Source organism: Nocardia arseniciresistens (genome assembly GCF_046764875.1).
Lineage (GTDB): Bacteria > Actinomycetota > Actinomycetes > Mycobacteriales > Mycobacteriaceae > Nocardia > Nocardia arseniciresistens.
Genome location: NZ_JBKORD010000013.1, coordinates 1 through 115,343 on the forward strand (window position 1 = coordinate 1; position 115,343 = coordinate 115,343).

Below are 115,343 nucleotides of genomic sequence, written 5' to 3' on the forward strand. Positions count from 1 at the left end.
GCCGCGTGAAGGTCTACGAGGCGATCGTCAAGGGCGAGAACATTCCGGAGCCGGGCATCCCGGAGTCGTTCAAGGTGCTCCTCAAGGAACTCCAGTCACTGTGCCTCAACGTCGAGGTGCTCTCCGCGGGTTCCGCCATCGAATTGCGCGACGGCGACGATGAACTCGATCGCACTGCCGTCAACCTCGGAATCACGCTCTCCCGCAACGAGTCAGCATCGGTCAAAGACCTCCCGAACTGATCCGCGTTCAGCGGCAGTCTGAATTCATCCAGAAAGAAAGAAACAGATCGCCGGTTCCTGTGCACAGGAACCGGCGATCTGTATCAAAGAGCTAGGATCAGCTTTGTCCGGGGCGTCGCTCGCCGTGTCGTTCGCCCTGGCGTTGCTGCTGTTCGGGGGTCATATTCTGGCCCTCTCGGTTGCCGCCTGCTCGCTGATTGCCCTGCTCCTGGCGCTGCTGTTGCTGCTGCCGGGGCATCTGCTTGGGCATTTTCTTAGGCGTCTTCTTGGACTTTTCAGCCATCTCCACTCGGTCCTTTCCGGGGGATTGATGTTCGCCTAACAAGCACACATTAGCGAGCATGCGTCATTTACGGAAGAGGATTGGCAATTTTCCAGCAAATGGGCGGAAACGCGGCCGGGTTCAGGCCCGTAAGGGCAGGAATTCGACTCGGTCGCCGTCCATGGCTTCGGCGGGGACGATGACCAAGCCGTCACGGTCGATGAGCCCGCCGAGATGGGCGGTACGGATATCGGCGTCGCCGAGCCAGCCGCCGTTGTCGGCGCTGCGGGCGGGTACCACACGGGGAACCGGGCCCGCGATCTCGGAGGCATTGTGCAGAGGCCCGGTCAGTGCGCGCTGCGGCATGGCGCCGGTGCGGCCGTCGACGAGGGCGGGGGCCAGCGACATGAGGGTGGCGACCGCGGCGAAGGGGTTGCCGGGCAGGCCGAGGACAGCGGTGCCGTTCGGGAGTTCCGCGACGACAGTGGACCCGCCGGGGCGCAGGCGTAGCCGGTGCACGAGGATCCTCGCGTCCGCGCGGGTCAACGCGCTGCGCAGTTGGTCGGCCGCACCGCCACCGGTGGCGCCGACGATGACAAGGAGGTCGCAATCGGTCGCGGCGGTGAGGACTTCATCGAAACCGTTGGGAGTGTCGCGCAGATGGACGCGGGCGATGGTGTGTATTCCGTACCAGGACAGCATGTCCGGCAGCACCGGGCCGATGGAGTCGCGGGTCTGACCGGCGTGCAAGGGGCCCCTGCTTCGGATTTCGTCGCCGGTCATGATGATGCGCGCGCGAACCGGGCCGCGGACCAGCGCCTCGGTCGCTTCCACACTGGCGGCGGCGGAGATCAGTGTCAGGCCGACGCGGGTGCCTTCGGGTGCCACCAGGTCGCCGCGCTTGCGGTCCTCGCCGCTGCGGCGGATGTCGTCGCGCAGTGGGGTGCCGGGAAGTCGGTGCAGGGTTTTGTCCGCTTCGACCCTGGCGAACTCGTCGCGCACCACGTGGGTGGTGCCGTCGGGCACGTGCGCGCCGGTGGCGATACGCACGGCCTCGCCGGTCAGTAGCCCGACCGGGCGTTGCCCTCCCGCGAAGCCGATATCGCGCCGTAAGCGCCATGGGCCTTCACCGGCGACCGCGTATCCGTCCATCGCCGACACATCGAAGCGTGGCAGTGGCCCGATGGCCGATAGCGGCGCGGCGAGCGCGGCTCCGCGTACCGAATGTAGGTCGGCCCGGTATGCGGTCAGTCGAGAGATGCGGGTGCGCAGCATGTTTCGCGCTTCGTCGAGGGTTGCCGGAGAGCGATAGCGGGCCGACTCGGGGGCGGGTTGCCCTGTGCCCAGCGGCAACTCGGTCGCCGATGCCGCTGATGGGGCCGATGCTGATGTGGCTGACGCTGGTCCACCCGATGCTGGTTCACCCGATGCTGATGTGGCTGACGCCGATGGGGCCGAGGCCGGTGGGACGGACGCGGGTGGGACGGACGCCGGTGGGGCCGACGCCGGTGGGACGGACGCGGGTGGGACGGACGCCGGTGGGACCGACGCAGATCCGCCTGATGCCGATCCGCCCGATGTCGAAGACCCCGCGGACCCCGAGGGCGAGTTCGGCTGTTGCCCAACCTCTGACACCGCGCCATCGTCCACGGTCCGCGCCGCCGCGCGTGCGCGCCGCACCTGCTCGTCGGTGTCGCAATCGGCAATCCCCGGCATCGTGACGGTCACCGTGTCGGTCGGAACCAGCGCCTTCATCGGTTGATTGACCGGCGAATCCAACTTCTTCAGTGCCGCGGCCAACGCGGACCGCCGCCACACCCCGGTCAGATACTGTGGCCGCCCCGACTCATCGGCGGCGAATACCGCGTCGGCACCGGATTCGGTCGCATGCCTGATCAATTCGACTATCACCGCGTCGGTCAGGAACGGCATATCCGCGGCGAGTACGACCACGAGTGGCGACACGGCGGCACCCAGCGCGCACAGGCCCGCATCGACCGCCGCCACCGGACCCGACCCCGGCGGGACTTCCCGAACCTGCCGGATCTCCGAATCCAACTCCGGTCGATGCGGCCCGACGACGACAGTGCGTACACAACCCGCGACAGCGGCCAGTGCCGATTCGAGCATGGATCGTCCGCCGATGACGATGGCGGGTTTGTCGACGCCGCCCATACGGCTGGCGCGTCCGCCCGCGAGGATGATCGCGTCGGCGGCCGTCACAAGCCGGTACCTGGAGCGAGGAACAACATGGCCGACATGCTAATTCGTCGGTGGCGCACATCCGCTCAAGCGGGCGCGGTCGATCAGACGGTCGAGTAGTACGAGGCCGGTCGGAGCAGGCAGAACTCGTTGGTCTCCGGATCGGCGAGCACCTGCCCCGGCGCGCCTCCGACGCTGCTGGACCTCACCTGGGTCGCGCCCGCGGCACGCAGGCGCGCCACCTCGCCGGCCTGGTCGTCGGTGGGGAAGGAGGCCAGATCCAGGTGTAGTCGGTTGCGCCCGTACTTCACATCGGGGGTGCGCACGAACTCGAGCCAGGAGCCAAGGCCCGTCGCCGACCGTAGGCCCGCGACCTGCGCGCCGACGTGCTCGACCGGCCAGCCGGACGCGACGGACCAGAACTCGGCAAGCCGCAGCGGGTCGTGCGTGTCGATGACGATGGCCGCGACCGAGCCGGTGTCCACGTACTCCTCCCTCGGCTCCAGCACACAGAACTCGTTGCCCTCGGGATCGGCGAGCACCGTCCACGGCACTGCCCCCTGGCCGATGTCGATGCGCCGCGCACCGAGCGCGAGCGCCCGATCGACCTGCACTCGCTGGTGGTCGATGGAGCGACTGGCGAGGTCGAGGTGGATACGGTTCTTCCCGTTCTTCGCGCGCGCCGCAGTCAGGAACGTCAGGGCCAATTCGAGGCCATCGGGGTCGGGTGCCGCCACGTCGACTTCGTCCGCGCGGTCGACGGTCACCCCCCAGCCGAGTAACTCGGCCCAAAAGTCCGCGACGAACCGCGGGCGGTCGGCATCGAACACGACACACGCCAAGCGGGTGGACATGACTTCAACGGTAACCGTCGAACGTGGGTGGTGTGAGGGGATTGCGCGGCACTACCCGTTCGGAGTGTCGGGGAAGGGAAAACGCGCGCCGCGCATATCGACTCGCCCGTCACGGATGGCAACGCCCTCCGCCGCGAGCAGCCGCAGCTGCCGGTCGGCCATGTGCGCCGCGGGCCTGCCGCCCGCTCCGATCACCCTATGCCACGGCAGATCGGCGGAGTCGGTGCGCATGATCCAGCCGACCGTGCGCGGCGTGGAAAGACCGGCCGCCTCGGCGATATCACCGTAGGTGGCCACCCGGCCGACCGGGATCGTCGCGACCAGTGCGCGGACTTGCTCGACCTGAGCATCCGAGGTGGCCATCGCGGTCACAACACCGATCGGATCAGCGCCGCGGTCTCGGCGGGACGGATCTGGGCGACCATGTGATCACAGTGCCACTCGAGCAGTGTCAGATTGGCACCGAGGCGCTCGATCAGGGCGGTACGGAACTCTGGTGTCACGAACGACGGCACGACCTTCGTGGCCTGCACCAGCACGGTCGGCAGGTCACTCGGCGGCAGCACCCAGTCGCGGGCGAGCTGACCCCAGTACGAGTTGATCGCGGGCTGGCTGATCCGCCAGCCGACGCGGCCGTCGGTGGTCGGCACCAGGTGCTCGGCGAGTTCCGCCTCGAGCACGCGCGGATCCACCTCACCCCAGCCGGTGGCCACCTTGTCCTGGCGCGCCTGCTCGACATCGTCGTAGTCGGGCGAGGCCAGGCTGGACAGCGCGACATCGAGGAGGAGTTCCGGTTCCAGCGCGATGGCCGAGTCGAGCAACACCAATTTCCGCACCAGGTGCGGATGTCGCTCGATGAGATGCAGCGCACACGCACCGCCGAACGAGTGCGCGACTACTACAACGGGTTCGTCGGTTTCCGCGGCGAGCACCTCGACAAGATCCTCGACGATGGTCTCGAACGTCCACGGCGGCAGCGCGGTCGAGCGGCCGTGTCCGCGCAGGTCGGGAGCGATCATTCGGACATCGGGCAGGTGGTCTTCCGCCAGCGGCTCCCAGCGTTTGCCGTGGCCGGTGACGCCGTGCAGGGCCAGCACGACCGGCCCGTTCGCCGGTCCGAATCGGTACACATGAAGAGGGGACACGTGGTCCATTTTGGACTGTGCCGAAACCCGTCGCAGCGCGAGTCGACCCGGAGTGGCGCGAGGCGTGTCGGACGCGTCTGTTGCAATAGCCCGCGTGGTGCGATCGGATAGCGCGGTGCGACTTGTTCGCCGAAACGTGGCGGCACCCCGGCCTCGGGTCTGGGGTGCCGATGTCCGCGCGCTGTTCGACGCCCAAGCCGCGATCGGTCCGATTCGCCCTGGCTGGCGGCCATGGCAGGTGCTCGGCGGGCCGGGCACGGGCAAGACGACCCTGCTCATCGATCTGGCCGCCGAGCGGATCTCCTCGGGAGTCGATCCGGAATCGGTGCTGGTGCTGACCCATTCGAAGCAGGCGGCGAGCGTGCTGCGCGATGCCATCACCGCCAGGATGACCGGGCAGCAACCTGAGGCCGAACCCGGCGTGCCCGGCGCGACGCGCGAGCCGCTGGTGCGCACGCTGCACTCCTATGCCTTCTCGGTGTTGCGCAGACACGCCACCGCGCACGGCAACCCGCCACCGCGTTTGCTGACCGGTGCCGAGCAGGATGCCGTGCTGCGCGAGATGTTGCGGGGCGACCTGATCGATATCGCGGAGGGCGCGCGCGGATTGTGGCCCGAACGGCTGCAACCGGCGCTGAGCCTCGGCGGGTTCGCCGAGCAGTTGCGTGATCTGATGTTGCGGGCCACCGAGCGCGGGCTCGGGCCGGAGGATCTGGTCCGCATCGGCCGCGAACAGGACCGCCCGGAGTGGGTGGCCGCGGGCAAGTTCGCGGTGCGCTACGAACAGGCGATGCTGCTGCGCTGGTCGGTGGGAGTGGAGGCGCCCGAGGCGACCGCGCCCGCACTGGATGCCGCCGAACTCGTCGGTGCCGCACTCGACGCCTTGGCCGGTGACCCGAATCTGCTTGCCGCGGAACGATCCCGGATCCGATACCTGCTGGTCGACGATGCCCAGCACTTGGATCCGCAGGCCGCGTTGCTGATTCGGGTGATCGGCAACGCCGCGCAGACCGCGGTGGTCGCGGGCGACCCGGACCAGGGCATCTTCACCTTCCGTGGCGCCGATACCCGATTCGTCGCCGATCTCGACGCAGCGGACGGGCAGCGAATCATCCTGCGGGACAACCACCGATCGGGCCGTCAGGTCGAGCTGGCGGTCGCCAGGGTCGCGGCCAAGTTGCCAGGCAGTGCGCCGCAACGCTTTTCGCTGCCCAAGCGCGCGGTAGCACCGGAGCACGACGGTAGCGAGTTGCGCGTGCGGGTGCTCGCCACCCCGGCCAAGGAAGCCGCGCTGATCGCCGACTATTTGCGCCGCGCTCATCTCACCGCGGGAGTACCGTGGTCGCGCATGGCGGTGATCGTGCGTTCGGTGCCGCTGTCGCTGGCGCCGTTGCGCCGCGCGCTGCTCGCGGCCGGGGTTCCGGTGCAGCAGCCCGCGCAGGCCGCACCGTTGGCCAGGCGGCGTGGCGCGGCCTGGATGCTGCTCGCGTTGCGCGCGGTACTGGCGAGTGAGCGGACCCGACGAGACGTGCCGCCTACGACCGAGCCGATGTTCTCCGACGAGGACGCGCTCGATCTGGTCGGTGGGCCGCTCGGCGGGGCCGACCAGATCAGTCTGCGCAGGCTGCGGCGCGGTATTCGACGCAGCGTGCTGGAGTCCCAACGCAACGGTCCGAAGTCCGTTCCGGGTGATCCCGAAAGGGCGGCCGACGATGCCGACAGCCTGATCGATCGGTCCTCGGCGGAGGTGTTGTGCGACCTGCTGACCGGTATCGCCGACCGCGACACCATGGCGCGGCTGACCGACGTGGAGGCGGCGCCGCTGCGGCGAGTGCTCGACGCGTTGGACCGGGCGCGCACCGCCCGGCGTAAAGGCGCGGGGCTCGAGGATGTGATGTGGGCGCTGTGGACCGGGTCGCGATTGGAGCGGCGCTGGGTTGCGCAGTCCGAACGCGGTGGCGCGGTGGGGATGCAGGCCGATCGGGATCTCGACGCCGTTGTCGGGCTCTTCGACGCTGCCGCAGCGTACGTCGACAGGTTGCCGCGTGCCAGTGTCGAGGGATTCGTCGAATACCTTCTCCAGCAGGAAATTCCGCACGATACGACCGCGCTGACCGCGCCGGGAGAGGCGGTCGCCCTTGTCAGTGCGCACGCGGCGGCGGGCCGGGAATGGGATGTGGTCGCGGTTGCCGCTGTGCAGGAAGGCATCTGGCCCAATCCGCGCCCGCGCGGCACCCTGCTCGGCAACGAGGACCTCGTCGACCTCACCGCCGGCATCGTCGACGCCGGGGAACGCGTGAGCCGCGCGGCGCCGATCCTGGCCGAGGAACGCAGGCTACTTTTGGTGGCATGCAGCAGGGCTCGGCAATCGCTGCTGGTCACCGCGGTGGAATCGGTGTCGGGAGACCGTGATCTGGTACCGTCCCGATTCCTCGCCGAACTGCTCGGACACGACGATGACGGTGAACCGGGCGCACTACCGGTCGCCGACCCCGGCCGCGCCCTTGTGATGCATTCCCTGGTCGCCGAAATGCGTAGCGTTGTCTGCGATGCCGAGGCCGACCCCGAACGCAGGCACCGCGCCGCCCACCAGCTGGCCAGGCTCGCGAGTGCGGGTATTCGCGGTACCCACCCCGAAGACTGGTATGGCACAGCCGATCTCAGCTCATCGCGGTCACTGTGGGATGAGGAAGACGCCGCCGTCGCGCTGTCACCGTCCACGGTGGAACTACTGAGCACCTGCCCGCTGCGCTGGGCATTGGAACGCCACGGCGGCACCGACGGCGACAACCCGCACGCGGTCAAAGGCAACCTGGTGCACACACTGGTCCAAGCGCTCGCGGGACAGGTACCGGAGGCGCAGGTACGCGCGGCCCTCGACAAGGCATGGCAGGCCATCGATCCCGGCACCGGCTGGCATTCCCGCCAGGAGTTGCGCCGCACCGAGGCAATGCTGGAAACATTCATGGCCTGGGTCCGCAACACCCGAGGCGAACTCACCCAAGCCGGCGTCGAGGTCCCCGTCGACTGCGTACTGCCCGCACGCGCGGAAGATGAACGCCCCGTAAGAATTCGAGGCCGAGTCGACCGCCTGGAACGCGACGCCCTCGGCCGCTTCGTGATCGTGGACGTAAAAACCGGCAAGTCCCCCGTCACCAAACAAGCCGCCGCCGACCACGCCCAACTCGCGACCTATCAGGTCGCTGCGGCGATGGGCGCGCTCGATGCGACGATGGGCATATCGGAAAGCGGCACAACCGAGCCGGAGCACGACGAGGCCGAATCCAGGTGGACCGCAAGAGAATCCAGCCGTTCCACCCTCGAATCCAGGCGTACGACCACCGAATCCTGGGACTTGCCCGACGATCCCGAACTCGGCGTCGACACGGACGAATCCGGCGGCGCGGCAGCCGACCCCGCCTCGGCAGTCGCCGGAGCAAGCGGGCCGATGGGGGAGCCGGGCGGGGCTCGACTGGTGTATGTCGCCAAACCGAGCAGCAAAGAGGGCGCGACCCAGCGAATGCAATTGCCGCTGGACGCCGAGGCACTCGATAAGTGGCGTGGCACGATTCACGACGCCGCGGCCGCGACCCAGGGGCCGAGCTATCTCGCGATGCGCAACGATGGTTGTCGGCACTGCTCGGTCGCGGGCAGCTGCCCGGTCCAGGACACCGGGAGGCAGGTGACCGACGAGTGAGAGAGCATCGAGCGAGCCTTGGTCGAAGGGGCCTGCCGGTGTCGCGACGACGAGTGTCGGCCGAGGCGCTGTGGTGAGTCGGGTTACGCCGTATCGGCTGGCCGAAGCGTTGGGGCTGCCGCCGCCTACCGATGAGCAGGCTGCTGTTATCGCGGCCGCGCCGGGGCCGACGCTGGTGGTCGCTGGGGCCGGGGCGGGTAAGACCGAGACGATGGCTGCTCGGGTGGTGTGGATGGTGGCCAATCGGCTGGTGCTGCCCGATGAGGTGCTCGGGCTGACCTTTACTCGAAAAGCCGCTCAGCAGTTGACCTCTCGCATTCGCACCCGGTTGGCGCGGCTCGCGGGTTCGCCGCTGTTGCGGGAGCTCGATGTGGGCGGTGAGTTGCGTGCGCAATTGGCGGGCGCGGAGCCGGAGATCAGCACCTATCACTCGTACGCGGGCAGGCTGCTCACCGAACACGGTCTATTGCTTCCGGTGGAACCCTCGGCGACGCTGCTCACCCAGACCCAGTTGTGGCAGCTCGCGCACCAGGTGGTGCGCAATTGGGACGGCGACCTGGACACCGAGCGAACCCCGGTTTCGGTGACCGAGGCGGTGCTCGCGCTGTCCGGACAACTCGCGGAACACCTGGTGGAACCCGAGCAGCTCGCCGAGGCGCACACCGAACTGGAAAAGCTCGTGTTCACGCTGCCCGCAGGCCAACGCCAGCGCGGCGGGCCGAGCCAAACGCTGCTGAATATCGTTCAGGTGCAACGCGAACGCGTCGCACTCCTGCCGCTCGTCCAGCAACTGGCCGAGGCGTTGCGCCGCCGAGGCGCCCTCGACTTCGGCGCCCAAATGTCACTGGCCGCCCGCCTCGCCGCCGAACACCCCGAGGTCGCAACCGCCGAACGAGCCCGTTTCCGCCTGGTCCTGCTCGACGAGTACCAGGACACCGGCCACGCCCAACGAGTCCTACTGTCCGCCCTGTTCGGCGGCACGCCCCCCACCAGCCGGCACCACCCGGCCCGAACCTCGACCACAGCCGAGCGCCCTACCCCCACCGACCCACCACACCGCGCCCAATCCTCCGACTTCGAGCCGCCACCGGCTTTCGAGTCGCCACCGGACTTTGAACCTCCACCGGACTTTGAACCTCCACCGGACTTCGAGCCGCCACCAGACTTCGAGCCGCCATCAGGTTTCGATCCGCAACCGGATTTCGACTTGTCGCAGCACCCGAGCCACCCGCAGGGCTCAGATGCAGACTCGCGCTCTCGGCCGGGCCGGGCCGCGCGGTCCGACTCGGGAGTCCGCTCGAACTCGCGAGGAGAGTCGGACTCGGGCGGGCACTCGGACACGGGTACCCGGTCGAGCCGAGGTCCGGGATCGGACTCGGGCGCTGCTCACCTGCCGCCGCCCGGCACATCCGAGAATGCGGACCGGGCATCGTATTCCGTGGGCGAGGTCGGCCCGGTCGGGCAGCGGTTGGCGGTTACGGCGGTGGGGGATCCGATGCAGTCGATCTATGGCTGGCGGGGGGCTTCTGCGGCGAATCTGCCCCGGTTCGCGACCGACTTTCCTGTGGCCCATGGTGTTCCCGCGCCGACACTGCCGTTGCTGACGAGCTGGCGGAATCCGCCGGAGGCGCTCGCTTTGGCCAATTTGGTGGCAGAACCGTTGCGGCGTAGCGCGATTGATGCCGGTGGGGTGACTGTCGATGCGTTGCGCGCGAAACCCGATGCGGCGTCGGGTGTTGTGGCATTGGCATTGGCCGACACTGTTGCCGACGAACGGGAATGGGTGGCGATTCGGATTGCCGCGGAGTGGGCGTTGCGGCGTGCCGCCGATGAACCGCCGCCCACGTCTGCGGTGCTTGTGCGCCGCAACGCCGATGCCGCCCCGCTCGCGGAAGCTCTGCGCGAGCAGGGACTGCCGGTGGAGATCGTCGGTCTCGGTGGATTGCTCGCGACGCCGGAGGTCGCCGATATCGTCGCCACGTTGCGGCTGATCGCCGAGCCGGGTGCGGGGAGCGCGGCGATGCGGGTGCTCACCGGTGCGCGCTGGCGGATCGGGGTCGCGGATATCGCGGCGCTCGCGCGGCGGGCCCGTGACCTGTCGATCAGTCGTTTCACCGCGGGCGATGCGAACGAAATCACCGATACGACCACCCTCGCCGCCGCGCTGCGCGAGGTGGCGCCGGAACCGTCCGAGCAGGCGGGCTTGGCCGACGCGATCGCCGATCCCGGCCCGCGGGAACAGTATTCGGAGTCGGGGTTCACCCGGATCGTCGCGCTCGGGCGGGAACTCGCGGCACTGCGGGAACGCAGCGGGCAGCCGCTCGCGGAACTGGTCGCCGACGTCGAGCGCACCATCGGTGTCGGTGTGGAGACCCAGGCGCGGCGGGCGATGGCGGGCGCGGGGGCCGGGCGTGAGCATCTCGACGCGTTCGCCGAGGTGGTCGCCGGGTACTCCAGTGATTCGGGAGTGGCGCTGAGCGGATTGCTCGCCTTCCTCGCCGCGGCCGAATCGGTGGAGAACGGTTTGGAGCCGGGGGAGATCGAGGTGGCGCGCGATCGTGTGCAGGTGTTGACCGTGCACGCCGCGAAGGGGCTGGAATGGGAGATCGTCGCGGTTCCGCATATAGCGCGCGGCGTCTTCCCGTCCGGAGCGGCCTCGGGCAGCTGGCTCGGCGCACTCGCCGAGCTGCCGACCACCCTGCGTGGCGATCGCCAGCAGGACGACGCGGGCGAAGGCGTCCCCGTCCTGGACCTGTCCGACCTCTATGACCGCGCCGATCTGGACCGCGCGATCAAGGCGCATAAGGAAGCACTCGACCGGCGTCGCCTCGACGAAGACCGCCGTCTTTTCTACGTTGCGCTCACCAGAACCGAACGCGTGCTTCTCGTTTCGGCGCACCACTGGGCCGAAACCGGCACCACCCCCAAAGGCCCCTCGGATTTTCTGCTCGAACTCAAACACGCCAGCGAGTCCCCGGACAGCCCGGCCAACGGCGTCCTCGACATCGACCGCTGGGACGACCCACCCGCCGTCGACGCCGTCAACCCCTTCACCGACAACCCGGCAACCGCCGAGTGGCCCCGCGACCCACTCGGCAACCGCCGCGACCACATCGAGCGGGGCGCGGCACTGGTCCGCACCGCTCTGGAAGAGCTACTCGCACAACCCAATTCGGCCTCCAACGCAACCACAGTCGATTCCACGCAGCACCCCCCGATCGCGGTGACCGACAACGCTGGGGACGACATAACAGCGATAGTAGGCGTACCCACCGACACACCGGCTCCGCCCGACGCCGACGACCCGAACCCACCCGAAGCGGACGACGACCCCGATGGCTGGGCCGCCGACGTCGATGCTCTGCTCGCCGAACGCGAAGCCGCCCAGGCGATCGCGCAGATCGTGGAGCTGCCCGGTCAGATCGCGGCGACCGCGCTTGTCGAGATGCGTGCCGACCCCTCGAAACTCGCCGCCCGCCTGCGCCGTCCGCTCCCGTTTCCGCCGAACCCCTTGGCGCGCCGGGGTACCGCGTTCCACGCCTGGGTGCAACGGTGGTTCGGCGCGGACCGCCTACTCGGCCTCGACGAATTGCCCGGCGCCGACGATAACGGCGCCGCGGACGCAGGCGTCGACGCGGAACTGACCAGGATGCAGGACGCGTTCCTCAACTCGCCGTGGGCGCACCGCAGCCCGCTCGAGGTGGAGATCCCGTTCGAAACCTCGATCGCGGGCACCGTGATCCGCGGCAGGATGGACGCCGTCTTCGCCGAGCAGGGCGGCGGTTGGACCGTAGTGGATTGGAAGACCGGCGCCGAACCGAGTGCCGCGGAGGAACCCGCTGTCGCCGTGCAGTTGGCCGTGTACCGGCTGGCATGGGCCAGGCTGATGGCGGCCCGCGAGGGCGGCACCGAGCAGGAGATGCTCGAACGCATCGGTGCCGCTTTCCATTACGTACGTTCCGGGCGCACTATCGCGCCCGCCGCGCTGCCCGGCCCTGACGAACTGGCCGAGCTGATCAGGAGCGCCGCGCCCGTCGGCTCACCTTCAGCGACTGAGTGATCAGCGGCAGCTGCAAAGGAAGCCGCAGCACCGAGCCGATCTTGAGCGCCTGCGGTGTCTTCGGGTTGCCGAGCACGTCGGCGGCCATCTGCACATTCGCGGGGAACACGATGATGAACAGCAGCGCGGCGAGCCGGCCGCCGAAGCTGCGGGTGCGAGGCACGGCCAGCGCGGTGGCGATGGTGAGCTCGGCGACTCCGGAGACATAGGTGTAGTCGCGGGCCCGGCCGGGCAACGCACGCGGCACGATCGAATCGAACGGCTTCGGCCATACGAAGTGCAGTACGCCGGAGCCGAACAGCAGCGTCGCGAGCATCAGAGCGGGGCGTCGGCCGGAGTCATGGGGTACGAGCGCGTTTTCTGCCATGCCTCAGCCTTGCATCCGCGCAGGGTCGCGTCGAGGCCGGGCGGTGTCGCGGCAACCGGGTAGGCTCCCGTGCTGTGCCGGAGGGACAAGCCGTGCCGGGGGCAGCGAACTCGGCGAACAATAGGGTTGGTGCGTCCGGTGCTCGGTGATCGACGAAGTCTCGGTGTATCCGATCGACCGGATTTCGCGCTGGTCGGCCTGCTGCGCATTCCGGAAATCCAGACCAGCCCATGGATTTCGCTGTCGCGCCGGGTGGCCTTCGCGATCGGGTTGCTCTTCAGTGCCGCGCTGGTGGTGTATTTCGGCCGCGACGGATACCACGACAACTCCGGTGACGAGCTGTCGTTCCTCGACGCGTTCTATTACGCGACGGTGTCGCTGTCCACCACCGGATACGGCGATATCGCCCCGGTGACGGCCCACGCGCGGCTTGCCAACATCGTCATCATCACCCCGCTGCGAGTTCTCTTCCTCATCGTGCTCGTCGGAACCACCCTCGGAGTGCTGACCGAGCGTTCCCGGCAGGCATTCAAGATCCAGCGTTGGAGGCGTAGCGTGCGTAATCACACTGTGGTCGTCGGATACGGCACAAAGGGTCGCACCGCGATCGATGCCATGATCGGCGACGGCGTCCAACCCGCCGACATCGTCGTGGTCGACACCGACGTCATCGCGCTGGAGGCCGCAGCCAATGCCGGTCTTGTGACGGTGCACGGCTCGGCCACCCAGTCCGATGTGCTCCGGCTGGCAGGCGCGCAGAATGCGGCGGCGGTAGTGGTCGCCACCAACAGGGACGACACCGCGGTTCTGGTGACGCTCACCGCCCGCGAGCTCAATAAGGCGGCCAAGATCGCGGTGGCTATCCGTGAAGCCGAAAACACCCATCTGCTGCGCCAGTCCGGCGCGGATTCGGTGGTGGTGTCCTCGGAGACCGCGGGCAGGCTGCTCGGCATCTCGACCACGACGCCGACCGTTGTCGAAATGATGGAGGACCTGCTGACGCCCGAGCAGGGGTTCGCGGTCGCCGAACGTGAGGTCGAGGCGTCGGAGATCGGTGGCTCGCCACGGCATCTCAGCGACATCGTGCTCGGCGTTGTGCGCGGCGGTCAGCTGATCCGGGTCGGTGAGCCCGAGGTCGACGCCATCGAGGCAGGCGACAAGCTGCTCTTCATTCGTCGCGCTGCCAAGTAGGACCGCTGTCGCGAGCAGGGCTGTCGTCGGACTCGCTCGGGCTCACGGTTACGCTCGAGGCGTGGCATTTCAGCTCAATCGTGTTCCGTTGCTGTCCCGTTCCGTCGTCGATCGCGCCGAAGAGATCAGGGCCGATGCGCAGGCGCTGAAGGAAGGCTGGGCCGCGGCCAAGCTGCTACGGGTGAACCGGCGTGGTCAGGTCAGGTTCGAGGACGGCGCGCTTGTGCTCGACGCGGCGATCGAACTGGCACAGGAGCCGAGCCCGGCAGCGGTATTCCTCGGTGTCGAGGAGGGCATCCACCTGTGGGCGGTGCGTGATCCCGAGCTGACCGGCTCGCTGACCGATTTGCGCGCCATGGCCAGCGGGGTCGACGATTTCACCGCGGGCCTGCTCTCCTGCGCCGCCGCCTTGTTGAATTGGCACGACAAGGCGAGTTTCAACGGGGCCGACGGCTCCCTCACCGTCTCGTCCAAGGGTGGCTGGTCACGGGTCACCGAGTCCGGGTACGAGGAATTCCCGCGGATTGATCCCGCCGTTATCTGCCTGATTCACGATGGTTGCGACCGAGTGCTGCTTGCCCGTCAGCACAGCTGGCCGCAGTCGTTGTTCTCGCTGCTCGCCGGCTTCGTCGAGGCAGGCGAGTCGCTGGAACGATGCGTCGAGCGCGAGATGCTCGAGGAGGTCGGGCTCGATGTCCGCGACATCCACTATCTCGGCAGCCAGCCGTGGCCGTTCCCGCGCTCGCTGATGCTCGGTTTCTCCGCGGTCGCGGATCCTGAACAGCCGCTGGTCTTTTCCGACGGTGAGATCGCCGAGGCGCATTGGTTCACCCGTGCCGAAGTGCGCGAGGCACTGGCCGCCGGGGACTGGTCGGCCAAGACCGAGGACACCCGACTGCTGCTGCCCGGCTCGATCTCCATCGCCCGCACGATCGTCGAATCCTGGGCCGAGTCGGACTGAGCACGCGACTCCGCGCGGGCCGCATTCGGTCCGCGCGGATGTGCTGTTCGGAACTACCGGTAGTTAGACGATTGCGGCCAGTGCCGTCTTGACCGCGACGAGCGACGGGTTGGTCGCGGTGGAACCGTCGGCGAACTTCACCGTCGGCACCACGTGGTTACCGTTGTTGACACTGCCGACGAACTCGGCCGATGCCGGATCTTGCTCGATGTCGATCTCGACATAGGTGATACCGGCTTCGTCCAGCTGGGTCTTCAGCCTGCGGCAATAGCCGCACCAGGTGGTCGAGTACATCGTGAGGTCGGGCGTCGCATCAGTCACGGTCCGTTCAACGTCTTGTGGCCCGTTCCTGTTCCATATCACCGGGCCGGAGGTTGCACCGCATATAGTATGCGCGCATACTAAATCCATGACGAGCAGCGAAACCTCCCGAGCCACAGCGACCAGATACTGGCTCGGCGTCGTATCCAGAGAGCATGTTCTTCGTGGTGTCGAACTCGGCATCGCGCAGGCCAACCATGGCAAGCGGTCCGCGGTCGAGCGGTTGGGTCCCGGTGACGGATTCGTCTACTACTCGCCGCGCGAAGGGATGCGGGCAGGTGCGCCGATCCGTTCGTTCACCGCCATCGGCACCATCGATGATCGGTCGGCATGGCAGGCCGAACCACAGGAGTTTCCCGGCGGCGGTTGTTTCCAGCCGTGGCGCAGGTCGGTGAGCTACCGGGCCGAGGCGAGGGAAGTCCCGATCGAGAGTTTGCGTGACCGGCTCGACCTCACCAGCGCACCGAACTGGGGAATGGTGCTTCGTCGTGGGTTGATAGAACTCAGTGCGCACGATTACGCGTTGATCGCACACGCCATGCTCGATGAGGCAGGCAAATGAGTGCGGACCGATCCGATGACGGCCTGCGAAGTAGATTCACCGAGGCCGACGAAAGTCCGGGCCTATTGCTGTGGCAGGTGACCAACCGCTGGCAGGCGGCCCAGCGGGCGGCATTGGCACCGTTCGACCTCACCCATGTCCAGTTCGTCCTGCTCGCCGCACTGACCTATCTTGCCGCCCGCGACGAACCGGTCATGCAGCGTGACCTCGCCGACCACGCCGCGACCGACCCGATGATGACCTCCCAGGTACTGCGCACCCTGGAACTGAAGGATCTCATCGAACGTCGCGACCATCCGCACGATCGGCGAGCCAAGGCACTGGTGCCGACGGCGGCCGGTGCGGCCCTTGCCAATCGGGCCATCGTCGCGGTCGAGGACTGCGACAGCGAATTCTTCGCACCACTCGCCGACGCGCGCGCGTTCGCCGACGCGCTCGGGCAATTGCGCGATCGCCGTACACGCTGAGCTCAGGACGCGGCGACCTCCGGCCGAGGACCGCTCGACTGCGTCTCGTTCACCACGGCACCGAGATCACGCAGCGCGGCACCGCGGACGCGCGCGCCACGACGACGATCCGATGGCTGTCCTGCCTGTCGACGTCGCAGGCCGGGCGGCCTTCCTGCGGCTTGTCGCACTCGCCTCGCCGTCGGCAGGCGTGGTCTTGTCGGTCGGCGCTGTCATGATGGAGCCCGTGCCAGCACTCGACCTCGCCGCCCTCGACCAGGAGCAGGCCGCCGCCGTGCGCGCGCCGAGAGGGCCCGTGTGCGTGCTCGCGGGCGCGGGCACCGGCAAGACAAGGACCATCACCCACCGGATCGCGCACCTGGTCTCGGCGGGGCATGTGAAGGCCGACCAGGTGCTCGCGGTGACGTTCACCGCCCGCGCGGCGGGGGAGATGCGCGGCCGACTGCGTGAACTCGGGCTCGGCGGCGAGGCGAATCAGGTGCAAGCGCGAACTTTCCATGCCGCCGCGCTGCGCCAGCTGAAGTACTTCTGGCCACAGGTCGTGGGGGAGGTGCCGTGGCAGCTGATCGACCGCAAGTTCCCGATCGTGGCGCAGGCCGCGACCAAGGCGGGGCTTTCCTCGGCCACCGAAAGCGTCCGCGACTTGCTCAGCGAGATCGAATGGTCGAAGGCCTCGCTGATCGCTCCCGAGGACTATCCGGCGGCCGTGGCCAAACATCGGCGTGAGCCGCCGTACGACCCGGCGCGGGTGGCGGAGGTCTACCTCGCCTACGAGTCGCTCAAGACCTCGGCGGACGGGCTGCTGCTCGACTTCGACGATCTGCTGCTGCACACCGCCGCCGCGCTGGAGGGCTATCCGTCGGTGGCCGACGAATTCCGTAGTCGCTACCGGAGTTTCGTCGTCGACGAATACCAGGACGTCACCCCGCTGCAACAGCGGGTGCTCGACGCCTGGCTCGGCGATCGCGACGATCTGACCGTGGTCGGCGACGCGAACCAGACGATCTACTCCTTCACCGGGGCCACTCCCGGCTATCTGCTCGACTTTTCCCGTCGCTTCCCGGAGGCGACGGTGATCAGGCTGGAGCGCGACTATCGGTCGACCCCGCAGGTGGTGTCGCTGGCCAACCGGGTGATCGGCGCGGCGCGCGGCCGTATCGCGGGTACCAGGCTGCAGCTGATCGGTCAGCGGCCCGACGGACCCGAACCGGTGTTCGCCGAGTACGACGATGCCCCTGCCGAGGCCACAGCGGTGGCGCGGTTCATCAAACGGCGGATCGAAGCAGGTATGCCCGCCTCGGAGATCGCGGTGCTCTATCGGATCAACGCGCAGTCCGAAGCCTATGAACAGGCGCTGACCGAACTCGGCATCCCCTATCAGCTGCGCGGTGGCGAGGGTTTCTTCGCCCGCGCCGAGGTCAGGCAGGCCGTGCAGGCGCTGCGCACGGCTTCGGCCCGCGACGACCTACCCGAGCAGGCCCGCAGCGGACCCGCACTGGTCACCCTGGTCAAGGCGGTGCTCGGCCCGCTCGGCCTCACCGCCACCGAACCGGCGGGCGCGCAGGCACGGGAACGCTGGTCGTCGCTGGTCGCGCTGATGCGCCTGACTGAGGAACTCGTCGGTCACGCCGAGGAGCTCGACCTGCCAGGTCTGCTACAGGAACTGCGCGCCCGTGCGGAGGCCAGGCACCCACCGACCGTGCAAGGCGTGACGCTGGCGTCGTTGCATGCCGCGAAGGGCCTCGAATGGGATGCGGTTTTCCTCGTCGGCCTCGCCGATGGCACGTTGCCGATCGCGCACGCGCTCGGCGACAACGGCTCGGTCTCCGATGAGGCGGCGCTGGAAGAGGAACGCCGCCTGCTCTACGTCGGTGTGACGAGGGCCCGCGAATACCTGCAACTGTCCTGGGCGCTCTCGCGCGGCGAGGGCAGCAGGCGAACGCGCCGCCGCTCCAGGTTCCTCAATGGCCTTGTCCCCGACGATTCGCCCGCCTCACGGATCGCCGCGCCGGTCTCCGGCGCCACCTCGACCGGTATTCGCCCGTCTTGCCGGGTCTGTGCCAAACCTTTGATCGGCACCTACGCCACCATGCTCGGTCGCTGTCGGCGCTGCCCATCGGAATTGGACGCCGAGCTACTGGCTGCGCTTCAGGCGTGGCGCGAGGAGAAAGCGCTGGCACTGGAGGTCCGCGAGTTCGTGGTGTTCACCGACACCACACTCACCGCGATCGCCGAGCAACTGCCCGGTGACGACAGTGCGCTTGCCGCGATCCCCGGCATCGGGTCGAAGAAGCTCGATCAGTACGGCGCGGACGTCCTCGCGATAGTGGCATCCCGGTTGCGGTCAAGCCCACAAAACCGCAGGTAGAAAATAGGTTGTCGGTTCTGCCGACATTGCATATGGTGGGAATCACGCACCGGGAGGTCATCCCGGTGCGCGGAGTCCAGTGACAAATACAGTTCAGTAACACGAGTTAGGAGGGAGGCAGAAATGAACGAAACCATGAACTACAACGCGAACGACGTTGCGGTGAGTGCACCCGTCATGTCGGCCTCCCGGGGGATCCTCGCTTTGCAGGGGATCGGTCTGTCCAGCGTCGGCGTGTTCGAGGAGCGTGCGCAATTCGCGCACATGCATTCCCCGATTTGCACCCCCACGCAGGACAAGCCCAGCGCGGGTTGGCACCCGGTAGCCGCGAAAGCAGCCACCGGCGCCGACGCATTCGAGGACGGTTATGCACCGTCCGGTCTGCAGGCAGCACGCCTCCGCAATGCACACCCAGCGACCGTGAACAGGAATCGACAGAGATGTCGACCTAGGTAGGGACACCCCCCAACCTCCTGGCCACGGATCGCCCGAAGCGAAACCGTGGCCAGTATTTTTTTCCCGGCCCTTCAGCCGGACGGCACCGGTTTCGCGGAAAAACGAAACGAACCGCTGCAAACGAGCTGAAGGAGAACGACGTGTTCACCGCAGAGAGCTGGCCGCAGGCCACCGCTGGCGTGACATGCCGAACCGTGGCACTGCCTACCCGCACTCGGGAGGTGACGAAGGTCCTGCCTTGTCGAGCCGGAGATCCCGATCTCTGGTTCGCCGAGAGCCCTGCCCAGTTGGAGCAGGCCAAGACCCTGTGCGAGTCGTGCCCGATCCGTAAAGGCTGCCTCGACGCAGCTGTGGATCGGCGTGAGCCATGGGGTGTTTGGGGCGGTGAGATCTTCGACCAGGGGGTCGTGATCGCCCGCAAGCGCCCGCGTGGACGTCCGCGCAAGGTCGCGATCTCGGCATGACGCCGATGTTCGCGCCCTCCCTCCCTCCGGTCGCTGACGCCTACCCGGTGGATTTACATCGGGTCCGGGCTCACGAACGAGAAAGCACAAGAGCCGCTCACCTCGAGATCAGGTGGGCGGCTCTTTTGCGTTCAACGGTCAATTCATCTTTCAGCGTCAGCTTGCCGAGCGTTCTTCCCGGAAGCCGGGCATCCAGGTCCGCACCAGCTGCATGAACGGCAGCTCCGCATCGAGCTGGGCGAGGATACCGACCGAGCCGCCGAGCACGCGAAAGATCATCAGGTATTCGGCGGGCAGTTGCAGTGCACGTGCGGTCTTCATCTCCGGACTGCCGATATCGGACGCCTTGCCCGCCACCCGCTGCATCCACTTGCGGGTGAAGTGGAACGAATCCGTCTGGAGCGGGTCGGTGAACGGCCGCAGATAGTCGGCGATCTCCTTATCGGTGATGGTGCGACCGGGAATCACCCAGCCGTTGTCGTACATCAGCGTCGTCAGCTCGTCGTAGCGTTCCTCGACCTCCAGCGTCAGCATGCGCCCGAGCACCTCGGGGAAGCCGTTGGGCATGGGTGCGCAGGCACCGAAGTCGATGACGGCCAGTTTGCCGTCGGGCAGCATCATGAAGTTGCCGGGGTGCGGGTCAGCGTGCAGCAGGCCGACGGTTTCGGGTGAGGAGAAATGGAACTTGCCCATCAAGGCCGCGACGCGATTGCGCACTGCCCTGGTGCCGTCGGGATCCTCGGCGCCCTGCTTGATGATCGCCGACACCGCGATGCCGTCGAGCCATTCGGTGACGATCACCTTCGGCGCGCTGGCCACGACCTTGGGCACCACGATCTCCGGATGCCCGTCGAACGCCTTCGCGAACGCTCGCTGGTTGGTTGCCTCGTTGCGGTAGTCCAGTTCCTCTTCGGTCCGCTCGGTGATCTCGGCGAGCAGCGGTTTCACATCCGCGCCGGGAATCACCGAGGCGAACAGGCCCGTCATCCGCGACAGTGTCTTGAGATCCGCCCGTAGGGCCTCGTCGGCACCGGGATACTGCACCTTCACCGCGACGACGCGGCCATCGGACCAGACCGCCTTGTGCACCTGACCGATGCTCGCCGACGCGGCCGGGCTGTCGTCGAAAGTCTGGAACCGCTGCCGCCACTGGGTGCCGAGCTGCTGGTCGAGCACCCGATGCACGGTCTCGGCAGGCATCGGTGGCGCGGCGGCCTGCAGCTTGGTCAGCGCATCGCGATAGTGCTCGCCGAACTCCTCCGGAACTGCCGCCTCCATCACACTCAGCGCCTGTCCGAACTTCATCGCGCCGCCCTTGAGCTCGCCGAGCACGGTGAACAGTTGTTCGGCGGCCTTCTGGTTCAACTGGGCGTTGATCTCGGACTTGTCGCCACCTGCCAGCTTCTTACCGAACCCGACAGCGGCGCGGCCCGCGATCCCCAGTGGAATCTTGGCTAACTTGGCGTTGCGGGATGAGCGACGGCGCACAATCTCAGACACGTTACCCATCATGGCGGACAGACCCGTCAGTTTGCCATCGCAATGTGATGTCTTTCCTTGGCAGAGTGTAAGAATCGCCAGGATCATGCGTTCGAACTACCGGAAATCACCCGGCAGCCGCACGCGGCGTGTGCAGCCCAGTAGCGTTGTTCGACCAGATGCGACTCGTGATCCAATTCGAGGGTGGCGTTCAGGGTGGCCGGTGTTCGGTCCGCCGAGCACGCCCGGATCGACTCGATTTCGTTCAACGCCAAGCCGGCGGTTGCCGCGATAGCTGCTGGTGCGGCGTGCCCGACGCGGTCGAGCAGTTGCGCGGCCAGGTGTGGCCAGTCCGCGTCGTAGTCGGTGCGGGTGAGGTCCAGGCAGCGCAGGCAGCTGGTCGCGCCGGGCAGCACGAACGGCCCGATCAGGCCTTTGCCGTCGCGGATGCGGACCTGAAGATGCGGAATCCGGTGCAGCACAAGATCGTTGGCGAGGCGCGGATCGATCACCAGCGAGTCGGTGAGCACCACGAGGTCGGCCCGCCAACCGGTCACCGAGGCGTCGGGATCGTAATCGCGTGAGCGGCTCGGTCGCAGTCCGATGCCGCGCAAGCCCGCCGAGACCGCGTCGGCGAGCGGTCCGAGTCCGTGTACGCGCACCGCACGGACCGGACCGGTGTCGTCGGGGTGCATGAGCAGGCCCGCATTGTCGATCTCGGTCAGCAGCGCGAGCGCCCGCTCCGGTGTGATGCCGCGTTCACCCGCTCGCCAGATGAGTTGCGGTCTGGTCTGGTGGCCGTCGAGCAGGCGCAGGAAGGCGAGCACGGTATCGGCATCCAACTCGGCCGGATGTAGCAGCAGCGCGCCCTCCGGGTCCCAGCCGAGCTGGACCACACCGGAAGGACGCACCAGAATCGTCACCCGGGGATGCAACATGGGGCCGTGCGGGCGGATCGTTATCGTCATGGCCAGCAGTATGCGGACTGGCAAATGCCACAAACACCGCGAATCCTGCGGTTATCCACAGGGATTCGCGGTGACTAACAGGACAGTCTCAGGACTTGTCGCTGTCCTTGCCGAGGTCGGGACCGTCGGAATCGGGCTCGCCGGATGCGGCCCGCTTGCGCTCGGCCTCGTCGCGCTCACGGGCTTCGGTCGCAGCGAGCTGGGCGAGTGGATCGTCGAACGCGTTGGTGCCGCCGCCGATCACCGAGTCGATGAAGCCCGCGGGAGAGTCGAGGTCATCGGAGTCGGGCAGCAGATCCGGGTGCGCCCAGAGGCCGTCCCTCGCCTCCATACCCGCGTCGGCGGTCAACCGCCGCCACAGTGCCCCGGCCTCGCGCAGCTTGCGTGGCCGCAGCTCCAGGCCGACCAGGGTCGCGAAGGTCTGTTCGGCGGGGCCACCGGTGCCCCTGCGCCTGCGCAGCGTCTCCGCGAGTGCACCGGCACCCGGCAGGCGATCACCCACCGCCTCGATGACGACGACCTCGACCCAGCCTTCGATCAACGCGAGCAGCGTCTCCAGCCGTTCGAGGGCCTGCTTCTGTTCCGGGGTGTTCTGCGGCTCGAAGGTGCCCTGCGACAGGATCTCCTCGAGCTTCGACGGATCGCTCAGCGCCATCGGGTCGATGCCTTGGGCGGCCTCTTCGAGCGCGGAGAAGTCCATCTTGATGCCGCGCGCGTAGTCCTCGACCGCGCCGAGCACCTGCTGGCGCAGCCAAGGGACGTGGCCGAACAGCCGCTGATGGGCCGCCTCGCGGGCAGCGAGGAACACCAAGATTTCGCTCTCCGGCTGCTCCAGCCCCGCGCTGAACTCCGAGATGGCCGCGGGCAGTAGCGCCGCGGTGCCGCTCGGTCCCAGCGGGAGACCGATATCGGTGGAGGTCAGTACCTCCTTGGCCAGCTGCCCGAGGGCTTGGCCGAGCTGCGATCCGAAGGCGAGGCCACCCATCTGGCTGAGCATGCCGACCATCGGGCCCGCGAATTCCCTTGCCTCTTCCGGCAACTGTGCGGTCCACATGCCGGAGATCTGCTCGGCCACCGGATCGCACAGGCGCTTCCACGTCGGCAGCGTCTCCTCGATCCAGTCGTTGGCCGTCCATGCCGCGGTCTTGGTCGCACCGGCGGGCAACGTGGTCGCGCCGTCGAGCCACAGCTCGGCCAGGTGCGCCGCATCGGTCACCGCGCTGGTCGCGCCGGAGGTCAACGGGGTCACGCTCGCCCCGAGCTGCTGGCGGGCCAGCCGCTTGGCGATGTCGTAGTTCACCGGACCGGACGCCGCCGAACCCGGCTGGCCCATGCCGCTGATCATCTGTCCGAGCGAGGACAGCATCTGCCCGAGCTGCGACGGGTCGAAGCCGCCGGCGCCGGGCCCGCCCGAGCCGAACGGATTGTTCGCATCGGGACCGCCCGGCTCCTCGCCGCGCTTGCGCGCGTCGTCGTCATCGCGATTCGAGAATCCGAAGGGGAGGTCGCTCATGCCCCTTACGTTACGCGTGCGGCATAGGGGTCTTGTGTTCGCGCAGCGCGAAATCGGGGGACACCCGAACGTGGTAAATGCGTGCCTCTGCCGCCCATCGGCACAGGCGATCACTACTGTGGTCGAGGTGAATCGACGGATCCTCACCCTGGTTGCCGCTTTGATCCCGGTGCTCGTGCTCGGAGTAGCGGGCAGTGTGTTCACTGTGCCGTTCGTCGCACTCGGACCAGGGCCCACATTCAATACCCTCGGCGAGGTCGAGGGTAAGCAAGTCGTCGATGTGCAGGGCGCCGTGCTCGACCCCACCACCGGGAACCTCAACATGACCACGGTGTCGGTGCGCGACGGGCTGAATATTTTCGAGGCGTTCGGCTTCTGGGTCAGCGGTCAACACGGTCTCGTACCGCGCGCCGAGGTGTACCCACCCGGAGTACCGCGTGAGGAAATCGACAAGTCCAACCAGCAGGATTTCAAGGACTCCGAGGGCAACGCCGAGGTCGCCGCGCTGCACTTCCTGAACCTGCCCACCGTCGTACTTGTGCGCAAGGTCGGCGACGACGGCCCTGCCAAGGACGTGCTCGCCGCGGGTGACGAGCTGATCAGCATCAACGGTGCGCCGGTCACCACACCGAAGGACCTGGTGGCCGCCGTGGGTTCGCAGCAGCCGGGCAACCAGATCACCGTGGCATTCCGGCGCGGCGAGACCGAGCAGACCGCGAACATCACCCTCGCCGCCCGCCCTGACGACGCGGCCAAGGGCTACCTCGGCCTGACGCCGACCGAGGGCGCGCGCCCGCCCATGCAGGTCGCCTTCAATCTCGCCGACATCGGCGGCCCATCGGCCGGGCTGATGTTCAGCCTCGCGCTGATCGACAAGCTCTCACCCGGTGAGCTCGACGGCGGTAAGTTCATCGCGGGCACCGGCACCATCGACCAGGACGGCAAGGTCGGTCCGATCGGTGGCATCCAATTCAAGATGATGGCGGCCCGTGACGCGGGCGCGGAAACCTTCCTCGTCCCCGCCGCCAACTGCAACGAGGCCAAACAACGCATCCCCGACGGTCTGCGCCTGGTGAAGATCGAAAACCTCAACGGCGCTGTCCAGTCGCTCAATGACATCAACGCAGGTAAGCAGACCGTCTCCTGCGGTTAGTCCTCGAACTCGAAGGTGTTGTGCAGCGCTTCGATGACGTTGGGCGCCAGGTTGGGGTAGGTCCGCAGGTCGAGGTCGCCGAAGTCCTCGGCGTCGTCCTCGGGGCGCACCTGCAACAGCGCCAGTGACGACCCCTCGCGCAGTACCGCCGCGAACAGCCGCGCCTCGCGCCGTTCCGGATGCGCCTCCGCGGCGGCGCGCGCGGCCGCGTCGGCGGCGTCGTGATCGGCGAGCAGCGGCGCGAGCGCGTCATCGAGGGTGGCCTCGGCGTCCGGCGGGAGCACCACGATCTCCTGCACCAGCACACAGCCTTCGACGGCGTCGGGCCAGCTGGTCGTCGCGAGGAACTCATCGAGAGCCATCGACCCGCCGGTCACGTCGTCCGGGAAGGATTCCTGGGCAACGGGAGTGAGTTCGTTGCTGTCGTCGAGCTGATCGACGAGCCCTGGCTCGGCCGCGACCAGATCTGCGGTGCGTACCAGCGCGAACATCTGCGGCGAATTCCCCCAGCCTTCGGCATCGGCGAATTCCGCAACCTCCTTGACGGCGCGGGCGAGAACGAGTTCGGCGTGCGGGTCTCCGGTCACGCCAAACATCCAACCAAACGATCGGACCCGCGTGGACTGCCGGTCCCGCTTAGTCCACGGCCCCTCTGGTCTGTGCAATTGCGGCCATGCGGTCCGACCGGTGTCCGATTCCGTAGAGTGGGCCGAAAGAGGGTCCGCAAGGACCACCTGCAACATCGGACTGCGGTATGTCGGCCGAAATATCGGTGCGAGTGCCGCCGGATCTTGGAGCGTGGCATCGTGGGCATGCGGCCCCCCACCGGCTTACCTTCGTTGTCCCGACGCAGCCGAGTGCTGCTGGTGGCGGCCATTATTGTGGCAGCGCTGCTCTTGTTGGGACCACGACTGACCGACACGTATACGAACTGGTTGTGGTTCGGCGAGGTCGGCTTCCGCAGTGTTTATCTCACCGTGCTGCGCACCAGGGTGCTGTTGTTCCTGGTCGTCGCCGTGTTCGTCGGCCTCGTTGTCTGGTTGGCGCTGCTGCTCGGCTACCGGGCCCGGCCGGTATTCATACCGGAGGCCGGCCCGAACGACCCGATCGCGCGCTATCGCACCACGGTGATGAGCAGGCTCAAGCTGTTCGGGATCGGCATCCCGGTGCTGCTCGGTCTGCTGTCCGGCTTGGTGGCCCAGTCGAATTGGGTCACCGTGCAGCTGTTCCTGCACGGCGGCACGTTCGGGAAGACGGATCCGCAGTTCAATCTCGACGTCGGGTTCTACGCGTTCGACCTGCCCTTCTATCGCATGGTGCTGAACTGGTTGTTCGTCGCTGTCGTCATCGCCTTCTTCGCCAGCCTGGTGACGCACTACGTCTTCGGCGGCTTGCGGCTGTCGGGCAGGGAGGGCACGCTGACCCGTCCCGCGCGCATCCAGCTCGCCGTGCTCGCCGGGATTTTCGTGCTGCTCAAGGCCATCGCGTACTGGTTCGACCGCTACGAACTACTCTCGAGCAGTCGTAAGGAGCCGACCTTTACCGGTGGTTCCTACACCGATATCAATGCCGTACTGCCCGCCAAGCTGATCCTGCTTTCCATCGCGGTGATCTGTGCGGTGGCCTTCTTCGCCGGCATCGTGCTGCGCGATCTGCGGGTGCCCGCGATGGCGGCGGCACTGCTCGTGCTGTCCTCGATCCTGGTCGGTGCGGTATGGCCGTTGGTTGTCGAGCAGTTCTCGGTGCGCCCGAACGCCGCCGACAAGGAGAGCGAATACATCCAGCGCAATATCGCCGCGACCAGGGATGCGTATGGCATTACCTCCGACAAGATCGACTACAAGGACTACAAGGGCGAGAGCAAGAGAAACCCCCAGGAAGTCGCGGTCGACGCCGCGACCATCGGGAATGCCAGGCTGCTCGATCCGAACATCTTGTCGCCCACCTTCACCCAGTTGCGGCAGCTGAAGAACTTCTATGGCTTCCCCGAGTCGCTCGACATCGACCGCTACAACATCGACGGCGATATCCAGGACTACATCGTCGCCGCCCGTGAGCTGTCGCCCGCGGCGCTGAGCGGCAACCAGACCGACTGGATCAACCAGCACACCGTCTACACTCACGGCAACGGCTTCGTCGCCGCCCCGGCCAACCGGGTCAACAAGGCGCAGTCCGATGATCCCAACGCGACCGGAGGCAGCAGCGACAGCGGCTACCCGATCTTCATGGTCAGTGACCTGTTCACGCCGACGGACAAGCAGCGGATCAAGGTCGACCAGCCGCGGGTGTACTTCGGCGAGCTGATTTCACAGGCGAATCCGGACTACTCGATCGTCGGCTCGACGGAGGGGCAGCGCCCGCGCGAATACGACTCCGACACCGCGCAGTACACCTACAGCGGCAAGGGTGGTGTGCCGATCAGCAATTGGTTCAACCGGTTGGCGTTCGCCGCCAAGTACGCCGAGCGCAACATTCTGTTCTCCTCGGCCATCGGCGACGACTCCAAGATCATCTTCAATCGCGATCCACGCGATCGGGTACAGAAGGTAGCGCCGTGGCTGACGACCGATGGGAACGCCTATCCCGCGGTGGTCGATGGCCGGATCCAGTGGATTGTCGACGCGTACACCACGCTGGACAACTACCCCTACGCGCAGACCACCTCGCTGGAGGGCGCGGTCGAGGACAGCATCGACAAGAAGACCGGAAGGCTGCTGCCGCGCAAGGAAGTCAGCTATATCCGTAACTCGGTGAAGGCCACCGTCGACGCCTACGACGGCACGGTGAACCTCTACGAGGTGGATTCCTCCGATCCGGTGCTGAAGGCTTGGCGCGGCGTGTTCCCCGGTGCGGTCAAGCCCGAGAGCGAGATCACCCCGGAGTTGCGGGCCCACTTCCGCTATCCGGAGGATGTGTTCAAGGTGCAGCGCGAGATGCTCACCAAGTACCACGTCGACGATCCGCGAGAGTTCTTCACCAACAACGCCTTCTGGTCGGTGCCGAGCGATCCGACCGTCGAGGGCGGCGGCACCTTCAACCAGCCGCCGTACTACGTGCTGCTCGGTGATCAGCAGACGAACCAGCCGGTCTTCAATTTGACCAGTGCGATGGTCGGCTACAACCGGCAGTTCCTGTCCGCCTACATCTCGGTGAAATCGGATCCGGACGGCTACGGCAAATTCACGATTCTGCGATTGCCCACCGATACGCAAACACAGGGTCCGCAGCAGACGCAGAACACGATGACGACATCACCGGAAGTGTCGGAACAGAAGACACTGCTGTCGAATTCGAACAAGATCAAATATGGCAATCTGCTGACATTGCCGGTTGCCGACGGCGGAATCCTTTATGTGGAACCGCTTTACAACGAACGCAATACCGGGCCCAACACCTCGACCTTCCCGCAATTGCTCCGAGTGTTGGTGAGCTATCGCGATGAAGCGGGCAGCGTCAAGGTCGGCTACGCGGCGACCCTTGCCGAGGCGCTGAATCAGGTGCTACCCGGATCCGGTTCGCTGGCAACACCATTCGGTGGCGACCCGGCCCTGAGGCCGAAACCGGGTGCCGCACCACCGCCGGTCGAGGGCAGCACACCGCCACCGCAGACCGGTGGCACTACGACGGTGCCGCCGGGCGGCGTCACCCCGCCCGCCGGTTCGTCGGCCGCCAAGGACGCGGCGGCGGCGGAGTTGAACCGCAAGATCGACAACGTGCGTAATGCCATGCGCACGGGCAACTTCACGGACTTCGGTAAGGCGCTCGACGAGCTGGATGCCGCGGTGAAGGCATATCAGAACGCCGGTCGCTGACCGAGTCCGAAGACGAGTAAGGGCCCTGTCACCCATTCGGGTGGCAGGGCCCCTGTCGTATCAGGTCAGGAAAGCAGGACCGAAGATCAGCGGAACAGCGAGTTGATCAGTGCGCTGTTCTGCGCGAGTACCGCCTGGTACTGGTCCTGGACGCCGACCTGTGCCGCGAGCTCGTTGCCCGTGCTCTTGGCCTGGTCGACGACGGTCTTGGCATTGTCGATGGTCGGGGCGGTGAGCTCCGGCTCCACGGCGGGCTCGGGCTCGACATCGGCGGACTCCCCGCCGCTGAGGTAGGCGCCGCAGGTCGGCCAAGCGCCGACGCCCTGGCTGGCGAGCACATTCTCCGCGACGCGGATCTGCTCGGCCTTGCTGGCGTTGTTCGCCGAACCCGCACCGCCGTTGGCCGCCCAGGTGCTCTGCGAGAACTGCAGACCGCCGTAGTAGCCGTTGCCGGTGTTGATCCCCCAGTTGCCACCGCTCTCGCACTGTGCGACGCCATCCCAGTTGTGAGAGGGCGCGGCCGACGCGGTCGCTGTGGAGAGACCGAAGGGTACTGCAACGAGAGCGCCGGTCATGGCAACGAAGCCGAGGGCGCGGGTGCTGAACTTTCGGTTCTGAGACATATTATTTTCCCTCCCTGCGCCCGCCGACGTGGCGAAACTCCGCCACGTCCCTGTCCCCAGGAGTCGGGGATCCTCGAACCGCGGGACAGGGTCGCCGGTGTTCGGCGGTTCGAGTTCGTGCCCATCACGTTTGATCCGGGCCGCGAAACCGACGGTAACGAAGAAATCTCAGCAGATCACGTCTTGATAACACGCGCATTCCGTGGTGCGAATACCTTGTATATCTACGTTTGCGCTGGTTGTTAATGTTGTTTGAACGGATTCCGGACAGTCTGTGATAGCTCCGTGATGTGCGTGAGGTCACAAGGATATGGTGAGCCGGGTCACGTTTGAGAGGCTCGATGAAAGGGTCCGCGTGCGCGCATCCCCATCGAGTCGCTCGGCTGAGCAACGGAGCGAACTCGGTTCGCGCTATTGCCGCCCGCGGCACCGCTCGTCAACCCCGATGGACCGCGTTCGAAGGCCGGACGATGCCACTGACCTGCGCAAGTCCTCTGCTTCGATGGCGATTTGCCATCCGAACGTAGACGTGTGTAAGGTTGTGTTTACCGACGCGGGGTGGAGCAGCTCGGTAGCTCGCTGGGCTCATAACCCAGAGGTCGCAGGTTCAAATCCTGTCCCCGCTACTAAGGAAATCGGCCCGGAACGCGTTGTTCCGGGCCGTTTTTCGTTATTCATTGGGAACGGATTCGGGAACCTTAGCAAAGCTCAGGATTCTGGATTCGTCGTCGGGTTCGGGGTGGCATCGCCCAGTAGGTAGTCGGCTCCGCGAACCGCTGCATCCCGGTGCATTCCCGGCAGCACGTGCGAATGCCTCGGTCTCAGTGCGGGTCCGCGCGAAATGCGGTGGCATGCCCGACTGTCGGATCAGCATCTCCCGCACGCGGGCGAGGTTTGGCAGGGCTCGGGTCGGTGTGGATGGTGTTCAAGGTTTCGCAACGATGAGATGGCGGCGGAACCAGTCCAGGGCCAGGTCCGCCACCTGTTCGAGTGCGCCGGGCTCCTCGAACAGATGCGTCGCGTTGGGGACGACGTCGATCTCGCTCGGACACGGCATCTGCAGCCGGGCCTCACGATTGAGCTCGAGCACTCGCTGGTCATTACCGCCGACGATGAGCAGCGTCGGCGCGCGGACCAGCGCCAGCCGAGGACCAGCGAGGTCGGGGCGGCCGCCACGAGAGACGATGGCCGCAATCTCGATGCCGGGTTCGGTGGCTGCCCGCAGCGCGGCGCCGGCTCCGGTGCTCGCGCCGAAATATCCGGTGGGTAGCTCGCTCAGGTCCGACCGCGTTCGCAGCCAACGGGTCACCTCGACGAGCCGATGGGCGAGCATCTCGATATCGAAAACGCGGGCACGATCTCCCTCCTCATCCGAGGTCAGTAGGTCGACCAGCATCGTCGCGAGTCCCGCACGATTCAGGACACCGGCGACCAATCGATTTCTCGGACTGTGCCGACCGCTACCGCTCCCGTGCGCGAAGACGATCAGGGCGGTGGCGTTCTGTGGGACAGCCAGTAGCCCCGTCAGACGAATGGAATCCGACGGCACCGTGACCTCGTCTATCCGCATCGAGGGATCGGATGCATAGGATCGCATCGAACACCTCCTGGTATCCGGACTACCCGTCGTGTCGGTCATGCGCAACAGGTGTGGACTGCCCGGTAGCGCTGAATCGTCACACCTGCTCCAACGCGAGGGCACCAGTTCATGCGAAGTGCGGTAACCGGCCAGGTTTCCGCTCGACGATCAGCAGATCCTCGGGTCCTGGCACGACACGAATACGGAACCGGCGACTGATGTGCTCGATTGTGGTACGTAACCATTGCGCGTCGACTCGCGCGGCCCGCTCGAGTCGCAGACGCCGCACCCGAAACGGCAGCATTCGCAGCGCCGCCAGCTCACCACCGCCGGGATGAATCGACGCGATATACAGCAGCCTCAGCTCGGCCCGGTAGGACTCATAGCCCCTGATGCCTTCATAGTCGTCGATGACGTCACCGCAGCCGTACAGGATCAGCCGGTCGCGATAGATCTCGATCGGGCGGGGATGGTGCGAGGAATGTCCGTGCACGACATCGATACCGGCGTCGATCAACCTGTGCGCGAACTGTATTTCACTCAGCCCTACGCCATAGCCCCAATTCGGCCCCCAGTGCACCGATACGACGGTGATATCTCCGGTGTGCTTGTGCGCCAACACCTGTGCCGCGATATCGTCGGCCGCGCGGCGGGCGGACGAATCGTCGATCAACCACACACCCGGCCGGTCGTGGAGCGCCGCCCAGGATCCGGGAACTCCGCTCGACCGCGACGCGACGGAGGCGATCACGGCACGATGTTCGTCGCGGACGGTCAACACCGCCGGCCGGTGCGCGGTTTCGGCATCGGCTCCGGCCCCGACGCCGTGGATACCCGCGGCCGCCAGCGCGTCGATCGTGTCTTTCATGCCGCGGCAACCGAAATCGAGGATGTGATTATTGGCCAGCGCGCACACATCGGGCCGGATCGCGGTCAGCGCCGGAAGGTTGTCCGGGTGCATCCGGTAGTGAATGCCCTTACGGTCGGCGAATTCACCGTCCGCGGTGATCGCGGTTTCCAGGTTGAGCAGCCGGACCTCGGGTGCGAGCGTCTCCAGCATCGGCAGCGCGTCGCCCCACAGCCAGCTGAAGTCCACAGGTTGCGGGATCGGCCCGTTCGCCTGCTCAGCCAGCTCGACGTAGGTACGGGCGTCACCGACGTAACGCTCGCGCAGTATCGGCACTCCGGGATGCGGCAGGATTTGATCGACGCCACGACCCAGCATGACGTCACCGCCCAGCAACACGGTCACCGGATCGGAATCATCGACCACAGTGTTCTCAGCCATGGCACATCTAGCGTACCGCCGCATCGCCACCTCCGTTCAGCCCATCGCGAGGTCGCGACGACGGAAAACGGCTCGGAACATACTGTTCCGGGCCGTTTTTCGTTATCTCTTGGGAACCTCAGCCAAGTCCGGGATTCTGGATCGGTCGTCGGGTTCGAGCTCAGAGGGTCGATCGCGTCGCCGGTCGGGGCCCGGCGGCGGCTTCCATGTCGGCGAGGTGAAGGCGTTTGATGGGGCCGACGACGAACACGTAGGAGATCACCGTCGCTATCGCGCAACCTCCGACGAAGACAAGCGCCCAATCATAGGAACCGGTGGCGTCGACGAGGTAGCCGATGATGATCGGCGTGGTGATGGCAGCGACAGCGCCGAAAGTGTTGAACACGCCGCCACCGAGGCCGGATATCTCCTTCGGAGAGGCATCCGACATGACGGCCCATCCCAGGGCGCCGAATCCTTTGCCGAAGAAGGAGAGCGACATCAGAGCCACCACCATCCAGGACGCGTCGACGTAATTGCATCCGATGATGGTGCTGGCGAGCAGCAATCCGGCGATGATCGGGATTTTGCGGGCCGCGGTCTGTGACAGTCCGCGACGCAGCAGGTAGTCGGAGATCGCGCCGCCGCTGAGGCCGCCGACGAATGCGCAGATAGCAGGGAGTACCGCGATGAAACCTGCTTTGAGGATGGACATTCCGCGTTCCTGCACCAGGTAAACCGGGAACCAGGTGAGGAAGAACCAGGTGATCGTGGTGATGAAGAACTGGCCGAAGAAGACGCCGAGGAGCATGCGGTTGGTCAACAACAGCTTCATGTAGCGCAGCTGATCGCTACCGCCGGCCTGAGGGGTGGCGTCGGGCTCGTCCATGTCGACCAGACCGCCGCCATCGGCGATGTAGGCGAGTTCCTGTTGGGACAGGCGAGGATGCCGTTTGGGGGTGTAGACGACCTTGGTCCAGATCAGCGCGAGCACGATGCCGATACCGCCGATGACGGTGAACACGTGTTCCCAGCCGAGTACGGTCACCACCCAGCCCATGAGTGGAGCGAAGACGATGGTCGCGAAGTACTGGGCGGAGTTGAATACCGAGGAGGCGAAGCCGCGCTCGCCGGCCGGGAACCACGCGGCGACTACGCGGGCGTTGGCAGGGAACGCGGGTGCTTCGGTGAGGCCGACCATGAATCGCAGGAAGACCAGCAACCCGATGGCTGTACCCATGGAGAAGCTGCCGAGGAATCCTTGCAAAAAAGTAAAGGTCGACCACGTGAGGACCGCGTAGCCATAGACCTTCTTGGAGCCATAGCGGTCCAGTAGCCAGCCGCCGGGGATCTGTCCGATCAGATAGGACCAGCCGAACGCGGAGAATACGTAACCGAGTGCGACGGAGCTGATTCCGAACTCGGACTGGATGGCGTCGCCGGCAATCGAAATGGTGGCGCGGTCGGCGTAGTTGATCACGGTGACGGCGAAGATCATCGCCAGGATCGTGTATCGAACGTTGCCTGTCCTCACCATTGAGGCGATGGTCGGTGCGTTGACCGTCGGGGCGGTAGTCATGGACTGCTCCTTGGAACAAATTCGGCGCCGCGCGTGCAGTGCTTCACGTCACATCGGCGAGTGAAAGCGACTGTACGCACGGGGACATATGCTAGTCCAAGCCCGATTTCAGATCATGCGATACCTAATAGGAATTGATTGCGGTGGATCAGTCCGTGCTGAGAACGGGGAGAAGCCGGCTCAGCACCGGATTCTCGTCGTTGATGCGCCAGACCAGATCGAGTTCGACCTGGGCCGGGCGTGTCAATGTCAGCGGCCGGTAGACGACATTGTCGTAGTGCATCTTGCTCGCCGACTCCGGTACGACGGCCACGCCCCAACCGAGATGGACCAGCGCCAAGATGCTGTGGATCTGACTGAGGTGTTGAACTATCACCGGCGCGACCGAAGCGTCATGGAAGACCGAGGACAAAAGCTCGAAGAAGTAGTGTGCCTCGATCGGGTCGTACATCAGGAACTCGACGCCGTGCAGGTCGTTGATCTCGACCGGTTGCCCCAGATGTGCCAGGGGGTGACTCGCGGGCAGTGCCGCGACCAGTGGCTCGCGAATCAAGGTGCGCGAAGTCAGGTCGGGGCGGGTCAGTGGGGGGCGGGCCATGCCGAGGTCGAGTGATCCGTCGGTCAGGGCCTCGAGTTGGGTCCGGGTGACCATCTCACGCAATTCCAGCTCGACGTCGGGAATCGTCGACCGTGCCGCGGCCAGCACGGTCGCCAGTCCCGAGTGGGCGCTGCCGCCGGTGAATCCGACCCGCAGTACACCTGATTCGCCGGCGGAAGCTTTGCGCACCGACAGTGCCGCGCGTTGGGATTGCTGCAGCAGCCGCCGGGCGTCGGCAAGGAACGCCTTTCCGGCCGGAGTGAGCTTCACCGAGCGGCTCGACCGGTCGAAGAGCGTAACGGTGAGGTCTTTTTCCAATAGCTGTATCTGCCTGCTCAGCGGCGGTTGTGTCATGTTCAGGCGCTCGGCAGCCCGTCCGAAGTGCAGTTCTTCGGCGACTGCGACGAACTGGGCGAGCTGCGGCAGCGAAAACATTCAATACCTTCCAAGTATTAATTGATCCATATCAAGTGTTGGACTGGAATGATAGCTCGCCCTAGCCTGGGTGAAACACCGCATTGCCACCGCGGCTTATCGACCAAGGAGATCCGAAACGCCATGACGACCGATTCCCCTCAGGACATCGCCCAGCAGCTCGGTTCGGGTCTGCTGTCCTTCCCCGTCACGCACCTGCGGCCGGACCATTCCTTCGACGAAGCTGCCTATCGTGACAACATCGGCTGGCTGGGCCAGTTCGGTGCGGCCGGACTGTTCGCCGCGGGCGGTACTGGTGAGTTCTTCTCGCTCAGTCCCGCCGAAGTGGAACAGGTCGTGATGGCCGCAGTGCGGGAAGCTCCCGCGGGGGTGCCGGTGATCGCTCCGGCCGGTTATGGCACCCGGACCGCCATCGAGATGGCGAAATCGGCGCAACATATTGGCGCGCAAGGGATTCTGCTGTTTCCGCCCTACCTGACCGAGGCGAGTCAGGATGGCCTCATCGCCCATGTGAAGCAGGTCTGTGCCGCGACCGATCTGGGAGTCACCATTTATAGCCGCGCCAACGCGGTGTATTCCGAGTCCACCGTCGCCGAACTCGCCGATAGTTGCCCGAACCTGGTCGGCTTCAAGGACGGTGTCGGCAATATCGAACTGATGACGCGGATCTACGCCACGATGGGTGACCGCCTGACCTACATCGGCGGGCTCCCCACCGCCGAGATGTTCGCGCTGCCCTATCTGGCCTTGGGCGTGACCACCTACTCCTCGGCAATCTATAATTTCGTACCCCAGTTCGCGCTCGACTTCTACGCCGCACTGCGCAGTAATGACACCGCGTTCGTGGTCAACGCACTCAATGAGTTCGTGATCCCGTACTGCAACCTGCGCAACCGCAAGGAAGGCTATGCGGTCAGCATTGTCAAGGGCGGCATGAAGGTCATCGGCCGCGATGCCGGACCGGTGCGGGTGCCACTGACCGACCTCGATGACATCGAATTGGCCGAGTTGGCCGACCTCGTAAAGAAGGTGAACGGATGACGACCGCGCACGCTGTTGAACTGACCGGTTCGAACCTCATCGGCAATGACGACGTCACCGGTACCGGCACCGCGTTTCAGGCGACCGATCCGGCGACCGGCAGTGCCCTCGAACCCACCTACCATCAGGCCTCTGCAGCCGAGATCGACCGGGCCGCCGCGCTCGGATGGGAGGCGTTCGCTACCTACCGCCACACCGGCTTGGAACAGCGGGCGGCTTTCCTCGAGTCCATCGCCGAGGAAATCGAAGCACTCGGCTCGGTGCTGATCGAACGGGTGCACGCCGAAACCGGCATACCCATCGGTCGCGTTCAGGGCGAAATCGCCCGTACCACAGGACAATTGCGAATGTTCGCCGCCGTGGTGCGCGAGGGTAGTTGGACCCACGCGCGCCTGGACACCGCCGACCCGGACCGCACCCCATTGCCGAAACCTGATCTGCGGCAACGAGAAGTGCCGGTGGGGCCTGTCGCGGTGTTCGCGGCGAGCAACTTCCCGCTCGCGTTCTCTGTCGCCGGCGGTGACACTGCCTCGGCATTGGCCGCGGGAGCGCCGGTCATCGTGAAAGCCCACCCGTCCCACCCGGGTACCTCCGAACTGGTGGGCCGCGCGATCCGCAACGCGGTGCGCACCCATGAACTGCCCGAAGGCACCTTCTCGCTGCTTTCCGGCCCCGGACCCGAAGTCGGCATCACCCTGGTCACCGACCCGCGCATTCGCGCGGTGGGTTTCACCGGATCCCGGCAAGGTGGACTGGCCTTGCTGGCAGCGGCGGCAGCGCGGCCTGTTCCGATCCCCGTCTACGCGGAGATGTCGAGTATCAACCCAGTATTCGTGCTGCCGGGAGCGCTCGCCGCGGGCGCCGGCGAACTCGGCGCGTCCTACATCGCCTCGATGAATGTCGGTGTCGGACAGCTGTGTACCAGCCCCGGCGTGCTATTCCTCATCGATGGCCCCGGCGCGGATGAGTTCCTGCGCGCGGCCACCGCTGCCGTAGCGGCTACCGTAGCCGCACCGATGCTGTCTCCCGGTCTAGCGACGAACTTCGAGCGCAGCGTCAACCGTGTTACCCACACGTCGAACGTCACCGTCGCCGCCCGCGGCGCAGACGACAATTCCCTTGCCTGTCAAGGTGTCGCACGGCTGTTCGTCACCACCGCCGAACACTTTCTCGTCGATGACGACCTGCGGAACGAAATGTTCGGGCCTGCCTCGGTGATCGTGCGCGTCGGTGACACCGAGCTGCTCCCGCTGATTATCGACCGCCTGGAAGGCCAGCTGACAGCGACTGTGCACGCGGCACCGTCGGACTACCCTCTTGCCCGCCCGCTCGTCGATCAGCTCGAATTGCTCGCGGGCCGAGTGCTGTTCAACGGTTGGCCGACCGGTGTCGAAGTCGGTCACGCGGTAGTCCACGGTGGACCGTTCCCCGCCACTTCCGCACCCGCGACCACCTCGGTGGGAAGTCGCGCCATCGAACGATTCCTGCGACCGGTCGCCTACCAGAACGTTCCAGAACAACTGTTGCCCAGCGAACTTCGCGGCGACAACCCACTGGGAATCTGGCGGCGCGTCGACGGCGTTTTGCGCGAACCCAGCTAGTTCGAACACCCTCATTCTCGGCAACGATGCCAACCTCAGGAGCACACCATGTCCAGTTCGACCGTCGTGAACAAGCCGGCTATTCCGTCGGCTCCCCCCGCCGCGCTCGCGGCGTTCACTTCTGGTGCGGCGACGCTCGACCGTATCGAGCACGTGAAGCTGTCCTCGATAGTATTGCCGCTCAACAACCCCATCAGTGACGCGAAGGTACTGACCGGCCGCCAGAAACCGATGACCGAAGTGGTGTTCCTCTTCGCTGAGATCAGCACGGCCGCAGGCCATGCGGGTATCGGTTTCAGCTATTCCAAGCGCGCGGGCGGCCCCGCGCAGTTCGCTCACGCCCAGGAGATCGCGCCTGTCCTGATCGGCGAGGACCCCAGCGATATCGCGAAGATCTGGAGCAAACTCCAGTGGGCGGGCGCCTCTGTCGGCCGCAGCGGTGTCGCCACCCAGGCAATTGCCGCCGTCGATATCGCGCTGTGGGATCTCAAGGCGAAGCGTGCCGGACTACCGATGGCGAAATTGCTTGGCTCACATCGTGATTCGGTGCGGACATACAACACCTCCGGTGGATTCCTGCACACCCCCATCGACGAGGTCATCGACAACGCCGTCCGGTCGCTCGACGCGGGAATCGGCGGCATCAAACTCAAAGTCGGTCAGCCCGATTGGAAACTCGACATCGCGCGTGTGACCGCGGTGCGCGAACATCTCGGCGACGATATACCACTGATGATCGACGCCAACCAACAATGGGACCGCCCCACCGCGCAACGAATGGGACGGATCTTCGAAGAGTTCAACCTTGTCTGGATCGAGGAACCCCTCGACGCCTACGACGCCGAAGGACACGCCCAACTCGCCCGCAATCTCGACACCTCGATCGCGACCGGAGAGATGCTCGCCAGCGTCGGTGAACACGTCCGCCTGATCGAGGCGGGCTCGGTCGATATTATCCAGCCCGACGCACCCCGCATCGGCGGCTTCACTCAATTCCTGAAGCTCGCGGCCCTCGCCGAGCACAACCATCTCCAACTCGCACCGCACTTCGCCATGGAAATCCACCTGCACCTGGCCGCGGCGTATCCACTCGAGGCGTGGGTCGAACACTTCGACTGGCTGGACCCACTGTTCAACGAACACCTCGAGATCCGCGACGGCCGCATGCATCTATCCGACCGGCCAGGACTCGGTTTCACACTCAGCGACCAAGCGCACGCCTGGACCGTCGCCACCGCCGAATTCCACAGCTAGCGGTAGACGAGTTCACGGATGGCTCCCATCGCAGGGGCGCCTACCGTCTTTTGGCGTGCGGGTAGAGGCACCAGCGCCCGTCCGCCGCTTCGCGGACCAAATCGCCGTAGGCGATGGACAATTCGGCCAGCAGGGTCCACGTCGTATGCATTCGCTCGCCGGCCGGATCATCGGTCATAAGCAAGTGAAATGCCTGGTCCGCCGTGGCCGCGATGCGATCGATGACATCGCCGAGGTTCGCATCGAGACGACCCTCAGAGATCGGGCCGGACAGCTGCTCCATCGTCCAGCCGTTGATCTTTGCGACCAATTCGGCTCGGAGACAGTCGATCACGGCCGCGGATTGCGGATGTTCTCGCCGCATCCGGTGCAACTGGACCAGATCGCATGACCACTCGCGCACGTGCCCGTGGACCTGCTGACCCCTCAATGCGGATAGCAACTCGCTGGTGCTCGGTAGTAGCGGTCCTACGTTCTCGATGTCGGCTGGACGTTTTCGCAACATTGGGTGCCTACATTGTGCTGTCACAGTGATGCTGTGAGTTCGAGATGTATGCCGTCCGGATCACTGAACGACAGGATGGCGATGCCGAACGCTTCCATCGTGATCACCTCGCCGTGTTCTATACCGGCATCGGCCAGTCGGGCGGCGGTCTGGATGAGATAGTCCACCGACGGCACAGTGAAACTGAGATGGTCCAGTCCTACTCGTTCGGAGTCGAACCGGTCGGTCGGGGCGGCGACGGGGCGCAGCCCGAACAGTATTCCGTTGGTCTGGAATACGACGCCGCCGTACAACTGAAAGGGATCGGTGCGTACCTGCGGATCCTCCGGTCTACCCGGCGACTCCGCGGCGATCTCGAAGCCGAGGACATCGCGGTAGAAGGCTTTGGAGCGGTCGATGTCGGTGACGGTCAGCCGGACGTGATGCATACCGATGGTCTTGATGATGGTCAAGAGGACTCCGCAGTGGACTGAACCTGGTGCGACTACCGGGGCCGGCAATCGTGCGGCGCGCCTGGTGGAGGGTGGGGACTTGCTGCCGGGCGCAACGTAGTAGGAACACTAGAGCGCTTTTTTCGCCGAGCAGAGTGTCGGGAACGACATATTCAGTACTGTTTGCGACATGGAAGTTGCCGTCTTCGTTCAGGACGAGGTTGCCGACTTCGGACTCGCCGCCGTGCTGGAAGCGTTCGGCACCGCGAACTCGCTGCGTGGTGAGTTGGAGATGGCACCAGAACCGTGGAATGTACGCACGGTGTCTATGGGTGATCAGGTGCGTTCGGCGTATGGCCACCTGGTGCCGACGACACCCTTGACCGAGCTTTCCGACGGCTTCGAGCTGATGATCGTGCCCGCGGTGCGCGTCCTCGATGCGGAAGGGCTGATCGAAGCAGTCTCCGCACCCTCGAATCGGTTGGTATTGGAGCGGATTGCGCAGGCCCGTGCATCTGGCGCCCACCTCGCGGCGGCCTGCACCGGCACCTTCTATCTCGCGGAATCCGGTGTATTGGATGGTTCGCCCGCGACCACCAGTTGGTGGCTCGGCCCCGCCTTCCGTCGCAGGTATCCGAGAATCGAGCTGGACGAGGGCCAGACGCTGTGCCGAGCGAATCGGCTCACGACTGCGGGGGCCGCACTATCGCACCTCGACCTCGCGCTGTCGCTGATCGCCGCGAAGAGTCCTGCGCTGGCCGAACTGGCCTCCAAATATTTGGTGTTCGGGGACCGGCGGCGGCAGATCGACTACGCGATCCCCGAGGTGATCGCCCGGCACGATTCAGTGGTCGCCGGATTCGAGCGCTGGGTGCGCGACCATATTGCCGATCAGTTCAGTATCGCCGACGCCGCGCATCAACTCGGTGTCACAGAACGCAGCCTGCAGCGTGCCACTCAAGCCGAAATCGGAATGTCTCCACGCGATTTCGTCAATGAGGTGCGTTTGGAGCGCGCCACTCATCTGCTGCGGTCGACCGCACTGACCGTCGACTCGGTGTCGGTCAAGGTCGGCTACCTGAACGCGGGCACATTGCGCAGCCTGTTCCGGCGCCGCCGCGGCCGGACCATCGCAGAGGTCCGTTCCACTCGGCTGTCCTGGTGACGAAAAAGGTCCGGAACTGACAGTTCCGGACCGTTTTCAGTTACCGCACATTGTTTGCTGCTGGAGGGTCGATAGCGCGTCGTCGATGGGGTGGGGCTGCGGACTCCCCGCCGGGTCCAGCTTGTTCCACCGCACGAGGTTCATCGCGACGGACATCTGCCGCTTGCCGTCCGCGCGGGTCCAGGAGAACGTCAGAGCGCCGAAGACTGTGCCGTCGTGGCCCCAGAAGGTGCCGCAACCGGGGACCTGGGTCTTGTGCAGACCGAGGCCATAGTCGATCGTCCGCCCGTCCTGGGCGATGACCGGGACGGTCCGCTGCATCTGCGCAAGCGATGACTGGTTCACGACCTCGCCGCCGAGCAGCTTGCCGTAGAAGCGGTTGAGATCCTCCACGGTCGATATCAGGCCCGCCCCCGGCTCCACCCAGGACATGTTGTAGACGCTGTAGTCGCGCGGCGGGTCGATCAAGCCGTACATCGCCTCGTACATCTGTGAGTGCGGCCCATTGATGTCCGGCCCGTCCGGAAACGCGGTGTGTTGCAGCCCGGCGCGCTCGATGACGTTCTCGGTGATGTACTTCGCGGTCGTGGTACCGGTCACCTGCTCCAGGAGTTGGCCGAGCAGGAAGTAATTGGTGTTGGAGTACACCCCCGGTGTGCTTCCCGGCTCGCCAGTGGCGGGAGCCTTGACGCCCATGTCGATCAGCTCGACCGGGTTGAACTGTGTGAACCGGTGGTCGTCGAGGCTCTTGGGCGATATATCCGCCGAGGAAGGGAAACCCGCGAGGGACGGGAACGCATAGGGGAGGTACTCGGCGAGGCCGCTGGTGTGGTTGAGCAGCATCCGGACCGTGATCTGCTTGCCGCGCTCTCCCGGGACCCGTTGCGGCAGGTAGTCGCCGATCGGCGCGTCGAGCCCGATTCGACCCTGCTCGACCTGCTGCATGATCGCGGCGGCGACGAAGGTCTTGGTAATGCTGCCGACGCGCTGGAGCATGTCGTGGCGGATAGGGCTGCCGGTCGTGATGTCGGCGACCCCGGAAGCGCCGCGCCACACCTGGTCGGCCGCGCGCACCTCGGCGTACACCCCCGGCATTCCCGCGTGGTGAACGCCGTCCAGGGCGGACTGTAGTTTCGCAGGATCGAAGCCGGTCGATGGGCCCGAGCTCTCGGGCGGCACGACCTGTGCCTCATCGGGAGTGGGAGTTGCCGCCGCACTGCATGCACCGAGGCCGAGCGCGGCAACGCTCGCGAATATCACCAGTGGAAACCTCACGACGCCTGTCCTCTCGCGGTCGATGAGTGCGGATCAGCAAGGGGGAGTGCAGGTTCTGGTTCGATATCTATGATCATGCCGTTGATGGTCGCGCGGACCGGACATGCTTCGCTTCGGGCGGTGGGAGTCACTGTCTACGTGAACGCACGTAGGAAAATTGCGATGGGCTACGCCGCTCGTCGTAGCCGACAGCGCATCCGACGGGGAGCGCGAACGAAGCCGATCCCGCTCTCGGCTGTCGGTTCCGCCGGGATGAACCGCTCATCGCTACGGGGTGAAGTGACTCAGTCCGGTCTGGTAAGCGATCACGACCGCCTGCGCGCGGTCGCGGGCACCCAGTTTCACCATCGCGCGGCTGACATGCGTGCGTGCGGTGGCCGGGCTGAGAAACAACGCGGCACCGATCTCGTCGTTGCTCATGCCCTGCCCCACCAGTGCCAGCACTTCGCGCTCACGGTCGGTCAGCACCGCGAGCCGGTCCTCGGCGGACTTGGCGGCCCTGCGCTGCACGGCGAACTGGCTGATGAGGCGGCGGGTGATCCTGGGGGCGAGCAGCGCGTCACCGGCGGCGATCACCCGGATGGCGTGCAGGAGTTCGGCGGGGCCGGCGTCCTTGAGCAGGAACCCGCTCGCGCCTGCTTGTAAGGCCTCGAAGACGTTGTCGTCGGTGTCGTAGGTGGTGAGGATGAGGACCCTGACCTGCTCCATCCCGCTGATCGCGGCGATCTGGCCGGTAGCGCGTATCCCATCGAGCCGTGGCATGCGGATGTCCATGAGTACGACGTCGGGGCGGGTGGTGCGGGCCAATTCGACGGCTTCCGCGCCATTGGTGGCCTCACCGACCACCGTGATGTCATCTTCCAGGTCGAGCAGAACTTTGAAGCCGGAGCGGACCAGGCGTTCGTCGTCGGCGAGCAGCACCTTGATCGGCGACGTGGAGTTCACAAGCGCGACCCTACCGGGGCGAGCGGCAGGTGGGCGGTGACCTCGAAGCCGCCGCCGGGACGCGACATCGCGTCGAGTTCGCCGCCGAGTAGTTGGCAGCGTTCGCGCATTCCGACGATCCCGCGGCCGGTCGTGGCCGAGTTGCCGGTACGAACCGGGACGTGCGCTGGGGCGCGGCGGCCTTCGTCGATCACCTGTATCCGCAGGGCGTCGACGCTGGGTTCGAGCGTCACCGTCACTCGGGTCGGGCCGACGTGGCGGATCACGTTGGTGATCGATTCCTGCACAATGCGATACGCGGCGCTGTCTACCGCGCTCGGTAGCGACGGCAGCGGCGAGGTCTGCTCGATTTCGATGTCGATCCCGGCGTCGCGGGCCTTGTCGGTGAGTTCATGAATCTGGTCGAGACCGGGATAGGGCTCGCGGTCGTCGCCGTCGCGCAGGACGCCGAGGATGGTTCGCATCTCGTGCAGTGCCCGCGAACTGGTCTTCTCGATGATGCGCAGTGCCTCGCGGGCCTGTTCCGGTCGCTTGTCGAGCACGTGTGCGGTGACGCCGGACTGCACGTTGATGATGGCGATGGCGTGGGCGACGGTGTCGTGGACTTCGCGGGCGATCCGCAGCCGTTCGGCGTCGACCCGCGCCCTGGTCTCCTCGTCGCGGGATCGTTCCGCCAGTTCAGCCCGTTCTTGCGCATCGGCGGCGATGACCCGGCGAGATCGGACGGACTCGCCGAGAATTGTGCTGATCACCGACGCGCCGATCCGGAAGAACACCCAGCCGATGGCCACGCGTGGCTCGATATCCGCCGCGGCGATCAGCCAGCCGACGGCAAGGACTGTGGTCCCCACACCGGCGATCCGCAGCGTTCGGCGCCCGTCGCCGTAGGCGGCGAGGGTGTACAGCGCGACAAAGAGGCTGAGGTAGGACAGCCGGTCGGGGAAGTCGAGACCGAAATAGATCAGGCTGGCCGACGCGGTAACAGCGAACACCAGGACAGGTCGCCGACGGCGAGCGACGATGGCCACGCCACTCACGACCAGCAGCGCGTATCCGAAGCCCGATACCGGCGTCGGGACCGGCTCGAGCGGCACCGGGATCGCCGCACTCTGAACCTGAATCACGGTGACGAACAACGCAAGCAGAACATCCGAGAACCAGACAGGCCGACGCGAGAACCAGCCGGACAGCTGTCGCGACACTGCCCGCAGAACCATGCCGTGACCCTACGGCACCCGCGAGAGCCCATGCGTCCCCTCGGATGCGCGATCGACTACGACGAGCGACGCAGCCGAGCACCGTCTTCCTACGCGCATTCGCGTAGCCGGCTCGCAACTCCTTGCCGATAAGTCGGCGTCGCCGCCGACCAACTGACAGTCTGAGGTTCGATGGCGGGTTACCGTGAGTGTCGCTCATGTGTATCGACCAACTGTTCACCGCTGGAGGGCGTCTTGCGCACCGTTGCTCGGGTAGTGCTCGTTGTGCTGGTCCTCGCCTGCGGCGCCGCGCCGATGTTGCCCGTGGCGGGCGCCGTGCCGAGCGCGGTGAATATCGATGACGTCACGGCGAGGAAGATCGATGAGCTGCTGGCGTTGCGTGGAAGCGGGCGGAGCAAAGGTGAGCTGATCGAGTTGCTGTCGGGTCAGTTCCTCGGCACGCCTTACGGCGCGGGCATGCTCGTCGGTTCGGCGACCGAGCCCGAACAGTTGGTCATCGACTTCCGTCGGGTGGACTGCTTCACCTATCTCGACTATGTCGAAGCCATGACCAGGTCCGCGGATCGGGACCAGTTCGTTGCGAACCTGATCGAGACGCGCTACACCGATGGTCGAATCGATTTCCTGCAACGCAAACACTTCTTCACCGACTGGTCGCACACCGCCAGAATCGCCGCCACCGACATCACCGCAACGCTCGGCCCGGCCGCGGTCACCGTGGACGAGCATCTCAACGCGAAGGCCGGCGGCGGGAGCTACCTGCCCGGCCTGCCGGTGGTCGACCGCGCCATCACCTACATCCCGAGCGCCGCCGTCGACGAGAATGTCATCGGCCGACTTCGCACCGGCGACTACATCGCCGCCTACGCCGACCGGCCGGGCCTGGACGTCACCCACGTCGGCATCTTCGTCATGACTCCCACCGGCCCCGTCTTCCGCAACGCGTCCTCCCTCGCCACCGACAACAAGGTGGTCGACTCACCCTTCACCGACTATGTTCGGTCCACTCCCGGCATCGTCGTGCTCCGCGCGCAGTAGCTCCAAATCGTTTGCGCCCGTTCATGTCAGCGGAATCTGTTGTCAGGAGCCGCTCGGGAACGAGAGTCTGAGTGTCGACTTTCCGGCCGAGGGGAGTGGGCCCGGTGTGCCGGTCGAGCGGCGGATCTTGGTGCGGGAGACGAGTTCGATCGTGATCGCGACGGCAGCGGATTGGGCCATCAGCAGGGCGATCAGCACCAGGATCTGCACGGCCCCGGCCTGAATGGCGGAGCCGCTTGCGATCAGCACACCGACGAAGGCGCCGGGCAGGGTGACCAGGCCGACCGTGCGGGTTTGGTCGATGCCGGGAAGTAACGCGTCCGCCGCGGTCGGCCGGACCACCTCCAGTCGCGCGTCGCGTTCGCTCAACCCCAGACTCAGCGCGGCCTCGACCTCACCCCACCGCTGCTCGATCGCATCGAGCGCGCGCCTGGCGGCGAGTGAGGTCGCGGTCATCGTGCCACCGAGCACGATCCCGCCGATCGGAACCAACGCCACACCTTCGAGCGGAACGACACCGGTGACAAGCAGCAGGGGCAGCACGCTGCCGAGCCCGCAGCCGATCGCAAGTGCCACCCATGCCGCCGACCTCCCGGCATTCGCACGACGCGCCGAAGTCACCACCGCCGCACCGAACATCACCACCAGCACCGCAATCGAAGACCACAACTGAGCGAGCGCCGCGGCCAACACCAACGCGACGACCGCCAACTGCGCCGCCCCACGCAAGGCCGCGCGCGGCACGACCAGCGCACCGCCGAGCCCGGCAGCCAGGTACACCACCGTCGCACCCGCGATCATGACCGTGCACACCGCGGCCAATCCGAAACCGGGTGTGATCACCCCATTCATGTCATGCCCACATGCCCATTGTTGTCTGGCCCCGACCACGAGGGCTACTCCACCGGCATGCGGCACGTCGATGAACCGGGCGCCGCTGTAAGACGTGAGGTGAGGGAGATAGTTGGGCTGGCGCCGCCGTGGCGGTCGAGAACCGAGGAGATGCCCTCATGTCGACGATCAACGGTCTACCCGCGCACGTGCTCTTGGTCCATGTGATCGTGGTGTTCGTGCCGTTGACCTCGGTGTTACTGATTCTGTCCGCGCTATGGCCCGCGGCTCGCCGTCGGCTGATCTGGCTGGTCACCGCGCTCGCAGCGGTGACCGTCGCGCTGACACCGCTCACCATCGACGCGGGCGAATCGCTCGAGCATCGGCTCGGTTCCGCGCCCGCCATCGAAATCCATGCCGACCTCGGCGCGACGATGATCTATTTCGTCGTCCCGTTGCTGTTGGTCGCCGCCTTACTCATCGTCGTCCACCTGCGTGAACAGCGCGAGAGGCCGCTGAGCCGGGTCATCACCGCCGTGATCGCCGTGCTCGCGATCGGCTGCGGCATCGCGGCCGGCACACAGGTGTTTCGAGTCGGCGAATCCGGCTCCCGCGCCGTCTGGGGCGCTCACACCGACAGCGTCGCCGCAGCTACCGTCGCGGTGTGATCCCGGCGAAATCGAGCGGAATCGCCACGGGGCCACGCAGATTGACGTGCGCGCGGTACGGCGGCGGATCGACGGTGCACTTGGGTGATCGCACTCGCTGTGCGAACCTGGTCACCGCGACACGGCCTTCGAGTCTGGCCAGGGGTGCGCCGAGACAGAAGTGCGCGCCGAGCCCGAAGGCCAGATGGCGGGTGTCGCGGGTGGGGTCGAAACGGTCCGGCTCGGCGAAGACCGCGGGATCGCGCTGTGCGGCGGCGATCAGCATGATGACCAGGTCGCCTTGTTCGATGTCCATGTCGCCGATCCGCAGGTCGGCCGCCGCGACTCGCGGCATCAGTTGCACCGGTGGGTCGTAGCGCAACGTTTCCTCGATGACACCGGCGGCCAGCCCCGGATCCGTGCGCACGGCGGCGAGCTGGTCGGGATGACGCAGTAGCGCGAGAACCGCGTTGGAGATCAGGTTGACCGTGGTTTCGTGGCCCGCGATGAGCAGCAGCGCGCAGGTGGAGATGAGTTCGTCATGGGTGAGTTTATCGCCCGCGTCTTCGGCGGCGATCAACTCCGACAGTAGATCCGGTCCTGGGTTGCCGCGCCTGCGCCGGGTCAGCTCTTCGAAGTAATCGTTCAATTCCGTTCCGGCCGTCTGTAATTCATCGGGGTCGACCCGATGTGCGGCAGCTGAGCGTGACGTCGGGTCGAGGGTGCGGGCCAGCAGTGCGGACCACTGGCGCAGGCGTGGCTCGTCGGCGAGCGGCACGCCGAGCAATTCGCAGATGACGGTGACGGGCAGTGGATAGGCAAGGTCGGCAACGACATCGAACATGCCGGTCTCGGCGACCCGGTCGAGCGTGTCGTCCACGATCTCGGTGATCCTCGGCTCCAATTGCGCGACGACGCGTGGTGTGAAGGCCTTGGACACCAGCCTGCGCAGCCGGGTGTGGTCGGGCGGATCGAGGAAAAGGAACGACGGCTTCCGCACGCGGACACCATCTTTCGAGCCGCCCGCGCCCGTAAGAGTCGGTATGGTTTCGAGTTGCAGCTTTGTCAATGAGCGGTCGACACTCGCATGAGGGTTGCGCAACATCGCCGTGCAGTCCGCGTGGCTCGACAGAATGACGACCGGCGCGGTGCCGATACGGAATGGCCCGCCCGCTCGTACCTCGGCGAATGTCGGGTAGGGGTTCGCGCGTACCGCAGGGTCGAGCAGCTGCCGATAGATGTCCGCGCTGTCGGTTTGTTCGCTCGTCGTCATGGTTATCGAACCAATCCGGCTCAGGAGCCGCCGTGGGACCTTCGTTCTATGACGGTATTGATATCCTACCGTCAGTAAGATTGCAATACCATCGAAGGGAGATGGGAGTATGGGCTGGTGAGCATCCGGCCCCCAGTGAACGACTCGGTACAGCGTGTCGTCGAGCTGCTCGGTGATCGCTGGACGATTCTTGTGCTCAGGGAGGCGTTTTTCGGGGTGCACCGGTTCAGCGAATTCGCCCGCAATGTCGGCATCACCAACCGCAACCTGCTGACCAACCGGCTGCGCTTGCTGGTCGATGCGGAGATCTTCGAGCGCATCGACGAAGGCGGCAGGCGCATCGATTATCGCCTCACCGCGCGTGGGCGCGAGCTCTATCCGACGATCATGGCCATGATGGCCTGGGGCGATCGGCACCTCGCCGATCCAGGTGGCCCGCCGCTGATTTTCGAGCACCGCTCGTGCGGGCATCCGACCGCGCCGATCCTGGTGTGCGAGCACTGCCATGAACCGATCGATCCGCGCGATGTCGATCCGCGCCCCGGTCCCGGCTTCGAGCAGCCGGGGCATGTGCGTGACGCGGACGACCAAGCGTCCTGATCCGGGCTATTCGAGCGGCCCGATCGAGACAATGCTCGATGCCATGCGGCGAGGGATCAGGCGTCGGTGAAAATCCGGATCGCGGTGATTCGCGTTGCACCCGTGGCGAACTCGATGATCGCGACGCCGTGGATGGTATCGAAGTCGACACTGGCGGAAACTTCGCGCCCTGCGGCGATCAGCTTGTCCCACTTCATATTCCGCACTCGGTTCGTGAATTGCTCGACCGAGATGGGCGTGCCCGCTGGTAGCTCGATGACGCTGTTGTGGTCGAGCATGCCGCGCACCCGGCCGATATCCGTCGCCGCGGCGGCGGAGAGGAACCGGGTCGCAACGCGTTTGCCCGCGCGGCCGACGCCGAGGAGTCCCCGCATCATCCCGGCGGCACCGTCGAGGCCCTGGTTGGCGATCAGCTGTGGTCCGAGTTTCAGTGCGGCCGCGAGCCCCGGGAGGCCGGTGCGCAGCAATTGCATGATCATCGCCGCCAATTCCCAGTGCGCGGCAAGGCGTGTGATCTTCCAGACGCCGTCTTCTTCGACCAGGTCGTAGCGCAGATGCATCGGGACGACGACGGTCGCGCCGGTCGACATCGTGGTCTGGATCAGCAGATCTCGGACCACGGTGGGCGGGCTGACGAAATCGTGGTCGACCTGGAAGGTGATCGTGTTCGGGCCGATGAACGTGTCGTAGAAGCGCTCGATCGCGGCTCGGCCGATGTGCGGGCGCGAGCCGACCGGATCGTTGACGGCTGCGTCGGCGCCGAACAGTCCTACCCAGGCCGCGCGGTCATGTGCGGCGACGGCGCGCGGTGAGGCCTGTACGGCGGCAAGTAGCTCGGCGGCCGTCGGATCCAGCGGCATGACAGTTCCTCCGTTGTCGCGGGTCGTGACTCGAACACATGGTAGAACATGTTCTAATTTTGGCGTCGGAAGTCAGCGGAACTACCCGGCGCGACGCTCGACAAAGGATCTCGATGGACTGGTACACCGGGAACACCGCCTACGATACGGTGCTGACGATCGCCTTCGGGTTCGCGGCCTTCGTGCTGGTCGGAGGGCTTTTCGCGCAGAGTCCGTACGGCCGCTTCGCGACGACGAAGATCGGTTTCAATCTCAACCCGAAGCTCGGCTGGTTGTTGATGGAAATTCCCGCGACGGTGGTGTTCGCGGTGTTCTATCTGAGCGGGCCGAACCGGTTCGAGCCGACATCGGTGGTGCTCGCGCTGATCTGGCTGCTGCACTACGGGAACCGCGGCTGGTTCTTTCCGCTGTCCATCCGGCAGGTGCCCGGCAAGCGCGGCAGTTTCAACGTCTCGGTGCTCGGCATGGGCATGTTCGTGACGGCTCTGCACGGTTACCTCAACGGCGCGTTCTTCAGCCACGACTACAAACACCAGTACGACACCGGTTGGCTGACCGATCCGCGCTTCCTCGTCGGCGTCGTGGTCTATCTTTGCGGATTCATCCTGCTGGTCCGCTCCGAGGCGATCGTGCGCAACCTGCGCGACAAGGACAACCCCGGCGCGACGGAATACCGGATCCCGTACGGCTTCGGCTTCCGATTCGTCACCAGCCCCGCCTATCTCGGCGAGCTGATCGCCTGGGCGGGCTTCGCGCTGCTGACCTGGTCGTTGGCCGGTGTGGTGATCTTGCTGATCACCGCTGGCAACCTGGTGCCGCGCGCCTTCGCCACCCACAGGTGGTACCGCGAGAAGTTCGCCGACTACCCGACCGACCGCAAGGCTCTCATTCCGTTCGTGATGTGAGACCGCGCGACCCGCTCATCCGATGTCGGCGCGGGCGGTCGGATCGCCGGTGGTGATTACAGTCGGGATATGGGCATCGTGTGTTCGAGCATTGTCGCCGTTCCCCGGGCCGAGGTCTTCGACTGGCATGGCAGACCAGGGGCGTTCGCCCGGCTGGCGCCCCCATGGCAGCCGGTGTCGCTGCTGGCCGAGGCGAAATCGTTGCGCGACGGTCGGGCGGTTCTCGGCCTGCCCGGCGGGCTGCGCTGGGTCGCACAGCACGATGCGGCAGGCTACGAACCGCCGCGTCGGTTCGTCGACTCGGTCGCCGTCGACGGCCTCGGCTCGCTGCCCGCCGGTCTGCTGCTGCGCTGGCGGCATACGCACGATTTCGAGGTCGTCGACGACGGGCACACGCGGATCGTCGACCGCGTGGCGACGCCGGTGCCCGCGTTCGCGCTGCGTTCGATGTTCGAGTATCGATATCGGCAGATCGCTGACGACCTGGCCGCGCACGGCCGAGCGGCGCGCGCGGGTTTCGGTTCGTCGACTGTCGCGGTCACAGGTGCCTCCGGATTGGTCGGCTCGGCGCTGGCGGCGTTCCTGACCACAGGTGGGCATACCGTCATCCGTTTGGTTCGCCACGCGCCGAGCAATGCGAATGAAAGGCGCTGGGACCCAGCCGATCCAGCCGCTGATCTGTTCGACGGCGTCGATGCGGTGGTGCATCTGGCGGGTGCCTCGATCGCGGGTCGATTCACCGATGAGCACAAGCGCGCGATCGTCGAGAGTCGCATCGGCCCGACCCGCAAGCTCGCGGAACTCGCAGGCCGCGCGAGAGTGCCCACCTTCGTCAGCGCTTCGGCCATCGGCTACTACGGCCACCGCCGAGGCGATGAAGTGTTGCGCGAGAACGCTTCTCGTGGTGATGGGTTTCTCGCCGATGTCGTCGCCGAATGGGAGGCGGCCACTGTCCCGGCGTCCGAGGCCGGAGTCAGGGTGGTATCGGTGCGGACCGGGATCGTGCAGTCGCCGAGGGGCGGCACGTTGCGGCTATTGCGTCCGCTGTTCGCCACCGGCCTCGGCGGTCGCATCGGTGACGGCAGCCAGTGGCTTTCCTGGATCGGGATCGACGATCTGGTGGATGTCTATCACCGGGCGCTGTGGCACGGCGATTTGTCGGGACCGGTCAATGCCGTTGCGCCACAACCAGTTCGGAATATCGACTACACCAGGATCCTGGCCACGGTATTACACAGGCCCGCACTGCTTCCGGTCCCCGAATTCGGTCCCGGCCTGCTGCTCGGCGCGCAGGGTGCGCAGGAACTGGCGGCGGCCAGCCAATGTGTCGCACCCGCTCGACTGGAATCGGCCGGTCACACCTTCCGCACTCCGGACCTGGAATCGACCCTGCGGCACCTCCTCGGCCGCACCCGTGCGTGACGGCAGGTGAATCCGTCGGCGCGGCAACCGGCATCGCCGCGCCGACGGAGCCGGAGGGGTGCGAAAGATACACCCGCCCAGCTGTTCTCGGCGCTACGACCGGCATCGCCGCGCCGACCAGGCTGGACGAGCGCGGGAAACGCACTCGCCCAGCGGGTCTCGTTTTCCCGATCATCCGACCGGGATCTCCGCAACCGACGGCGAGTGAACTCGACCATCGCACCATTCGGTGTGGAACTGACATAGGGAATCGGGTCCTGCATGGTCGCGGTGAGGGTGCCGAGCAGATCGGGAGCGGGAAGCTGACCGTTCACGAATCCTCCACGCGTGCTCGATCACAGGGTGTGATCTCTTCTGCACACTATGAAACCATTCCGAGCACACTTGCGCATCGGGTAAACGGAAACATGTTTTAGATTCACGGCGTGAGCGCGGAAGCGGTGACCGAGTGGCCGCGTCCTCGGCCCCGGAAACCCACGATTGCCGGGTCAGCGGATCGGGTTTACCACTCACCAAGGGTGGCGGGGTCGGCCAGCGCGCCCTCCGCGGTCCGGAGCCGGTCGGTGACCGCGGTGAGTAGGTCCATCGACTCCTCGGAGAGACCGAGCGCATGGCGCACCAAACGGCGCAGCGGCATGCTCATGATCTGACAGGCCAGGACGGTGTCGTGGTCGCTTTGTCTGTCGAGATTGTCGGGATCCACGGCGTAGGACTCACAATCTGTTTTCAGTTCCGGACACCGCCTCGGGCGGCCGGTCGGCCTGCAAAACTGTGATGTATTGCACAGCCTCCTTCGCTGCGACGTCGCCGAAAGTTTCGCGAGTGCTCCGGCCTTGATGATGGACATTAGCGTCTAATATTCGGCGATGGAGGCTCGACCCTCCTATCGTCCAGCCCGCCGACGGAAAGACGCAACGATGGCGTTCGCCGATTATCAGAACGAGATCTATTTCGGTGCGCTCGGCGGGCATCCACCCGAGTTCCCTGCCGACTACGCCACTCTCGAAGCGAAGGCCGCCGCCGCGCTGCCCGATTCGCTGCATTCTTACATTGCCGGTGGTGCGGGCGACGAGCTGACACAGCGGCGCAACGTGGACGCCTTCGCGGACTGGGGTCTGGTGCCGCGGATGCTGGTCGGCGCGACCGAGCGTGACCTGTCGGTCACCGCATGGGGGCACACGTTCCCCAGCCCCATCTTCATGGCCCCCGTCGGCGTGATCGGTCTGGTCGGCGACAAGCACGGTGACATCGCGGTCGCGAAGGCCGCCGCGCAAACCGGTGTGCCCGCGTTCTTTTCCACCCTGATGGAGGATCCGTTGGAAGAGGTCGTCCCACACGCTGGTGCGACCCCCAGTTTCTTCCAGCTCTACACGCCCAAGAATCGCGACCTCGCCGCGAGCCTGGTGAGCCGCGCCGAGGCGGCCGGGTACCGCGGAATCACGGTCACCCTGGACACCTGGATTCCCGGCTGGCGCCCGCGTGACCTCGCGACCGGCAACTTCCCGCAGCTGCGCGGGCACGTGCTGAAGAACTACACCTCCGACCCGGTGTTCCAGAAGATGGTGGGGTCCGACGACCCGCAGTCGATCATCCTGAATTGGATTCAGACCTTCGGTAACCCGCTGTCCTGGTCGGACCTGGAGTGGCTACGGTCCTTGACCGACTTGCCGATTGTGCTCAAAGGCATTTCGCACCACGACGATGCGCGCCGCGCGATCGATCACGGCGTCGACGGCATCTACTGCTCGAATCACGGTGGGCGGCAGGCCAATGGCGGACTCAGCGCGCTCGAGACACTGCCCGCCGTGGTGGCGGCCTGCGATGACCGGGTACCGGTGCTTTTCGACTCCGGTGTGCGGTCGGGCACCGACGTGGTCAAGGCGCTCGGGCTCGGCGCGACGATGGTCGGCATCGGTCGCCCGTATGTCTATGGCCTTGCGCTGGCCGGGGTACCCGGCCTGGTCCACGTGCTGCGGATGATCCTGGCCGAGGCGGATCTGCTGATGGCCGTCAACGGCTACCCGGACCTGGTCGCGGTGCGGGAGAACATTCGGGCGACGACTGGTCGCGCTACTCGCTGACGCTGGTCAGGCTGGTCAGGAAGCGGGTAAGCACCTCGGTGACGGCCACCAGATCGGTGCGCGAGTCGCCCGTGCTCCACTGGTGCACAAGGGCGTTCAGCGCACCGATGAATCCGGTCGCGGCCGCGCGGTAGCCGCCCGGCGGTACGAAGTCCGGTCCGAGGGCGCGCCTGCACTGATCGGCGAAGAACGTCATCCATTCCTCGCGCTGATCGATGCGGCGCTGTTCGACCCGCTCGCTGACGCCGACGATCTCGATCTGCGAGATCCTTGCCCTGCGCGGATCGCGCCCGAGCGATTCGGCATAGGCCCGTACGGTGGCGTGCGCCCAGCCGACCCCGTCGCCCGGTTCGGTCGGGCCGCCGGCCTCGGCAACCGCCTGCCTCGTCTCCTCCTGGATCATGTCGAAAACCGCGAGCAGCAGTTCCTCGCGGTTGTGGAAGTGCTCGTAGAACTGGCTGCGGGCCAGCCCGGCGGCCCGGCACAGCGCGGTGATCGAACTGTCCTGATAGCCGCTCTCACCGAATACCTCCAGGCCGGCGGCGAGGAACTGCGCGCGACGCTCGGCCCTGCGATCCGCGACAGGCCGCCCGTCGTAGGTGCGCTCGGTAGGTGCTGTCACCGCACGACCCTAGCGAGGGTGCCCGACTATGGTGCGGCGGTGTCCGGCGCAGCGGTGTCGGTACGCGGCCGCGCCGTAGCGGAAGCTCTTGTAGACGTTCCAGACGAATGGCAGCATCGAGGCGCCGAGGATGAACGCGCCGATGGAGGAGATGTGTTCAGCGTGGTGCTGGGCCTTGCCGGACAACACGTTGATAAGGGGTAGACCGATGGAAAGTCTCGACGAGAAAGTAGCTGTGATCACCGGTGGAGCGCGCGGCCAAGGCCGCGCCCACGCGGTGGCGCTCGCAGCGGCCGGCGCGGACATCGTGGTGTGCGATATCGCAGCACCGATCGCTACCGTGCCCTATCCGCTGAGTTCGGACTCCGACCTCGCCGAAACCGCCGAGCTGGTGCGGGAATCGGGTCGCCGCTGCCTGGCGATCAAGGCCGACGTGCGCAGCGGGCCCGAAATGAATGCGGTCGCCGAGCAGGCCATCGACGAATTCGGGCGCATCGATATCCTGATCGCCAACGCGGGTATCTCGTCCAACTCGCCCATCGCGGAGATGAACGAACAGATCTGGCAGGACATGATCGACGTCAACCTCACCGGCGTCTTCCACAGCTTTCGTGCCGTAGTGCCGTACATGATCGAACGCCGCTGGGGCCGAATCATCGCGACCTCTTCCATCGTCGGCCGGATGGGCGCCAAGAGCGCGGGCCACTATTCGGCGGCCAAATGGGCGGTGCTCGGTTTGGTCAAATCGCTGTCGCTGGAGGTCGTCGAGTACGGGATCACCGTCAACGCGATACTGCCCTCTGGCGTGGACACCGACATGATCCAGAATCCCGACATGTGGCGATTCCTTATGCCGGACATCGAGAATCCGACCCGCGAAGACGCCATGAAGATGTTCAATTCCGGCCCACCGAACGGCGGCCTCATCGACCCTGCCGAGGTCGCCGAGGCCGCGCTGCTGCTGGTGTCCGAGCACGGCCGCCACTTCAACGGCGAGGCCGTGACCATCTCCGGTGGCATGAGCGCCAGCATCACCTGAGCGTCCTACTCCGGTCCGATGTGCGGTCGGTGTGCTGGGTGTCACGGTGCGGGCGCGAGGGGACGAGCGGCGTAGTGGATTCGGACTATTTCGTCGTCGTGGCGTTCGGTGGTGGCGATGACGCCGAAGACGGTGCGCAGTAGGTCGGGGGTCATGACCTCCAGTACCTGGCCGGTGGCGACCACTCGGCCATGATTCAGGACAACCAGGTGGTCGCAGCAGCGGACGGCCAGGTCCAGTTCGTGCAGGACGGCCAGCGTGGTGATGCCGGTGGAGCGGACCAGGTCGAGGAGTTCGAAGCGGGCGCGCACGTCGAGATGGTTGGTGAGTTCGTCGAGGACGAGCAGGCGTGGGTGCTGGGCGAGCGCTCGGGCCAGCAGGACTCGTTGGCGTTCGCCGCCGGAGAGCGAGCCGACGGAGCGGTCGGCGTATGTGGTCACACCGGTCCGGTCCATCGCCGCGGCGACGGCCTCGCGATCATCGCCGCTATCGCGGCTGAACAAGGCGTGGTGTGGATTGCGGCCGAGGCCGACCATTTCCGCGACGGTCAGCTCCGGTGCCCCCGCACCGCTCTGTAGGACCGCCGCGGTGGTGCGTGCGGCGGCGCGCACGGACATCGCGGTGATATCGGCGCCGTCGATCAGCACCGCGCCGCTCTCCGGTCGCAGCGAACGATAAATCGTGCGCAGCAGCGTCGTCTTTCCGCTGCCGTTCGGCCCGACGACACCGACGATCGCGCCAGCGGGTGCGTGCATCGTCACCGTATCGAGTGCGGGAGCATCGCCGAAAGTAACGCTCACCCCTGCGACCGATAGTTCGGCGGTCGTCATGCCGGACCACCGTCGCGGCGCAGCAGCCAGAGGAAGAACGGTGCGCCGAATGCGGCGGTGAAGATCCCGAGCGGCAGCTCGTTCGGCGCGTCGACCGTGCGTGAAAGTAGATCCACCGCAACGAGATAGCAGCCGCCGAGCAATGCCGACAAGGGCAACACGCGACGATGGTCCATTCCGAAGCTCAGCCGAACCAGATGCGGAATCATCAAGCCGACGAACCCGATTCCGCCCGCAACGGCGATCAGTACGCCGGTCAGCAGGGAGGCGAGCACGAGCAGGATCATTCGAGTCGTGCGCACATCGACGCCGAGGGCGGTCGCCTGTTCGTCACCGGTGCCGAGCACATTGAGCCGCCTTCCGAAGGCAAGCGCGACGGCGACGGCCAGCAGCACCACCACGGCGACCGGGCCGAGTCGATCCCAACCGGCCCCCGCGACGCTGCCCATGGTCCAGAACATCACCGCGCGTAGTCCGTTCGGCGTAGCGCGCAACTGGAGATAGTTCGTCGCGGCAAGCAAGAGGTAGCCGACGGCGACACCGGCAAGGACAAGGCGGATGGGCACCAGGGTGCCGCGACGCTGTCCGAGTGCGAATACCACTGCGGCGGTGAGGATCGCGCCGAAAAAGGCGACGGTGGAGACGCCGACGCCGCCGAGCGCGGCCCCCGCGGAAACCATGACGGTAACCGCGCCGAGCGAGGCACCGGAGGAAAGGCCGAGCACGTACGGGTCGGCGAGCGGATTGTTCACCAGCGCTTGCAGAATCACGCCGGAGACGGCCAGACCACAGCCGCACAGCGCGGCGAGGATGACGCGCGGCAACCGGTAGTTCCACACGATCTGATCGACGGTGAATCCCACATCGGGGCTCTTCCCACAGACATGGGCGAAGATCACCCGCCAGGTGTCGGCAAGGGAGACCGTGACCGAGCCCGCACTGATGGACACCAGCATCACCGCGCAGAGCAGGGCGGCCGATGCGGCGATCAGGACCGGTAGCGGTGTCGCCGCGAACGGAGCGCGAGCTCGGTCCGAGCGGCCTCGCGACAGCCGTGAACCGAGGCGCTGTGGACGGGATCCGGGTAAGCGCCGCGATGATGGCGCGGCGGTGGGCGTCATCAGAACTGCTCGGGGTGCACGAGGCGGGCGATCTTGTCCACCGCGATGTCATTGCTCGGCCCGAGGTAGATCGAATCCGCGAGCACCGCGAAGTTCTTGGTCCTGGTTGCATTCCACTGCGGGAACTGATCGAGGATTCGCCGGGCCGCCGCGTCGATATCGGGATTGCGATAGTTCACCACGATCAGGCCATCGATCGGCGTGACGGCGAGCTGCTCCTTGCTGATCGTGACGAATGTGGTGCCGTCCGTGCGGTGGAACGGGTTCACCGCACCGGCCTTCTCCAGGATGTCGTTCCAGATGCCGCCCGCCGCGATGGCCGAGAAATCGCTCGAGTCACCCATGCCCATACCAGGAAAGACCAGCAGCACATTCTTTTTGGGCTGCGCGGCCACCTTCGCCACGGTGTCGGCTATCTTGCGCTTCGAATCGTCGATGAGCTGCTCGGCGCGACCCGGCACGTCGAACACAGTGCCGAGATCGCGCAGCATCGCGTAGCTGTCCTCGACAGTCGGTGTGCCGGTCACCGCACCGGTCACGCCGCAGTTCGCGCGGGGCACATAGGTATTGGCGCCCGCGGCGGCCAGTTGCTCGCGGGTGGCAAAGCCCTGATCGGCGGAGAATCCGCCCCCGCCGGTCGAGATCACGAAATCCGCGTGCTGTGCGAGCATTGCCTCGCGCGGGATGTCCTGGAGGCTGTTGTAGGTGATGCCGCGGGTCGGGAGGGCATCGATGGCCGAGGCCCGGCCCGGGACATCGGAGGAGCCGTAGGACTGGGCATTGGCCAGGATCCGATTGCCGACACCGAGCGCGAGCAGCGACGAGACCTCACCGACGGAACCGCCGTTCATGACGACGACCCGTTCGGGGGCCTCGGCGTAGTCGTAGGTCTTGCCGCAATTGTCGAGGGTGATCGGGTACCGGGTGACACCCTCCGTCGATGCGACGGAGGCCTCGCCGGCCGGAGCGGGTTCGGTCACCGTGGTCGAGCATCCTGGGATGGCGAGAGTGGCTGCGGCGAGCGCAAGCACAGCGGCGCGTTTCATGGGTGCGTTCTGCTGCATGACTACTGAGTCGGACAGCGGTGGCGCCTGGTTCCCGGCGAATGTTCCGGTGTTCGACCGGTGCTGGTTGCGGACCTGGTGAGCGGGATTTCGAGTAGTCGGTACTCATGATTTCGGGACGCGCGCGCAGGAACATGGTTCTGGTCAACTGCTGCTGTCGGGGCCTGGAGAGGATCGGTGTACGAGATGGTCACCCTGCGTATCGCGACGTTCAATCTGGAAAACTTCGATGAGGTACCGCCGAATGTCCGGCCGTCGTTGGCGGAGCGGGTAGCGGTGATGCGGCCACAGATCGAACGGCTACAGGCCGACGTGCTGTGTCTACAGGAGGTACACGGGCAAGAGCGGCCGGGGCAGCCGAGGGCCTTGCTCGCCCTGGCGGAACTGCTCGCGGGGACCAAGCAAGCTGCGGCGAACGTCGTCACGACATCGGGTCCCAACGGCGAGGTGTTCGACCAGCGAAACCTGGTGCTGGTCACCTCGTTGCCGGTGATGGCGCGGGCCCAGCTGTTGAACACACTCGTCGCCGCGCCGATGTATCAGATCCTGACCGCGAATCCGCCTGCGCCGCAGCCGATGCCGATTCTATTGGAGCGACCGATCCTGCACGTGGAACTCGATCTTCAAGGCGTGCCGCTGCATGTGATCGTTGTGCATCTGAAATCGAAGCTGCCCACCAACATTCCCGGCCAGAAGGTCGACGATTTCACCTGGCGCAGCGCCGACGCGGTGGCCGAGGGCGCGTTCATCTCCTCGATGAAGCGGATGAGCCAGGCCGTGGAGGTACGGCGGCTCGTCGATTCGATCCTCGACCAGGATCCGGCGGGGCGCATCGTGGTCGCGGGCGATTTCAACGCCACCTCAGACGAGGTGCCATTGGTCGCCATCCGCGGTGATGTCGAGGAGACCGGCAACGGCGCGTTGGCAGGTCGGGTGCTTGTGCCTGTCGAGAACACCATTCCGGAGCCTGCCAGGTATTCACTGTTCCATCACGGCAAAGGGCAGATGCTCGACCACATCCTGGTCACCCGAAACATGCTCGCCCACTACCGCGGCTCGGAGATCCATAACGAGGTGTTGCACGACGAATCCGGGGCCTTCGCAACCGATGTCAAGTACCCCGAGTCCGATCACGCTCCGGTGGTGGCGACCTTCGAATTCGCCTAGTACGCGGCGAGATCTGTACACGGCTGAGTGACCCTGCTTGACTAGAGGGGCAGGGCTGTCCCTGTGTTAGCGACGGCCTCAGGAGCTGGCCATGTCCGTCCGTTGTGTGAATGTTGTCGAGTGCACCGCTGTTTCCGGCACCGGAGGCGCCGATGTGATCCGAATCTGCGTGAGCCGACCGCGCGGCGACGTGACGATGATCGAGGTCACCGGCGAGATCGACCTGTGCACCGCGCCGTCACTGCGCGAGAATCTGGTGCGCGCCTTCGGTTTCCAGTCGACCACTGTGGTGGTCGACCTTTCGCCGGTGACCTTCTTTGCCGCGGCCGGGGTGACCGCGTTGATCGAGATGCTTGCTGAGGCCGAAAAGTCCGCTCGCCGAGTATTTTTGATCGCGAATGGGCGCGTGGGTCGCGTCCTCCAGATCACGGGCCTGCCTGCCAACTTGCACTGCGCCGACTCACTCGCCGCCGCCCTCGACGAAGGATACGAAGCGTCGGCGTAGCTCGGCTCTCAGCCGCGCCTGGCCTCTACGCGATCACGAGCCGTCTCGGCGAAGTGGGCAGTACGTTCTCGGGCGCTTGCGGCGATTTCGGGTCCGCGTTCCTTGGCGATCTCGGCCAAGTCCGCACCGCGCCGCCGAGCGGTCTCGGCGATTTCGGGTCCGCGTTCCTTGGCGACCTCGGCCAGGTCGGCACTACGGCGCTTTGCCATCTCGGCAAGTATCGCGGCTCGATGCTTGGCGATCTCGGCCCATTCCGAACCGTGTCCTTTGGCGATCTCCGCCCAGTCCGCCCCATGTTCCATGGCGATCTCGGCGATTTCGGTGCCGCGTTCCTTGGCGACGTCGGCCCATTCGGAGCCGTGCTGCTGTGCGGCGTCCGCGACAACGGAGCCCTTCACGGCGGCGATGCCGCTCAATGTGCGGGCGCGATCGGCGGCACCGTGCGCGTGCTGGCGCAGCGCCTCCGCTGTCGGGTTATCGGCGGCGCCGAACGGCAGCGCCGAGGAGACCGCGGCGGCGGCACTGTGCGCGGCCTGTTTGCCGCGCCAGCCGAGTGACGGCTTACCCGCGGTGTCGGCGGCCGCGATCATCAGACCGCCGAGCAGGCCCATGTCCTTCAGAAACGCCTTTCGTTTAGCGAGTTTGCGGTCCGGATCCTGCTCGGCCCAGAAGTCCTGTTCGGTGACCGTCGCGGGGATCACGGTCGCGGCAAGCACCACCGAGGCGAACCTCGGCATCTTGCCGAGCGCCAACAGCAGGCCACCCGATACCTGAGCGACCGCATTGACCCGCACCACCATGGCGGTATCCGACGGCAACTTCGCTGCGAAATTGTCCGGCAGCCGCTGCTCGCCGTGCTGCACGAGTGCCGCGGCCGCCTTCGCGCGCCGCTCGGGATGCATCAGGGTGTCGACTCCGTCGGCGACAAAGGTGGCCGCCAGCAGCGGTCGGGCGAGTCGGCGTAGCAACATGTCATCAAACCCTTTCTCGATGGCTTATCGACCGGGTTCCCGCAACATATGTCGTCAAACAGCACCAGCTGGCCCGCCGCTGCTCGTTCGCACCCGGGTAGGTGCCACGCGAATCGGCAGGCGATACGAGTCTAGGTCAGCTCGGGGATGTAGCTGGGGAGTTACCACGCAGTCGCGTCGCGGCGAGAAACGATGTGATGGTTGTTGTCACCGTCGTGGGGTCTTCGACCATCGGAAGGTGGCCGCAATCGGAGAGTTCGACCTGGGTGTGCGGGGGCAGCGTATGAGCGAGGCGGGCACCGGCGCGCGCGGAGAGAATGTGGTTTTGCTTGCCCCAGATGGTGCGGATCGGGGGAAAGCCAGCGGAGCCAGTGGGAGTCTGCATCGGCCCATGCCAGACCGCCTTGACGTCCGGCGCGGACGGTATTCCAGGTCAGCGGGTTGATCAAGACGAGGGCGCGTATTCCGGTCGGATTCGCCATCGCGTAGCGCAGCGAGGTTGCCGCGCCGAGGCAGTTGCCGCCCGCGCAAGGCGCGTGCTCAGCTCGTTGTCGTGCCCGCGCGCAAGAACCGCCCCGTCCTGCGGGTACCGAGCACGGGGGCGGACTCACCGTTGCCGAAGACATATTCGCCGCCGACCAGCACCGCGGTGACGGTGGCGTCGTTGCGGTTGACCATGCGCGAGAGGTTGTCGAACCGGGCGATCGGCGCCTCGGCGTAGGCGTCGGTGGATTCGTCGAGATATTCGGGATCGATCACGACCAGGTCGGCGCGGTCCCCGGTACGCAGGTGGCCCGCGTCGATGCCGTACCAGTCGGCGAGTTCGCCGGTGATGCGATGCACGGCGCGTTCCATCGAGAGGATCGGCTGGCCCGCGCGCTCGGCATCGTGCACTCGACGGAGGAAGCGCAGCCCGAAGTTGTAGAAGGCCATATTGCGCAGGTGTGCTCCGGCATCCGAGAAGCCCAGTTGCACACCGGGATCGGCGGCGAAGCTGTCCAAGACCGCCGGTCGGTGATTGGAGATGGTTGTGCGCCAGCGAACCTTGCTGCCGTGCTCGACGACGAGATCGAGGAAGGCGTCGACCGGATGCAGCCCGCCCCGGTCGACACCGACCTGGCCGAAGGTTTTACCGAGCACGGCTTGATCGGGGCATTCGACGATCTCGGCGTCGAAGAAGTCGCGATGCCAGACCCGAGGGCCGAACTTCTTGTCGTAGTCCTTGCGGAACCGTCGGCGGTAGCCTGCGTCACGCAGCAGTTCTCTACGATCCTCCAGCTGATCGGCCAGATGCAGCGCGGCTGCGCCCGAACCGAATTCCTCGAAGACCGGCAGATCGATACCATCGGAATAGACCTCGAACGGCACCGGCAGATGCTGCCATCGGAAGTCGCCGCCCAGCGCGTTGAGCACTCGGGCGATCAGCGGAAAGATATGTGCCACCGCCGGAATGGCCTTGATGTCGGCCGCGGAGAGCAGGCTCACCTTCAGCGGCTTGCGGAAAATCCCGACGCTGCTTGCCGCCATCGCCACCAGGCTTTGCGGCCGAGCGACATCGGGGCCACCCTGTAGCGCGCGACCGCGGCGCCGCAGAATCGCGTTGAGCCTGCGCCGTTCTCGGGTGGTCGCATAGGTCGATGGCAGGGTGCGCGATCGGCACACCTCGCCGTCGAGCTTGTCGAACAGCAGTTGCTGCGAGGACATCCCGACGAAGCCCGCGTCCAGCGCTTCGCTCAGCTTCGCGGCCATCGCATCGAGCTCGGCGTCGGTGGGCCGAATGTCCTTGTCGGTCGAGCGTTCCAGGCCCATCTGCGCGGCCCGGATATCCGAGTGTCCGATGAACGCGGCCAGGTTCGGGCCCAGCGGCAACGCCTCCAGCGCGTCGACGAACTCGTGTGCGGAGGTCCAGGTCTTGGTTTCGGTGACGGCCTCGATCACGTGCTTGCGCGGAATGGCTTCGACACGGCCGAACAGGTCACCGGCGTCGGAAGCGTCCACGTGCACCGTCGAGAGTGAGCACGAGCCGAGCAGCACGGTGGTGATGCCGTGGCGGACCGATTCCGTCAGTGCCGGGGCCTGCAACACTTCGACGTCGTAGTGCGTGTGGATGTCGATCATCCCGGGAATCACCCATTTGCCCGCGGCGTCTATGACTGTCGGACAATCGGTTTCGTCGAGCGGCTCGATCGAGACGACGGCGATACGACCGTCACGGATGCCGAGGTGTCGGAGCGCAGACGGCGAAGCGGCGCCGTCGAACCAGCGTCCGCTCTTGATAATGATGTCGTACATGGGGTTTCTCAGATCTCGAGACCGGCGCGCACGACCTTGCCGGTAGCGTTGCGTGGCAGTGCGGTGGTGGTGATCCGCCAGCGGGCGGGCACCTTGAAATAGGCGAGTCGTTGTTTCGTGAACTCGAGCAGCTCGTTTTCGTTGGTCGCCGTGTCCTCGTCGACGACGACCAACGCGGCGACCTGCTGACCGAGATCGGCGTCGGGCACGCCGATGACGGCACACTCGCGTACTGCGGGATGTTCCTCCAGGCATTGTTCGATCTCGGTGGGATAGACGTTCTCGCCGCCGCGCAGGATGAGATCGGAACGCCTGCCGGACAGGCGAAGTCGGCCATGCTCCAGCACGCCGATGTCGCCGGTGCGCAGCCAGCGGTCGGGGGTGATGGCGGCGGCTGTCGCGGCCTCGTCTTCCCAATACCCGAGCATCACATAGGGGCTGCGCACACAGATCTCCCCCTCGATACCCTCGGCGACGGCATTACCCTGCGCATCACGGATTTCGATGCTGACCCCGATGACGGGGCGGCCGACGGTATCCGGGAACGCGGCGAGCTCGGCGGGTGCGGCGAGCGTGGCGGCGGTACTGCATTCGGTGAGGCCGTAGCTGGTCACGAGTGCGGTCTTCGCTACCGGAAGTTGGTCGCGCAGTCGCTGTTGCAGCGCGGCCGAGGACGGTGCCGAATTGAGCGAGAACGACATCAGCGAGGACAGGTCGTAGTCGGACAGATCGGTGTCGAGCATCCGACTCGCCATGGTCGGCATCGCGCCCCAGTTGGTGATGCGCTCCCGTTCGACCAGTCGCAGCACCCGGTCCGGGTCGAACGAACCCTGGTGTATGACAGTGGTATCGCCGGTCACCATTCGCGGTATCACCAGATTGTGCAGGCTGGCGATGTGGAATAGCGGTGAAGTGAGCAGGAACCGCCTGCCCTTGGGGCTGCCGTCGTCGGTGCGGCCCTGGAAGGCGGCGGCGAGCGCGTCGTTGAATCGATGATACTCGATGACCGCCAACAGGTTTCGTTGTGTGTGCACCGCGCCCTTCGGGCGTCCGCTGGTGCCGCTGGTGTAGAGGATGACCGCGGGATCGTCCTCGGCGACCGGTGTGCGCGGCAGCTCGCCGTCATCGAATTCGGCGATCAGGGCGGGCAGGTCGTGCTCCATGGTCAGCACCGGGAGCTGGATATCCAGTTCGACCACCTGCGCCGCCCGCTTCGCGTCGACGATCAACACCGATGGGCGGGTGTGGTCGAGGCCGTAGGCGATTTCGCGGGGCACCCACCAGGCGTTATAACCAACAGCGATCGCGCCGAGACACTGCGCCGCCCAGAACGCGACAACCCATTCCACGGTGTTCGCCGCCAGAATGCCGATCCGGTCGCCCTTCCCGACGCCGTACCGGTCCCGCAAGGCGCGGGCAAGCGCGCCGACCGCGTCCGCGTGCTCGGTGTAGGACATCCTGCGGTCCTCGGTGATCAAGTAGTCGCGGTCGCCCAATGCGATAGACGCCTCGAGCACGTCGGCGAGCGAGCGACCGCGATGCTTCATCACCGGTATCGGTGCACCGAGCACCTCTTCGACCACCATCTCGAACTGCCCGCCCGGCCCGGTCAGCCGAGCGATTGCCGCTGCCGCCATGGCTTGCAGGTCCAAAGGCTGTGTCATTGGGTGTTTGGCGCGGTTGCTGCCCAGTTCACGGGCGAGAGGAAGCGCCATCCTCCTTCCAGAGGTCGGGTCAAGAGAATGTGTCGGTGGTGTCGGCTACATTGCCGGGCATGGAGGAGGTGGTGCGCTACAGCTACCGGCTGCGCCCTGGCGTGCAGGCAGAGCGTGCACTGGTCTCGGAGTGGCATCGGTGTCGGTTTTTGTGGAATGAGGCTGTGCATCAACAGAAGTCGGGTGGCCGTCTGAGCTTCTGTAAGCTCGGAAAGTTGCTCACCGAAGCGCGTGCTCGGACCGCGTGGTTGCGCGACGGCTCCCAGGTCGCCCAGCAACAAACCCTGCGCACCTACGCGCAAGCCCTCGATCATTCGTTCAAGGTAAAAGGGCGTGGCCGCCCGACGTTCAAACAACGCAAGAAGGCGTTGCCGTCGCTGGAATACACCGTGCGGGGGTTCACCCTCCGCGCGGGCAGGCTGCTCCTCCCGAAAGGGGTTTCCATCCCAGTCGTGTGGTCGCGGGAACTGCCGTCCGAACCGACATCTGTCCGTATCACCCAAGACTGCCTCGGGCATTGGTATGCCTCGTTCGTCGTCCGCCGTGAGGTGGAAACCGTCCCCACAGCGAAGGGGGGTGTCGGTATCGACTGGGGCGTGAGCGTCACAGCCACGACCACCGACACTCGGTTCGATCTGCCGTTTCTCGGGCATCGGAAACGGTGCGCCGCCGAACTCGCCAAAGCGCAACGCCGCATGGCGCGTCGGCACAGCGGCACGCGCGGTCCGCAGTCGGGCGGCTATAAGCGGGCCGCCCGGGAGGTTGCGAAGCTGCATAAGAAAGCGGCGAGGCAAACCCAACACGATTCGCGGGTGTGGGCGAAACGTGTTGTCGCCAATCATGACCTGATCGCGGTGGAGGATTTCCGGCCGAAGTTCCTGGCGAAGTCCACGATGGCCCGCAAAGCAGCAGACGCGGCGATTGGTGGGGCGAAACGTGCGTTGGTCGAGCGTGGTGTGCGGGCTGGCCGGAAGGTGGTGTTGGTTCAGCCCGCTTATACGTCGATGACGTGCAGTGACTGTTTTGCGAGAGCCAAGCGACTCGAACTGTGCGAGAGGACTTTCCGATGCTCGGCCTGTGGCTATACCGCGAGTAGGGATCGGAACGCGGCCGGAGTGGTTCTGGTTGTGGCAGAGCGCGGCCACGTCAGTGTTGAGGATGTGAGACAAGCGGGTCACCTCCTTCGGGTGGATGGTTCGGTTGCGGTCTGAGCTGTGAATCTCCTGCCTTCAGGCAGGAGAAGCGCTAAGCGCGATCACCCCGTACCACCACCGAGAACACCGAGCGTAGGTAGGCGTCGGCGCGGTCGGAGCCGATCAGTCCCGGCGCCATCTTGTTCATGGTGTAGGCGAAGGTGACTCGATGCTCCAGGTCGTTGACGACGATGGCGCCGCCGAGCCCGGCCCACCAGCAGACACGGCCGCCGGGGACCTCCGGTGCGGTCTGCGGCTGCGGAAGGCCGTAGCCCATACCGAAGCGAAGCGGCAGCAGCAGTGCCAGATCCGGACCGTCGGATTGCTGTTCGAAAATCAGGTCGATCGTCTTCTCGGACAACAACCTTCGGCCGTTCAGCGCACCGCCGCAGGAGACGAGCGACTGCACCTTGGCCACCGAATGCGCGTTGCCGTGGCCGTTCACGGCGCCGATCTCGGCCTGCCGCCAGGCCGTGCTATTGGCTTCGGCGATATCGAGGAGTGGGCTGGTGAGCGTCTTGACCAGAATGCTCTCCTGATCGAGCGAGGCCATATCGAATTCCAGCAGCGGCGGCGGCACCAACGGCGCGATGCGGTGATGATGCTCGGGGGCGGTGCCGATATGGAAGTCGGCCTCCAGCGGTCCCGCGAGTTCCTCGGCGAAGAACTGCCCGAGGGTGCGGCCGGTGACGCGGCGAATCACCTCGCCGATCAGGTGCCCGTAGTTCAGCGCGTGATAGCCCGACGCGGTGCCGGGCTCCCACCACGGCGGCTGGGCCGCGAGCCGGGCGCTTGCCGCCTCGGTGTCATAGATATCGGCCAGTTCGATCGGCCGCTGCCAGCCCGAGACGCCGGACGTGTGCCCGAGTAGCTGGCGAATCTCGATGTCGCCCTTGCCGTTCGCGGCGAACTCCGGCCAGTAGTGCGCGACCTGCCGGCGCACATCCAGTTCGCCGCGATCGACGAGCAGCAATGCGGAAAGCGCGGTCATGGTCTTGCTGATCGAGAAGACGTTGACCAGCGTGTCCTCGGTCCACGCTGTCGTGCGCTCGACATCGCGATGCCCACCCCAGATGTCTACGACCGGTTCGCCGTCGATCCGCACGCAGATCGAGGCACCCAGCTCTTCGCCCGAATCGATCTGGTTTTCCAGTTCCTTTCTGACACCGGCGAATTGATCGGTACAGAATCCTGACGTCGTCATGCTCTCGCCTCTCACGCATTCTCGAGTGCCCGCGCGGGCACCGGCAGCGCATTGCCCGTTGCGGCGGCTCGCTTCGCGCCCCTGGCCATTTCCTTGTTCATATCGCGCACGTACGGCTCGAATTCGATCTGGATGGTGTGGCGAGGTGAGTTGTAGTAGCGCCCGCTCCTTCGCTGCTCCGCGGCACGGATGGCCTCGTGCATCCTGGCCTCCGGCGGCGGCAGGTACTTGCCCGTCAGATAGGCCGCGACCAGCTTGCTCTGCTGCTCGGCGAAATTCACCAGGGTCGGCAGCGGCTGCGCCAGGCCCATGAAGAACAGGTTGTCCACGCCCGGCTTCATCATCTGCTTGAACAGCGGGATGCGGTTCTGCTCGTCGGGCACCAGGTTCGGATCCGAGAAGAACGGGAAACTGATGTGATACCCGGTGGCGCAGACGATGACGTCGACCTCCTCCGTGCTGCCATCGGCGAAGCGGACTCGCGGGCCCTCCAGCGCCGTGATGGCGGGCTTGAACGCGATGTCGCCGCATCCGGCACGGTGCAGAAACTCCTCACTGGCCGACGGATGCGCCTCGAACGGCTTGTGATCGGGCTTCGGTAACCCGTAGAACTCCATCTCGCCGCGGAACTTGCGGACGAAACGCTGCTTGAGCTTCATGCTGATCTTGCGTGGAATCCACGGCGGCACACTCTGTTTGTCGCCGACGGTGCCGTGCACGTACTTCGGGAGCACCCAGACTCCGCGCCGCGCGGAGACCGTCAGTTTCGCCGCGACGAAGCGTTGCGAGAGTTCCGAGGCGATATCGAGACCCGAGTTGCCCATGCCGACGACCACGACCTTCTTGCCGCGCATATCTACCGGGTCGAACGGATCGTTGTAGGCGTGGCTGTGGATGAGCACACCGTCGAATTCGCCGGGGTAGTCGGGCGTGCGTGGATCCCAGTGGTGGCCGTTGCAGACGATCAGCACGTCATAGTCACGGGTGCGGCCGTCGCTCGACGTCACCAGCCAGCGGCCGTCGGGCTGCCGTTCGGCGGCGGTGACCAAGGTGGCGAACAGGATCTTGTCCCGGAAGCCGAAATGGTCGACGTAGTCCTTGAAGTACTGCAACAGCTGCGAGTGGTGCGGGAAGTCCGGCCAATCGGCGGGCACCGGAAAGTCCTCGAAGGCCAAGCGCCACTTGGAGGTGTCGATGTGCAGGCTCTGGTAGCAGGCCGACATGCCGTTGGGGTTCTTGAAGTACCAGTTGCCGCCCACCTCGTCGGACGCCTCGAAGAGGTCGAACGGGATGTCGAAGTCCTGGAGGCGTTTGGCGGTGGTGATGCCCGAGGGCCCCGCGCCGATGACGCAGACCCTGGGAAGCGTGCGTGGAGTCAATTCAGTAGTCCTCATCCGAAGCTGCCGTCACGGCTCGCGGTGATGCCGGACCCGGCGGGCGAGTGTCCGCGACCGTGGGGTCCCGGAGTGACGTAGGCAACAACGTAACACTGGCTAGACTTGCTGTCTAGTGAATGACAGAATGTCTAGTGAATAGCTCGCACCACACCGGCCCGACGTACACTCACTCATTGGAAGTCGCACGTCAGCAATAGTTTCCGACCGACACGAGGTAGCCGCCCACCATGCCAACGAAGTCGAAACAGGCCGGCACCAGCCTGCGGGACGAACAGAAACTGCAGACCAGGGCCAAGCTGATCGAGGGTGCGAAGAACCTGTTCAGCGCCCAGGGCTACGCGGCCGTCCGTGTCGACGACATCGCAGCCGCGGTCGGTTGCAGCCGCGCCACCTTCTACTTGCATTTCACCAGCAAGCTCGAGGTGCTGCGCGCGGTCGCCGAACAGAGCACCGCACCAAGCGCGCTGCACTTCTACGAGGACCTGGACCGGGTACTCGACACCGGCTCGCGCGCGGAGTTCGGCGGCTGGATGACCCGTGCCATCGGCTGGTTCCAGGAGTACAAAGACCTGCTGCCCGCATGGGACGAGGCCACCGCACTCGAGCCGGAATTCCGCGAAATCGCTCGCAAGGGCATCATGGCCCTGCCCAACGCGATGACCTCCTACCTCGCGCGCTGGCCCGCAGATCGTCAGGACGAGGCACGGCTGCGAGTGGAACTGCTTGTCGCCCAACTCGAACGCTTCTTCACTCGCTGGGCCATGCAGGGCGTCATCGACGTCACCGCCGACCAGGCCGCCGACGTCCTCGCCGACATCTGGTTCCCCGCACTCCAGGCGCCGCCGGGACAGTAGGCGTACCTCCGCCTTCGCTCCGGCCGTGCGCTCCTGCGTACCTCCGCCTTCGCTCCGGCCGTGCGCTCCTGCGTACCTCCGCCTTCGCTCCGGCCGTGCGCTCCTGCGTACCTCCGCTTTCGCTCCGGCCGTGCGTTCGTGCGTACCTTCGCTTTCGCTCCGGTCGTGCGTTCGTGCGTACCTTCGCTTTCGCTCCGGCCGTGCGCTTCTGTGTACCTTCGCTTTCACTCCGGTCCGGGGGCGGAATTCGTCCGGCTTTGCTCAGTAGCTCAGAGTTCGCCGGGTTTGTGGCTCGGGCGTTTCCTGGAGGCGATTTGGTAGCAGCTTGTGAATCTGTCGGTGGCGTGCGGCATCATCTGTGCACGCAGCCATCCACGAATTCGCTCGGAGTCACCATGCCCTCGCCCAGAACCAAGCCACAGCCCTTGTCGGACACTGAAATTCAGCAGATCGCCACGGACATTGCCGACGGCCGACCGCCGATGGTGTGGTTCACCGCTGCCGCGGTGGGCGTGCCGGAGGGGCGATCCGGAAAGGTGATCGAACTAGATGATCCATCGGTAGAAGACTTCCTGCGGGTCAGGCCCGCCGGATCGAAGGATGTACTGTCCTTTGCTCCTACCGAAGTGACGCTGACCAAGCCGCCGAGGGCGGCGACAGCTTCTACAGCCCAGCCGAAGTCGACAACCAGGAAGGATTCCACCGTGACCCAGCCGTCGACCTTGACGAGCGTTGCGACACCGTCCACCCCGAGTCCCGGCTCCCTCGGAACCAGCGCGGCAACGCCGTCGGTTCCCAGGCCAGGCCCGGCCGTCTCGGGAACGAACGAGACCGAGAGCGCCGCCAAGCCCGCCGCGGCCAAGCAGCCCGCCGCGGGAGCGCCCGCCGCGAAGCCCGCTGCGAAGGCGCCCACCGCCGCACGCAAGGCGAAGGCGCCGGAGGTCACGGTGACGCTGACAGGGACCGCCGATGGCGAGTGGTCGGTCGACGTCATCAGCGGCAAGAAGCGGGCCGTACGCGGCCTGCCGGTGACCAGCTCCGCCGTGGCGCAGGCCGCCAAAGTGCTGCATCCGGAGGTAGCCGAGGTGGTGGCGGGAATTCTCGAGGCCGCGCGTGAAGTCCAGCAGGTCAAGGTCTCCCAGCTGGCCGCGGAGTTGGAGGAAGCAAAGCGCCTGCTCGAGGAACTGACCGACTGATCAGACGGCGGTGCTCGTCGACCGACTGCCGGGGCGCCAATTCCGGCGTCCCGCATCGGGGGCTCCGTGGCGCACCTCGTCGTGGAACGCGTATCCGAGCGAGTACTCCTTCGCGTGGTACATCGCCGAATCCGCGTCTCGGATGAGGTCATAGATGCTGGCGTCATAACTGCGCGGGCTGCCGCAGGCGATGCCGACGCTGGCGGTGATCGGTATGTCGCCCGCGCTCAACCCGAATGGGCGCACGAAGGCACCCAATAGTCGTTCGGCGAGCATGACCGCCTCTTGTCGGTCCAGCGGCGCGAGCACCACGAACTCGTCGCCGCCGTAGCGGGCCACCACGTCCTCGCGGCGGATGACGCGTCGAATTCGGGAGGCCGCGTTCGCGATCAGTTCGTCGCCGACGGCATGGCCGTAGCTGTCGTTGACCATCTTGAAACCGTCGAGGTCGATGAACAGCAGGCTCAACGGTTGCTCGAGCCAATGCTCGTGATTGCGATTGAGCGCGCGCAGCAGCGCGGCCCTGTTCAGCAGTCCGGTCAGCATGTCGTGGTCGGCCTGGTATTGCGCGCGCCGTTCGCTGCGGGCGCTGCGCACGATGGCGCGTTCGCTGCGAACCAGGACGCCGATCAGCAAGAGCGCGAACATCGAAGAGACGACCGCCCGGTCGAGGGTGTCGAGACTGGACCCGACCACCGGCACCAAGGACGCCATGATCAGCGCGACCGCGATCACGCTGGCGCGTTGACGGGAATGGTGGGGGTGGATGCGGCGCGGCGCGCCGAGGCAGGCCATGGTCGGATGCAGCGCGGCGACACCGACGGTGAGATAGGCGGCAAGTAGCGGTGCCAGTAGCACTTCCGACCCGATCGTCGCGGTGCCGACGGTCTCCAGGCTGTAGCCGAGGTCGCCGAGCAGCACCGCGAACAGGCCGAGATGCAGCAGTCGCAGCGAGGTCTCGGAGCGGCTCGAGGTGGCCACCGAATGCGCGACAAGCGTCAGCAGCAACGCGTCGAGTACCGGATAGGTCGCCGCGACAACGGTGTTCATCGTGCTGTCGTGCGACTGCAGAATCGGTGAGATGAGAAAGGTCCATGAGGCCAGCAGTGCGCCGAGCCCGATGAGCCCGGAGTCCAGCAGCAGGTCGTAGTTGTGCCGGACCTGGCGCGGGCGCAACCACAGGGCAGCGGCGACGCCGACCGCGAAGTAGCCGGAGAGGGTGAACAGGTCGTCGAGTGGGTGCACCGCATGGTTATCGATGCCGCGCAGCACAGTGCCGGTGGCGAACAACAGCGCGGACGACGCGATCAGATACCAGGGCAGCGGCCGCGCCGGACGATGCCGCCGCAGGCCGAGCCCGATCATCGTGAGCGCGCTCGCCACCACGGCCAGCATCGTCATCAGCGAGAGCAGTGGCGAATCGACCACGATATTCAGCCCGATCGCGGCCGCACTCGCGCCGAAAAATATTGCGTACCACAATAATCCGAAGCAGTGGTGCTGGCTTGTCGGCTGTTCTTCTTTCGATGTCATCAGCCCCCCTTGGTCGCTCCATCCCCGGTGAACCGAGCCGCATAGTAGGTCTGCGAATCCTCAACCGCGACTTCGACATTCGCTTCTTGCTCATCGAGCACTGCTCGAATGCTGTCGGCGAAGGAGAACCGAGTGTTGTTGTACGAACAGATGTCCCAACCCACTGCCGCGCGCTCGGCCACAAGCACCTGGACAACTGATCTGATCATGGCATGGAAGGCGGCCCCTTGGCGGGCACTCGAGGAAACGAGGGTGAATCCCGCGTAGTAGATCGCATTCCTCGCGGCGTGCTCCGGGTACCGTGCCGCGAAGTATTCGGGGCTGATCCACGGCACCGTCTCCAGGTGCCTGGTCAGGGTGGTCACACCGATGGGATCCCCGGTGGCGGTGCGCGCCACGTGCTTGAGCACTCGGGGATCGACCATCTCCTCGCGGAACTCATCGCGGTGCAGCACCTGCCGTGCGATGGCCTTGGTGCGCAGCGGGCCGAATGCTTGCTCGTAGAGCAGGTGGAACATATCGATCCGGTCATCCGGGATCGTGGTTTCGATGGTGACGCGCAGCTCGCTCATCGTCCGGCCCACGGGGCGGTGTGGTACGCGGCGAGCACCAGCGCGCAGGTGGGAGCGCCGTCGGATCGAGTCTCGCTGGTGCACAGCTGAATCGGGCCGAATCGCTCCGGCCGGTTCTGGGTCATATCGGCGAGACTGGATCGGATCAACCGCTCCACCTCCTCGGTGGTCTCCGCTTCGTGTTCGACGAAAAGGCCGGCGCCGGAATGGTCGTCGCGCAGCACCCAGCCGATGCCGGCGGCGGCGCGCTCGCCGCTGTCGGTCGCGTGTTGTGCCGCGTAGACGCAGTAGAGGCGATCGCCCCATGGGATCGGCTTACGGACGCGGGTGGTGCGCTCGAGGGTGGAGCGCGGTGGAATCACCGATGACAGCCGAATCAAGTTGGCATCACCCACTCCCAGATCACGCAGTGCCGCATCGAAGGCCGACATGGCAGTCGGGCCCACCCCGGTCGCTGCGCCGATCTCGATCGTCAGTGGCGCCCCGGGGAGTTGTCGGCCGTCGCGATCCGGCCTAACCAGGGGCGGGAGTAGTCGATCGATCCACTGCAGCCCGAGTGGGCAGCTGCGTGGGGTCGTAGGAATCATAATGCCTCCCGGAACTCCCGGCGTATTTTGCAGGCCAATTTTGCGTCAAAATCGACTCTGCGTCACGAACGCTGATCGCGCACACCCACCGCTCGAAAGCGCTGCTACTGCGGCGTGTCTCGCGCGGGCGCATCGCCGATCCCGGCCACGCCGCCGCCGGGCTCCCGGCACGTGGTCACCGAGGGATGCGCGCGTCTTCGCCGTTGCTGAGAAGTTGCGCAAGGGTGTCGATCGGCGCTCGACAGGCCCGATCCTCGGCGCGGGCATGCCGCGTCGCGCGACGATTTCGAGGTCTCTTCGAGCGCTGCCGCAGCGGGGCGGAAGAAGCGAGAGCGCACGGCGCGCGCATGGTCGGCGGTCGGTTCGGCGGCAGGTGATCGCCCCTGGTTGGTCGCGAGCGAACCGCGACCGACGCGGACGCGGTGCGAAGGCGGTTCGCCCGCGCGGGTTTCGCAGATCCATGCACCTTCGTCGTTGTGCGGGATGCGGGCGCGCACCGTATCGGCTGAGCGGCCGTCCAGGTTTTGTGCGCGATTGTGCTGCGGTGATGCGGCACAATCACCGACAGTTAGGTAGTAGCCACCACACACGCCACGCATGACTTCGCTCGACGCCCGGTTCATCGCCTGGAGGGACGACGCTGTGCCGCTTGCCGATTCACCCGTGTTCAACTCCGCGCTAGAGGTCGCGACACTGCGACCGAGCGCATCGACTGTGTATCTCGATGCGGCGTCGAGCCTGCAGCTCGACGCGGATCCCGTCGACTATGCACTGGTCGCGCTGTATTTCGTCTTCGTTATCGGCATCGGGCTGCTGGCAAAGAGGCGCGTCTCGTCCAGCATCGACTTTTTCCTGTCCGGGCGATCACTGCCTGCCTGGGTGACCGGCCTCGCCTTCATCTCCGCCAATCTCGGCGCCGTCGAGATCATGGGCATGTCGGCCAACGGCGCCGAATACGGCTTCCCGAGCTTCCATTATTTCTGGATCGGCGCGGTGCCCGCCATGCTGTTCCTCGGTGTGGTGATGATGCCGTTCTACTACGGCTCCAAGGTGCGCAGTGTTCCCGAGTTCATGCGCAGGCGATTCGGCACCGGCGCACACCTGGTGAACGCACTGAGCTTCGCGGTCGCGCAGGTGCTCATCGCCGGAGTGAACCTGTACTTGCTCGGCACCATCGTGAATGTGCTACTCGGCTGGCCGCTGTGGGTTTCGGTGATCGCCGCCGCGGTGATCGTGCTGTCCTACATCACCCTCGGCGGGCTGTCCGCGGCGATCTACAACGAGGTGCTGCAGTTCTTCGTCATCGTGGCCGCGTTGTTGCCGCTGACCCTGGTCGGCCTGCACAAGGTCGGTGGCTGGGATGGGCTGCGCGAGAAGGTGACCGCATCGCCGGGTGGCGCGGAGCAGCTGGAGTCGTGGCCGGGTAACGCGCTGAGCGGCTTCTCCAATGACTTCCTTTCCGTCGTCGGCATCGTGTTCGGGCTCGGCTTCGTGCTCTCGTTCGGCTACTGGACCACCAACTTCGTCGAGGTGCAGCGGGCGCTGGCGACGCACTCCATCTCTGCCGCGCGCCGCACCCCGATCATTGGTGCCTACCCGAAGATGTTCATTCCGCTGATCGTGGTGATTCCCGGCATGATCAGCGCGGTTCTGGTACCGCAGATGGCCGAGTACAAGGATCAGGTGACGGCGAACCCGGACTACACCGGCGATGTCACCTACAACCAGGCGCTGCTGTATCTGATGAAAGAGGTCCTGCCCAACGGGTTGCTCGGCGTCGGGCTCGCCGGTCTGCTCGCCGCGTTCATGGCGGGCATGGCCGCCAATATCTCCGCCTTCAACGCGGTATTCAGCTACGACCTCTGGCAGCAGTACGTGCGCCGCGATCGGCCGGATGGCTACTACCTGACCGTCGGTCGCCTCGCCACCGTCGGCGCGACTGTTGCCGCGATCTTCACCGCGTTCATCGCGGGAAATTTCAGCAACATGATGGACTATCTGCAAACGTTGTTCAGCTTCTTCAACGCTCCGCTGTTCGCGACATTCATTCTCGGCATGTTCTGGAAGCGAATGACGCCGACGGCGGGCTGGATGGGCCTGGTCTTCGGAACCGGCTCGGCCATTATGGTTTTCGTGCTGAACAAGGCCGACGTCTTCGAATTGTCCGGCCAGGGCTCGAGTTTCGTCGCCGCCGGTGCCGCCTTCGTCGTAGACATCCTCGTCAGCGTCGCGGTCACCATGGTGACGCAGCCCAAGCCCGCCGCCGAACTGGTCGGCCTCGTCTACTCCGAGACCCCGAAGGAAATGCGCACCGATCCAGAATCCGATTCCCTGCCCTGGTACCAGCGCCCCGTCCTACTCGCCGGCATCGCCCTCGTCCTGGTCATCGCCCTGAACATCTTCGTCGGATAAGGAGACCAGCCGATGCTTTTCGACATTCGCACCATCGTCGGCGCCCTGCTGGGCAGCTACGGCGTCATCCTGATCATCACCGGCCTCGCCTACAACACGGCCGCCGAGGAAGCCAAAACCGGCGGCATCAACGTCAACCTCTGGTCCGGAATCGGCATGGCCGCAGTAGCCCTCGCCTTCCTGGTCTGGGCACTACTGCGACCGGTCGTCCCTTCCGAACCGCCGCCGCCCGCCGCCGAAGACGCCCCGACCAACGAATCGTGATCGGTGCACGACCGACCCGCCCGATCGTGCGAGCAGGTCGATGGCAGGGCTGGTACCCGAGCCGAGTCCGGTGAGGTCGTGTCGCACAACTCGCCAGCAGGCCGGGCGCTGTGCGGTAAGCCCCGTCCGGCCGTGCGGCCGGACGGGGCTGTTGAAGCTGAATTCGGTTGTGCGGCGGTTACTTCCGGGCTATTTGGCGGCGGGCATCGGTGAGTTCGTTGTGGCGAAGTATTGGATTGCGGCGCCGATGGCTACCGGGGCGGTGACCAGGATCTGGCCTGCGACGGTTCCGACGGCGCCCACCGGGGCGATGCCCGCGAGGCAGCCGACGACGGCGGCGGGCAGGAACGGGCCGAAGAGGCCGACGATTTTGCCGAGCGCGACCGTCGCGCCGAGGACGCCGCCCAGGACGCAGCCGACGGTCGCTCCGCCGAGGCCGCCGACCAAAGTGCCGACAGTGGCGCCCATACCGATGGTGCCGGTCATGCGGCTCCATGCCGCCTGTTCACGGTCGTATTCGGTCTTCCACGGCGCCTTGTCCTCGAAGGGGAGGGCGACCGGCTTGTAGGTGGCATGCGTCATGTCCAGCTGCGGCGTGAGAGTTGCGGTGCGGCCAGCGGTAATGCCGGAGTCGTCGCCAGCCGATCAGTACGGAGTTATGACCTCGCGCGCACGCGTCCGACGAGCCCGACCACCAGATCGATGGCGAGGAAGGCGAGCAGGCTCAGCCCGACCAGCGGGACGAACCAGCCGACCACCAGCGCGGCGGCAACTAGCGGCACCGCCAGCCATGGCGAGGTCTTGCGCAGTACGCCCCGGCGTGGGGCGCGGCCCATGGCGATCGGCGATCCATTGCGGGTCGGTCGCCGGTTCCACCACATCAGGTAGCCGCGCACCAGCACGGTGATCAGGCCGATCATCACGACGAGCAGCAGCAACTGGTTGAGCAGGCCGAACAGCAGACCCATGTGGAACTGAATGCCCCAGTTGGTGAGCTTGGCCATCAGCGGCCAGTCAGCGTATGCCAACGTGTCGGTGACCGCGCCGGTGGCACCGTCGATGGCGATGGCGTCTACGGTGTAGACGCCGGGCTCCCGGCGTTCCTTCACCGCGAAGGCCTTTGTGGGCGCGGCAGGGACGCTGATCTCTACCGCTTCGGTCACGCCATTGGCGCGAGCCACTGTGTAGACCCGATCGACCTGGGCGATCCGACTGCCCGGATCGACAGCTGCGGGCGTTGCCTCATGGCCGCCACCATGGTGATCGCCGCCGGAACCCTGCGCGGTCGCTCCCGGCAGGGCGGTGGTCACAGCGGGCGTCGTCCAGCTCAGCTGCTGGCGCAAGTCGGTGATGTTTTCACCGGCATAGGTGGACCAGGTCATACCTGTCGCCGACAGCAGCAATATCACGGGCAGTATCCAGACACCAACGGCCCCATGCCAGTTCAGCTGCCTGCCGCGGCCGTCCTGCGAGCGGTCGGGTGCCAGCAGCCAACCCGCCGAATTACGGTTTCGACGACCGCGGACGCGACGTAACCACAGCACCAGACCGGCCAGCGCGATGATCCACAACCAGGAGGCCGCGAGCTCGCTGTAGATGCGGCCGGGCTCGCCGAGGTGAAGATCCCTGTGCAGTTGGTCGATCCAGGTGCGCAGCGCCAATGCGCCCGAGCTGCCGTAGACGACCGAGTCGCCGACGGGCTCGGCGGTGTACGGGTTCACGAACACCGCGCGCCGCTCGGACTCACCGAGCGATGGATCATTGAAGATCACCCTGGTGGTGTCCCGCGAACCGGCGCCGGGGGCGACGGCGACCAGCGCAAGCGTCGGCTGGGTCGCGACGGCCGCCGTGATCTGCTCCGACAGCGGCTTCGGTGTGCCACTCGAGTCGACCTGAAGCAGATCGCGGGAAACGATGGATTCGATGGTCGGGGAAATCGCGTAGAGCGCACCGGTGACCGCGGCGATCAGGATGAACGGGGCAATGAATATGCCCGCATAGAAATGCAGCCGCATAGCGAGCGAGTAAAGACCGTTGCGGCGAGCGGAGGTGGCTGGTGTGCTGGATTCCGGTGGTGGTGCCGCTGATTCGGTATCGGGAGGACTGGCGTCGGTGATGCTCATGTTCGATTCGTTTCTGGAGTTCTAGGGAACCCGGGTGCTCGTCGCTTCGTTGCCAGGAAAGCCGACAGTCCCGAACGTGCCCGTAGCGGGCACGCCAGCGGGTCGGGCCGCGGAGATGTTGTTGCGGCTCAACTGGAGTCGGCTGGTTTCCTCGTCAACGCCGATGTGTCGGATTCGCGTCGGCCGCCGGTAGGTATCGGCGGAGGAGGATCCTCCGGCGACTTGCCGCCGGGGGCAACGATTCGGCGTGCATGACGACCGAACGAAGCTGACCGACGGTTACGCGATCGGTCCTCGGCCGGACATTCGCCGAGGTAGCGACGACACACGAGCGATGAGGCTCGTGCACGGGGTGAAGGATTCAGTCAGAGACGAACCGCGAGCGGGGGACCGCGGGTGCGCAGCGCTTCGGCCGCGAAGACTCGAAGGATGACGCGGTCGCGATGGGTGTCGCGCAGCGGTGCCGGTCCGGCGACCGCGGGCGGGTGGTAGCGCATCGGCAATACGCGCGACAGCACGGCACAGCCGATCAGATAGGCGGTTTCGGCACCGCGGATCACCACGGCGGCCAGCACGGCCGCGATGGTGTGCGCGGTGAACATAGCGGGGGTGAGCTGCGCATCGCCGTGATGCATGTGCCCCGAGCTCCAGCCCATGGTGAGGTGGCCGAGAAGTTGACCTGCGATGAGCGCGGTGACCAAACCGGACGAGGTGTCACGCAGCGGAGCCAGACCGGCGACGAGCGCGCCGATCACCGCGGACGCGGCGGCCAGCAGCGCGAGAGTCGTTCCGCTCGGTGTCATTCCGCCGGACGCGCAGCCGTGTGCGGCAACCGAAACAGCTCCAGAGATCGATCCGGCCGCAGCGCCGCGCAGCCGCGCGACAGCACTGCGCTGCCCCGCGACTGCGCGGGCGGATCCGATACTCACCCGCTGATAATAACTGACAGGTAACGCCCAGGATCCCGAGATTATCGGAACGTCAGCCGCTCAGTCGCCGTCGACCACCATCTCGATGAGCGGCTTGCGCAGCAGCTTGCCGGTGGCATTGCGAGGCAGCTCGTCGAGGAAGATCACCTCGCGCGGGACCTTGTAGCGGGCGAGGTTCGACTTGACGAAATCCTTGATTTCCTTGGCGTCGCGCTTCGACTCGGGCCCGGGAACGACGAACGCGCGTAACCGCTTTCCGAACTCCCGATCGTCCACGCCGATGACGGCGGCTTCGAAGATGTCTTCGCGGCCCGCGATGAGGTTCTCCACCTCGAGCGGGAAGACGTTCTCGCCGCCGGAGACGATCATGTCGTCATCGCGACCGTCGATGTAGAGCAGTTCGTCGGCATCGAAGTGCCCGACGTCGCCGCTGGACATCATGCCGTTCACGACCTCCTTGGTGCGGCCATCGGTGTAGCCGGTGAAGGCGAAGCCGTTGTCGACGAAGATGGTGCCGGTGACGTTCGGTGCGGTGATCGGATCGCGGTTCTCATCGAGCAGCACGATCCGGATGCCGACCGGAGCCTTGCCCGCGGTCGTCGGGGCTTTGCGCAGGTCCTCGGGGGTCGCGACCGTCATGACAGCGCACTCGGTCGAGCCGTAGAGGTTGTAGAGGCTGTCACCGAAGTAGTCGAGCGCGCGGGTGACCACGTCGGGAGCGATCGCCGAGCCCGCCGCGAAGACCACCTTGATGGTGCTCGGGTCGTACTTCGCCAGCACCGCTTCGTCCAGGTCGAGGATGCGTTGCAGCATCGTGGGCACCACGACGAGCGAATCCGCTCGGTGCTTCACGATGTTCGCGAGCGTCTGCTCCGGGTCGAAGCGGCGCTGCTGGAAGATCACCCGATTGCCGAGGGCAAGGCCGATGGTGAACTGCGAAAGACCGGTGCCGTGGAAGATCGGCGCCGCCATGATCATGGTGCCGTCGTTGGGCAGCGGCACCCGGTCGATGAACTGAGCCGAAGCGAACGGGCTGACCCGGTCGCGGGGCGCGCCCTTCGGAGTTCCGGTGGTGCCGCTGGTCAGAATCACCAGGCCGCCGGGCTTCGCCGGTGCGGGTAGCGGATCGCCGGACTGACTCGCCGACAGTGACTCGACGGTCGGGATCGACGGATCGGCATTGTCCTTCTCATCGACCCAGGTGAGGATTCGCGGGATCTCCGAGGGGATAGCGCTCATCAGGTCGACGAACTCGCTGTCGTGCAGCACCGCCTTCACGTTCTCCCGGGTGGACACGTCGGCGAACTGCGGCTTCGCGAAGCCGGTGTTCATCAGCACGGCGCGGACACCGAGCTTGCCTGCGGCGAGCAGGCTGAGCACCATGCCGCGGTGGTCGCGGGCGAGCAAGCCGATCACATCGCCCGGCTGCAAGCCCTGCGCGGCGAGGCCGCGGGCCAGGGCGTTCGACTGCTCGTTGAGCTGCCCGAAGGTCAGTTCACCACGTTCGTCGACGATCGCGCCCGCGCTCGGCCTTGTTTGAGCCGCGTGCATGACGACCCCGGCGAACGGGCCGAACTTGAGCACGTTGAATGCTGATCGCGCCGCCTGATCGGGCCGGAGCGGATTGAACAGCCGCCGCTTGACCATGACATTCACGCCGAGGGCGAGATCACTCGCCTTACGGACGGTGCCATTCAACGCGGGCAGGGATAGAGACATCGACAACGCCTTCCGCAGTCCGCCCACCGAGACCGGGGGTGGTGTGGACCGCAACTTCGAGATCCAGTGCTGCCGCTAACAATAGCAAGCTACTGTGACTCGCTGTGTCACGTATCTCAGTCCGCGCGTCCCCAAGCGATCAGGCCTGCACCTCGTATTCGACGAGAACGCGGCGCAGCAGCTTGCCGGTGGGGTTGCGGGGCAGGTCGTCGAGGAAGACCACTTCGCGCGGCACCTTGTACCTGGCGAGGTTGTTCTTCACGTACGCCTTGATCTCCTCGCTGTCGGGGGTCTGACCCGGTTCGGGGACCACGAACGCGCGCAGGCGCTTGCCGAACTCGGCGTCGTCGACGCCGACGACCGCGGCATCGAAGACGTCGGGGCGCTCCAGCAGCAGGTTTTCGACCTCCTGCGGGAAGACGTTCTCGCCGCCGGAGACGATCATGTCGTCGTCACGGCCGTCGACCATCAGCAGGCCGTGCTCGTCGAAGTGGCCGACATCGCCGCTGGACATGTAGCCGTCGATGATCTGCTTGTGACGGCCATCGGTGTAGCCCTCGAACGGCGCGCCGCTGCGGATGAAGATGCGAGCGGTCGTGTTGCTGCCGCTGACCTGCTTGTCGTTGTCGTCGTAGAGCCGCACCTCGCAGGTGATCGGCGCGCGGCCGACAGTGCCGGGGGCCAGCGCCAGATCCTCCGGGTTGGCGACGGTGGCGACGGCGCATTCGGTCGAGCCGTACAGGTTGTACAGGACGGGCCCGAATACCTCGGTGGCCTTGGCGCACAGTTCCGGTGAGAGCGCCGAGCCTGCCAGCATGATGCACTTCAACGAGGACGTGTCGTATTTGGCGCGGATCTCCGGGGCCAGTTCGGTCATCCGATGCAGCATGGTCGGGACCGCCACCAGCATTTCCGCCTTGTGGTCGGCGATCATCCGCAGCGTCGCCTCGGCATCGAAGCGGCGGCGCACCACGACCTTGTTGGTCATCGCCGAGGCGACCAGGTAGGTGCCGAGACCGGTGCTGTGGAAGATGGGCGAGACGATGACCTGAGTTCCCCTGATCGGGAACGGGATCCGGTCCACCATCTGCGCGGTGGCCAGCGGGGTCACCTTGCTGCGTGGCGCGCCTTTCGGCAGGCCGGTGGTGCCGCTGGTGAGAATGACGAAGCCGCCGGGCTTGCTCGGCGCCGGCAGCGGTTCGGTCGAGTTGGCGGCGATCAGATCGTCGAGCGTTTGCGCGCCGTCGGGCAGCGTGGTGCCTTCATCGACCCAGGTGAGGTAGCGCGGCAGATCGGCGGGCAGCGCGTCGAGCAGGTCGAGGAATTCGCTGTCGTGCAGCACCGCCTTGACCTTCTCGCGCTCGCAGACCTCGGCGAACTGTGGCTTGGCGAAACCGGTGTTCATCAGCGCGACCCGGACGCCCAACTTGCCCGCGGCGGCCATGGCGAGGATCAGGCCGCGATGGTCGCGAGCGAGGACACCGATCACCGAACCCTCGGTGAGACCGGCGGGCCGCAGCCCGCGCGCGATCGCGGTCGACTGCTCGTCGAGTTCCCGGTAGTTCAGCTCGCCACGTTCATCCACCAGCCCGGGCGCATTCGGCGCGATACGCGCGGAGTGCCGGATCAAAGTCGCCTGCGGGCCGTAGACCTGGGATTCCTTCATCGTCCGCAACGCCTCGACAGGCTTGCGCGGATCGGTGACCCCGCGAGCCCGCAGGACTCCCATCGCCTTGACTGCTTCAAGCGCATGAGCCAACTTCATCGTCGAACACCTCCACCAAGTACTCGCGTCGGCACGCGACCTAGCGATATCGAACGGGCGTGTATACCCGCTCACCGTATCAGCGAGAGTGTGACAGATCACAACAGTCGATAAACCGATAGTCCGTGGTCCAGCTGTGGTGCGAGCCATTCTCGCAACGGCTGCTAATGGTCGGCGAGGATCCGTGTGGTGTCCGAGATCGTCATCGGCAACCCGAAGCGCGGCCGTAGCGAGATAAGCGAGTAGTCGTCGACCGGGTGATCGGTTGTGGGGTGAGCCGGAAACGCCGGGCGATCATCGCTACCGCCATCTGGGGTGTGCGAGCTGATGAAGACGGTGCTGCCCTTCCGGATGTGGTGGACGCCGATCTCCATGTCGCGCATGGGTTCTCGCGGAAACATCGGGATCGGTGGGTGTAGGCGTAATGCCTCGGCGACGACTCGGCGGGGGTAGGGGAGTCGAGGAAGGTCCGCGGGATTCGGTCGCCGAGTACATCATTCAGTTCCGCGGTCGGTCGCTCGAATACGGCTGGGTGCCGCGCGATTTCGTGCAGGGTCCAGGACAGGCCGCAGCCAGTGGTTTCGTGTCCGGCCAGTTCGCCGCTCGCGCAACCGCCGGACCCGGAATGTCGTCGTCAGCGCCGTGCGCTGGCCAGCGCGACAAGCAGCGGAACAACCCGACTCTCCGGTACTTCGAAACGTCCACGGCCCGCCGTATGCAACCAGCCGACGGCGGCCAGCTGGCGTAGGTGGTGATACACCTGTCCTGAGGTGCCGACACCTTCGAGACCGACGAGCTCGGCCGCGGTCCTGCGGCCACCCATGACCTCACGCAACAGCCGTAGTCGGACCGGATTGCCCAGCGCGGCGAGGCATTCGGCGGCTTCGGACCAGTCGTCCTCGATGATCTCGCCGGTGGTGAACCGCGCTTGCCATCCGTAGTGCTCATCGGTGGGTAGCCGGACCGACCCGGCGAAGAGCACCCCGCCATTGGGCTCATCGGCCTCGACGAAATCCTCCTGCAGCCGCTGCACCGCCCACTTCTCCGGCGATACGTCCTCGCGGCGGCTTCCGCCTGCCTCCAGCGCGCCGAGCCGCCGCTCGAGCTCCGCAACCCGCTCCTCTAAGCCCACGCCACAAAATTACGGAACTGTGTAATCCCAGACAAGAGGACATCGGCCGCCCTCGTCCCGCCCGGGTGAATTGGCCGTGTAATCGACAAGAGCCGATGCGAATCCAGGACGGACTCGTATCGGCTCTCGAGGATGTGCTGCGCCGATCAGTTGTAGACGGCCCCGAAGGACGGGACGGAGATGGTGCTGAGCTGGTACTGGAAACCGTCGGGGTTCGCGTCGCTCACCGGGACCGCCCAGCGGTGCCACAGGTTGCCGTACACCGCGGCCACGACCATGCCACCGCCGGTGTCGAGTGCTCGGCTGCGAATGGTGGTGTCGACGGGGACGTCGTTGTGCTCGGAGAGCAACTCGGTGCCGCTACGGCCGTTGGAAAGGTTGATCCAGAGCGCCTCGAGCTTGGCTCCGCCCTGGTTCGGCGCGATCGTGCCGGGGCCGCCGAAGAATCCGAAACGGAACCCGTCGACGCCAAGTGCGATGCCGGACCCACCCACACCCGGGCCGCCACCGCGCCCGATATCTGTTTGCGCCGGAACCTGGAATGGTTGCGCGGGCAATGCCACCTGGCCGGCCGTGGCGACCTGACCGGAGGCCAGCAGCCGATCCAAAGCCTGTTCGGCCGCGGGGTTGCCGCCGGCGGCGACCCGCAGCTTCTGCACCGCGACGGTCCAGTCGATTTCCGTTTGATCGGCCGCGGCCTGACCTGCGAATACCACGGCTACCGCGGTTGTCGCCGCGAGTGCGGCGGTAAAGCGACGTATCAAACCCAGCTTGTGCATAACCAGTCTCCTCGATGGGGTTCTTGGTAAAGCGGTCTGTTCGATCGACGGGGCTCAGAGGAATTCCGGGAGAATTCGGCCGCCCAGGAGCGGATCGATCGTAAACTGAATTTCTCGTTCGCGTGTGAATTGTCGCGGCTCCCGCGGAGAAACTCCACGGCTAAAGGCGATTTCAGTTACGTGAATACATAGGGGGGTGACTTCACTCTGCACAACCGGGACAGCGGCGAATACTTCGAGCTGGTCGGTGGGCAAAGGCCGCGCGCAATCGCACGAACACCAGGGCAAACCCTATGCCGAGAGCAGGGCGACGACGACTCCCACCTGGTGATGCCGCCGGGCGCGTCGGGCCGTTTCGGCTGTGCCGCTGGCCCGGATCTCATGATCTTCGACTGACAAAAGAAACCGATACGAGCCACAACATGGACTCGCACCGGTTTTCCGTTGCCGCACTTACTACATCAGCGTCACTTGAGCTCAGCGCTGGTCTTGCCGAGTACCCGGCGAGCCACGATCAGCTGCTGGATCTGCTGGGTGCCCTCGAAAATATCGAGGATCTTCGAGTCGCGGCCCCACTTTTCGAGCAGGGTGCGCTGGGAATAGCCGATGGCGCCCGCGAGTTCGACGGCCTTGAGCGTGACGTCGGTGCCGGTGCGGCCCGCCTTGGCCTTGGACATGGAGGCTTCCAGGGAGTTCGGCTTCTTGTTGTCGGCCATCCACGCGGCGCGCAGCGACAGCAGGTAGGCGGACTCGTAATCGGCCTCCATGCGCAGGAATTCGGCGGCCGCGGCGTGCTGGTTGTTGGCGGGGGTGTCGTAGGAGATCTCGACACCGGCGTCGGTCAGGATCGTGCGCAGCTCCTCGAGTGCGGCGCGTGCGACGCCGACAGCCATGGCGGCCACCATGGGGCGGGTGTTGTCGAAGGTCTGCATGACCCCGGCAAAGCCCTTCTCCACGTTGACTTCCGGGCTACCGAGGATGTTGTCAGCGGGGATCCGGCAGTCCTGCAACAGCAGCACAGCGGTATCGGAGGCCTTGATGCCGAGCTTGTGCTCGAGCCGGGCCACCGAAAGACCGGGAGCGTCACGGGGCACGACGAACGACTTGATCGCGGCGCGGCCGAGGCTCTTGTCGACCGATGCCCACACCACGATATGGGTGGAGCGCTGACCCGCGGTGACGAAGATCTTCTCGCCGTTGAGTACCCATTCGTCGCCGTCGAGGACGGCGGTGGTGGTGACGGCGGCGGAGTCGGAGCCGAAGGACGGCTCGGTGATGGCCATCGAGGCCCACACCTTGCCGAAGCGCTCGAGCTGCTCGTCGGTCGCCACGGCCGCGATGGCCGCGTTGCCGAGGCCCTGGTAGGGGATCGAGAGCATGAGGCCGACGTCGCCCCACGAGGTTTCCAGAGCGTTCAGCAGTGCGGACATGTTGCCGCCGTTACTATTTCCGAGCAGCTCGGTGGCGTGGTTGTCGGACTCGCTGGTGTCCGAACGACCACCGGCCGCACCACCGATCTTCTGGGTGCCGGAGTCGGCGAGGCCCTCGACCATGGCGGCCATGGCGTCCAGCTCTACCGGGTAGTCGTGCTCGCCGAGGTCGTACTTGCGCGAGATCGGGCGGAAGATCTCCTGAGCCACCTGGTGGGCCTGGTTGGCGCTGGCCCGGAGCTTCTTGGGGAGTTCGAGATTGATCATGGAATGTCTCCTGGAAGTAAGGAACCAGCCGGTTTAGATGAGCACGACACCTTCGGCGATGCCGATGGCCCGCAGATCGCGGTACCAGCGCTCGACCGGGTGTTCCTTCGTGAAGCCGTGGCCACCGAGCAGTTGCACGCCGTCCAGGCCGATCTGCATGCCCTTGTCGGTGGCAAGCTTTCTGGCCAGCGCCGCCTCGCGGGCGTACGACAGGCCCTGCTCCGCGCGTGACGCGCCCCGCAGAGTCACCAGGCGTAGACCATCGAGTTCGATGGCGATATTGGCGACCATGAAGGCGACCGCCTGGCGGTGGCTGATCGGCTCGCCGAACGCCTCACGCTCGTTCACATACGGGATCACGTAGTCCAGCACGGCCTGGCCGGTGCCGATGGCCAGCGACGCCCAGCCGAGACGGGCGAGACGGACCGCGTCCGCGTACTCGGCGGCGCGCTGCTCGGCATCGCCGTCGCCGAGGATGGCGTCGGTACCGACCGCGACATTGTCGAGGATCAGGCGGCCGAGGCCGGCGGCGCGCAGACCCATGCTCGGGTCGGCCTCCACGACAAGACCCTGGGTGTCGGACGGCACGATGAACAGGGCCGGGCGACCGTCGAGCTCGGCGGCGACGAGGAATAGCTCGGCGTCCGCCGCTGCGGGCACCAGGCTCTTCACGCCGTTGAGGCGGTAGCCGCTCGGGGAGCGAGTTGCCTTGGTCTGCAATGCGAACGGGTCGAACAGGGCGCGGGGCTCGCTGATCACGACCGAGGCCTGCGGCACGCTTTCGCTGGTGAAGGCGGGCAGGTAGGTCTTCTGCTGCGCGTCGGTGCCCCACTGGGAGAGGGCGACCGCGACGCCGCTCGGTGCGAGGATCGGCAGGGCAAGGCCCATGTCACCATGCGCGAGGGCCTCGGCGACCAGCGAGTTGGTGACCGCGCCACGCTCGGAGGCCGCGCCTTCGAGCTCCTCGGGCACGTTGATCAGGGTGATGCCGAGTTCGGCGGCCCGCTCGAGCAGGTCGCGCGGCGCCTTCGCGGCACCGTCGGCTTCGTAGGCGGCCGGGCGCAGGATCTCGGCGGCGAATTCCCGCACCGTCTCGACGATCATCTGCTGCTCGTCGCTGGGGGTGAGGTCGAAGAAGTCCTTGTTCTTCGACTCGTTGTCCGCCAACCGTTTCGGTGCGCCGTTGCCCGCGACCTTGGCGAAGGCGCGAGTTGCCGCGCCGAGGGTGCGGAAACCGGTCTTGGTGCCTTCGTAGGTGACTCGCTCGATCGGCTTGCGCAGGTTGTACTTCTCGGCGAGCTCCGACCCGGTGAGGGTCGTCATGATCCGCATGGCCGCGCCCATCCAGTCCCGCTTGGGGTGGTTCAGGCCAACAGCGGACGTGTCTGGACGTCGCTTCGTTGCGCTGTCTCGAGTGCTCATCATCACCTGTTTTCTCGGGTGGGTGGGGTGAGGTCTTGTCCCGGCTATCTTACTCCTGAGTAGTACTATCTTACTCCAGAGTAAGAACTGCGTCGAGGTGCAGCATACGCCGCCGTTATGTGTCAGGCTGGGCAAGTGCCCACCGCCGCGGTGCGACAGGTGCCTGCTGTCGCGGTGCGACAGCTGACCATCGTCGCGGGTCTGTTCGCCGCCCTCCTTGTCGCTTTCGCTGTGCGCTACGGCTATCACCGGGATGAGCTGTACTTTCTGGCCGCGGGCAGACATCTCGACTGGGGATACCCGGATCAGCCGCCGCTGACACCGCTGCTCGCTCGCGCGATGTCGGCAATCGATCCTGACTCGTTATTGCTGTTACGTCTTCCGTCGATCTCGGTGGCGACCTTCATCGTGATCTGTGCGGGTTTGATGGCGCGTGAATTCGGTGGAGGGTGCGGTGCGCAGGCACTCGCGGCGGCGTCGGTGGCCAGCGCGGCATTGGTGGTGGGTACTGGCCACCTGCTCACGACCACCACTTTCGATGTGGCCGCATGGTCGCTGGTGTGTCTGCTGGTGCTGAAGCTCGTGGGTGACCCCGCCGATGGCCGCCCGCCCGGCGGTGCGTGTCGGCCGGGCGGTGCGGACCCCAGATGGTGGCTCGGCATCGGGCTCGTTGTCGGCATCGGGTTGCAGAACAAACTGTTGCTGATCTTCCCCGTCGGTGCACTGCTGCTGGCACTGGTTCTGATCGGGCCGCGAAAGATCCTCGCTACCAAGTACTTTCCGATGGCGGTCGCTCTCGCCGTGCTGATCTGGTTGCCCTATCTCTGGTGGCAGGCCGAGAATGATTGGCCGCAATGGGAAATGAGCCGGGCGATCGCGGGTGGCTCATCGGGCACCTCGGATTCGCCCGCGATGTTCGTGCTGCTGCAATTCGGGCTGATGGGGCCATTGTTGGTGCCGCTGTGGGCGTTCGGCCTGTGGCGACTATGGCGCGAGGCTCGATATCGTGCCTTCGCACTCGGGTACGCGCTGATGTTCGTGGTGTTCGCCCTTACCGGCGGCAAGGCGTACTACATGGGCGGGATGTATCCGATTCTGCTTGCCGCCGCCGCGGTGCCGGTTGCCAGGTGGTTCGGTACTCGGCGAATGTGGTGGGCGGCAGTGAGTTCGGCGCTCGTGGTGAACGCCTTCGTCTCGGCGGTGTTGTTCCTGCCGGTGTTGCCGGTCTCGGTGTTGCGGGACTCACCGGTGCTCGCCATCGATTACGACGCGGGCGAAACCATCGGCTGGCCGGAATTCGTGCGCCAGATCGCAGACGTGCGTGGCAACCTCGGCCCCGATGTCGCCATTCTTACCGCCAATTCCGGGGAGGCGGGCGCCATCGAGCGCTTCGGCGGACAGTACGGGCTGCCGAGGCCGCACAGCGGGAGCAACGCTTACTGGTGGTGGGGTCCGCCGAACGCCGCCGCCGTGGTCGCCGTCGGTTTCGACCGTGACCAGCTGGTCCGCTTATTCCGTTCGGTCGAACCAGCAGGGCGAATCGACAATGGCCTCGGTATCGACAACGACGAACAAGGTCAGCCGATCTTCCGCTGCCGCGAACCGCGCGCGGCCTGGTCGCAATCGTGGCCGCAGCTCAAACGGCTCGGCTGACATCTGGACCGGGTCATATGCTGATCGGCGAATCGACACACCTGAGGAGGATCGTGCCGGAATCAGCTCCCATGGTCACGGCGACTTCTGCTGACGCGGACGACATTGTGCGACTACGCGATCGGCTCGCCGAGTGGATGGTCGGCAACGGTATCGCGCAATGGTTACCCGGCGAATACCCCGCCGCGACGGTGACCGAAGAGACGACGCGGGGCGAATGGTTCGTCTGGCGCGAGACCGAGACCGACCTGACCGCCGCGGTACGGATCGTCTGGCGGGACCCGGACTTCTGGGGTGCGGATGACGCCGAAGCCGGGTATATCCACGGGCTGATGGTCGCCCCGGAGTACCGCGGGCGTGATCTCGGCTCCCGCGTCATCCAGTTCTGCGCCGACTACACCCTTGCCAAGGGCGTCACGGTGCAACGCCTTGACACCGCCGCGAACAACTCGGTGCTGCGCAAGTACTACGCCGCACAGGGTTTCGTCGAGGTGCGAGAAACGCGATTGCCGCCACAGTTCCACGGCACCGAAAACGTGGTCCTCATGGAGAAGCCGCTCGCGGGGTGAGCACGGGTCTCCGGGACGCAGGTCAGTCGGCGCCGAGGCGGGAGAGCACCTCATCGTGGAGCAGGCCGTTGGTGGCGATGGCGTCGCCGCCGTGCGGACCGGAGTCACCGTTGAGCGCGGTGAAGCGGCCGCCCGCCTCCCGAACGAGGATGTCGAGAGCGGCCAGATCCCACAGGGAGACCTCGGGTTCGGTGGCGATATCCACCGCGCCCTCGGCGAGCAGGCAGTAGGTGAGGAAGTCGCCGTAGCCGCGGACTCGCCATACGTCATCGGTGAGGGCGAGGAAGTGCTCGCGCAGACCGCGTTCGCGCCAACCCGACAGGCTGGAGAACGCCAGGCTCGCCGAACGCAGCTCGGCCACCGCGGACACCGAAAGTTGTTTCGGCGCATCCTTATCGACGGCGGCCCAAGCGCCGGAGCCCGCCGCCGCCCACCACCGGCGGGCCAGCGCGGGAGCGCTCACCACACCGACCACGGGCACGCCGTCTTCGAGTAGCGAGATGAGCGTGGCCCAGATCGGCACCCGCCGCACGAAATTCTTGGTGCCGTCGATGGGGTCGATCACCCACTGCCGTCCGGTGAACTCCACATCCCCGCCGAACTCCTCGCCGAGCACCGAATCACCGGGCCGCTGCTGTCCGAGCGTCTGCCTGATCGCCTTCTCCACCGCCAGATCGGCATCCGAGACCGGTGTCAGATCAGGCTTCGAATCGACCTGCAGATCCAGCGCACCGAAGCGCGCTCGAGTGATCGCATCGGCCTCATCGGCCAGCCGCAGGGCAAGTTCGAGATCTGAAGAATGAGCAGCCACCCCCGAACCCTATCGACCGTCCGCCACCGGCCCGACCGGCAGCCTCACCATGATCTGCCACTTGTGGGCGGGACAGTGGTGGGTAAGCGTGCGGCACATGCAGAAGTGGACCAGGTGATGTGTCACATTCCACGGCAATCGACGCGCAATGTGGGTCGCTGGCGCCTACATCGCTGGGGCAAGTGAGCGGGCGGCGGTGAGGGCGGTTGCCCACCAATGCAATTGGTCGAGCATGGCCTGGGCGGCGGCCGCGGGCTCCTCGGGTTCCATGAGGTTTCCTTCGGCGTCGAAGAGCAGGTAATAGCGGGGGAAGGAGACGTAGTTGCGGACGGTGTGGGCGTTGAGTTCGTTGAATACCTGGCGCAGGCCCTCGATCGCGAGCAGGCCGCCGCTTGCGCCGCTGTAGCCGACGAAACCGATGGTTTTGGCGTCCCACTGGGTGAAGTGCCAGTCGATGGCGGCCTTCAGTGACGCGGGGAAGCTGCGGTTGTAGTCGGGGGTGACGATGACGAACGCGTCGGCCTCGCCCAGCCGCCGGGTGAGGTCGGTCATCCCGGCTGGTCGCTGCGGGTTCGGGTCCATGGCGGGGGAGACCGAGGGCAGCGCCAGCGGCAGGTCGAATTCCGCAAGGTCGATCACATCGACCTCGAAGCCGCCGTGCCGGACGGCGTGATCGGTGAACCAGGAGGTCACCACAGGGGCGAAGCGTCCCTCCCGGACGCTGCCGACGATGACCGCGAGCTTCAGTGTTGACATGGCATTTCTCCTTCGCAGGAAGCGTCGCGACGACCGGGTCCGGCCGTCGCGTGTCCCAATCTGCTGCTTGCCGCGGCCACCAGGAAGACCGCACGGAGAGTGGTAGTGGCAGGGTCACCCTCGCGGCGGCCGACGCTTGTACCGTTCGAAGAGTGAGCGACAACGAGTTGGGCTTGTTCCTGCGCACCCGGCGCGAGGCGGTAACCCCGGCCGAGGTCGGACTGCCGACCGGCGCACGCCGCAGGACTCCCGGACTGCGTCGCTCCGAGCTGGCCACCCTGGCAGGGGTGAGCATCGAATACATCACCCGGCTCGAGCAGGGGCGCGATCGCCGTCCCTCGCCGCCGGTGCTCGGCGCACTCGCCGACGCGCTGCAACTGGCGCCGAGTGAGCGCGTGCATCTGCACCGGTTGACCAAGGCCGCCGACGCCGGATTCAGCTGCATGGGCGGCGCACAGCTGCTGCGCGAGGTGCGACCAACCGTCCGCGCCGTCCTCGACCGCTTGGAGCCCGCGCCCGCGGTGGTGGTCAATCGACTGCGCGAAGCGCTCGCCTGGACCGAAGGCTACGAACGTCTGATGGCGCCGACCGGACTGCTCGACAACGACGGCTGGGTGAATCTCGCCCTGTTCGTCTTCACCGATCCGCGTGCCCGCACGGCCTACCCGGACTGGGAACATGTGGCCGACGAAGTGGTGGCTGCCCTCAAGCAGGGCCCGTTCCGAGCCGACCCACACATCGCGGTACTGATCGACGAGCTCACCGTCGCCGCGGGCGCGGAGTTCACCCGACGCGTCGAGACCGTGCCGAGCCTCGCGGCCGCGACCGGTGTCACCCGCCTGGCGCATCCCGAAGCGGGCAACCTGCGGCTGTCCTACGAGACCCTCGAGCTGTCCGCCGACGACGACCAGCAATTGATCGTCTACCTGCCCGCCGACGAGCCGACCGCGCATGCCCTCGATGCGCTGGCGGGTCGCCGCCCCGGCGGATTGCGCGCGATATCCAGCTGACCGCGCGACCGGCCCGATGCGGTGTGAACACGCCACCGAACCCGGCCGCGCAACGATCGCGGGCCCGCGACGTACTCGGTGGCCCCGCTGGGGTTAGGGGCAGGCCGACCAGCACAGTAGGCTAGGTCATCGTGCATCCTGACGTCTCCGCTGATCTCGCCGAACTCGACGCCACCCTCAAGACGGTCGAGTCGGTCCTCGACATCGAGGAGCTGCGCCGTCGTATCGACGAGCTGGAACACCAGGCCGCCGATCCGGACCTGTGGAACGACCAGGACCACGCGCAACAGGTCACCAGCGAGCTTTCGCACGCGCAGAGCGAATTGCGTCGCGTCGGGGACCTGCGCCAGCGGCTGGAAGATCTGCCGGTGCTGTACGAACTCGCCGAGGGCGAGGAAGGTGAGGCGCAGGTTTCCGCGCTCGCCGACGCCGACACCGAACGTGCCGCACTGCACGGTGACGTGGAGGCGCTGGAGGTCCGCACGCTGCTGTCGGGCGAATACGACAAGCGCGACGCGCTGGTCAACATCCGATCCGGCGCGGGCGGCGTCGACGCCGCGGACTGGGCCGAGATGCTGATGCGCATGTACATCCGCTGGGCGGACCGGCACAAGTACTCCGTCGAGGTGTACGACACCTCCTACGCCGAAGAAGCGGGCATCAAGAGCGCCACCTTCGCGGTGAAGTCGCCCTACGCCTACGGCACCCTTTCGGTGGAGATGGGCACACATCGGCTCGTGCGCATCAGCCCCTTCGACAACCAGGGCCGCCGCCAGACCTCCTTCGCCGAGGTCGAGGTGCTTCCTGTGGTCGAGACCACCGATCACATCGAGATCCCGGAAGGCGAGATCCGCGTCGATGTGTACCGCTCGTCCGGCCCCGGCGGCCAGAGCGTCAACACCACCGACTCCGCGGTGCGGCTGACACACATCCCGACCGGCATCGTCGTCACCTGTCAGAACGAGAAATCCCAACTGCAGAACAAGATTTCGGCGATGCGGGTGCTACAGGCCAAGCTGCTCGAACGCAAGCGGCAGGAGGAGCGTGCCCAGATGGACGCGCTGAAGACCAACGAGGGCGCGTCCTGGGGCAACCAGATGCGCTCCTACGTGCTGCACCCCTACCAGATGGTCAAGGATCTGCGGACCAACTACGAAGTCAATAACCCGTCTGCTGTGCTCGACGGCGACATCGATGGTTTCATCGAATCCGGAATCCGCTGGCGAATGCGAGAGCAGGCTAACTAAATGAATGTCGCGGGGATACAGGCGTTTGCCTCATCCACCGATTTCACGACCTGGCTGCGTTCTTCGGGCCTCGAGATCGTGCTCTATCTCATGGGCGCGGTGCTGTTCAGCCGGTTCGCGACCTTCGTAAGGGATCGGATAACCCGCAAGATCGATGCCGGATTCCGCAGCAGCGATGCGCTGGTGCGGACCGAAGCCGCCAAACATCGGCACGCGTTGGCGCAGGTGGTCACCTGGGTAGTGCTGACCATCGTGTATGTGCTGGTCGGTATCGAGGTGTTGCGGCGCATGGGGTTCGCTGTGACCGGACTCGTCGCACCCGCCGCGGTGTTAGGTGCCGCACTCGGTTTCGGCGCGCAACGCATCGTGCAGGACATTCTGGCGGGGTTCTTCCTGATCACCGAGCGCCAGTACGGCTTCGGTGACGTGGTTCGCATCGCGGTGACTGGATCCGCGGAGCAGGCCGAGGGTACGGTCGAGGACGTCACGCTACGGATCACCACATTGCGTAACGCGGACGGTGAGGTAATCATCGTGCCCAACGGCCAGATCGTGAAAGTCACGAATCTGTCGAAGGATTGGGCGCGCGCCGCGATCGACGTGCCGGTGGCCGCGAGCGCGGACATCACCAGGGTCAACGAGATCCTGCATGCGGTCGGTACACAGGCGTACGAAGACGCTCGGCTGCGGCCGCTACTACTCGATGAGCCGAGCGTGATGGGTGTCGAAGCCCTGACGGTCGACCAGATGAACATCCGAATGGTTGCCCGCACATTGCCAGGTAAACAATTCGAAGTCGGTCGCGAACTGCGGGTGCGAGTAGCCGCGGCGTTGCGCCGGGAGGGTATCAGTGAGACCTCGTAGATCTACGGCGATCCTGATGGGAACCTGGGTTGTCACATTTGTGCTGTATCTGTTCGTCAAGCCGGATAACTCGATTCCCGCCGGATCGAACCCCACCTTGAACTCCGTTCCGGTAGCTGTGAATCCGGCGGTATCCAACCCGTGAGGCACGTCTACCAACGGCGCATATGCGCCACGGCGGGCCCTCGACCTCGCGGTAGTCACCCGGCTGCTGGTTACACTGGCTCCCCGTGATCACCATGCGGAACGTCACCAAGTCGTATAAGACCTCGACGCGACCCGCGCTGGACAACGTCACGGTAGATGTGGACAAGGGCGAATTCGTCTTCATCATCGGACCGTCCGGTTCCGGCAAGTCGACCTTTATGCGCCTACTGCTCAAAGAGGAGGCACCCACCTCCGGCGAGATACAGGTCGCGGACTTCCGGGTCGACCGGCTGCCGGGACGGCGGGTGCCGAAGTTGCGTCAGCGCATCGGTTGCGTGTTCCAGGACTTCCGGCTGTTGCAGCAGAAGACCGTCCAGCAGAATGTCGCGTTCGCGCTGGAGGTGATCGGTAAGCGTCAACAGTTCATCGACAGGACGGTCCCCGAGGTGCTCGATATGGTCGGTCTCGGTGGTAAGGCCGATCGACTCCCCAGCGAGCTCTCCGGTGGTGAGCAGCAGCGCGTCGCGATCGCGAGGGCGTTCGTGAACCACCCGCTCGTGCTGCTCGCCGACGAGCCGACCGGTAACCTCGATCCCGACACCAGCGGCGACATCATGCTGCTGCTGGAGCGGATCAACCGCACCGGCACCACGGTGGTGATGGCCACCCACGACAACCACATCGTCGATGCGATGCGCAGGCGGGTGGTCGAGCTCGATCGAGGCCGCCTTGTGCGCGACGACGCGACCGGTGTGTACGGGGTGGGCCGGTAATGCGATTCGGATTCCTGTTCGGCGAGGTCTTCACCGGTCTGCGCCGCAACGTCACGATGACCATCGCGATGATCCTCACCACCGCGGTGTCGCTCACTATGTTGGGCGGCGGTCTGCTGGCGGTACGCATCGCCGACAAGACCGAGAACTACTTCCTGGACCGAGTCGAGATTCGGCTCTATCTCACCGATGACATCTCCGCGGCTGACCTCGAGTGCTCCAAGGAGCCGTGTCAATCGCTGATGTCCGATCTGAAGAAGACCGGGGGCGTGGTGTCGGTCCAGTTCGTCAATAGCGAGGAGGCGACGAAGGAAGCCACCGAGGTGACCTTCAAGGGCCAGCCCGAGATGCTCGACATGATCAAGGACACCAAGTTTCCCGCGTCGCTGCGCGTGAAGACGACCGACGCGGACCAGTACCAGCAGATCTTCCCGACCTTCGATACCAGGCCGGGGGTGAAGCAGGTCCGAAACGACAAGGAGCTCGTCGACCGGCTGGTCAGCATCTTCGACGGGCTGCGCAACGCGGCATTCGGCCTTGCGCTGGTGATGGCGCTCGCGGCGCTGATGCTGATCGCGAACATGGTGCAGATCGCCGCGTTCACCCGCCGTGAGGAGGTGGGGATCATGCGGCTGGTCGGCGCGACTCGCTGGTACACACAGCTGCCGTTCCTGCTGGAAGCGGTAGTCGCGGCGATCATCGGTTCGGTGCTCGCGATCTTCGGCCTGCTCGTCGCGCGGCCGATGGTGATCGATCGGGCTTTGGGTCAGCTGTTCGACAGCAATGTCTTTCCGCAGGTCACCGGCGACGACATCGCGGTGATCGCGCTGACCATCGCGCCGATCGGTGTGGTCTTCGCCGCTATCACCGCCTATGCGACATTGCGCTACTACGTCCGCGAATAGCCCGAGATGCTGCGAACGCCGGGACCTGGGGCTGCCCTTGGGTCTCGGCGTTTCGCGTAATGACTCAGCGGGACTTGCGAATGCCGAGATTTGTTATGCACATGTGGAGTACTTGCCGTGCGACCCCCGTCCAGGGGCGGTGTAAGGGTTTGTCCCCCGGACGGCGCTCGTAGGATGGGCCGGGTGGACTTCTCCGATGCTGCAGCGGCTGGCTCTTTCGAGCGACCTGCAAGCAGTCGCTACGGACAGCTGACCGACAGCGAACCCGGCCCTGAAACCGGTGCGGCGCAACAGGTCTTACGTCGCGTATTCGGCTACGACAGCTTCCGCGGTGATCAGCGGGAGATCGTGGAGCACGTGGTCGGCGGCGGGGATGCCCTGGTGCTGATGCCGACCGGCGGCGGTAAATCGCTGTGCTATCAGGTGCCCGCGCTGGTACGTCCCGGCGTCGGAGTGGTGGTGTCGCCGCTGATCGCCCTGATGCAGGACCAGGTGGACGCACTGAGCGCGCTCGGTGTGCGGGCCGGGTTCCTCAATTCCACACAGTTCCCGGACGAGCGGCGCACGGTGGAGGCCCAGTTCGTCGCGGGCGAGCTGGACATGTTGTACCTGGCGCCCGAGCGCCTGCGGCTCGAGTCGACCGTGAACCTGCTCGGTCGGGGCAAGATCGCGCTGTTCGCCATCGATGAAGCGCATTGCGTCTCGCAGTGGGGCCACGACTTCCGGCCGGACTACCTCGGCCTGTCGATGCTGCACGAGCGCTGGCCGGATGTGCCGCGTATCGCGCTGACCGCGACCGCGACCGACAAGACTCGCGACGAGATCATTCAGCGCCTCGAACTCGGTGCCGCCAGGCGCTTCGTCGCCAGCTTCGACCGGCCGAATATCCAGTACCGGATCGAGCCCAAGAACAAGCCGGATCGCCAGCTGCTGGAGTTCATCAAGGCCGAGCACGCCGGTGACGCGGGCATCGTCTACTGCCTGTCGCGCAATTCGGTGGAGAAGACCGCGGCATTCCTCAATGAGAACGGGATCAGTGCCGTCCCCTATCACGCAGGGCTCGATGCGCGGACTCGCGCGAAGAACCAATCGCGGTTCCTCCGCGAGGATGGGCTCATCGTCGTCGCCACGATTGCTTTCGGCATGGGTATCGACAAGCCGGATGTGCGGTTCGTCGCCCACTTGGATCTCCCGAAATCGGTCGAGGGCTACTACCAGGAGACCGGTCGCGCGGGCCGCGACGGGCTGCCGTCGACGGCCTGGATGGTGTACGGGCTCAGTGATGTTGTGCAGCAACGTAAGTTGATCGACGCCTCGGAGGGTGACGCCGCCCATCGCAGGCTGCTGCAATTGCATCTCGACTCGATGCTCGCGCTGTGCGAAACCGTGGAGTGCCGCCGCACGCAGCTGCTTGCCTACTTCGGCCAACCCGGTCAGGTGTGCGGCAATTGCGACACCTGCCTGACACCGCCGCAGACCTGGGACGGCACGGTCGCCGCGCAGAAGGTGCTGTCCACGGTGCTGCGCTTGAAACGCGAACGTGGTCAGAGCTTCGGTGCTGGCCACATCGTCGACATCCTGATCGGCAAGAAGAATCCCAAGGTGGTGCAGCACGATCATCACGAGCTCAAGGTCTTCGGTGTCGGCACGGAGCTGCGCGACGTCGAATGGCGTGGAGTGGTGCGACAACTGCTGGCCCAGGGTCTGCTGACCGTGCACGGCGACTACGGCGTGATGACTCTCACCGAGGCGAGCGAGGGCGTGCTGTTCGACAGCAGGCAGGTGTTGCTGCGCAAGGAGCCCGAGCGCGCCACCCCGGCCCGCGCCGCCAGGTCGGCGAAATCGGCCAAGACTCCGCCCGTCGATCTGGCGCCCTCGGATGTCGGTCTTTTCGAGAAGCTGCGTGAATGGCGCGCGGCGACCTCGAAGGAACAGGGCGTACCCGCCTACGTCGTCTTCCACGACGCCACACTGCGGGAGATCACCGGACGTAAGCCGACGAGCCTGTCCGAGTTGGGCACGGTCGCCGGTGTCGGCGAGAACAAGCTTGCCAAGTATGGGGAACAGGTGCTGGAGGTGTTGGCGGGAGAGTGACATTCTGCACGTGATGGAAGTCTGTGCGTGCCGCGTGTTCACTGTTCGGACCATCCGAAAGTGGCTGTACTGCTGAATATTTGGGCTATCCGCCATGCCGGGGCGGGTAGTCGCGGAACCGAGTGGTCGATTGTCGAGTAACCGGCTGGTTGCCGACTGTGCTCTTTTCGTTCAGACGACATCGTCAAGCTCGGTGCGTCCGAGGTATCTACGAACACAATGGAGTTCGCTCATGCCCGCAGTCTCGTCGCGTTCCACACCTCGCCGGCTCCGAGTCTTCGCCACCATCGGCGCCGCCGTTCTCGTCGGCGCACTGGTCGCTTGCGGGTCCTCCGACTCCACGCGACAGGGCAACGGTGAGCTCATCAGCCCCGATGCCAAGGGCGACATCAGCCAGAACGGTGGCGCCCGCCGGACCACCGGCGACCGCACCGACGCGCTGCGCGCCTCGCTCAACGGCAACCAGGCCAAGAACGTCATCCTGTTGATCGGTGACGGAATGGGCGATTCGGAAATCACGGTGGCGCGTGACGTCGCCGAGGGCGCGGGCGGCTACTTCAAGGGTATCGACGCGCTGCCGCTCACCGGCTCCTACACCCACTACTCCCTCGACAAGGCCACCGGAAAGCCCGACTACGTCACCGATTCCGCCGCGAGCGGCAGCGCATGGGCGACCGGAACCAAGACCTACAACGGTGCCATCAGCGTCGACCTCCACGGCGCCGCGCAGGCCAACCTGCTCGAGATCGCGAAGGCCAACGGCAAGGCCACCGGCAACGTAACCACCGCGGAGCTCCAGGATGCCACGCCCGCCGTGCTCGGTGCGCACGTCACCGACCGCAAGTGCTACGGCCCCGAGGAAACCGCGCTGAAGTGCCCGACCAACGCGCTGGAGAAGGGCGGTCTCGGCTCGATCAGCGAGCAGCTGCTCAACACCCGCGCCGACATCACCCTCGGTGGCGGCGCCAAGAGCTTCGAGCAGAAGGCCGCGGCGGGACAGTGGCAGGGACAGACGCTGCGCGACCAAGCCAAGGCACGCGGCTACAACCTCGTTACCGACCGCTCCGGTCTGGACGCGGTATCGAAGGCCGATCAGGACGCGCCACTGCTCGGGCTCTTCGCCTCGGGCAATATGCCGGTCCGCTGGGACGGCGCGAAGGCCGTGCGCGACGGGCTGAACCTGCCCGCCCAGACCTGCCACCCGAGCGCCGACCGGCCCGCGACGCAGCCCGATCTCGCGGGTATGACCCGCAAGGCGATCGACCTGCTGAAGGAGCGCAAGGACGGCTTCTTCCTCCAGGTGGAGGGAGCGTCGATCGATAAGCAGGACCATGCCGCCAACCCCTGTGGGCAGGTCGGTGAGACCGTCGATCTGGACGAGGCAGTGCAGGCGGCACTCGAATTCGCCGAGAACGACGGCAATACCCTGGTGATCGTCACCGCCGACCACGCGCACAGCAGCCAGATCGTCCCGCTCGATACCAAGTCGGCCTCGCTGACCAGCAAGGTCGTCACCAAGGACGGCGCGGAGATCGGCATCTCCTACGGAAACGGTGAAGAAGGCGGTTCCCAGGAGCACACCGGCACTCAGCTGCGTGTCGCCGCCTACGGCCCGCACGCCGCGAACGTTGTCGGGCTCACCGACCAAACCGATATGTTCTTCACCATCTCCGATGCGCTCGGCCTCGACCGGAAGAAGGCGACGATCGGTAAATGACGCCTCGAGCTACCGGAGCATCGAGTGTGAATGACGTTGGAGGACATCGCGTGACGGACGACAGCACGATCGGGCGGCGTGGCTTTCTGGCAGGGGCGGCAACCGCCGCGGCCGGGGTTTCGCTGATCGGTCTGTCACCCGCCGATGCGGTGCCGGTCGAGCCGAGTGTGTCCAAGTTCGCCTTTCCGGCCGACCGCAGCGTGCGCGTGCTCGTCACCGGCGATGCGGGCACCGGCACCCGCAACCAGTGGGCCGTCGCCGACGGCATGCGCGAACACCATCGCCGCCAACCGTTTTCGCTGGCACTCGGGCTCGGCGACAATATCTACGAGAGCGGCCCGGACAGCGGCGTCGATGCGCAGTTCGCGGACAAGTTCGAAAACCCCAATGCCGGACTGGATTTCCCGTGGTTGATGGTGCTCGGTAACCACGACAACAGCTCGGTCTTCGGTGGTGACGGCGGTTGGCTGCTGCGCGGCAACAACGAGGTCGAGTACCACGCGCATTCCGCACGCTGGTGGATGCCGAGCCGCTACTACTCGGTGCGGTTACCCGAGGAGAACCCGGTGGTCGAGTTCTTCGTGCTCGATATCAATCCGCTGGCCGCCTACATCCCGCCGCTGTTCGACCCGTACTGGGCGGTCGACGGCCAGTTCATGAACGAGCAGCGCGCCTGGCTCGATCGTGCCATCGCCGAATCCCCCGCGAAGTGGAAGATCGCCTGCACCCATCACCCCTACCTCAACAACGGCCCGCATGGCGACGCCGGACGCTATGAGGGGCTTGCCATCGAGCCGCTGAACGGCGTCCATGCCAAGCGGTTCTTCGAGGATCACGTCCTCGGCAAGTGTCATTTCATCCTGTCCGGACACGACCACTCGCTACAGGTGCTCGAGCCGACCCCGGAATCGAAGGGCACCCGGCAGATCGTCTCCGGCGCAGCCGCCAAAACAGTAGGAGCAGAGCCGAAGCTGAGCAAGGGCGGCACCAACGCCGCCTTGTTCGAGAACTTTCACGAGCTCGGCTTCATGGTCATGGAGCTCACCGAGAGCACAGTCGAACTGAAGGTCGCCACCGTCGACCTGGCCGGCGGCGGCACGGTCGAGGCCTTCGCCCGCCGTCTCGTCTGAGTTCCAACTGCGTTGCGCTGCGTGGTAATTCCGGCGCGGCCCCGATCCGGCGGCTACGGTGCTGCCTATGGCATCCGATGACTCCACGGACGGCGGCTCCAGCGACTACCCGGCCGGCGACCCTGGGGATGTGCCCCCCTATCAGCCGAGCACCCACGACCTCGCTGTCGAATCGGTGTGGCTGAGACATCGACCACCTCCGCTGCGTCGCCACCCCGCGCTTCCGCGTGCCTCCACAATCATGCTGATGGCCGCCTTCGTCGCCGTGCTGCTGCTGTATCTGATGCTGCGACCTGGCGGATAGCCGCCGCGGGCTACCTGGTCGCGACCTGGGAATAATCCCGTTGCGGCGTCACTTTAAGCTTCTTGTCATGAAGGAAAAAGGGCGCAAGGTCATCGCGACCAACCGCCGGGCGCGGCACAACTACACGATCCTGGAAACCTTCGAGGCCGGGATCGCGCTGGTGGGTACCGAGGTCAAGAGCCTGCGCGAGGGCAAGGCCTCGCTGGTGGATGCCTTCGCGACGGTCGACCACGGCGAGGTGTGGCTGCGCGGGCTGCACATTCCGGAGTTCAGCCACGGCACCTGGACCAACCATTCGCCGCGCCGGGTACGTAAATTGCTGCTGCACAAGCGCGAGATCGAGCGACTGGTCGGCAAGTCGCGCGAGGGTAACCAGACGCTGGTCCCGCTGTCGATGTACTTCTCCGACGGCAACGTGAAGGTCGAGCTCGCATTGGCCAAGGGCAAACAGGACTACGACAAGCGGCAGGACCTCGCCAAGCGCGACGCCGAGCGCGAGGTCACCCGCGAGTTGGGACGGCGGATCAAAGGCATGCGGTGACAGCCGTTCTGTTGGCATTGGTCGCTGCCGCCGGTTACGGCGTCAGCGACTTTTTCGGTGGACTGGCGGCACGGCGGGTGACCGCACTGCGGATAGTCGTTGTCTCCTATCCGATTTCGAGCCTGCTGGTGCTTGCCCTCGCCCCGTTGGTCGGCGGCAGTCCGGACCTCGCGTCGATCGGCTGGGGTCTGGCGGCGGGAGTGGCGAGCGGCTTGGCAGTGTGGTGGTTCTACGCCGCCTTGGCGGCCGGTCCGATGGCCGTGGTGTCGCCGTTGACCGCCGTACTGGTCGCCGGCATTCCTGTGCTTGCCGGTCTGGCGATCGGGGAACGCCCGGGTGCGATCGCGTTCGGCGGCGTCGCGCTCGCCCTGCTGGCAGTGGTGCTGATCAGTAAGGAAGCACCGGATGATGCCACCGAGGAGATCACCGGAGGCCGCGAGCTGCGATTCACCCGCAGTGTGGCGCTGTTCACCATCGGATCGGGTGCGGCCTTCGGTTTCGCGTTCTTCTTCCTGCACGAAACCCATGCGAGTGCCGGTCTGTGGCCACTTGTCGCGCAGCGCGGCGCGGCTACCGCCGTGGTGTGGTTGATCGCCGTGGTCGCAGGGGAGTTCCAGACGCTGCACGGCGAACCCCTGCGCTTGGCGGCCTTCGTCGCCGTGCTCGACACCATCGCCAACGCCGCGCTGCTGTACGCGTTCCACGGGTCGATGCTGTCGCTGGTCAGCGTGATCGGCTCGCTCTACCCCGCCGCGACCGTGCTGCTCGCGATGGTCCTGCTCGGCGAACGAGTCGGTCGCATGCAGAAGGTGGGTATGGTGCTCGGCCTTGTCGCGGTCGGCCTCATCGCCGCGAACTGACCACCACGCCCGGATAATGGAATGAACCAGGCGCCACCGAGTGTTAACATGACTAGCCCGACGAGGTGTCGGGACGTACGGGGCTGAACGGTTTCGACTGCGTACGTAGATTTAGGGGAAGCGTGTCGGTGCAGGCAAGAGACCACCGTAAGCGTCGCTGCAACCAATTAAGCGCCGATTCCAATCAGCGCGAGTACGCCCTCGCTGCCTAAGTAGCCAGGTCGTCTCTGCCAGTCCGGGTTCGTCCCTCGACCCGGGTACTGGCATCAGCTAGAGGGAATTACTGTCCGGCTCGGTCACGGAGTCGGATGGGACATCAAACAGTGACTGGGATCGTCATCCGAGCTTGTTCGCGAGACCCGGAGATCCGAGCAGAGACCTAGCGAACTGCACACGGAGAAGCCCTGAAGACGCGGCGGAGGACCCGGGTTCGATTCCCGGCAGCTCCACTCACAAAAGATCCCCAGGTCAATGGCCTGGGGATCTTTTGATGTTATGTCCTTACTCGAACCCTTCGGAACCTGGCAGCAGTCCGCCAACGAGGCAGCCCAGGGCCCGAAGTCCCGTTCAGTCGCGGCCGCACTCGCGCTCGGGCGCTGAACATCCTAGGTACCGCATGAAATAACGAATTCTCGTGATGTGGCGACGTGGGCTTTACCGGAAGTATTCATGTCATGAGCAGCACAGAGATTCGCACCTTCCGCCCGACCGTTCTCGTTACCGGCGCGACCGGCGCCGTCGGCCGCCACCTCGTCACTACCCTCCTTGCCCGCGGCGCCGCCGTCCGTGCCGTGACCCGCAAGCCCGAGGACGCGAACCTGCCCGAGGCGGTCGAAGTTGTCGCGGGCGATCTCGCCGACGCCTCGATTCTCGGCCAGCATGTGTTCGAAGGCGTCGATCGCGCCTTCGTCTTCCCGGCACAGGGCATCGACGTCTTCCTCGACGCGGCCATCGCCGCCGGCGTGCACCGCTTCACGGTCCTGTCCTCGCTGGCCGCGGCGATGGAATTTCCCCGCGACCGCGGCTCGGCAAGCCAGCTGCACCACAGCGCCGTCGAAGCCGCCGTCACCGATCGCACTGACGCGTGGACGATCCTGCGCCCGGGCACTTTCGCCAACAACCTGCTCGAATGGCGGTGGCAGATCAGCTCGGGCGCACCCATCCGCGCACCGTACCTGGCATCCGCGCAAGCACCGGTCCACGAATACGACGTCGCCGAGGCCGTCGCCGAGACGCTGCTGTCCGACGACTACATCGGGCAGATCATCCCGATCACCGGTCCGCAGGCGCTCACCCGCACCGAGCAGGTCGCCACGATCGCCGCCGCAGTCGGACGACAGATCCCACTTATCGAGATCACCCCCGACGAATTCCGTTCCGAGACCGAGCAATTCATCCCCCAGCCGATCATGGAGATGCTGCTCGACTACTGGAGCGACACCCTCGCCGCACCCGACCAGGTACGTCCCGCCACCGCCGTGACCGGCAGGCCAGGACGCACCCTGGCCGAGTGGGCCACCGACCACCGAGCCGACTTCGGCGCCTGACCACGCCACCGATCGTGCGGCCCAGCCACCCAGACCGGGCCGCACGGTGCAGTCATGCCACCGCCCGAAGCCGGTGGTTCCGGTGCACAGGCTGATTCAGCGGATCTCATTGATTGGCTTCGGGCTTACAGGCCGTCGGCGCGAGCTATTTCGAAACAGTCGGCGACGCAGGCCATCTCGCCGCGTAGGTGGGCGAGGATCTGTATTACCGAGGAGCCGGAATTGGCGTACTCCCAGGCGTCTGTCAATGCGGTGGCGGCGCCGGCCGATCTGTCCCGGGTGGCGGGCCAGGATTTGAAAGTTGCGTCGATTGTGTCGACGACCGAGCGATAGCGGTCGAGTGTGTCGGAGGGTGCCACGGATTGCATCAGGCCCACCAGCGCGGTGAGGTAACCGCCGTAGAACTCCGACGGGCAGGTGCGGTCGTAGCGGTTCTGCATCATGGTGTTGTCGTAGACGGCGTAGCCCTGAATTCCGTGGATTTCCTCGTCGGTGCACCAATGGTCCACCCGTACGCCGAAGACCGGGTCCGGGGCACTCATGCCGGGGCGGGATTTCACCGGTGTGGTGGGCGGTGTCCCCTCGTAGCGGCCGCGTCGGTCTTCTACAGTCCAGTCGGTGCCGGACTGGCGACGTACTTCGCGTTGGATGTCGAGCTCGATGCCCGGGGCGCTCACCTCAGCCACCCCCAGATAGCCGGCGGCCATATTGGTGATGTCCCGTTCGGACATGTACGAGGACAATGCTGACTCGAGTGCCCGCTGCACCGCTTCCCGAATGTCCTCTTGGACTCGGGGATCGTGCGGGTCTGGATACACCGACATGCCGACCCTCCTCACTTGGACGGGACAAGCAAACTGAAACCACAATATCGCCGATCGATCGGCCCTCCAAGCTGCCGTCCTCGACCGAGTCCAGACGCCGGCACCACAAAGGTTCGGTCCACGAGGACCGGCCCTTTTATCGTTCTCGTCCCTTCGCTGAAGCAGTTGCGCGCTGTGGGCACGTCCTACGGTCTGGTCGGTGCCGGTCAGGTCGAGGTTGCGCGCCTCAGTGGGGCATGCCCGCTCGGCCGTGGTGACCCGACCTCGCCACCTTGACACTCGGGCACGAGGAGCACCTCGGCGCCTGGCGCGTCAACCGATGTTGGTCTTGATGAGGTCGGCGAGTTCGAGAGCTGCCTCGTGGCACGCGTTCGAGAATCGAGTGAACTGGGGGAACCCGTGGGTCAGATGTGGATTGTGCATGTACGTCAGGTCGTTGCCGGCCTCGGCAAGCTTTTGTGCGTAAGCGAGGCCGACATCGCGTAGCGGGTCGAAGCCGTTGGTAACGAGGATGGTCGGCGGCAGGCTTTCGTGCGACTCGGCATTCAACGGGGTGAGGTAGGGATGGCGGACGTCATCGGTGTTCTTCACCAGATTGCGTACCATCTCGAAGATCCCATTGGACTCCAAATAGAGTCCCGAGCGATTCTCGCTGAACGCCACCGTGTCGCCAGGGAACGCAGCCTCCGGAAACAGCGGAACCTGCAGCGCGAGTTGCGGGCCGTTCTCGTCGCGCAGCTTCAATGCCATGACGCAGGTCATGTTGCCGCCAGCGGAGTCGCCACCCACACCGATTTTATTTGCGTCGACGCCCTGTTCCTCGGCATGGTCGAACAGCCAGCGAACGAAGTATTCGATTTCTTCGATTTGCACCGGGTACTTGGCTTCGGGGGCCAGCTGGTAGTCGATGATGTAGGTGGTGATTCCGGCTCGCTCGGCGATAAGCCGCATCGGCACTTCGAATTCGTCGAGCGTGCCGTAAGTGAAACCCCCGCCGTGGATATAGACCAGTGCACCAGAAGGAGTGCTGGTCGGTGAACTGGGGACGTGACGGCGGACGGTGAGTGAACCATGCGGACCGGGGAGGACCAGTGTGTCTACAGCGCCGATTTCGGGCAATGGACCCACGCCGAGCTGCATGTGGTCACGCCGACCTTGATGGATCGGAACATCGGCGCCAAGGGTCGGTCCGGTGGGCAGCCAATCCTCGAGCTCTTTGTCGAGCGTGCCTCGGCCTACCGTCGGTGGGATGTTCGTACGGTCGTACACCTGTGGTGCTGACTCTGTCATGATTGGAAGCTTTCTACTCGTAATTTTTGTCCCCGCCGCTACCGACGCGGGATCAACGAGCCCACTCTTCATTTTGAACCTCTTCACCGGAATTAGAAGACCATCGTCGCGACCCACGAACATCCGATATTGCCGCGATCCGAGGTCGCTGGCGATATGCATATAGTGCTGCAGCGTGGTAACGAGGTGCCGACGACAACAGCTTCTCGGTCTACGGCTCTGACGGTTCGCTCATTCGAAAGTCTGGCGTGTGCCAGCTAGTCCTCCATCGCTCATGCGGCGTGCATGACCATCTGTCGCGGCTCGTCCGGTGGTTGAGTGCGACTGGTATTCAACGGGATTGGGGTCGAAGCCCGTCGAGGATGATCCTGCCGATATGTGCTGAGCGGGTCGGGCTGGCTTGTGCGTTGGCGTGATGGATTGCGGCGAAGGTGCCGGCAACGAGTGCCATCACCTCGTCGACGGTGATGTCCTCGCGCACTGTGCCGGCTGCGCGTGCACGATCGAGCAGGTTGGCGACATGGCCGGTGAGATTTGCCGCCACCTCTGGCGCGGCGATGCGCAAGTCGAACTCGGCGGCGGTGAGAGCGCTTTTGACCGTGGAGTTCTCGGCACCGTTGGTCATCATGTGCGACAGCAGTGTGAACACCGCGGCGGGGTCGTCGGTGGCGGCCAGTGCGGCTCCCTCGGCCACCAGGTGCTCGAGCTGATCGATCGAAACCGCGAGATACAGCGCTTCTTTGGTGGGAAAGTGCCGATGGACCGTGCCCGGGCCGACGCCGGACTGCCGGGCGATTTCGTCGAGCGAGACGCCGAGTCCCTCCTGGGCGAACAGCCGCTGGGCGGTCTGCAGGACACGCTGGCGATTGCGCCGCGCGTCGGCTCGCAACTCCCGGGTGCTGCCGTGAGTTGCCGGTGAGTCGGTCGGGATGCGCTTGGACGGCTGGTGTGTCATTTCAGCCCTAGCATAACCGGGGCGTCGCCCCGTATGCTCGATCCATAACCGGGGCGCCCCACCGTTTATGGCGCGCCGATCACCATGTTCTGATCGACTACCCGAGGAGGGTGCTCTCGTGACCACAGACAACCCCGGCGCTTTGGTGCGGCGGATGCAGGAGTGCTTCAACACTCGGCAATTCGACCAAGCCGACGAACTGCACACTCCGGACTGCTTCAGCCACGCCTTGGGCACTGCCGGATTCGCGGCGGGGAAAAGCGCCTGGCGCAACCTCGTCGCTCAGTTTCCTGATATACGAGTCGTCGCCGAAGACGTCCTAGTCGACCGCGACAAGGTAGCTGTCCGCTCGTCGATCGAAGGAATCCCGCTCCCAGACGACGGTCAGCAGCCGATGATGATCGAGATCTTTCGCGTCGAAAACGGTCGGATCGCGGAGAACTGGGCGCTGGGCCAGGGCCTGCCATACAGCGCGGAAACCCTGGCAAGCACCCCCGATCAACATTAACGCGACCAGCTCCGGCCCTACATGAACCGGTCTGGCAGGTACCCCACCTGGGCGTTTTGTCGCACCCCACCTGCGGATCGAGTATTTGCCGCCGACGCCTACTGCATCCGCAGTACGCCCGACGACCTCCACACGCACGATGCCGACTACAGAGCCGTCGAACGACCATGGCGCTATGGCGAAATTCCTGTACCGGCTCGGTCGGTTTGCGTTCGAGAAGCGGCGGCTCGTCGTCCTGCTGTGGTTGGGAGTTATGGCCGCTCTCGTGGCGGGGGCGGCTAATGCGCCGACGGCGCCGCCGGATACGTTCTCGATTCCGGGGACCGAATCTCAGCAGGCGTTCGACTTGCTCGGCGAACGCTTTCCCGGCACCAAATCCGATGGCGCAGAAGCGCGGATCGTGTTCGTGGCGCCCGATGGACAGCAGATCAGCTCCGAGTCGAACAAGGCGGCGGTGGAGAAGATCGTCTCGGATGTGGGGGGTGGTGCGCAGGCGAAGGGTGTGCTCGACCCGTTCCAGACCGGTGCGGTCAGTAAGAGCGGAACAACCGCTTATGCGACCGTGAGCTACGACGCGACCAGTGAGAATCTCACCGACGCCAGCAAGGCGGCGCTCACCGCCGCGGTAGAGACCGGCAAGGCCGCTGGGGTCACAGTGGAGATCGGCGGGTCCGCGCTACAGGCCGAGCCCGAAATGGGCGGCGCTACCGAGGCCATCGGTATTGCTATTGCGGCCGTCGTACTGATGGTCACCTTTGGTGCGTTCGCGGCCGCGGGTCTGCCTTTGCTTACTGCGCTGATCGGGATAGGCGTCGGCATCGCCGCGATTGTGGCGATCGGTATGTCCACCACGACAACGACTCTCGCCATGATGCTCGGGCTCGCGGTCGGTATCGACTATGCCCTGTTCATTGTCTCCCGCTTCCGGACCGAACGTGCCGAGGGATACAGCGCGGAGGAAGCGGCGGGCCGGGCCGTCGGAACCGCTGGATCCGCAGTTGTTTTCGCCGGACTCACTGTGGTCATCGCGTTGGCCGGGCTCGCCGTCGTCGGTATTCCGGTTCTCACCAAGATGGGGTTGGCCGCGGCAGGCACTGTCGCCGTCGCCGTCGCGATCGCCCTGACGCTGCTGCCTGCGCTGCTCGGATTCTTCCAGCGAGCGGTGATGCCGCGGGCGTTCCGCAAGTCTCTGAGCGCGAGCGGCGGGTCGAGCACGGGCGGTGGGGCGAGCACGAGCGGCGGTTCGAGCACGAGCGGCGGGCTGACGACGAGCGGCGGGCTGACGACGAGCGGCGGGCTGACGACGAGCGGCGGGCTGACCACGAACCGTGGGCTGACCACGAACCGCGGGCAGGCGCAGGCCAGTGGAACTGGTCAGGCCGCCGAGCAGATTCGAGCCGAGAAGCCCAAGATGGGTACGCGCTGGGCACAGTTCGTCGTCCGCCGCCCGGTGGCGGTGTTGCTGATCGGCCTGGTCGGTATGGGCGTACTGGCTCTCCCGGTGGCGAGTCTCGAACTCGGTATGCCGGGTGACGAATCGCAGCCGACTTCGACGACACAGCGCCGCGCCTACGATGCGCTGGCCGAGGGCTTCGGTCCCGGCTTCAACGGCCCCCTCACCGTGGCCGTAGACGTGCAGGGCGTCGGTGACCCCAAGACGGCGGTGGACCAGGTATCCAAAACCCTGGCAGCGACCAAGGGCGTCGTATCGGTATCGCCCGCGATGTTCAACCAGGCCGGTGACGCCGCCATGCTCAACGTTGTGCCCGCTACCGGGCCGTCGTCCACCGAGACCAAGGATCTCGTGCACGCACTGCGTGGTGAGGCAGGCGATCTGAAGGCAGCCACCGGTGCGACCGTGCTGGTCACCGGCGCGACAGCGATGAATATCGACGTCTCGCAGAAGATGGCCGACGCACTGTTGCCGTATCTCGCGGTGGTGGTCGGGCTGGCGATCCTGTTGCTGATGGTCGTGTTCCGTTCGATCGCGGTCCCGATCAAGGCGGCGCTCGGCTTCCTGCTGTCGGTGGGTGCGGCCTTCGGTGTGATTGTCGCGGTCTTCCAGTGGGGCTGGCTCGCCGATCTCATCGGGGTCCATCAGACCGGACCCGTGATGAGCATGATGCCGATCTTCCTGATCGGCGTGGTGTTCGGGCTCGCGATGGACTACGAGGTCTTCCTCGTCACCCGGATGCGTGAGGCCTTCGCGCACGGCGAGAGCGCGAAGGATGCCATCGTCACCGGATTCCGGCACAGCGGCCGGGTGGTGGTGGCCGCGGCGGCCATCATGATCGCGGTGTTCGCCGGGTTCATCGGCGGCGGCGAGCCGATGATCAAGATGATGGGTCTCGGGCTGGCGGCGGCGGTGTTCTTCGACGCTTTCATCGTCCGGATGACCCTGGTCCCGGCCGTGCTCGCACTGCTCGGCGATAAGGCCTGGTGGCTGCCCGAGTGGCTGGCGAAGATCCTGCCGAATGTGGACGTGGAGGGTGAGAGCCTGAACCGCATCGAGGCCGTCGAACCGGTTCGCGAACTCGAATCCGCCCGCGTCTGAATTCGAGCGCACCGGTAGGCCGTCCAGGGTGGGCGGCCTATCGGCCACTTCGGGACCTGCCGATTAGTGTTCTCAACGACGAGAAGGAGCGCAGATGACCGCCGAATGGTCGCAATGGCCGCGACGGCACAGCCGTGCCGTCGATGTGGTCGTCGCCGTTCTGCTGTGCGCGCTTGCCACATATGCGAGCAGGTTGGCCGATGACGGCAACGGGCAGGGGCCGATCGTTGTCCGACCCGCGTCGCTCGCGGTGTTCGGTTTGGCGGCGGTGGCCTCGCTCACCTTGCTGTCGCGACGGCGGTTTCCGCGTACGGTGCTGGTGGTTACCACCGCCTGCGGCATCGGGATCGGCGCCATGGGTTTCGACGTTTCGATCCTTACCGCGGGCGCGGCCTTCGTGGCGGCGTACTCGCTCGGGTTGTGGTCGTCGGATCTGCGCACGGCCAAGATCGCGCCGGTGATCTCGGGCGGCGCGTTGTTGATCGCCTCGCTCGCCCACGATTTCACGCCGGTGCTGACCGGAGGACGCGTCACTCTGATCGCCGGGGTGCTGGTGGCTGGCGCATTCGGCGAAGCGGGGCGCAACCGGCGCAACTACCTGTCAGCCCTGCATGCGCGGGCCGAGTTGGCCGAACGCACCCGCGAGGAGGAGGCTCGGCAGCGAGTCGGTGAGGAGCGGCTCCGGATCGCGCGTGAGCTGCACGATATCGTCGCGCACCATATGGCCCTCGCGCATGCTCAAGCCTCCACTGCCGCATACCTTTTGCGTAGCCAACCCGATCAGGCACAGGAGATGCTCGATCAACTGGCCGGTACCACCACCGCGGCACTGCGGGAGCTCAAGGCCACCGTGGGACTGCTGCGCGAGGACGATTCCGACGTACCGCTGGAACCGACCCCGGGCCTGACTCAATTGGCCGAACTGCTGACCTCTTTCGAGCGCACCGGCCTCACTCTGTCGCTGTCGATCACGGGGGTGCCGCGACCGCTCTCACCCGGCGCGGATCTGACGGCGTACCGGATCATCCAGGAGGCGCTCACCAATGTCACCAAGCACGCGGGCACGGCGGCGGCGACGGTCCGGCTCGTCTATTCCCGGCTGGTGCTGACGATCAGCGTGACCGACGACGGCGGTGCGTCATCCGAACCTGGTCGTGGCGAACAGGGTTCGGATGGCCGGGGCTATGGCCTGATCGGCATGAATGAGCGAGCCGTCTCCGTCGGTGGCCACCTACGTGCCGGGCGCGGGCCGGACGGTGGCTTCGAAGTCACCACCGAACTTCCACTCGAGCCACCGAAAATCTTTGACCACGAGGACAGAACACCATGACCATCCGGGTACTGCTCGCTGACGATCAAGCCCTGCTGGCCGGGACTTTCCGGCTACTGATCGATTCGGCCGAGGACATGGAGGTGGTCGGCATCGCCGGAAACGGCCGTGCGGCAGTGGAACTGGCGCAGGCGGCCAAGCCGGACGTTGTGGTGATGGACATTCGTATGCCCGGCGTCGACGGCCTCACCGCCACCCAGCAGATCTGTGCCGACCCGGCCTTGCGGGAGACCCGCGTCCTGATTCTCACTACGTTCGAGCTCGACGAGTATGTGGCACAAGCCCTTCGCGCCGGAGCCAGCGGATTCCTCGGCAAAGACGTCGGACCCGAAGAACTCCTGCGATCCATCCGCGCCGTCGCGGCGGGCGACGCCCTGCTCTCGCCCACCGCGACCCGCACCCTGATCGCCCGCTACCTCGCCCGCCCCGAAAGCCGCATCAGCGCAGCCGAATCCCTCGAGGTTCTCACTGCCCGCGAACGTGAGGTCGTCGCGATGGTCGCGGAGGGCCTGTCCAATGACGAGATCGCCGAGAAGATGTACGTCAGCCCGCTGACCGTCCGTACCCACGTCCAGCGGGCGATGTCGAAAGTGGGGGTCCAGAACCGCGCCCAACTCGTGGTGATCGCCTTCCAATCGGGCCTGGTACGCGTCGAGCCGCCACGGTAGGCCAGTGGCCATTCACGCGATCGGTTCGCCGTAGGCTGCGGCGATGTCCTGGGAGCTGCTCCAGCGGCTGTAGGTGGGTGACTGTGGCCAGCCGTCGGGTGAGACCTGCCATTCCTCCTGTCGGCCGTACGGCAGCAGGTCGATCAGGGCGAAGGAGTGGCTGAGTTGTTCGGTGCCGCGGCCGTTGGTGTGCCAGGTGCGGTAGACGGCGTCGCCGTCGCGGAGGAATACGTTGACCGCGAATCCTGCGCCGGGCGGTGCGCCGACATCGGCGCCGAATGAACTGTTCGTGGTGGAATACCAGGCCATCTTGTTTCCGACCCGCCGTTTGTAGGCGAGTGCCTCATCGATCGGCCCCTGGGTGACGATGACGAACCGGGCGTCGTAGTTGTTCAGGAACTCCAATCGGGTGAACTGCGAAGTGAATCCGGTGCAACCTCCGCACTGCCACTGCTCGTTCGGGAACCACATGTGGTTGTAGACGATCAGCTGCGACCTATCGCCGAAGAGGTCGACCAGCCGCACCGGCCCCTCTTCGCCCTCGAGGGTGTAGTCGGGCATCTCGACCATCGGCAGGCTGCGGCGTTGGGCGGCGATCGCGTCGAGCTCCCGGGTCGCGGCCTTCTCCCGAATACGCAGCGCCTCGAGTTCACGCTGCCAGGTATCGGCGTCGACGATGGGCGGCATTGCTTCGGTGCTCATGGGTCCTCCCTGACTGTGTTCACAGATTGTGGGCTGGTTGTGTAGACCCCGCCCGCTCACCGAATTCATCGGTGGCCGCCGACTCTGACCCCGCCGGTGGCCAACCTGCGGGTGATCGCCGCCGGTCAACTTCTCGCGCCGTTCAGCGCCGCGTCCCCCGAGTCCGTCTGTTTTCTAGCTGCTGCAACAGCTTTCGGCTATGGCGCTCGTGCATCGGTGAGTGCGGCACCGCTGACGGGGAGTAACGGTCGATGTGCTGTGATTCGACGGCGACCGACGTGCGACAAGGAACAGAACGGCTGGAGGCTGTGGATGGGTGGCTTCGGACGCAGGGTGAGTCGGCGTGCTGTGCTCGGCTCGGCGCTGGCCGCGACTTGGCTGGCCACGGATTTTTCCTCGGACAGTGTGCATCGGAACGTGGTGGACGGGGCGCGGGATCGGGCGCATACCGACGTGTTATTCATCGGTGCGCATCCGGACGATGAATCGAGCAACCTGTCCACCTTCGGACAGTGGCGCGAAGACTTGGGCCTGAGCACCGGTGTCGTCACTATTACGCGTGGTGAGGGCGGCGGCAATGCGGTCGGGCTGGAGGAAGGGCCGGAGTTGGGGTTGATCCGGGAGGCGGAGGAGCGCCGGGCGACTGGGTTCGTCGGGATCGAGAACATCTATTACCTCGACAAGCCGGACTTTTGGTACACCCTTTCCGCGCCACTGACCGCGCGCATCTGGGGCGAGCAGGACACCTTGGCCCGGCTGGTGCGGCTGGTGCGCTCGACCACGCCGCATACGATCGTGGTGATGGATCCGCGGCCGTTCAATCAGCATGGCGGCCACCAGTTCTCGGCGCGCCTCGGCATCGAGGCATTCCGGCTTGCGGGCGACCCGTCGGCTTTCCCCGCGCAGATCGCCGACGAAGGTTTGACGCCGTGGCATCCCAGCAGGCTTCTTGCCCAGAACTACGGGTTCGAGTCGTTGCTCGGACCGGACGCAGCCGAACAGCGACGGACCGATCCCTACACCGGGCTGCCGGTGATCGGTGTCTGGTCCGGCGTCCGTTCGCGTGAATACAACACGTCCTGGGCACAGGTCGAGCGCGAGGCGACTCGGCTATATCTGACACAGGGTTTCGCGGCGCAGCCCGCGCAGGTGTCGTCGGACCCGCGGCAGCTCGGGTCGGATTGGTTCACAGTTCTGGCCGAGGACGGCCGGTTCATCGATGCGGCGGTGCACCGGGAGGACGGGCTGAAGCCGCTGTATGCCGAGTTCTCCGACTGGGCCGACCGGGCCGGGTTGCCGTGGTTGGCCAACCGGGTCCAGCCGGACTATCCGCCGAACCCGAGCACCACGATTCCTGCTGTTCCGATCGCGCCGGTTCTCAATGGAATCGAGGGTCCCGGCGAGTACCCGGGGCCGGAACTGCCGCTCGCTGTTTGGCGGGGTGGCGGTGGGTGCGCGGCGACAGCGAAGGTGGCGCGGCATGGCGACGACCTGTACGTGTTGGTCACTGTCACCGATGACCGAAAGGGCGCCGAACTGGTGGTCGAGGACACCAAGCGGCATTGGCGCACCGACTCGGTCGAGATCGTTGTCGATCCACGCGGCGACTCCGACGACACCTCGACCACCCTCAAGACCGGGATCCTGCCGTACATCGCAGGCCGCGTCGGCCCCATCGCCGAGCGTGACGCCGACAATCATCAGGGTCTGGCGCGTGAGACGGCACCGGGGATGCGGGTAGCCGCCATGGTCACCGACCCGTAC

Annotated in this window: 100 protein-coding genes, 1 tRNA gene, 1 other RNA gene and 4 pseudogenes (1 of these 106 running past the window's edge); 53 read left to right on the top strand and 53 right to left on the bottom strand. The window is 65.8% G+C overall.

Going from position 1 to position 115,343, the window contains the following annotated elements; translation table 11 throughout:
- Together ACLMAJ_RS23440 and ACLMAJ_RS23445 are read left to right on the top strand one after the other, a co-directional pair.
- The coding region (locus ACLMAJ_RS23440; RefSeq protein WP_412015965.1) for a hypothetical protein at positions 1–242 on the top strand (242 nt) is incomplete at its 5' end.
- Between the two features lie 103 nt (positions 243–345).
- Positions 346–564 carry a hypothetical protein gene (locus tag ACLMAJ_RS23445; protein WP_412015966.1) on the top strand — a complete coding sequence of 73 codons (219 nt, stop codon included), beginning with the start codon at positions 346–348 and terminating at the stop codon, positions 562–564.
- A gap of 81 nt (positions 565–645) precedes the next feature.
- Here the strand turns inward: ACLMAJ_RS23445 and ACLMAJ_RS23450 are convergent, their stop codons facing one another.
- The 4 genes from ACLMAJ_RS23450 to ACLMAJ_RS23465 all read right to left on the bottom strand — a co-directional run bounded on the left by ACLMAJ_RS23450 (position 646) and on the right by ACLMAJ_RS23465 (position 4,714).
- Positions 646–2,727 carry an NTP transferase domain-containing protein gene (locus ACLMAJ_RS23450; protein WP_412015967.1) on the bottom strand — a complete coding sequence of 694 codons (2,082 nt, stop codon included), beginning with the start codon at positions 2,725–2,727 and terminating at the stop codon, positions 646–648.
- 83 nt (positions 2,728–2,810) lie between these two features.
- Positions 2,811–3,560: a VOC family protein gene (locus tag ACLMAJ_RS23455; RefSeq protein ID WP_412015968.1), complete on the bottom strand. Its 750-nt coding sequence runs from the start codon at positions 3,558–3,560 to the stop codon at positions 2,811–2,813.
- Between the two features lie 51 nt (positions 3,561–3,611).
- The gene (locus ACLMAJ_RS23460; protein ID WP_412016190.1) at positions 3,612–3,923 is read right to left on the bottom strand and encodes an MGMT family protein; all 312 of its coding nucleotides are present in this window, start codon (positions 3,921–3,923) and stop codon (positions 3,612–3,614) included.
- Between the two features lie 5 nt (positions 3,924–3,928).
- A complete protein-coding gene (locus tag ACLMAJ_RS23465) occupies positions 3,929–4,714 on the bottom strand; it encodes an alpha/beta hydrolase (RefSeq protein WP_412015969.1) in 786 nt (261 codons plus the stop codon).
- A gap of 85 nt (positions 4,715–4,799) precedes the next feature.
- Between ACLMAJ_RS23465 and ACLMAJ_RS23470 the strand changes: the two genes are divergently transcribed.
- The gene (locus ACLMAJ_RS23470) at positions 4,800–8,402 is read left to right on the top strand and encodes an ATP-dependent helicase (RefSeq protein WP_412015970.1); all 3,603 of its coding nucleotides are present in this window, start codon (positions 4,800–4,802) and stop codon (positions 8,400–8,402) included.
- A gap of 70 nt (positions 8,403–8,472) precedes the next feature.
- A complete protein-coding gene (locus ACLMAJ_RS23475) occupies positions 8,473–12,462 on the top strand; it encodes an ATP-dependent helicase (protein ID WP_412015971.1) in 3,990 nt (1,329 codons plus the stop codon).
- On the opposite strand, the gene ACLMAJ_RS23480 is transcribed toward ACLMAJ_RS23475, so the two are convergent.
- Positions 12,419–12,829: a DoxX family protein gene (locus ACLMAJ_RS23480; protein ID WP_412015972.1), complete on the bottom strand. Its 411-nt coding sequence runs from the start codon at positions 12,827–12,829 to the stop codon at positions 12,419–12,421. The two genes, ACLMAJ_RS23475 and ACLMAJ_RS23480, sit on opposite strands and share 44 nt — an antisense overlap.
- Positions 12,830–12,967: 138 nt before the next feature.
- Here ACLMAJ_RS23480 and ACLMAJ_RS23485 point away from each other — a divergent pair, with 138 nt between their 5' ends.
- Together ACLMAJ_RS23485 and nudC are read left to right on the top strand one after the other, a co-directional pair.
- Positions 12,968–14,020 (top strand): potassium channel family protein, encoded by a 1,053-nt coding sequence (locus tag ACLMAJ_RS23485; protein WP_412016191.1) that lies wholly within the window; start codon positions 12,968–12,970, stop codon positions 14,018–14,020.
- A gap of 61 nt (positions 14,021–14,081) precedes the next feature.
- Complete coding sequence (nudC, locus tag ACLMAJ_RS23490; RefSeq protein WP_412015973.1) at positions 14,082–14,981, top strand: NAD(+) diphosphatase; 900 nt, start codon at positions 14,082–14,084, stop codon at positions 14,979–14,981.
- 63 nt (positions 14,982–15,044) lie between these two features.
- Here nudC and ACLMAJ_RS23495 read toward each other — a convergent pair whose 3' ends face one another.
- On the bottom strand, positions 15,045–15,275 hold the full coding sequence (locus tag ACLMAJ_RS23495) for a mycoredoxin (protein WP_412016192.1): 231 nt from the start codon (positions 15,273–15,275) through the stop codon (positions 15,045–15,047).
- A gap of 115 nt (positions 15,276–15,390) precedes the next feature.
- On the opposite strand from ACLMAJ_RS23495, the gene ACLMAJ_RS23500 reads away from it, so the two are divergent.
- The 5 genes from ACLMAJ_RS23500 to ACLMAJ_RS23520 all read left to right on the top strand — a co-directional run bounded on the left by ACLMAJ_RS23500 (position 15,391) and on the right by ACLMAJ_RS23520 (position 19,619).
- Positions 15,391–15,864 (top strand): EVE domain-containing protein, encoded by a 474-nt coding sequence (locus ACLMAJ_RS23500; protein ID WP_412015974.1) that lies wholly within the window; start codon positions 15,391–15,393, stop codon positions 15,862–15,864.
- Positions 15,861–16,331: a MarR family winged helix-turn-helix transcriptional regulator gene (locus tag ACLMAJ_RS23505; protein ID WP_412015975.1), complete on the top strand. Its 471-nt coding sequence runs from the start codon at positions 15,861–15,863 to the stop codon at positions 16,329–16,331. The genes ACLMAJ_RS23500 and ACLMAJ_RS23505 overlap by 4 nt, the downstream gene beginning before the upstream one ends.
- Before the next feature lie 214 nt (positions 16,332–16,545).
- Positions 16,546–18,699 carry an ATP-dependent DNA helicase UvrD2 gene (locus ACLMAJ_RS23510; RefSeq protein WP_412016193.1) on the top strand — a complete coding sequence of 718 codons (2,154 nt, stop codon included), beginning with the start codon at positions 16,546–16,548 and terminating at the stop codon, positions 18,697–18,699.
- A 123-nt stretch (positions 18,700–18,822) separates the two neighbouring features.
- Positions 18,823–19,155, top strand: a complete 333-nt coding sequence (locus ACLMAJ_RS23515; RefSeq protein WP_412015976.1) for a hypothetical protein — start codon at positions 18,823–18,825, stop codon at positions 19,153–19,155.
- Positions 19,156–19,295: 140 nt separating this feature from the next.
- Positions 19,296–19,619, top strand: a complete 324-nt coding sequence (locus tag ACLMAJ_RS23520) for a WhiB family transcriptional regulator (protein ID WP_412015977.1) — start codon at positions 19,296–19,298, stop codon at positions 19,617–19,619.
- 156 nt (positions 19,620–19,775) lie between these two features.
- Here ACLMAJ_RS23520 and ACLMAJ_RS23525 read toward each other — a convergent pair whose 3' ends face one another.
- From ACLMAJ_RS23525 to ACLMAJ_RS23535, 3 genes are all read right to left on the bottom strand, one after another.
- Positions 19,776–21,128 (bottom strand): ABC1 kinase family protein, encoded by a 1,353-nt coding sequence (locus ACLMAJ_RS23525; protein WP_412015978.1) that lies wholly within the window; start codon positions 21,126–21,128, stop codon positions 19,776–19,778.
- 74 nt (positions 21,129–21,202) lie between these two features.
- Entirely contained in the window at positions 21,203–22,066 is an 864-nt protein-coding gene (locus ACLMAJ_RS23530) for a hypothetical protein (RefSeq protein WP_412015979.1), read from the bottom strand.
- Positions 22,067–22,154: 88 nt separating this feature from the next.
- Positions 22,155–23,579 (bottom strand): zinc-dependent metalloprotease, encoded by a 1,425-nt coding sequence (locus ACLMAJ_RS23535; protein WP_412015980.1) that lies wholly within the window; start codon positions 23,577–23,579, stop codon positions 22,155–22,157.
- Positions 23,580–23,706: 127 nt separating this feature from the next.
- On the opposite strand from ACLMAJ_RS23535, the gene ACLMAJ_RS23540 reads away from it, so the two are divergent.
- A complete protein-coding gene (locus tag ACLMAJ_RS23540) occupies positions 23,707–24,732 on the top strand; it encodes a YlbL family protein (protein ID WP_412015981.1) in 1,026 nt (341 codons plus the stop codon).
- Here the strand turns inward: ACLMAJ_RS23540 and ACLMAJ_RS23545 are convergent.
- On the bottom strand, positions 24,729–25,319 hold the full coding sequence (locus tag ACLMAJ_RS23545; protein ID WP_412015982.1) for a PPA1309 family protein: 591 nt from the start codon (positions 25,317–25,319) through the stop codon (positions 24,729–24,731). The genes ACLMAJ_RS23540 and ACLMAJ_RS23545 overlap by 4 nt on opposite strands.
- Before the next feature lie 219 nt (positions 25,320–25,538).
- On the opposite strand from ACLMAJ_RS23545, the gene ACLMAJ_RS23550 reads away from it, so the two are divergent.
- Positions 25,539–28,544, top strand: coding sequence for a UPF0182 family protein (locus tag ACLMAJ_RS23550; RefSeq protein WP_412015983.1), 3,006 nt, complete (start codon positions 25,539–25,541; stop codon positions 28,542–28,544).
- Between the two features lie 86 nt (positions 28,545–28,630).
- On the opposite strand, the gene ACLMAJ_RS23555 is transcribed toward ACLMAJ_RS23550, so the two are convergent.
- Positions 28,631–29,167 (bottom strand): transglycosylase family protein, encoded by a 537-nt coding sequence (locus ACLMAJ_RS23555; RefSeq protein WP_412015984.1) that lies wholly within the window; start codon positions 29,165–29,167, stop codon positions 28,631–28,633.
- Positions 29,168–29,719: 552 nt separating this feature from the next.
- Here ACLMAJ_RS23555 and ACLMAJ_RS23560 point away from each other — a divergent pair.
- Positions 29,720–29,793: transfer RNA gene (locus tag ACLMAJ_RS23560), tRNA-Met, on the top strand.
- 299 nt (positions 29,794–30,092) lie between these two features.
- Here the strand turns inward: ACLMAJ_RS23560 and ACLMAJ_RS23565 are convergent.
- The 4 genes and pseudogenes from ACLMAJ_RS23565 to ACLMAJ_RS23580 form a co-directional block, all read right to left on the bottom strand.
- A pseudogene (locus ACLMAJ_RS23565) lies at positions 30,093–30,746 on the bottom strand (dienelactone hydrolase family protein); the annotation flags it as partial.
- A gap of 127 nt (positions 30,747–30,873) precedes the next feature.
- Complete coding sequence (locus ACLMAJ_RS23570; RefSeq protein ID WP_412016194.1) at positions 30,874–32,019, bottom strand: CapA family protein; 1,146 nt, start codon at positions 32,017–32,019, stop codon at positions 30,874–30,876.
- A gap of 175 nt (positions 32,020–32,194) precedes the next feature.
- Entirely contained in the window at positions 32,195–33,592 is a 1,398-nt protein-coding gene (locus tag ACLMAJ_RS23575; protein WP_412015985.1) for an MFS transporter, read from the bottom strand.
- A 148-nt stretch (positions 33,593–33,740) separates the two neighbouring features.
- Positions 33,741–34,625 (bottom strand): LysR family transcriptional regulator, encoded by an 885-nt coding sequence (locus ACLMAJ_RS23580; RefSeq protein ID WP_412015986.1) that lies wholly within the window; start codon positions 34,623–34,625, stop codon positions 33,741–33,743.
- Positions 34,626–34,748: 123 nt separating this feature from the next.
- Here ACLMAJ_RS23580 and kdgD point away from each other — a divergent pair, with 123 nt between their 5' ends.
- From kdgD to ACLMAJ_RS23595, 3 genes are read left to right on the top strand one after another with little or no spacing between them, the layout of a single operon-like run.
- Positions 34,749–35,666 carry a 5-dehydro-4-deoxyglucarate dehydratase gene (kdgD, locus tag ACLMAJ_RS23585; protein WP_412015987.1) on the top strand — a complete coding sequence of 306 codons (918 nt, stop codon included), beginning with the start codon at positions 34,749–34,751 and terminating at the stop codon, positions 35,664–35,666.
- A complete protein-coding gene (locus ACLMAJ_RS23590) occupies positions 35,663–37,267 on the top strand; it encodes an aldehyde dehydrogenase (NADP(+)) (RefSeq protein ID WP_412015988.1) in 1,605 nt (534 codons plus the stop codon). The genes kdgD and ACLMAJ_RS23590 overlap by 4 nt, the downstream gene beginning before the upstream one ends.
- A gap of 48 nt (positions 37,268–37,315) precedes the next feature.
- Positions 37,316–38,521, top strand: a complete 1,206-nt coding sequence (locus ACLMAJ_RS23595; RefSeq protein WP_412015989.1) for an L-talarate/galactarate dehydratase — start codon at positions 37,316–37,318, stop codon at positions 38,519–38,521.
- A gap of 40 nt (positions 38,522–38,561) precedes the next feature.
- Here ACLMAJ_RS23595 and ACLMAJ_RS23600 read toward each other — a convergent pair whose 3' ends face one another.
- Together ACLMAJ_RS23600 and ACLMAJ_RS23605 are read right to left on the bottom strand one after the other, a co-directional pair.
- Positions 38,562–38,885, bottom strand: coding sequence for a hypothetical protein (locus ACLMAJ_RS23600; RefSeq protein ID WP_412015990.1), 324 nt, complete (start codon positions 38,883–38,885; stop codon positions 38,562–38,564).
- Between the two features lie 161 nt (positions 38,886–39,046).
- The gene (locus ACLMAJ_RS23605; RefSeq protein WP_412015991.1) at positions 39,047–39,478 is read right to left on the bottom strand and encodes a VOC family protein; all 432 of its coding nucleotides are present in this window, start codon (positions 39,476–39,478) and stop codon (positions 39,047–39,049) included.
- 169 nt (positions 39,479–39,647) lie between these two features.
- Between ACLMAJ_RS23605 and ACLMAJ_RS23610 the strand changes: the two genes are divergently transcribed.
- A complete protein-coding gene (locus tag ACLMAJ_RS23610; RefSeq protein WP_412015992.1) occupies positions 39,648–40,622 on the top strand; it encodes a GlxA family transcriptional regulator in 975 nt (324 codons plus the stop codon).
- A 36-nt stretch (positions 40,623–40,658) separates the two neighbouring features.
- Here ACLMAJ_RS23610 and ACLMAJ_RS23615 read toward each other — a convergent pair whose 3' ends face one another.
- The 3 genes from ACLMAJ_RS23615 to ACLMAJ_RS23625 all read right to left on the bottom strand — a co-directional run bounded on the left by ACLMAJ_RS23615 (position 40,659) and on the right by ACLMAJ_RS23625 (position 44,059).
- Positions 40,659–41,897: a serine hydrolase domain-containing protein gene (locus ACLMAJ_RS23615; RefSeq protein WP_412015993.1), complete on the bottom strand. Its 1,239-nt coding sequence runs from the start codon at positions 41,895–41,897 to the stop codon at positions 40,659–40,661.
- Positions 41,898–42,164: 267 nt separating this feature from the next.
- Positions 42,165–42,842 (bottom strand): response regulator, encoded by a 678-nt coding sequence (locus ACLMAJ_RS23620; protein ID WP_412015994.1) that lies wholly within the window; start codon positions 42,840–42,842, stop codon positions 42,165–42,167.
- Positions 42,839–44,059 (bottom strand): sensor histidine kinase, encoded by a 1,221-nt coding sequence (locus ACLMAJ_RS23625; protein ID WP_412015995.1) that lies wholly within the window; start codon positions 44,057–44,059, stop codon positions 42,839–42,841. Before ACLMAJ_RS23625 ends, ACLMAJ_RS23620 begins: the two co-directional genes overlap by 4 nt.
- Before the next feature lie 294 nt (positions 44,060–44,353).
- On the opposite strand from ACLMAJ_RS23625, the gene ACLMAJ_RS23630 reads away from it, so the two are divergent.
- Complete coding sequence (locus ACLMAJ_RS23630) at positions 44,354–45,097, top strand: DUF1460 domain-containing protein (RefSeq protein WP_479725041.1); 744 nt, start codon at positions 44,354–44,356, stop codon at positions 45,095–45,097.
- 42 nt (positions 45,098–45,139) lie between these two features.
- Here ACLMAJ_RS23630 and ACLMAJ_RS23635 read toward each other — a convergent pair whose 3' ends face one another.
- Entirely contained in the window at positions 45,140–45,949 is an 810-nt protein-coding gene (locus ACLMAJ_RS23635) for an ABC transporter permease (protein WP_412015997.1), read from the bottom strand.
- A gap of 158 nt (positions 45,950–46,107) precedes the next feature.
- On the opposite strand from ACLMAJ_RS23635, the gene ACLMAJ_RS23640 reads away from it, so the two are divergent.
- Positions 46,108–46,596 (top strand): DUF2231 domain-containing protein, encoded by a 489-nt coding sequence (locus ACLMAJ_RS23640; protein WP_412015998.1) that lies wholly within the window; start codon positions 46,108–46,110, stop codon positions 46,594–46,596.
- Here the strand turns inward: ACLMAJ_RS23640 and ACLMAJ_RS23645 are convergent.
- The gene (locus tag ACLMAJ_RS23645) at positions 46,580–47,854 is read right to left on the bottom strand and encodes a cytochrome P450 (protein ID WP_412016195.1); all 1,275 of its coding nucleotides are present in this window, start codon (positions 47,852–47,854) and stop codon (positions 46,580–46,582) included. The two genes, ACLMAJ_RS23640 and ACLMAJ_RS23645, sit on opposite strands and share 17 nt — an antisense overlap.
- A gap of 111 nt (positions 47,855–47,965) precedes the next feature.
- On the opposite strand from ACLMAJ_RS23645, the gene ACLMAJ_RS23650 reads away from it, so the two are divergent.
- Positions 47,966–48,448: a winged helix-turn-helix transcriptional regulator gene (locus ACLMAJ_RS23650; RefSeq protein WP_412015999.1), complete on the top strand. Its 483-nt coding sequence runs from the start codon at positions 47,966–47,968 to the stop codon at positions 48,446–48,448.
- A 56-nt stretch (positions 48,449–48,504) separates the two neighbouring features.
- Here ACLMAJ_RS23650 and ACLMAJ_RS23655 read toward each other — a convergent pair whose 3' ends face one another.
- Positions 48,505–49,308 (bottom strand): nuclear transport factor 2 family protein, encoded by an 804-nt coding sequence (locus ACLMAJ_RS23655; RefSeq protein ID WP_412016000.1) that lies wholly within the window; start codon positions 49,306–49,308, stop codon positions 48,505–48,507.
- Positions 49,309–49,421: 113 nt separating this feature from the next.
- Here ACLMAJ_RS23655 and ACLMAJ_RS23660 point away from each other — a divergent pair, with 113 nt between their 5' ends.
- A complete protein-coding gene (locus tag ACLMAJ_RS23660; RefSeq protein WP_412016001.1) occupies positions 49,422–50,213 on the top strand; it encodes a phosphatidylethanolamine N-methyltransferase family domain-containing protein in 792 nt (263 codons plus the stop codon).
- Positions 50,214–50,282: 69 nt separating this feature from the next.
- Positions 50,283–51,635, top strand: a complete 1,353-nt coding sequence (locus ACLMAJ_RS23665; RefSeq protein ID WP_412016002.1) for a TIGR01777 family oxidoreductase — start codon at positions 50,283–50,285, stop codon at positions 51,633–51,635.
- Between the two features lie 502 nt (positions 51,636–52,137).
- Here ACLMAJ_RS23665 and ACLMAJ_RS23670 read toward each other — a convergent pair.
- Positions 52,138–52,338, bottom strand: coding sequence for a hypothetical protein (locus ACLMAJ_RS23670; protein WP_412016003.1), 201 nt, complete (start codon positions 52,336–52,338; stop codon positions 52,138–52,140).
- Between the two features lie 214 nt (positions 52,339–52,552).
- On the opposite strand from ACLMAJ_RS23670, the gene ACLMAJ_RS23675 reads away from it, so the two are divergent.
- On the top strand, positions 52,553–53,716 hold the full coding sequence (locus ACLMAJ_RS23675; protein ID WP_412016004.1) for an alpha-hydroxy-acid oxidizing protein: 1,164 nt from the start codon (positions 52,553–52,555) through the stop codon (positions 53,714–53,716).
- Here ACLMAJ_RS23675 and ACLMAJ_RS23680 read toward each other — a convergent pair.
- Entirely contained in the window at positions 53,706–54,338 is a 633-nt protein-coding gene (locus tag ACLMAJ_RS23680; RefSeq protein ID WP_412016005.1) for a TetR/AcrR family transcriptional regulator, read from the bottom strand. The genes ACLMAJ_RS23675 and ACLMAJ_RS23680 overlap by 11 nt on opposite strands.
- 72 nt (positions 54,339–54,410) lie before the next feature.
- Positions 54,411–54,491, bottom strand: a pseudogene (locus ACLMAJ_RS23685) (cytochrome c oxidase subunit I); the annotation flags it as partial.
- A gap of 55 nt (positions 54,492–54,546) precedes the next feature.
- Between ACLMAJ_RS23685 and ACLMAJ_RS23690 the strand changes: the two are divergent.
- Positions 54,547–55,377 (top strand): mycofactocin-coupled SDR family oxidoreductase, encoded by an 831-nt coding sequence (locus ACLMAJ_RS23690; protein ID WP_412016006.1) that lies wholly within the window; start codon positions 54,547–54,549, stop codon positions 55,375–55,377.
- Between the two features lie 41 nt (positions 55,378–55,418).
- On the opposite strand, the gene ACLMAJ_RS23695 is transcribed toward ACLMAJ_RS23690, so the two are convergent.
- Genes ACLMAJ_RS23695 through ACLMAJ_RS23705 form a run of 3 tightly spaced genes read right to left on the bottom strand, consistent with a single transcriptional unit; the run spans position 55,419 to position 58,374 of the window.
- Entirely contained in the window at positions 55,419–56,207 is a 789-nt protein-coding gene (locus ACLMAJ_RS23695) for an ABC transporter ATP-binding protein (RefSeq protein ID WP_412016007.1), read from the bottom strand.
- Complete coding sequence (locus tag ACLMAJ_RS23700; RefSeq protein ID WP_412016008.1) at positions 56,204–57,328, bottom strand: FecCD family ABC transporter permease; 1,125 nt, start codon at positions 57,326–57,328, stop codon at positions 56,204–56,206. The genes ACLMAJ_RS23695 and ACLMAJ_RS23700 overlap by 4 nt, the downstream gene beginning before the upstream one ends.
- Positions 57,328–58,374, bottom strand: a complete 1,047-nt coding sequence (locus tag ACLMAJ_RS23705; protein ID WP_412016009.1) for an ABC transporter substrate-binding protein — start codon at positions 58,372–58,374, stop codon at positions 57,328–57,330. Before ACLMAJ_RS23705 ends, ACLMAJ_RS23700 begins: the two co-directional genes overlap by 1 nt.
- A 204-nt stretch (positions 58,375–58,578) precedes the next feature.
- Between ACLMAJ_RS23705 and ACLMAJ_RS23710 the strand changes: the two genes are divergently transcribed.
- Positions 58,579–59,559, top strand: coding sequence for an endonuclease/exonuclease/phosphatase family protein (locus ACLMAJ_RS23710; RefSeq protein ID WP_412016010.1), 981 nt, complete (start codon positions 58,579–58,581; stop codon positions 59,557–59,559).
- 91 nt (positions 59,560–59,650) lie between these two features.
- On the top strand, positions 59,651–60,064 hold the full coding sequence (locus ACLMAJ_RS23715) for an STAS domain-containing protein (protein WP_412016011.1): 414 nt from the start codon (positions 59,651–59,653) through the stop codon (positions 60,062–60,064).
- A gap of 8 nt (positions 60,065–60,072) precedes the next feature.
- Here ACLMAJ_RS23715 and ACLMAJ_RS23720 read toward each other — a convergent pair whose 3' ends face one another.
- The 3 genes from ACLMAJ_RS23720 to casG form a co-directional block, all read right to left on the bottom strand.
- Positions 60,073–61,035, bottom strand: coding sequence for a DoxX family protein (locus ACLMAJ_RS23720; protein WP_412016012.1), 963 nt, complete (start codon positions 61,033–61,035; stop codon positions 60,073–60,075).
- Positions 61,036–61,575: 540 nt separating this feature from the next.
- Entirely contained in the window at positions 61,576–63,327 is a 1,752-nt protein-coding gene (locus ACLMAJ_RS23725; RefSeq protein WP_412016013.1) for an N-acyl-D-amino-acid deacylase family protein, read from the bottom strand.
- An 8-nt stretch (positions 63,328–63,335) separates the two neighbouring features.
- A complete protein-coding gene (casG, locus tag ACLMAJ_RS23730) occupies positions 63,336–64,991 on the bottom strand; it encodes a steroid-24-oyl-CoA synthetase (RefSeq protein WP_412016014.1) in 1,656 nt (551 codons plus the stop codon).
- Between the two features lie 110 nt (positions 64,992–65,101).
- Here casG and ACLMAJ_RS23735 point away from each other — a divergent pair, with 110 nt between their 5' ends.
- Positions 65,102–66,253, top strand: coding sequence for an RNA-guided endonuclease InsQ/TnpB family protein (locus tag ACLMAJ_RS23735; RefSeq protein ID WP_412016196.1), 1,152 nt, complete (start codon positions 65,102–65,104; stop codon positions 66,251–66,253).
- Positions 66,254–66,287: 34 nt separating this feature from the next.
- Here ACLMAJ_RS23735 and ACLMAJ_RS23740 read toward each other — a convergent pair whose 3' ends face one another.
- Both ACLMAJ_RS23740 and ACLMAJ_RS23745 read right to left on the bottom strand, forming a co-directional pair.
- A complete protein-coding gene (locus tag ACLMAJ_RS23740) occupies positions 66,288–67,439 on the bottom strand; it encodes a serine hydrolase domain-containing protein (protein ID WP_412016015.1) in 1,152 nt (383 codons plus the stop codon).
- 11 nt (positions 67,440–67,450) lie between these two features.
- A complete protein-coding gene (locus ACLMAJ_RS23745) occupies positions 67,451–68,818 on the bottom strand; it encodes a flavin-containing monooxygenase (protein WP_412016016.1) in 1,368 nt (455 codons plus the stop codon).
- A gap of 245 nt (positions 68,819–69,063) precedes the next feature.
- Here ACLMAJ_RS23745 and ACLMAJ_RS23750 point away from each other — a divergent pair, with 245 nt between their 5' ends.
- Positions 69,064–69,690 carry a TetR/AcrR family transcriptional regulator gene (locus ACLMAJ_RS23750; protein ID WP_412016017.1) on the top strand — a complete coding sequence of 209 codons (627 nt, stop codon included), beginning with the start codon at positions 69,064–69,066 and terminating at the stop codon, positions 69,688–69,690.
- A gap of 395 nt (positions 69,691–70,085) precedes the next feature.
- Positions 70,086–70,886: a DUF6319 family protein gene (locus ACLMAJ_RS23755; protein WP_412016018.1), complete on the top strand. Its 801-nt coding sequence runs from the start codon at positions 70,086–70,088 to the stop codon at positions 70,884–70,886.
- Here ACLMAJ_RS23755 and ACLMAJ_RS23760 read toward each other — a convergent pair whose 3' ends face one another.
- Genes ACLMAJ_RS23760 through ACLMAJ_RS23770 form a run of 3 tightly spaced genes read right to left on the bottom strand, consistent with a single transcriptional unit; the run spans position 70,887 to position 73,578 of the window.
- On the bottom strand, positions 70,887–72,419 hold the full coding sequence (locus ACLMAJ_RS23760; protein WP_412016019.1) for a diguanylate cyclase domain-containing protein: 1,533 nt from the start codon (positions 72,417–72,419) through the stop codon (positions 70,887–70,889). It abuts the gene before it with no gap.
- Positions 72,419–72,991, bottom strand: coding sequence for a polysaccharide deacetylase family protein (locus ACLMAJ_RS23765; protein WP_412016020.1), 573 nt, complete (start codon positions 72,989–72,991; stop codon positions 72,419–72,421). The genes ACLMAJ_RS23760 and ACLMAJ_RS23765 overlap by 1 nt, the downstream gene beginning before the upstream one ends.
- A complete protein-coding gene (locus ACLMAJ_RS23770) occupies positions 72,988–73,578 on the bottom strand; it encodes a pyruvoyl-dependent arginine decarboxylase (RefSeq protein WP_412016021.1) in 591 nt (196 codons plus the stop codon). The genes ACLMAJ_RS23765 and ACLMAJ_RS23770 overlap by 4 nt, the downstream gene beginning before the upstream one ends.
- 597 nt (positions 73,579–74,175) lie before the next feature.
- Between ACLMAJ_RS23770 and ACLMAJ_RS23775 the strand changes: the two genes are divergently transcribed.
- Both ACLMAJ_RS23775 and ACLMAJ_RS23780 read left to right on the top strand, forming a co-directional pair.
- The gene (locus ACLMAJ_RS23775; RefSeq protein WP_412016022.1) at positions 74,176–75,990 is read left to right on the top strand and encodes a sodium:solute symporter family protein; all 1,815 of its coding nucleotides are present in this window, start codon (positions 74,176–74,178) and stop codon (positions 75,988–75,990) included.
- A gap of 12 nt (positions 75,991–76,002) precedes the next feature.
- Positions 76,003–76,254: a hypothetical protein gene (locus ACLMAJ_RS23780; protein ID WP_412016023.1), complete on the top strand. Its 252-nt coding sequence runs from the start codon at positions 76,003–76,005 to the stop codon at positions 76,252–76,254.
- Between the two features lie 189 nt (positions 76,255–76,443).
- Here the strand turns inward: ACLMAJ_RS23780 and ACLMAJ_RS23785 are convergent.
- From ACLMAJ_RS23785 to ACLMAJ_RS23830, 10 genes and pseudogenes are all read right to left on the bottom strand, one after another.
- A pseudogene (locus tag ACLMAJ_RS23785) lies at positions 76,444–76,869 on the bottom strand (hypothetical protein); the annotation flags it as partial.
- Positions 76,870–76,910: 41 nt separating this feature from the next.
- Entirely contained in the window at positions 76,911–78,377 is a 1,467-nt protein-coding gene (locus ACLMAJ_RS23790) for a PepSY-associated TM helix domain-containing protein (RefSeq protein ID WP_412016024.1), read from the bottom strand.
- A 365-nt stretch (positions 78,378–78,742) separates the two neighbouring features.
- On the bottom strand, positions 78,743–79,306 hold the full coding sequence (locus ACLMAJ_RS23795; RefSeq protein WP_412016025.1) for a hypothetical protein: 564 nt from the start codon (positions 79,304–79,306) through the stop codon (positions 78,743–78,745).
- Between the two features lie 60 nt (positions 79,307–79,366).
- Positions 79,367–81,025 (bottom strand): acyl-CoA synthetase, encoded by a 1,659-nt coding sequence (locus ACLMAJ_RS23800; RefSeq protein WP_412016026.1) that lies wholly within the window; start codon positions 81,023–81,025, stop codon positions 79,367–79,369.
- Between the two features lie 139 nt (positions 81,026–81,164).
- Positions 81,165–82,790, bottom strand: coding sequence for an acyl-CoA synthetase (locus tag ACLMAJ_RS23805; protein ID WP_412016027.1), 1,626 nt, complete (start codon positions 82,788–82,790; stop codon positions 81,165–81,167).
- Positions 82,791–82,954: 164 nt separating this feature from the next.
- Positions 82,955–83,385 (bottom strand): annotated as a pseudogene (locus ACLMAJ_RS23810) (cytochrome P450).
- Between the two features lie 39 nt (positions 83,386–83,424).
- Positions 83,425–83,922 carry an ArsR/SmtB family transcription factor gene (locus ACLMAJ_RS23815; RefSeq protein WP_412016028.1) on the bottom strand — a complete coding sequence of 166 codons (498 nt, stop codon included), beginning with the start codon at positions 83,920–83,922 and terminating at the stop codon, positions 83,425–83,427.
- A gap of 146 nt (positions 83,923–84,068) precedes the next feature.
- Complete coding sequence (locus tag ACLMAJ_RS23820) at positions 84,069–84,701, bottom strand: hypothetical protein (RefSeq protein WP_412016029.1); 633 nt, start codon at positions 84,699–84,701, stop codon at positions 84,069–84,071.
- Positions 84,702–85,168: 467 nt separating this feature from the next.
- Positions 85,169–86,398: an acyl-CoA dehydrogenase family protein gene (locus ACLMAJ_RS23825; RefSeq protein ID WP_412016030.1), complete on the bottom strand. Its 1,230-nt coding sequence runs from the start codon at positions 86,396–86,398 to the stop codon at positions 85,169–85,171.
- A 33-nt stretch (positions 86,399–86,431) separates the two neighbouring features.
- Complete coding sequence (locus tag ACLMAJ_RS23830) at positions 86,432–87,826, bottom strand: acyl-CoA dehydrogenase family protein (RefSeq protein ID WP_412016031.1); 1,395 nt, start codon at positions 87,824–87,826, stop codon at positions 86,432–86,434.
- Between the two features lie 129 nt (positions 87,827–87,955).
- Here ACLMAJ_RS23830 and ACLMAJ_RS23835 point away from each other — a divergent pair, with 129 nt between their 5' ends.
- Entirely contained in the window at positions 87,956–89,473 is a 1,518-nt protein-coding gene (locus ACLMAJ_RS23835; protein ID WP_412016032.1) for a glycosyltransferase family 39 protein, read from the top strand.
- 53 nt (positions 89,474–89,526) lie between these two features.
- Entirely contained in the window at positions 89,527–90,042 is a 516-nt protein-coding gene (locus tag ACLMAJ_RS23840) for a GNAT family N-acetyltransferase (protein WP_412016033.1), read from the top strand.
- Between the two features lie 22 nt (positions 90,043–90,064).
- On the opposite strand, the gene hisN is transcribed toward ACLMAJ_RS23840, so the two are convergent.
- Both hisN and ACLMAJ_RS23850 read right to left on the bottom strand, forming a co-directional pair.
- Entirely contained in the window at positions 90,065–90,853 is a 789-nt protein-coding gene (hisN, locus tag ACLMAJ_RS23845) for a histidinol-phosphatase (RefSeq protein ID WP_412016034.1), read from the bottom strand.
- 165 nt (positions 90,854–91,018) lie between these two features.
- Positions 91,019–91,609: an NADPH-dependent FMN reductase gene (locus tag ACLMAJ_RS23850; protein WP_412016035.1), complete on the bottom strand. Its 591-nt coding sequence runs from the start codon at positions 91,607–91,609 to the stop codon at positions 91,019–91,021.
- 152 nt (positions 91,610–91,761) lie between these two features.
- Here ACLMAJ_RS23850 and ACLMAJ_RS23855 point away from each other — a divergent pair, with 152 nt between their 5' ends.
- The 14 genes from ACLMAJ_RS23855 to ACLMAJ_RS23920 all read left to right on the top strand — a co-directional run bounded on the left by ACLMAJ_RS23855 (position 91,762) and on the right by ACLMAJ_RS23920 (position 104,748).
- Positions 91,762–92,619 (top strand): helix-turn-helix transcriptional regulator, encoded by an 858-nt coding sequence (locus tag ACLMAJ_RS23855; protein WP_412016036.1) that lies wholly within the window; start codon positions 91,762–91,764, stop codon positions 92,617–92,619.
- Between the two features lie 131 nt (positions 92,620–92,750).
- Complete coding sequence (gene prfB / locus ACLMAJ_RS23860) at positions 92,751–93,866, top strand: peptide chain release factor 2 (RefSeq protein ID WP_412016037.1); 1,116 nt, start codon at positions 92,751–92,753, stop codon at positions 93,864–93,866.
- Positions 93,867–94,730, top strand: a complete 864-nt coding sequence (locus ACLMAJ_RS23865) for a mechanosensitive ion channel family protein (protein ID WP_412016038.1) — start codon at positions 93,867–93,869, stop codon at positions 94,728–94,730.
- 16 nt (positions 94,731–94,746) lie between these two features.
- Entirely contained in the window at positions 94,747–94,875 is a 129-nt protein-coding gene (locus ACLMAJ_RS23870; RefSeq protein ID WP_412016039.1) for a hypothetical protein, read from the top strand.
- A 94-nt stretch (positions 94,876–94,969) separates the two neighbouring features.
- Positions 94,970–95,650 (top strand): cell division ATP-binding protein FtsE, encoded by a 681-nt coding sequence (ftsE, locus tag ACLMAJ_RS23875; RefSeq protein WP_412016197.1) that lies wholly within the window; start codon positions 94,970–94,972, stop codon positions 95,648–95,650.
- On the top strand, positions 95,650–96,555 hold the full coding sequence (ftsX, locus tag ACLMAJ_RS23880) for a permease-like cell division protein FtsX (protein WP_412016040.1): 906 nt from the start codon (positions 95,650–95,652) through the stop codon (positions 96,553–96,555). The genes ftsE and ftsX overlap by 1 nt, the downstream gene beginning before the upstream one ends.
- A 249-nt stretch (positions 96,556–96,804) precedes the next feature.
- On the top strand, positions 96,805–98,649 hold the full coding sequence (recQ, locus tag ACLMAJ_RS23885; RefSeq protein WP_412016198.1) for a DNA helicase RecQ: 1,845 nt from the start codon (positions 96,805–96,807) through the stop codon (positions 98,647–98,649).
- 232 nt (positions 98,650–98,881) lie between these two features.
- Positions 98,882–100,366, top strand: a complete 1,485-nt coding sequence (gene phoA / locus ACLMAJ_RS23890; RefSeq protein WP_412016041.1) for an alkaline phosphatase — start codon at positions 98,882–98,884, stop codon at positions 100,364–100,366.
- 50 nt (positions 100,367–100,416) lie between these two features.
- Entirely contained in the window at positions 100,417–101,496 is a 1,080-nt protein-coding gene (locus tag ACLMAJ_RS23895) for a metallophosphoesterase (RefSeq protein ID WP_412016042.1), read from the top strand.
- Between the two features lie 67 nt (positions 101,497–101,563).
- Positions 101,564–101,800: a WLR motif membrane protein gene (locus tag ACLMAJ_RS23900; RefSeq protein ID WP_412016043.1), complete on the top strand. Its 237-nt coding sequence runs from the start codon at positions 101,564–101,566 to the stop codon at positions 101,798–101,800.
- Between the two features lie 67 nt (positions 101,801–101,867).
- Positions 101,868–102,341, top strand: coding sequence for an SsrA-binding protein SmpB (smpB, locus tag ACLMAJ_RS23905; RefSeq protein ID WP_412016044.1), 474 nt, complete (start codon positions 101,868–101,870; stop codon positions 102,339–102,341).
- Positions 102,338–103,201: an EamA family transporter gene (locus tag ACLMAJ_RS23910; protein WP_412016045.1), complete on the top strand. Its 864-nt coding sequence runs from the start codon at positions 102,338–102,340 to the stop codon at positions 103,199–103,201. The genes smpB and ACLMAJ_RS23910 overlap by 4 nt, the downstream gene beginning before the upstream one ends.
- A 79-nt stretch (positions 103,202–103,280) precedes the next feature.
- Positions 103,281–103,653: a transfer-messenger RNA gene (ssrA, locus tag ACLMAJ_RS23915) on the top strand.
- A 222-nt stretch (positions 103,654–103,875) separates the two neighbouring features.
- A complete protein-coding gene (locus tag ACLMAJ_RS23920) occupies positions 103,876–104,748 on the top strand; it encodes an SDR family oxidoreductase (RefSeq protein WP_412016046.1) in 873 nt (290 codons plus the stop codon).
- Positions 104,749–104,873: 125 nt separating this feature from the next.
- On the opposite strand, the gene ACLMAJ_RS23925 is transcribed toward ACLMAJ_RS23920, so the two are convergent.
- The 3 genes from ACLMAJ_RS23925 to ACLMAJ_RS23935 form a co-directional block, all read right to left on the bottom strand.
- A complete protein-coding gene (locus tag ACLMAJ_RS23925) occupies positions 104,874–105,572 on the bottom strand; it encodes a hypothetical protein (RefSeq protein ID WP_412016047.1) in 699 nt (232 codons plus the stop codon).
- A 312-nt stretch (positions 105,573–105,884) separates the two neighbouring features.
- The gene (locus ACLMAJ_RS23930) at positions 105,885–107,024 is read right to left on the bottom strand and encodes an alpha/beta hydrolase (RefSeq protein ID WP_412016048.1); all 1,140 of its coding nucleotides are present in this window, start codon (positions 107,022–107,024) and stop codon (positions 105,885–105,887) included.
- Between the two features lie 169 nt (positions 107,025–107,193).
- Complete coding sequence (locus ACLMAJ_RS23935; protein ID WP_412016049.1) at positions 107,194–107,817, bottom strand: TetR/AcrR family transcriptional regulator; 624 nt, start codon at positions 107,815–107,817, stop codon at positions 107,194–107,196.
- 118 nt (positions 107,818–107,935) lie between these two features.
- Between ACLMAJ_RS23935 and ACLMAJ_RS23940 the strand changes: the two genes are divergently transcribed.
- From ACLMAJ_RS23940 to ACLMAJ_RS23955, 4 genes are all read left to right on the top strand, one after another.
- Positions 107,936–108,325 carry an ester cyclase gene (locus ACLMAJ_RS23940; protein WP_412016050.1) on the top strand — a complete coding sequence of 130 codons (390 nt, stop codon included), beginning with the start codon at positions 107,936–107,938 and terminating at the stop codon, positions 108,323–108,325.
- A 175-nt stretch (positions 108,326–108,500) separates the two neighbouring features.
- Positions 108,501–110,879, top strand: coding sequence for an MMPL family transporter (locus ACLMAJ_RS23945; RefSeq protein ID WP_412016051.1), 2,379 nt, complete (start codon positions 108,501–108,503; stop codon positions 110,877–110,879).
- Positions 110,880–110,973: 94 nt separating this feature from the next.
- Positions 110,974–112,209 carry a sensor histidine kinase gene (locus ACLMAJ_RS23950; RefSeq protein WP_412016052.1) on the top strand — a complete coding sequence of 412 codons (1,236 nt, stop codon included), beginning with the start codon at positions 110,974–110,976 and terminating at the stop codon, positions 112,207–112,209.
- Complete coding sequence (locus ACLMAJ_RS23955; protein ID WP_412016053.1) at positions 112,206–112,877, top strand: response regulator; 672 nt, start codon at positions 112,206–112,208, stop codon at positions 112,875–112,877. Before ACLMAJ_RS23950 ends, ACLMAJ_RS23955 begins: the two co-directional genes overlap by 4 nt.
- A 12-nt stretch (positions 112,878–112,889) precedes the next feature.
- Here ACLMAJ_RS23955 and ACLMAJ_RS23960 read toward each other — a convergent pair whose 3' ends face one another.
- A complete protein-coding gene (locus ACLMAJ_RS23960; RefSeq protein WP_412016054.1) occupies positions 112,890–113,579 on the bottom strand; it encodes a DUF899 domain-containing protein in 690 nt (229 codons plus the stop codon).
- Between the two features lie 312 nt (positions 113,580–113,891).
- Here ACLMAJ_RS23960 and ACLMAJ_RS23965 point away from each other — a divergent pair, with 312 nt between their 5' ends.
- Positions 113,892–115,343, top strand: the 5' portion of a protein-coding gene (locus tag ACLMAJ_RS23965; protein WP_412016055.1) for a sugar-binding protein. 369 nt of this gene lie beyond the right edge of the window; only the first 1,452 of its 1,821 coding nucleotides appear in the window; the start codon lies at positions 113,892–113,894; its stop codon lies beyond the right edge, outside the window.

Coding starts and splice junctions, on each gene's coding strand:
- ACLMAJ_RS23455 (WP_412015968.1), bottom strand. CDS start 3,560: ATGTCCACCCGCTTGGCGTGTGTCGTGTTCGATGCCGACCGCCCGCGG.
- ACLMAJ_RS23460 (WP_412016190.1), bottom strand. CDS start 3,923: ATGGCCACCTCGGATGCTCAGGTCGAGCAAGTCCGCGCACTGGTCGCG.
- ACLMAJ_RS23465 (WP_412015969.1), bottom strand. CDS start 4,714: ATGGACCACGTGTCCCCTCTTCATGTGTACCGATTCGGACCGGCGAAC.
- ACLMAJ_RS23480 (WP_412015972.1), bottom strand. CDS start 12,829: ATGGCAGAAAACGCGCTCGTACCCCATGACTCCGGCCGACGCCCCGCT.
- ACLMAJ_RS23495 (WP_412016192.1), bottom strand. CDS start 15,275: ATGTACTCGACCACCTGGTGCGGCTATTGCCGCAGGCTGAAGACCCAG.
- ACLMAJ_RS23500 (WP_412015974.1), top strand. CDS start 15,391: ATGACGAGCAGCGAAACCTCCCGAGCCACAGCGACCAGATACTGGCTC.
- ACLMAJ_RS23505 (WP_412015975.1), top strand. CDS start 15,861: ATGAGTGCGGACCGATCCGATGACGGCCTGCGAAGTAGATTCACCGAG.
- ACLMAJ_RS23510 (WP_412016193.1), top strand. CDS start 16,546: ATGATGGAGCCCGTGCCAGCACTCGACCTCGCCGCCCTCGACCAGGAG.
- ACLMAJ_RS23515 (WP_412015976.1), top strand. CDS start 18,823: ATGAACGAAACCATGAACTACAACGCGAACGACGTTGCGGTGAGTGCA.
- ACLMAJ_RS23525 (WP_412015978.1), bottom strand. CDS start 21,128: ATGGGTAACGTGTCTGAGATTGTGCGCCGTCGCTCATCCCGCAACGCC.
- ACLMAJ_RS23530 (WP_412015979.1), bottom strand. CDS start 22,066: ATGACGATAACGATCCGCCCGCACGGCCCCATGTTGCATCCCCGGGTG.
- ACLMAJ_RS23535 (WP_412015980.1), bottom strand. CDS start 23,579: ATGAGCGACCTCCCCTTCGGATTCTCGAATCGCGATGACGACGACGCG.
- ACLMAJ_RS23555 (WP_412015984.1), bottom strand. CDS start 29,167: ATGTCTCAGAACCGAAAGTTCAGCACCCGCGCCCTCGGCTTCGTTGCC.
- ACLMAJ_RS23575 (WP_412015985.1), bottom strand. CDS start 33,592: ATGACTACCGCCCCGACGGTCAACGCACCGACCATCGCCTCAATGGTG.
- ACLMAJ_RS23580 (WP_412015986.1), bottom strand. CDS start 34,625: ATGTTTTCGCTGCCGCAGCTCGCCCAGTTCGTCGCAGTCGCCGAAGAA.
- kdgD (WP_412015987.1), top strand. CDS start 34,749: ATGACGACCGATTCCCCTCAGGACATCGCCCAGCAGCTCGGTTCGGGT.
- ACLMAJ_RS23590 (WP_412015988.1), top strand. CDS start 35,663: ATGACGACCGCGCACGCTGTTGAACTGACCGGTTCGAACCTCATCGGC.
- ACLMAJ_RS23595 (WP_412015989.1), top strand. CDS start 37,316: ATGTCCAGTTCGACCGTCGTGAACAAGCCGGCTATTCCGTCGGCTCCC.
- ACLMAJ_RS23600 (WP_412015990.1), bottom strand. CDS start 38,885: ATGCGGCGAGAACATCCGCAATCCGCGGCCGTGATCGACTGTCTCCGA.
- ACLMAJ_RS23610 (WP_412015992.1), top strand. CDS start 39,648: ATGGAAGTTGCCGTCTTCGTTCAGGACGAGGTTGCCGACTTCGGACTC.
- ACLMAJ_RS23625 (WP_412015995.1), bottom strand. CDS start 44,059: ATGGTTCTGCGGGCAGTGTCGCGACAGCTGTCCGGCTGGTTCTCGCGT.
- ACLMAJ_RS23630 (WP_479725041.1), top strand. CDS start 44,354: ATGTTGCCCGTGGCGGGCGCCGTGCCGAGCGCGGTGAATATCGATGAC.
- ACLMAJ_RS23635 (WP_412015997.1), bottom strand. CDS start 45,949: ATGAATGGGGTGATCACACCCGGTTTCGGATTGGCCGCGGTGTGCACG.
- ACLMAJ_RS23640 (WP_412015998.1), top strand. CDS start 46,108: ATGTCGACGATCAACGGTCTACCCGCGCACGTGCTCTTGGTCCATGTG.
- ACLMAJ_RS23655 (WP_412016000.1), bottom strand. CDS start 49,308: ATGCCGCTGGATCCGACGGCCGCCGAGCTACTTGCCGCCGTACAGGCC.
- ACLMAJ_RS23660 (WP_412016001.1), top strand. CDS start 49,422: ATGGACTGGTACACCGGGAACACCGCCTACGATACGGTGCTGACGATC.
- ACLMAJ_RS23665 (WP_412016002.1), top strand. CDS start 50,283: ATGGGCATCGTGTGTTCGAGCATTGTCGCCGTTCCCCGGGCCGAGGTC.
- ACLMAJ_RS23675 (WP_412016004.1), top strand. CDS start 52,553: ATGGCGTTCGCCGATTATCAGAACGAGATCTATTTCGGTGCGCTCGGC.
- ACLMAJ_RS23690 (WP_412016006.1), top strand. CDS start 54,547: ATGGAAAGTCTCGACGAGAAAGTAGCTGTGATCACCGGTGGAGCGCGC.
- ACLMAJ_RS23695 (WP_412016007.1), bottom strand. CDS start 56,207: ATGACGACCGCCGAACTATCGGTCGCAGGGGTGAGCGTTACTTTCGGC.
- ACLMAJ_RS23700 (WP_412016008.1), bottom strand. CDS start 57,328: ATGACGCCCACCGCCGCGCCATCATCGCGGCGCTTACCCGGATCCCGT.
- ACLMAJ_RS23705 (WP_412016009.1), bottom strand. CDS start 58,374: ATGAAACGCGCCGCTGTGCTTGCGCTCGCCGCAGCCACTCTCGCCATC.
- ACLMAJ_RS23710 (WP_412016010.1), top strand. CDS start 58,579: ATGGTCACCCTGCGTATCGCGACGTTCAATCTGGAAAACTTCGATGAG.
- ACLMAJ_RS23715 (WP_412016011.1), top strand. CDS start 59,651: ATGTCCGTCCGTTGTGTGAATGTTGTCGAGTGCACCGCTGTTTCCGGC.
- ACLMAJ_RS23720 (WP_412016012.1), bottom strand. CDS start 61,035: ATGTTGCTACGCCGACTCGCCCGACCGCTGCTGGCGGCCACCTTTGTC.
- ACLMAJ_RS23725 (WP_412016013.1), bottom strand. CDS start 63,327: ATGTACGACATCATTATCAAGAGCGGACGCTGGTTCGACGGCGCCGCT.
- casG (WP_412016014.1), bottom strand. CDS start 64,991: ATGACACAGCCTTTGGACCTGCAAGCCATGGCGGCAGCGGCAATCGCT.
- ACLMAJ_RS23735 (WP_412016196.1), top strand. CDS start 65,102: ATGGAGGAGGTGGTGCGCTACAGCTACCGGCTGCGCCCTGGCGTGCAG.
- ACLMAJ_RS23740 (WP_412016015.1), bottom strand. CDS start 67,439: ATGACGACGTCAGGATTCTGTACCGATCAATTCGCCGGTGTCAGAAAG.
- ACLMAJ_RS23750 (WP_412016017.1), top strand. CDS start 69,064: ATGCCAACGAAGTCGAAACAGGCCGGCACCAGCCTGCGGGACGAACAG.
- ACLMAJ_RS23755 (WP_412016018.1), top strand. CDS start 70,086: ATGCCCTCGCCCAGAACCAAGCCACAGCCCTTGTCGGACACTGAAATT.
- ACLMAJ_RS23760 (WP_412016019.1), bottom strand. CDS start 72,419: ATGACATCGAAAGAAGAACAGCCGACAAGCCAGCACCACTGCTTCGGA.
- ACLMAJ_RS23765 (WP_412016020.1), bottom strand. CDS start 72,991: ATGAGCGAGCTGCGCGTCACCATCGAAACCACGATCCCGGATGACCGG.
- ACLMAJ_RS23770 (WP_412016021.1), bottom strand. CDS start 73,578: ATGATTCCTACGACCCCACGCAGCTGCCCACTCGGGCTGCAGTGGATC.
- ACLMAJ_RS23775 (WP_412016022.1), top strand. CDS start 74,176: ATGACTTCGCTCGACGCCCGGTTCATCGCCTGGAGGGACGACGCTGTG.
- ACLMAJ_RS23780 (WP_412016023.1), top strand. CDS start 76,003: ATGCTTTTCGACATTCGCACCATCGTCGGCGCCCTGCTGGGCAGCTAC.
- ACLMAJ_RS23790 (WP_412016024.1), bottom strand. CDS start 78,377: ATGAGCATCACCGACGCCAGTCCTCCCGATACCGAATCAGCGGCACCA.
- ACLMAJ_RS23800 (WP_412016026.1), bottom strand. CDS start 81,025: ATGTCTCTATCCCTGCCCGCGTTGAATGGCACCGTCCGTAAGGCGAGT.
- ACLMAJ_RS23805 (WP_412016027.1), bottom strand. CDS start 82,790: ATGAAGTTGGCTCATGCGCTTGAAGCAGTCAAGGCGATGGGAGTCCTG.
- ACLMAJ_RS23820 (WP_412016029.1), bottom strand. CDS start 84,701: ATGCACAAGCTGGGTTTGATACGTCGCTTTACCGCCGCACTCGCGGCG.
- ACLMAJ_RS23825 (WP_412016030.1), bottom strand. CDS start 86,398: ATGATCAATCTCGAACTCCCCAAGAAGCTCCGGGCCAGCGCCAACCAG.
- ACLMAJ_RS23850 (WP_412016035.1), bottom strand. CDS start 91,609: ATGTCAACACTGAAGCTCGCGGTCATCGTCGGCAGCGTCCGGGAGGGA.
- ACLMAJ_RS23865 (WP_412016038.1), top strand. CDS start 93,867: ATGAATGTCGCGGGGATACAGGCGTTTGCCTCATCCACCGATTTCACG.
- ACLMAJ_RS23870 (WP_412016039.1), top strand. CDS start 94,747: ATGGGAACCTGGGTTGTCACATTTGTGCTGTATCTGTTCGTCAAGCCG.
- ftsE (WP_412016197.1), top strand. CDS start 94,970: ATGCGGAACGTCACCAAGTCGTATAAGACCTCGACGCGACCCGCGCTG.
- ftsX (WP_412016040.1), top strand. CDS start 95,650: ATGCGATTCGGATTCCTGTTCGGCGAGGTCTTCACCGGTCTGCGCCGC.
- phoA (WP_412016041.1), top strand. CDS start 98,882: ATGCCCGCAGTCTCGTCGCGTTCCACACCTCGCCGGCTCCGAGTCTTC.
- ACLMAJ_RS23900 (WP_412016043.1), top strand. CDS start 101,564: ATGGCATCCGATGACTCCACGGACGGCGGCTCCAGCGACTACCCGGCC.
- smpB (WP_412016044.1), top strand. CDS start 101,868: ATGAAGGAAAAAGGGCGCAAGGTCATCGCGACCAACCGCCGGGCGCGG.
- ACLMAJ_RS23920 (WP_412016046.1), top strand. CDS start 103,876: ATGAGCAGCACAGAGATTCGCACCTTCCGCCCGACCGTTCTCGTTACC.
- ACLMAJ_RS23925 (WP_412016047.1), bottom strand. CDS start 105,572: ATGTCGGTGTATCCAGACCCGCACGATCCCCGAGTCCAAGAGGACATT.
- ACLMAJ_RS23930 (WP_412016048.1), bottom strand. CDS start 107,024: ATGCATATCGCCAGCGACCTCGGATCGCGGCAATATCGGATGTTCGTG.
- ACLMAJ_RS23935 (WP_412016049.1), bottom strand. CDS start 107,817: ATGACACACCAGCCGTCCAAGCGCATCCCGACCGACTCACCGGCAACT.
- ACLMAJ_RS23945 (WP_412016051.1), top strand. CDS start 108,501: ATGGCGAAATTCCTGTACCGGCTCGGTCGGTTTGCGTTCGAGAAGCGG.
- ACLMAJ_RS23950 (WP_412016052.1), top strand. CDS start 110,974: ATGACCGCCGAATGGTCGCAATGGCCGCGACGGCACAGCCGTGCCGTC.
- ACLMAJ_RS23955 (WP_412016053.1), top strand. CDS start 112,206: ATGACCATCCGGGTACTGCTCGCTGACGATCAAGCCCTGCTGGCCGGG.
- ACLMAJ_RS23960 (WP_412016054.1), bottom strand. CDS start 113,579: ATGAGCACCGAAGCAATGCCGCCCATCGTCGACGCCGATACCTGGCAG.